Below are 114,510 nucleotides of genomic sequence, written 5' to 3'. Positions count from 1 at the left end.
CTCGTTGCGTATCGCCTCGGCGATGGCCCACGACGAGGGCTGGCTCGCCGAGCACATGCTGATCCTCAAGCTGATCTCGCCCGAGGACAAGGCCTACTACATCGCGGCGGCATTCCCGTCCGCGTGCGGCAAGACCAACCTCGCGATGATTCAGCCGACCATTCCGGGCTGGCGCGCCGAGACCATCGGCGACGACATCGCGTGGATGCGCTTCGGTGAGGACGGTCGTCTCTACGCCGTCAACCCCGAGTTCGGTTTCTTCGGCGTCGCGCCCGGCACCAACTGGGACTCGAACCCGAATGCGATGAAGACCATCGATCAGGGCAACTCGGTGTTCACCAACGTCGGCCTCACCGATGACGGCGACGTGTGGTGGGAAGGCCTCGAAGGCAAGCCCGATCACCTCATCGACTGGAAGGGCAACGACTGGACCCCCGAGTCCGGAACCGATGCCGCACATCCCAATTCGCGTTACTGCGTGCCGATGGCCCAGTGCCCGTCCATGGCTCCCGAGTGGGACGACCCGCAGGGTGTACCGATCTCGGCAATCCTGTTCGGCGGACGTCGCAAGACCACCGTCCCGCTGGTGACCGAGGCCCGCGACTGGCAGCACGGCGTGTTCATGGGAGCCACCGTCGGCTCCGAGCAGACCGCTGCCGCCGAGGGCACCGTCGGTACCGTCCGACGCGACCCGATGGCGATGCTGCCGTTCCTCGGCTACAACGTGGGCGATTACTTCCAGCACTGGATCGACCTCGGCAAGAACGCCGACGAGTCCAAGCTGCCGAAGGTGTTCTACGTCAACTGGTTCCGCCGCGGCGACGACAAGCGCTTCCTGTGGCCCGGATTCGGCGAGAACTCGCGTGTGCTCAAGTGGATCGTCGAGCGCATCGAGCACAAGGCCGCTGGCGTCGAGACACCGATCGGCGTGGTCCCCACCGCCGAGGCACTCGACATCGACGGACTCGACACCACCGTCGACGACGTGGCCGAGGCACTCGCGGTGAACACCGAGGAGTGGAAGGCCGAGATCCCGCTGATCCAGGAGTGGTTCGACTTCGTCGGCGAGAAACTGCCCACCGGGATTCAGGACGAATTCGACGCCCTCAAGCAGCGTTTGGGCGCGTAGTATTCACGACACGGAACGGGGCTCACCGAGGGGTGGGCCCCGTTCTGGCTGTGTGGGTCAGGTCGTGAGCGCGGCGATGCATCACCGGATCAGTGATGGCGGTCCGTAAGTGACCCGCCGGATCAGCGTTTCGAACGGTCCTCGCGACCCCGCCCGTCGCAGCCGGTCGGCGAGTACAACCGTGAGTACCCATGTGGTAACGGCCAGCATCGCGACGCCGATGACGGACAGATCGTCCGAGAGGTCGAGCAGCACCGGAGTGAAGGCGATCGTCCAGACCACCGACTGTGCGAGGTAGCAGGTCATCGATCGTTGTCCCGCCGCCTGGACGGCAGTGATGAACCAGCAGGGATGGTCCGAGACCCGGTGCGCGATCAACGCGAGCAATGCGGCGTAGCCGATTCCCCCAGCAACGCCCGACGCGTCGTGCCACGGTCCGATCAGGCTCAGGGTCTCACTGTTCGGGATGCTCACGAGGCCGAGGTGGATCGCCGCGACGGGTTGCGCGCCGACGACGGCAACGCCGATCCCGACGGTTGCGACGGTGCGCAGCAGCCGAAGGTGATTCTCGGGTCGTTCGAGTATCCGTCGTCGACCGGCCCAGAGTCCCGCCGCGAACGGGCCGAGGAATCCGAACGGCCCCAGCGCTGCCACGTACAGCGAGACCCCGGAGCGGCTGCCCAGGTCGGCCCACGACCGGGGTAGTGCGGTCTCATCGGGTCCCATCAGGCTCGTCGCGAGGGAATCACCGGACGGCATCGTGATGAGAGCGAGCATCGCTGCGGCGACGGCAAGCAACCACCCGCCCCGCCAGTGGACCATCCAGGCACCGAACAGGAGTAGGACGCCATAAGCCGTGAGGATGTCGCCGGCGTAGAGCAGCGTCGCGTGCAGGAAACCGACCAGGATCAACACGACTGCTCTGCGCCAGAGCAATCGCCGAACCGCTCTGCGGGATGAATCCCCTTGGCGTCGAACGATCTGGGCCACACCGTATCCGAAGAGCAAACCGAACATGGGAAACGCGCGTCCGTCGACGAACGTTGTGAGCAGCCAAGCGACGGCTCCGTCGACGCGCCCGCTCGCGTAGGGGAAGCCGCCGAACCACTCTGGGGACTGCAGGAAGTAATGCGAGTTCGCCAGTGCGATGAAAAGAAGCATGAACCCACGGGACAGGTCAGGGCCGAGAGCACGCTCGGTCAACGAAGTGGGCGCTGCGTCGGACGGCATGAGTCGACTCTGCGGTACGAGCTGGTACTCCCGCATCGGCCGAAAGTTGCTTCTGAGCCCGTCGAAAGGCTCGTCAGGTCGTGAGAGCGGCCGCCCCGGCGAGAGTTCCCAGGCCACCGAGTGCAGCGGGAACTACCTGCAGGCCGCCGAGGAATGTCAACCGGGCGTGCAAGGCGATCGACTCCTGTATCGGGTCCCACAGTGGCGGGCCGGCCTGAGCGAAGCCGCCGCCGATCACCACCATGCGAACGTCCGTCAGTGCGACGGCCGAGGCAATCGCCTGGCCCAGGGCCACTCCGGCGCGTTGCAGTGAGGTGATGGCGCGCGGTTCGCCTGCGGCGGCGTCCGCGGCCAGTTCGACACCGGTACTTCCCGGCCACCCCTGCTCACGTGCCCACCGCACCGCCGAGGGCCCACTCGACACCGTTTCCACGCACCCGATTCCGCCGCACGCGCAGGGCGTCGTCGAACCGGGAACGACGATGTGGCCGATGTGACCGGCGTTGCCGCTGGCTCCGGCGACGATCTTTCCGCCCAGCACCAACCCACCGCCGATGCCGGTCGAGACGACCAGGCTCAGTACGTCGGGCACACCCACAGCGGCACCGAAGCGATACTCACCCAGTGCCGCTGCGCTGCCGTCCATCGCCAGACGTATTTCGGCATCGGGAAGCACGGCGGAGATGTGCTCGCCCAGACCGAATCCGTTCTTCCACTCGTCGATGTTGATCGGTGCGACCGATCCGGTCTCGAGGTTCACCGGCCCGGAGCAGGCGACGCCGATGCGGTCGATGTGCTGTCCAGGAGCGATCTTCCGAAGCAACGACGCGCATGCAGGCCACACCCCGGACTCGGGAGTCGGGACCGTCACCGGGTTCTGCGGCCGACCGTCCTCGCCGACGAGTGCCGCTGTCATCTTGGTGCCGCCGATGTCGAGCGCGAGTGCCGTCATCGATCCAGGCTAAGCGGTGGGCCGCATGACAAGCACCAGGTTGCTGCCCAAGAATTCGCGGAGTATCGGAACGCGCATCATCCACCATGCCCAGCGCGGGTGGTAGCGCGGGAAAGCAGCTAGTAACGTTGCGTTGGGAGTGCTTCGTGCCCAACGCAATCCGTCCGACGCGCTGATGTCGAACAGTGATTCGCCGAAGCGATTCTTCGGTTCGTGACCGGTGCTGCGGGCGTAGCGGCGGGCCGCGTATTCGCCGCCGAGGTAATGCCAGGGCCGGGTCTCGTGACCGCCGAACGGGCCGAACCAGATGGTGTACGAGAGCACCGCGAGGCCGCCGGGTTTGGTGACACGGAGCATCTCCTCGGCCATGGTCCAAGGCTCGCGCACGTGTTCGGCGACGTTGGAGGAGAAGCAGATGTCGACGCTGTCGTCGCGAAAGGGCAGTGCCATGCCGGAGCCGCGCACCGAACCGGGAATCTGCAGACCCGCCGCGTGCATCTCCGAGGCATCGGGCTCGACGGGCAGGTAGCGCGCGCAACTCGCACCGAACACCTCGGCGAAGTAGCCGGGTCCGCCGCCGACGTCCAACACCGTCGCCGCCGACATGTCGGTGCCGGTCAGGCCCCGATACAGATCACCGATCAGCTCGACGGAATCGCGCGCCAGGGCCCCGTAGAAGATGTCCGGAGCGCTCTGCTCGTGGCCGAAGTCCTTCAGCAGCTTCACCGAGCGGCGCAGTGTCGCGCGGGAGGCGAACAGACGTGTCACGGCGGAAGTCACGAAAACGAACCCTAGCGGTTACTGTGGCAGCGGTAATCGACGGCGGTCGAGACGAGCATGCGGAAATTGGGTGAAGCGAGCTGTGCGCGAGGTTCTGTTGCTGTGCTGGCGCGATACCGGGCACCCGCAGGGCGGCGGCAGCGAGCGTTACCTCGAGCAGGTAGGCGCAGGTCTGGCTCGACGCGGTGTCCGCGTCACGCTGCGGACGGCGTCGTACCCCGGAGCTCCCGCCGAGGAGATCGTCGACGGCATCCGCATCAGTCGCGGCGGCGGTCGCCTGTCGGTGTATCCCCGCGCATTGGCCGCCATCGCAGCCGGGCGACTCGGATTCGGCCCGCTCAAGGGCATCGCACCCGACGCGGTGATCGATACCCAGAACGGCATTCCCTTCTTTTCACGTGCCGCGCTCGGCGTTCCCGTCACGTTGCTGGTGCACCACTGCCATCGTGAGCAGTGGCCGGTCGCCGGGCCGATGATGGCCAAGCTCGGCTGGTGGCTCGAATCGACGGTGTCTCCCCGAGTGCACCGTCGCAATCAGTACTTGACGGTGTCGCTGCCGTCCGCGGACGAGCTGATCGCTCTCGGCGTCGACCGCGAGCGCATCGCCGTGGTCCGCAACGGCGCCGACGAGATCCCGCAGTCGGTCCACGAGGGTGACGACAGCACCCGTACCGCGTACCCGTCGCTCACTGTGCTGTCCCGGTTGGTTCCGCACAAGCAGATCGAGGACGCTCTCGACGTCGTCGCGGCGCTGCGCGGCCGGATCCCCGACATCCACCTGGACGTCATCGGTGGCGGCTGGTGGGAGCAGAATCTCCGCGACTACGTGCGCGAACTGGGGATCGAGCAGTACGTCACCTTCCACGGCCATGTCGACGAGGAGCGCAAGCACGAGTTGCTCGGCCGTTCGTGGGTGCACGTCATGCCCTCGCGCAAGGAGGGTTGGGGCCTCGCGGTCGTCGAAGCCGCTCAGCACGGTGTTCCCACGGTCGGCTATCGCAGCTCCAAAGGGCTCACCGATTCGGTCATCGACGGCGTCACCGGCATTCTGGTGGGCGGACAGTCGGTCGAGGACCGGGACGTCTCCGGTCTGACCGCTGCCGTTTCGGAGCTGCTGCAGGACGCCGAAGCCCGCACTCGCCTGGGCGAGAAGGCGCGAGTGCGCGCAGGAGAGTTCTCCTGGGAGCAGTGTGCGCAGGGTGTGTACTCGGTACTCGACGCGACGACGCGTGGCGCGTGGTCGTCAGGTCTCGTTGGAGCGTCCGACGTTGTGTCGCAAGGTGATTCGGCTGGAGTGTCGAAGGCGTCCCAGCCCTGTCGCTAGGCCCCCGAGAAGCAGCAGTGCCCAGGCCAGGTGGGCGACGACGACGGCCGTGTTCGAGCGGCTCTCGGTGATCACGGGATCGGGTACCCGGTAGAGCGTGAGCTGCTCGTCCTCGTACACGGCGTCCAACCGGTTCAGCGTCTGCGCGGAGTCGCCGAGCTCGCCGGGGGTGGTGTTCTCCACCAACACCCACCCGACGCCCAATTCTGCGAGTGTCTCCGCGGATTCGCCTGCGAGCAGAGCGTTCTGGACGTCGGTGGCACGAGTGCCCTCGCCCCGCACCGTGCCGCCTGCGACGATGAGCTCGCCGGTCTGCAACACGTCCAGTGGCAGCATGCGCGGCGCGGGATCGAGCACGGGAGCAGTGCCGCTGTAGGGAAAGCGGCGGAACATCCCGGCCGGTAGCACCGCGACATCGCCGGCGTTGCCCTGCAATTCGGCTGCGACCGCCTGCCAGGAGGCCGGATAGACGACGGGCCGCATCGAGTTCCCGACGCCCCAACCCAGGTCGGGTAGTGCAATCAGCAGGGCCAATATCGCAACGGCGCTGCCGAATCGGGTGCGCTGGACCGCGCTCAGCGCGGTTGGTTGCACCGGATTCGGTCGATGCCGGGGAGTGAACGCAGCCGCGGCGGCCAACGCATAGATCGGCATCGCCAGCGCGACCCATTTCTGAGAGTCCCGGAGCAACCCGGCGCCGGGCACCGTCTCGCCCACCGCTCGGGCGACTGCCAGCCCCGGTCCCGTTGCTGCGAGCGCAGGGACTGCGATGGCAAGCAACGCAACGACAGCGAGTCCCAGGATCACCGGATTTTTTCGACGCCGGATCAGCGGCCGCACACCGAACGCGACCACGGTCAGCAGAATCGCGGTGCCCGCGAATGCGAAACTGCTTGTACGAGAAGCGGGTACGGCATCGGAGTTCCAGATTCCGCCGAGGCCGGCCAGGGAGCCGAGCGTGCCGAGTCCCGGCTCGGCCCGAGCCGCGAATGCCGCCCATCCCGCCGGATCCGCCTGCTCGACGCCACTGCCGGACACGGCTGTCGCCACCAGCCACGGCGCCGACGCCACCGCCGCGATCACCAGGGTGACGACCACGCGCAGGCCGCGTCGGGCACCCCCGGGGAGGGCGAGAATCACCGACGCGAGAGTGGCGGCAAGCAGTGCGCCGGTGGGGGTGAGGCCGGCGGCAGCGAGACAGACGGCAAGGGCCCACCAGGAACGCCCCTGTCTGACCGCGAGCGCTGCGACCACGGTCCAGGGGAGGGCGGCGTAGCCGACGAGCAGACTCCAATGTCCTTGTAGCAAGCGCTCGGCGACGTACGGGTTCCACATCGCCACGGTCGAGGCGACGAGCAGCGCGGGCAGGGGAGCGGTCGGTAACACCGCACGAGCCATGACGGCAGCGCCCCAACCTGCCAGCCACAGCGCCAGCAGCAGGATGGTCTTGACGACGAGGCCACCGTCGAACACCGTCGTCAGCGCTGCGATGGCGGCGTCCTGCGGGACGGCTCGCGCGGCCGCGTCGGCGATTCCCCAGGCGGAGTCGGTGAAGTAGGAATGGGGAGTACTGACGGCGTCGCGCAGCAGGAGGTATCCGGGGCCGAGAAGTGGTCCGAGAATCACCAGCGCCAGCAGCAGACTGTAGAGCGGTGGCGTCCACCTCGACCTCGACCGCGCCATGATCGGCACCCTATACCGTGGGCTCATGTCTTTCCGCGCCTCGTCCGAGGCAGACCACACGCCGGGCGCGTCGGTCGCCGGGATGGGGATGGTGACGGCCGGTTCGATGTTCGCGAACGTTGCGGCGTATCTGCTGCAGGTGCTCGCGAGTCGGATGCTCGGCGTGGAGGGGTACGGCGAGTTCGCGAGTCTGCTTGCTGCGCAACTGGTTCTCGCAGTTCCGGCGTTGGCGTTGCAGTCCGTCGTCGCGCGTGACGTGGTGCGCGGGCGCAGTTCGCGGGAGTTGCGGACCGTCGGGTATCGGTGTGCTGCGGTCGTGGGTGTGCTGGCGGTGGCGCTCGCTCCTGCTCTGTCCGCTGCCATGGACATCTCGATGGCAGCAACCGTGTCGGCGGTCATTGCTGCGCCGGTGTTGGTATTGCTGGCCGCCGAACAAGGCTTGTTGCAGGGGCGGGGGCGCTTCGGGGCTCTGAGCCTCGTGCTGGCTGCGGCCGGTTTCGGCAAGGTGGCACCGGCAGTGGTTGTGCTCGCGCTCGGCGGCGGACCCGGTTCGGTTCTGCTGGCCACGGCTGTCGGGATCGGCGCAGTGGCCGTCGGTGCGCGATGGACCGCAGGCGCGCCGGTGAGCTCGGTGTCGGAAACCAAGGTCACGGTTCTGGCCGTACTGCAGGCATCGCAGGTGCAGTTGGTGCTGATCGCGATGTCGGCGCTGGATCTGGTTCTTGCGCGCACGCTGCTCAGTAGCAACGAGGCCGGGCTGTACGCCGTCGGTGCCGTTGCGTCCAAGGCGGCGTTCTGGTTGCCGCAGGCCGTGGGGGTGGTGCTGTACCCGCGGATGGCGAACCCACTGCATTCTGCTGCTGCGGTGCGCTCGGCTCTGGCCGTCGTTGCCGGTCTGGGCACGGTGCTGGTAATCGGCGGGGCACTGGCGTCACCGTTGCTGTCGTTGGTGGTGGGCGATACGTATTCCGGTGTGCAGAAGTATGTCTGGCTGTTCGTGTTGCAGGGCGCGTGCCTGGCCGTGTTGCAGAGCGCGTTGCTGTGGGCCATCGCGGGTGAGCGCACCCATCTTGCCTTCGTCGCCTGGTTCGCCCTCGCCGCAGAGGTGTTGCTGTTGCTGTTCGTGGCCTCGACGCTGGCGCAGTTCGTCATTGTCGCTGCGGCCACTGCCGCAGTGACGATGGTCGTCGTGTGCGGATTGGTGTTGTGGGGCAACCGCGTCACGGCATCGTCGTGACATCGAGATACATGTCGTGGCCGGATGTCGGGTTCGGCACGTACCCGAACTTCGCGAAACTTTCATCTGTGAAGTGCAATTCGATTGCTCTCGCGCCGGCGTTGGCGAGGGTGTGCGTAATCGAGTGCACGAGCTGCGTCACCACCGATTGCGGAGTGCCCGACGCCACTTCGAGCACGTCGATACGCGCGGTGGTGTCGTCGATCCATCGCGCGGCGGCATGTCCTACGAACGGACGCGCCTCGCGATTGTCGACGTGCGCCTGCAGCCAGCACGCGAGTACACCGGATTCCAGTGCCTCTCGGGCCGCGCCAATGTTCAACCCGGCTCGGGCGAGCCAAGAACCTGAGGTGTCGTGTCGAGGTACCGCTGCCACCCGATGTTGTCGACTGCCGGTCATCTCGGTGATCGGCCACGAGATGTGTACGGCGCCGTCGTCCAGTCGTGTGCGTTGTCCCCACACCAGCAAGCCTGTTCGCAGATTCTCCTGCCAGTTCGAAAGGCACACGGCCACAATAGAATCAGGAGTATCCAATGGGGGGCTGGAAGATTCGTCCCCAGATTGGGGAAGCCGCAACGTCATCGCGAAAAGATTCGGATTTTTTGCCCAACGAAAGTAGACGCGGACTTGGTCCAGCTCGACGTGGACGCGGGTGGGGCGAAACCTGCTGGAGACTCGTCCGCGAACCCGCACCCTCCGAATCAAACTTCGCGCGGTAGCGGCCGCCGGTGTCGGGAGAGTTTCTGTGTCGTCACCGGTGGTGTGGAGACGCCATCCGCCATCGGCCTCGGTATTCGGGTCGCGGATGTCGGCGGTCTTTAAAAATGGACCCACGGCCACGAGGTGCGCTGCCACAGCGGATGATGTCGGGATGAACTTGCGGGCCGAGTCGATCCCGTTCCACACTCGCTGAAAAGCGAAATTGTCGGGCGCGAGTGTCGGCTCGCCGTCGGCATCGAGCAACAGCGCATAGACGCGCTGTGCGAACAACATTGGCTTCGCCGTATTCGTCTGTTTCGGAGTGCGCACCAATTCGTACGCATAGTCGGCCCATCGCTGGCCCAGGAGCGCACGCGTCCAGGCCTCGCTTTCAGGATCGGTCACCGAGTCCACCAGATTGGACCGTGCAGCTTTGCGGTCCTGGTATTCGTCGGAGAACCCTTGGACGTGGATGCGTAGAAGGAGCGGATTCGCCTCTGCCGGGAACGATCCCAGATCGGCCGCGTTCTGGTAGCTGTGCCGCACGTGGATTCGCAGACCTGGAACAGTGAGCGAGGGCCCTTCCACCGGGTGGTCGTCGACCGGCCGGCGAGGCTGGGGCGAAGTGCGATCGACGGCAATATGCCGCAGCAAGTCTTGGTTGACCGCGATCTCATCTGCATACATCGACGCGATGTGGTCGGCCATGGCGACGATTTCGGGCACACCGTTCGATGGCGTGCCGTCGTACTCAGTGGGCCGAGACATTCTTTCTGCGTGTTGTCAGCATTCCGACACCGTAGACCATCGTCGGCCCCCGCACAGACGAGTGGCGTGGTTGTGTGCCCCCACGGGCACTCAACCACGCCACTGCGCGTAGGCGCACTTACTCCTTGGAGAGGTTCGTCCTCGGAATTTCTTCCGTGCGATCCGTCGTCCAGTCGCGGTTGGGTGCGGTTCCGCCGCTCGGGGTCGGGCGCGGAGCCGCGTCGGTACGGGCAGGCTGACGGTGTCCACCGTTTCCGCCGCGCAGGAGCAGGAACGCTCCGGCGATCAGCGAGATGACGCCCAGGATGCCGGCGACGATCGGAACCGTGCGGCCGAAGAGCGAGAGCTTGTCCTGGCCGTCCTTGGCCTGCTGGATCTGGTATTCGACGGTGTTCTCGTCGAACGTGATCGGTGCGTTGAGCACGTCGACCTCGGGCTTGCCTGCCTCACGTCCGTAGTACTGGTGAATCTGCTCTTCACCCTTGACGACGACACCGGTCTCGGGCTCGACCCACAGCGTGCGGGTGTTCTCGTACCAGCGGGTCATCGTCACCGGCGCAGTTCCGCCTTCGACACCCCATGTGTCGGCGGGCAGGGTCACCTTGTTGGTCGGCAGGTTGACCACCGTCGACAGGTCCACGGGGCCGACGGTCTGCTGGTACTGGTACACCGGCGTGCCGTTGATCTCGGTGGCCTCGACGAAGTCGATGTCCTTGGACGCACGAGCGTTGACGTCGAAGTACGGGTAGCTCTTCTGCTCGGAGTTGAACGGGAACTTGTACTGCAGACCGGTGTGGGCAACTTCCTCGGCGGGCTTGTCGCCGGCCACCTGAATGGTGCCGATCGGGCTCTCGACGGGCATCGAGGTCTTGCGGTCGATGGTGACGCGGTCGACGCTGGCGGTCAGCAGTCCGGTGTCGGCCTGCTTGTCGCTACGTCGCAGGGTCTGACCGGCCTGCAGCGTCATGATGTCGGCGTCGGAGGGATCCTCGACGGTGACGAATCGCTGTGAGACGAGCGGAACGTTCTGGTCGACGACCGCGCGGCCGGCGGCGAGGGAGCTCGCGTTCAGCACACTGCCTTCGCCGGTGGAGACGGTGGTGACTTCGAGGTCCAGCGGCGTCTTCTCGAGCGCCGAGACCGTATAGGTAGGAATGAGGATGGCGGCGACCACCAGAAATGCACCCAAGCCGATGAGTACAAGAGCCAATATCCGGCTCGGCCCTGAGCGCTCCGCCATGCTGATTCTCCTTAGTCGACCGCTTCACTGGAAGACACCGCAGGCGAGACCAGCGTGCGCCCCCCGACCCGATGCCCGATTTCTTACGACACGTCGCAGGTGACAGTAACAGTCGACAGTGGTGCCGGTCTCGTCCGAGCCGGTTCGACACGGCACACTTGAGCCACCATGAGTACTCGAGTCGATTCGGCATCCGTCGTACCGCTGCGTGCGTTCGTCCCCGCACTCGAAGGAATGCGCGCGCTGGCCGCGATCGGCATCGTGGTCACCCACGTGGCCTTCCAGACCGGTGCCGCCGAATCCCCGCTCATGGGTCGGATCTGGGGCAGGTTCGATCTCACCGTGGCGATCTTCTTCGCGCTCTCGGGGTTTCTGCTGTGGCGTCCCCATGCCGCGCAGGCCAGGGGGCTCACGCAGGCGCAGTCCGCTCGACGCTACTTCTGGTCGCGCGCGGTGCGCATCCTGCCCGCGTACTGGGTCGTCGTCGTGCTGGTGCTGCTGTTTCTGCCGCATGCGGGCGGCGACTACCGGGTGTGGTTGGCCAATCTCTCGCTGACGCAGGTGTTCGTGCCGTTGACGCTGACCGAGGGTATGACGCAGATGTGGTCGCTGTCGGTGGAAGTGGCCTTCTATCTACTGCTGCCTGTCTTCGCGTGGCTGATGGTCCGATTGCGCGGAGCCTCGGCCCGATACCGAATCTCGGTGCTGCTCGGCGCATCCGCGGTGACGCTGTCCTGGGGATTTCTACCGATCACGACTGCCGACGCCATTCACCACGACAACTGGCTACCCGGCTACCTCCCCTGGTTCGCGGCCGGGATGGTGTTGGCCGAGGTGTCCGTCGGACCGCAGACCTGGGTCCATCGGTGGGCTCGGCGCAGTTGGGTGATGCCGTCGATCGCCGTGACTGCCTTCGTGCTGTCGGCGACTCCACTGGCAGGCCCGCAGGGATTGGTTCGGCCCGAGCCGTGGCAGTTCGAGCTCAAGATCGTTTTCGGTGCGGTTCTCGCATTCGCGATGCTCTCGCCCCTGGTACTCGCCGACACCGGCCGCAGACACCGAGTGTTCGAGCATCCGGTGATGCTCACGCTGGGTCGGTGGTCGTACGGAATCTTCATCTGGCACTTGGCCGTTCTGGCTGTGGTGTTCCCGGTGTTCGGCATCATCCCGTTCTCGGGCGGAATGTGGTTCGTGTTGACGGTGACTCTTGCGCTGTCGATCCCGGTGGCCGCGGCCAGTTACGCGCTGGTGGAAGAACCTGCTCGACGGCGATTCGCGCCGAAGAAGTCACCTCTCACGGACGCCGTATCGCATTGATCGCCAGCGCGACGATCCCGATCAACGCTGCCAGCTGAACTACGTAGGATCCGCCCACGTACCCGTCGGACGATCGCCACGGACCGAGCGACAACAGCGCGGGGCCGAGCATGGCGAATCCGCCTGCGATGCAGACCAATACACGCGAGGACCACGCGCGATCGAAACGGCGATCCAGATACACCGCACCGAATCCGATCACGGCAACAGTGACCGCGCCGGCAATCCCGGCCAGGACGACGGTCGCTGCGAGCAGTGCCACGAATGCGGCCGTGATGCTGCGCCACGGGCGCGGCGGCGGGCCTGGATTCGGTACCGTGCGGGGCGCGCAGATCGCCGCGAACAGCAACGGGATCAACAGCAGTAGCCCACCGAAGATGCCCAGTCGGTACCAGCGATCGGTGGTGAAATCCAACGAGATCGTGCCCGACGCCCCCGCCGGAACCATCCAGGCCTGCTGCCACCCGTCGACGACCACAGGGGACAGCTCCACACCTCCGGGCATCGTTGCGTGCCAACCGATGTTGTTGCTCTCCGGGATCACCAGTAGTCGATCCTCCGTTGCGGAGGTGAGCGTCACCTCGCGGTGATCGGGGCTCCAGGCCGTGGTCCTTGCCGCCTGCGGTGCCGAGCTCGTCGGCCAGTCGGCCGGAATAGGCATGGTGCGCAGTCGAATGCCGTCGACGAAGAACGACGCTCCAGGCTCCACCACCACGTCCTGACGGCCCTCGGGCAACGACACCGGGTTGACGAAGTTCTCGTTCACGGGGGTGTCGGCGTCGCACACCGACGCCTTCAGCGGTTCGCCGGAACGGAATCGGTCGGCGGTAGCGGTCACCGACGTGCGCACCGTTTGCCCGGCAATGGAGACGATGGGACCGTTGAAGCAGTCCACCGTGATTTCACGGTCACCGTCGTACGGGGCACCGATCGGCTCGCCCGCGGACAGCGGCGTCACTTCGGCGAAACCCGGTGGTTGAGATTGGACGAAGCCCAACGAGTTTCGATCCAAGACGCCGTCCCAGTCCACGATGGACAGCACGATCTTGTCGGTCACATACGGTGCCAGCTGGACTGTCGTCGAACCGTCGGTGTCGACGTCGCGGACCATCGGGCCGTTGCCGAGATTGACCGCGACCCGGGTCGGATGGGCCGGAAGTGCGCCGAGGCTCGGGCTGAGCTCGAGCCCGTCCACCAGTGTGGGAGCGGGCAATTGGATGGTCAGAGTGGGGTTGGTGCCGGCCCGGTCGGTGATCGACTTCTCCGGTGCGGTCCAGGATGTGCGCGGGTCACCGTCGGTGGCGGCGAAGGCGGAACCCTCGAGATCTGCGACGTCCGACGCCCCGCTGGCCAGCGGTCGACCCGGCTGCGCCAACAGTGCCTCGAGTTCGGGCGACTGCCGTGTGCGCACCGTCAGATCGGGGATGACCGCGGTGCCCATCGGCACCTCGATCGTGCGCGAGAAACGCCCCAGTTCCTCGGGAGATTTGGACAATCCACTGCTGCAACGGATTCGATCCTCGGTGTCGAGGCATCCGGAGCGCCCAGGGAATTCCTGACCGAGTTCCCACGCGTCGACGCTCGCCCCGGCCGGAGTGTCCGGCAACACGGCACGGTGCACGATCGGCACCGGCTTCGGGTTGTCTCGATCGGAGTAGTCGTCCACCGAGACCTCGCTGATGCCGAATTGGCTTCCTCGGGTTCCATCGACCGTCGACTTCGCGGTGATCCGTAGCCACGGTGTTTCGCCACCCGGCAGGGACACCGTCATCGGGTCCCCGGGCTTGTCGACCCGCGCCGCGGTCGAACCGTTCGGGGTGGTGACCTCGACCCATTTCACCGGGTCGCCGATCGTTCCGGGACTGGTGCGCAGGTGCAGCAGACCGCCGCGAACCGGGGTATCGAAATCCAACTGAAGCCATTGCCCCACAGCGCGTTCGATACCGTTGCTGATCCAACTGGTGGCCAGATCGCCGTCCACTGCGGCTGCGACACCGCTACCGGGTGCGCTGCCACCGATCTGCGTTGCGTCCGATGCCGAGCTCGACGCGGTCAGCGTCGCGCCTTCCCACTCGGCGTCCACGGTCTCCGCCCCGTACACCGGGTAGTCGGGAACCTCGTTCAGCGATCGCCGGGGCTCGTCCGCGGCCCGCAGTGCGGAGTTGTGGTTGTCGACCTGGCCGAAGTCGGTCTCACGGTTCATCGGGGTGTCCGTCACCGTCACCGAGTCGACGGGTATGCCTGCGGCGGCTGCATCCGACGCCAGCAGTGTCGGCCCGGCCGGCACGGGAGTACGAATCCCGTTGTTGCGCAATTCGTTCGAGCGTAGGATCGACTCCGGTCCGCCCTGTACCACCGGGACCCGATCGAGATCGACCGTGTAGGGGCCGGACGCGGGAGTATCGGCCGAGCCGTTCACCGAATAGATCTCGACAGCGGGATACGGCGGCCGCAGATCACCGTCGAGCACAACGCCGTCGACCTGACCGGGAGCAACGTCCTCACCGAATTCGGCCACTCGGGCCAACCCCGGCGAACCGTCGAGCACCTGGTGCACCGATGCCGGACGGGTGGACCGAGAATTCTCCGGATCGAGGTCGTTGCGCACGACGACGTAGCTGATGCCCTGTCCCTCTAGGGTGTCGGCCAACCCGCTGGACGGACGCCCGTCGGCGAAGAGTCGCTGCACCGAGTCCAACGCGCGGATGGCCCCGGGCGGGGTGAGCGGCACGGCGTCGCGAACGGCCCAGGGCGTCGTGGCGAGAGCCTGCAACGGCTCGTCGCGGGTCAGTCCCCAGGTCTGCAATGCGAACGGTGCACCGGGCACGATCAGTGCGCGCTGCGCGTCGGAACCGTCGGGACTCGACCCGGACGCGTGGGCGGTGAGCCAGTCCGCGGCGTCGTGCCAGTACTGCGGAACGGCCTCGTACGCACCTCGTGGCGCGAGCTTGCCCGTCCACGCCAGCGAGGTGGACAGCGCCAACGCCACCAATACCAGTGCGGTCACCGCCATCATCGGATTCTTTTCCGGATGCGCGACGGCCGATCGCCACTGCGGCCGCGGGACCGACCCGGGCAGCGGAACACGGCCCAACAGATGAGCCAGGCCCAGTACCAACGGGATTCGAATGACCGGCTCGAGTTTGTGAATGTTGCGCAGCGGCGCGCCCGCAGAATCGAGGAACACTCGCACCGTTGCTGCGAACGGACCGTCCAGATCGCCGACGAACCCGGCACCGAGCCCGACGAGACCGACGAACAACATGATCGTCAGCCGGCCTCGGGCCGGCATCGATCGCATCGCCAAGCCTGCGATTCCGGCAGCCGCGATCAAGCCCGTTGCGATGACCGCGGCAGGCTGGGTCACCAGAACCGCACCGGCCACCCGCTCGGGTGAGACGAACGGCGTCCAGCTGCCGGTGCCGCGCAGCACCTCCGTCAACGACGTCCACTGGGTGGTGGTGCCGGAGGACTCTATGTAGTCGAGAAATGGTGGAGAGACTTTGCCCAACAACAGCAATGGCACAATCCACCACAGCGTTGCGAGCACGAGGAAGCCGGCCCACCAGGCGCTGAATACGAGCCAGCGCCTGTTCGGCCGATGAGACAGCATCCAGATCACGGCCACCAGAACGGCGGCGGCGGTGGCGACGGCATTGACCGCGCCCATCAACGCCACTGCGAGCGCAGATTGCGCCGCGGCCCGGCGAGCCGTCTGCTTCGCGTAGTCGCCGGTGAGACATCGCACGATCGGGATCAGCACCCACGGCGCGAGCATCATCGGCATCGTCTCCGAGGAGATCGACGCGAGGGTGGTGATCACTCGAGGAGACAGGACGAAGGCCGTTGCCGCGATCAGGCGAGAACTGCGGCTGCCGATTCCGAGGGCCTCGGCGAGTCGGATGATTCCCCAGAACCCGGCGATGAGCAGCAGCGCCCACCAGATGCGCTGCGTGATCCACGGTGGGATGGACAGGAGGTCACCGCCGGCAAAGAACGCTCCGTGCGGAAAGAAGTAGCCGTAGGCCTGGTTCTGCACCTGGCCCAACGGTGCCGCGCTGTTCCACTGATGGGAGGCACGTTCGAGAAATCCGAGGGGATTCTGCGCCAGGTCGTATTTGGTGTCGGCGACGGTGAAGCCGGGGACCTGCAGAAAGGTGAGAAGAAATGTCAGAGCCGAGACGCCGAGAAGCCATTTACGGCCGAGCGGCTCGGCCGAGATCATCGATCCACGAATGCGACCAGCGTCAGCGGCTGCCGTACTCAACCTGGTTCAGCAAGGACGAGTCGGCGTTTCCGGTGCGATCGATATCCGGACGAGAGTTGTCGGCTGCAGCGGCGGTGACTCCGAACACGACGCCCGCACCCAGTACGGCTCCGACGACGGCGGCAATGACACCCGGGACAGCGAACTTCATCTCGGTTCTCCAGTCAGTCGGCTCACAGATCAAAAGGGTGAGGTGGACCCCCACGCGGGCATCACGGTATCACTTGCGGGAGTGGAGCCTGCGGAATGACCCACATGGGGAGCACAGCAACAGGCCGGTGGACGCGTTACTTGCCGGGGGGAACGATCAGGACAGGGCGGTGACTGTGTCGCAGCACGTGCTCGGCCACCGAACTCTGCAGCAGTGCACGTAGACCGGTCGTGCCTCGGGTGCCGGTGACGATGATGTCCACGTCCATCTCGTCGGCTTTCTCCACGATGGCGCTCCAGATGGCGGTGGTGCATTCGGTGCACTGACCTTCCACCTTCAGGCCTGCGGCCTCGGCCAGCGCGACGCCCTCGCTGTTGGTCACTTTCGCGTCGGTGAGCGCAACGTCCTCGGCCTCGTCGTCGGGCACCCATTCGGGCTGCATGACGCCGGAAAGACCGGACATTCGAGCTGCCTGACGCACCATCGGCTCCCATGCCGTGACAACGATCGCGCGGGAGGTGGTGAGAAACCGGCCGGCGTAGTCGATGGCTCGTTTGGCGTTGTCGGAGCCGTCGTAGGCAATCAGGATGAGGTCTGCGGTCATGGTCGAGCTCCTCCTCATGTCGCGTTCGTCCAGATTACCCCCACCCCCTTCGGGATCAATGTGGGTTTCAGTCGCTCAGAATGCAACAAAGGCGCATTGATCCCAACCGGAGGGGCGGCAGCGACACCGACGATCTCGACTACCGTCGTGTCCATGCGATTTCGGTACTCGGTTCGGTCCGCTGCGGTGATGACGGTCGGTGTGGGGTTGTTGGTCTCGTGCTCGAGCGAGTCCACCCAGGTCGCGTCGACGCAGGCAGCGCCCCCTGCTTCGACGACGACAGCAGCCGACACGACCGTCCCGCAACCGGTTCCGCCGGTCGACGATTGTGCGGCGTTCGTCGGCGGATTGTCGGAGCGTCAGCGACTGGCTCAGTTGCTCACCGTCGGAGTCACCGGCACTGCGGACGCGGTGCAGATCATGTCGACCGAGCAGGTCGGTGGCCTCTTCGTCGGCAGTTGGACCGACGAGTCGATGCTCGGTAATCGGGAGGTACCGCAGGTGCGGGGCGCGTCTGCGGTGGCCCCGATGATCACGATCGACGAGGAGGGTGGACGGGTTTCGCGGGTCGCGGATCTGCTGGGGGAGGCACCGTCGGCGCGGGTGTTGGCACAGACGATGACGGTGGACGAGGCATACCAGGAGGCGTTGACGCGGGGCCGGGGTCTGAAGGATCTCGGGGTCACCGTCGACTTCGCTCCGGTGGTCGATGTGAGTGCACAGCCCGATGATTCCGTCATCGGCGATCGGTCGTTCTCCGATGATCCGCAGGTCGTCATCGAGTACGCGGGGGCCTACGCGCGAGGTCTGGAAGACGCGGGAATCAAGCCTGTCATCAAGCACTTTCCCGGGCACGGCTCGGGTTCGGGCGATTCGCACACCGGTGCCGTCACCACTCCGTCGCTCGACGAGCTGAAGACCAAGGATCTGCTGCCGTTCGCGGCATTGAACAACAGCGGCGTCGGCGTCATGGTGGGGCACCTCGACGTGCCCGGACTCACCGAGCCCGGGGTGCCGGCGAGCATCAGCCCGGCGGCGATGGCGTTGTTGCGCGACGGCGTCGGATACGGGGCTGCTCCGTTCGACGGTCCGATCTTCACCGACGATCTGAGCGGCATGGCGGCGATCACTGCGCGGCTCGGAATCGTCGACGCGGTGGAGGCGGCACTGGTTGCGGGTGCCGATGTGGCTTTGTGGCTCACCACCGATCAGGTGCCCGCAGTGTTGGACAATCTCGAAGACGCAGTCGCGACGGGACGCCTTGCCGCGGCGCAGGTGGACGAGGCCGCCGCGACGGTTGCTCGGTTCAAGGGGGCGTGCGGGGCCTGATTGCGCGGTACTCGACCTTACTGTGGAGTAACGTCTAGTACTTCGTACGTATTGGAGGGTCCATGGCTGGCGGCACCAAGAGATTGCCCCGCGCCGTCCGCGAGCAGCAGATGCTCGACGCGGCGGTGGATGTGTTCTCCGACAACGGTTTTCACGAGACATCGATGGATTCGATCGCCAAGAAGGCGGCCATCTCCAAACCGATGCTGTACTTGTACTACGGGTCGAAGGACGAGTTGTTCGCCGCCTGCATCCATCGTGAGGGCGTCAAATTCGTCGAAGCTCTGACGCCGGCCGCAGACCCGACTCTGACGCCGCGCGAGCAGCTGCGCAAGGCGCTGATCGGCTTCCTCGGATTCGTCGGTGAGAACCGGAAGTCGTGGATGGTGCTCTACCGTCAGGCCATCGGCCAGCAGGCATTCGCCTCACAGGTGCAGAGCAGCCGTGATCGGTTGATCGAATTGACGGCGGGTCTGCTGGCGATGAGCACCAGGGACCCGGAGCAGTCGCAGAATTTCGGGCTGATGGCCGTCGCGTTGGTCGGTGCAGGCGAGGCCGTGGCCGACAGGGTGGCGGGCGGAGAAATCGAGGTCGACGCTGCAGCCGACCTCCTGGAAAATCTGGCGTGGCGTGGCCTGGCCGGCAAGAAAACCGCCGCAACCTAGGCTGCCGCCACCTACACAGCCGAACTCGAAGTTATGGTCGGAAATCCGGGGAAATCCGTCCATAACTTCGAGTTCGAGCAGTCAGCGCAGAGTTCCCGTCAGATGCGGGTAGCCCTTCTTCGGGTTCTTCAGCGACAGGTCCCAGCCGGTACCGACGGCATCGGCGTAGGCGTTGATCGTCGCGGGCAGGATGATCGGCTTGCCGAAGCGGATGCTGTAGTTCACGGCCTCCGGGATTCGGCCCTCGACGGTCTGCAGTACGGCTGCCGCACTCCACATTCCGTGCGCGATGGTCTTCGGGAATCCGAATGCCTTTGCGCCGAGCGAGGATACGTGAATCGGATTGCGGTCTCCGGAGATGGCCGCGTACCGGCTGATGATCCGCTGATCGGCGCGCAGGGTGCGGGTCGGGGGCGGCGGAACCTCGTCTGCAGGCGGTGTTTCGCGAGGTCCACCCGACAGTGAGGTCTTCTGCAGGCTCAGGAAGCTGGAGGTCTGCTTCCAGACCAGCTCGCGTCCTACCTTGACCTCACTGATCAGGTCCACCAACAAGCCCTTGCGGTGCTCGCGCAGGTTCTCCGCGTGCACTCGGATGTCCAGCGGCTCCGATGCCGAGATGCCGCGAAACTGCTCGATGACGTTCTCGGCGTGTACCGAACCGATGGCAGCAAACGGAAAGCCTTTGGAGACCATCAGTTTCATCACCGTCGGGAACACCAGCGTGAACGGGTAGGTCACCGGCAGCTGATCGCCGAATCGCAGACCCGTCGCGCGGCAGTACCCAGCGAGGTTGTCGGGGTCCACTCGCAGACCCTTGAGCTCGTACACCGTGCTGGGAACCGAAGACGACCTGGATCCGAAGAACGGCAGCGCACCGAGCGCAGCCGAGGTGTAGATGTCGGATGTCTTCGGCTGCGCGGTGAGCGTGACGGTGCTCATGCGCCGAGCAGGCTCTGGCCGCACACGCGCACGACCTGGCCGGTGACGGCATTGGATGCGGGAGAAGCGAAGTACGAGACCAACTCCGCGACGTCGACGGTCTCGCCGCCCTGCAGCAGCGAGCTCATGCGTCGTCCGGCCTCGCGGGTCGCGAACGGAATTGCAGCGGTCATCGCGGTTTCGATGAAGCCGGGAGCAACGGCGTTGATCGTGATGTTCTTCTTCGCCAGCACCGGCGCGGATGCGTGCACCAAGCCGATGACGCCGGCCTTGGACGTGCCGTAGTTGGTCTGGCCGCGGTTGCCCGCGATGCCGGCGATCGAGGAGACGTCGACGACGCGGCCGCCGTCCTTGAGTGCACCGGAGGCCACCAGCTCGTCGGTGATGCGCTGCGGCGCAGCAAGGTTGACGCCGATGACCGAGTTCCAGCGGGCGTCGTCCATGTTGGCGAGAGTCTTGTCGCGGGTGATGCCGGCGTTGTGCACGATGATGTCGGCCCCGCCGTGACGCTCGAGGAGGTGCTTCGAGAGGACCTCTCCGGCGTCGGGCGAGGTGACGTCGAGTGCGAGCGAGGTGCCACCGACCTTGTTGGCCGTCTGCGAGAGTGCTTCTCCGGCAGCAGGAATGTCGGCTGCGATGACGGTGGCTCCGTCGCGGGCGAGGACCTCGGCGATGGTGGCACCGATGCCGCGGGCGGCTCCGGTGACGACGGCTACCTTGCCGGCCAGAGGCTTGTCCCACGAGGCGGGTGCCTGTGAATCGGCGTCACCTACGGCGATCACCTGGCCGTCGACGAATGCGGACTTGGCCGACAGGAGGAAGCGGAGAGTGGATTCGAGGCCGGACAGGCCGGTCGACGCGTTGGGGGAGATGTAGACGAGCTGCGCCGTGGCACCGCGCTTGACCTCTTTGCCGACGCTGCGCGTGAAGCCTTCGAGGGCGCGCTGAGCGATGTGCTCGTCGACGCTCGAGGTCTCTTCGGGAGTGGTGCCGATGACGACGACGCGAGCCGACGGTGCCAGGTTGCGGATGACCGGCTGGAAGAACTTGAAGAGCTGCTCGAGCTCGGCGACGTTGCTGATTCCGGTGGCGTCGAAGACGAGTCCGCCGTGCTTGTCGTCGTGCGGCTGCGACTGCGGGTAGTCCGAGAGCAGCTCACGCAGGGGTTCGACGAGGCGGCCGCTGCCACCGATCAGGACCGGGCCGGCCAGTGCGGGCTCGCCTGCCTTGTAGCGACGCAGCTTCTCGGGCTGCGGCAGGCCTGCCTGCTTGGCGATGAAAGCTCCCGGCGCGGACGCGAGGAACGTTGAGTAGAGATCTGGGGCTCCCTTGGAGGCTGCCACTGTCGTACCTTTCATTCAGCGCTGCTCGCTCGAGGAGCAAGGCGCACGACCGGGTGTCGACAACCAACTTACTCGCCAGTAAGATGAAACTCCACCAGGGCCATTCCCCACATGCTGGGGACGATGTTTGGAGACGTCAGTGACAAGCAAGCAGCTACGACCGGTCGCAATCGTCGGTGGCAACCGCATTCCGTTCGCGCGTTCGGACAAGAAGTACGCGCTGGCGTCCAACCAGGACATGCTCACTGCCACCATCGACGGTCTCGTGTCGCGATTCGGTCTGCAGGGCGAGCGCCTCGGCCTCGTCGCCGCCGGTGCCGTGCTCAAGCATTCGCGCGATTTCAACCTCACCCGCGAGGTCGTGCTCGGCAGCGCGCTGAGCCCGTACACCCCGGCCTTCGACATCCAGCAGGCCTGCGGCACCGGCCTGCAGTCGATCATCGCGGTCGGCGACGCCATCGCATCGGGCCGTATCGATGCCGGTATCGGCGGCGGTGTCGACACCACGTCCGACGCACCGATCGGCGTCAACGACGAACTGCGCGAGTTCCTGCTCTCCCTGAACCGGGCCAAGAGCACCGGCGATCGCATCAAGCTCCTCGGCAATGTCCGTCCCGGCATGCTCGGCATCGAGATCCCGCGCAACGGCGAGCCGCGCACCGGCTTGTCCATGGGTGACCACGCCGCCATCACCGCCAAGGAATTCGGCGTCCGCCGCGAGGACCAGGACGAACTGGCCGCAGCGAGCCACAAGAACATGGCAGCCGCCTACGACCGCGGATTCTTCGACGATCTGGTGACGCCGTTCCTCGGTCTCACGCGCGACGACAACCTGCGTCCGGGGTCGACCGTCGAGAAGCTGGCCACGCTCAAGCCGGTCTTCGGCACCAAGCTGGGCGACGCCACCATGACGGCCGGTAACTCGACGCCTCTCACCGACGGTGCGTCGGCTGCACTGCTGTCGAGCGACGAGTGGGCTGCCGAGCGCAACCTCCCAGTACTCGCGCACCTGGTCGATTCCGAGACCGCAGCGGTCGATTACGTTCACGGCAACGGCTCGTTCAAGGACGGTCTGCTGATGGCTCCGACCTACGCGATTCCGCGTCTGCTCGCGCGCAACGGCCTGACGCTGCAGGATTTCGACTACTACGAGATCCACGAGGCGTTCGCTTCGGTTGTACTCGCAACTCTGCAGGCATTCGAGAGCGACGAGTACTGCAAGGAGCGTCTCGGACTCGACTCCGCACTCGGCTCCATCGATCGCAGCAAGCTCAACGTCAACGGATCCTCGCTCGCCGCGGGCCACCCGTTCGCCGCGACCGGCGGACGCATCGTGGCGTCGTTGGCGAAGATGCTGGCCGAGAAGGGCTCGGGCCGTGGCCTGATCTCGATCTGCGCGGCCGGTGGCCAGGGCGTCACGGCCATCATCGAGCGCTGATCACTGCAGCTTCGGCTGCTCACGATTCGGGGGACACAGGGTCGGCGGATCCGGTAATCGAGGGGTTCTCGGATCTGCCGACCACTACGTGAAAAAGGGCACGCAGAGCTTCTCTGCGTGCCCTTTTCTCGTCGGATCAGCCGGGTATCCCGCTCTCCGGCGGGTTCGATTCGGCCCCGGTGTATTCCTCGACGGCCGAGTCGCCGATGTCGGTCTGCAGCACCGGAGTCAGGTACTCGGGAACTCCGCCGCGAATCTGGAAGACACTGGCACCGGAGATTCCGAGGTGACTCGAATCCGAGTACCGGAACGGGGCCAACTGCGGTCCCTCGAAGTCCATCCCGCCGTCCTGGATTGCCGCGACGATGCCTTCACGAGTGGGATTCTCGCCTGCCGCCTCCAGCGCCTGCACGAATGCGTATGCCTGGCTCAGACCGTAGATGCGGTAGTTGGTCAGTGGGTCACCGGTTCCGTTCTCCGCCCAGACCTTCTGCCACAGTTGGGTCCACGGATTCTCCGGGGAGTCGACGCCCGGGATGTACTCCAGCGAGATCATGCCTTCGAGCGACTGCGCGCCGTCGGTGACCGCACCCTGCGAGAAGCGTCCGAGCAGGGAGCCGACGAGGTCCACGTCGGAACCGATCGAGCTGTAGAACCACTCGGGGTCGTAGTTGAGCCGCATGGCGGTCAGTTGACTCAGCGCGGTGTACGAGGGCACGTTGAAGCCGAGAATCAGATCTGCTCCGGCACCCTGCAGGGCCGCGATCTGCGGTGCGACGTCGGTGTTGCCCGAGGTGTAGCGCACGACCTCGACGATCTGGTCGTCGAGATACTGGCGCACCGCCTCCTCGCTGTCTCTGCCGAGGTCGTCGTCCTGGAGAAACAGGCCCACCTTGGCGTCGGGCCGGTTCTTCGTCACCCAGTCGCCGATGATCTTGCCCTCGACCTGGTAGTCAGGCTGCCAGCCGAAGGTATTCGGGTACTTCTCCGGATCGTTGCCCCACATGATCGCGCCGGAGGAGACGAACAGATCCGGTACTCCCTCTTCGTTCAGAAAGTCGATGACCGCGCTGTGGGTCGCCGTGCCGAGTCCGCCCACGACGGCGAACACCTCGTCCTGCAACACGAGTTCGTTGACGACCTGGGTGGTCGTGGTCGGATCGTACGAGTCGTCTCGAACCACGTACTCGATCTGCCTACCGTTGATGCCACCCGCGGCGTTGACGTAGTCGAAGTACGCCTGTGCGCCCGTGGGAATTTCGCTGTAGCCGGGTGCTGCGACCCCGGTCAACGGAAAGTGGGCACCGATCTTCACCGAGGTGTCGGTGATGCCGACCGTCGAGCCTTCCGAGGATTCCGTCGCCTCGTCTCTACCGCCTGCACCGCACGCTGCGGCCAACGAGACGACGGCGACGAGCGCGGTCGTTCTGACCGCCACCGATCCGAACTTCTTCATTTCATCTCTTTTCTGGTTGAACGCAACCTTCGATACGTGCCCACCAGACCCAGTGGGGCGAACAGGATGACCAGGACGGTGAAGATTCCGGTCACCAGTGGTGCGAGTTCGGCGGATTGCAGACTGCTCAGCCCCAGATCGAGTCCGAGGTTGGTGACCACCGGCGGGATGTAGGTCAGCAGTATTGCCCCGATCAATGCCCCGGACAGAGTTCCGAGCCCACCGATGACGACGGCCGAGAGCAGCGTCAGTGAGAGTGTCAGCGTGAATCCGCTCGGTGCCGCGATCCGGGCCGACATCGCGAGAACAGCACCGCCCGCGCCCGCACAGGCCGCGCTGACGACGAACGCCAGAATGCGTGCGCGCCCGAGGTCGATGCCGGCCAGTTCGGCGGCCACTTCGTCGTCCCGGACGGCCCGCCAGCGGCGTCCGATTCGGCTCGAAGAGATGTTCGCCAGGAGGAAGAACACGAGGACGAGCAGTACCCAACTGACGTAGGCGACGAATTTCGTTCCGCTGAGCTCGTTTCCGGTGACGAAGTACATCACGTCGTCGATCAGCTCCGGCACTTTCGGCGCCGGGACGACGAGGCCTTGTTCTCCGCCGAGGTAGTCCGAGAAGTACAGGGCCAGGCCCGGTACGGCGACGGCGAGTGCCAGCGTGGCACCGGCCAGGTACGGCCCGTGCAACCGGGCGGCGGCCACTCCCACCACAACACCCACCACCGCCGAGATCACGGTGGCGGCAAGCAGAACGAGGGGCACCGACCATCCCGAATCGTTGGCCCGCAGCATCAACGCTGCGGTGTATGCGCCGACGGCCATGAACGCACCGTGTCCCAGGGAGAGCTGACCGCTCAACCCGGTCAGCACGGTCAGGCCGCCGGCCGCGATCGCCAGGTAGGCAACCGAGGTGAGCTGGCTCTGGCGGAAGGTGCTCAGTGATTCGAGTGCGAGCACGATGACGACGAGTCCGATGACAGCGCAGAGGAAGTGACGTCGAACCGGAGTTGCAGCGAGACGAGTGAGAACCGCGTTCATGTCACACCCTCCTGGCTGCTGCGCTGGCGAACAATCCGCTCGGGCGGACCAGAAGTACGACGATCAGGATCACCAATGCCGCACTGGAGACCAGATCCTGGCCGAGGTAGCCGCTGACGAAGCTGAGTCCGATGCCCATCAGCAAGCCGCCGACCACCGCGCCCGCCGGGCTGTCCAGGCCACCGAGAACTGCAGCGACGAAACCGAATACGACGATCGAGTCCATGTAACCCGGATGCACCAACGAACCTCCCGCGATGAGCAGGCCTGCCAACGATCCGACGACTGCGGCGAGAGCCCAACCGAGGGTGAGCATTCGGCTCACGCGTACTCCCAGGAGTTTGGCAACCTCCTGCTCGAAGGCGCTCGCCCGCATCTTCAGCCCCAGATCGGTGAAGCGGAACAACAGGATGAGCAGGGCCAGTACCACCAGGACGGCGATGATCTTGAAGATGTCGTACCCGGTCAGCGCTACGTTGATCTCCCCGATTCGCTGGCCTGTGAGTCCGAACGGAGCTGGGAAGGAACGGAATTGGTTGCCGAAGATGATGGCTGCCACCGCGTGGATGATGATGAACAGTCCCAGCGTCAGAATCACCGGGTTGATGTGCGAGGAGCTGTCGACGAACCGGATGACGAGTCGTTCGATCAACGCTCCCAGCAGTAGGCCACTGAGGAGTGCGACTCCGAACCCGATCCAGTACGAATACCCGGCGTCGATGACGACGAGTGCAACGTAGGTGGTGATCATGGCCATCGGAGCCTGGGCGAAGTTGACGATGCGGGTCGATCGCCAGATGAGCACGAGAGCGAGCGCGAAGGCGGCATAGATCATGCCGGTCGTCACGCCGTTGATGAGGATGGTGAGCAGTTGTTGCACTGTGGCAGGCGTCCTTTCGGCTTGCTCTAGAACCCGAGGTAGGCGTGTCGGAGGGCGTCGTCCCCGGCCAGGGTGTCGGCGGGGCCTTCCATCGCGACTTTGCCCAGATCCAGGACTACGGCGTGTTCGGCGATCGACAGCGCGCTCCGCGCGTTCTGTTCTACGAGCACGACGGTCATGGATTCGGAATCGACGAGTGCACGAAGCGTCTCGAAGATCTGCGCGACGACTTTCGGAGCGAGCCCGAGAGACGGTTCGTCGAGAAGAAGGACCGACGGTGTCGCCATCAGAGCTCGACCGATCACCAGCATCTGCCGTTCCCCGCCGGACAGGGTGTGCGCAGAAGACGCTCGGCGGTTGGTCAGGGGCGGGAACATCTCGTAGATCCGATCAAGAGTGACGGCGTCGTGACTTCTGTTGCGTCCCAACGCGCCGAGTCGAAGATTTTCGTCGACGGTGAGTTCGGCGATCACTCCACGACCCTCGGGGACGTGCGCAAGTCCTTTGCGAGACATGCGATCCGGTGCCACGCCGACAACGTCGACACCTGCGAGATCGATCCGTCCCGATACCGGTCGAATGAGGCCGGAAACGGTGCGAAGCAGTGTCGTCTTTCCTGCTCCGTTGGCCCCGAGCACGGCGGTGATCGCCCCGGCCGCGACGGTCATCGATACCGAATCGAGGGCGGTGACGGGCCCGTAACGCACCGTGAGGTCGGTGATCTTCAGGTGTGCCGCGTCAGTCGTCATGTGCCACTTCGTTTCCGAGGTATGCAGCGAGCACGGCGGGGTCCTCGCGGATCTGATCGGGTGTCCCCTGAGCGATGACCTTGCCGAAATCGAGTACGTAGATCCGGTCGCACACACTCATCACGAGGTCCATGTGATGCTCGACGAGCATGACCGATGTGGCAGGCCTTTCCGGATCGGAATCGGTGGAAACTGCTGCCAAAGAACGAATCTCGTTGCCGAGCTCGCTCATTTCGTCGCTGGACAGTCCCGAGGCGGGTTCGTCGAGCAGGAGCAGTGTCGGTTCGCTGACGAGAGCCCGCGCGAGCGCGACTCTCTTGCGCACCGCGTACGGCAGGCTCGGCGGCAAGCGGTGGGCGTGGTCGTCGATGCGCAGTCGCTGCAGCATGGCCATCGCGATCGATCGGAGCGCAGCGTCGTCGGAGGCGCTCGACGGCAGCCCGAGAAGGCCGGCCAGGACTCCGGTTCGAGCCGTTCGGTCGGCACCGACCATGACGTTGTCCAGAACGGTCATCCGATCGAACAAGCCGAGTCCCTGCAGAGTTCTGCTCATGCCGAGTCGGGGGAGGTCGTGTGGTCGGAGTCTTGGCAACGTTTTGCCGTGTCGGCCGAGTGTGCCCGATTGCGGGCGTACGAGTCCGCACGCAACGTTGAACAGGGTCGTCTTGCCGGCCCCGTTGGGTCCGATGACGCCGAGGACTTCGCCGGGGCGCACGTCGAGACTGACTCCGGAGAGCGCGACGATTCCGCCGAACGACACGTCGACGTCCTTCATGGTGAGAACCGGGTCCATCGTGTCGAGAGAGTTCAAGTGACGCACCTCACAATCTGTTGCGTTCACTATGGTGCGTCGCGCACAACGGGGGATATGGGCGCTGCGCACAGAATCTTTGGGTCGCTGGGCACCAGTACCGGTCAAATCGCCCTGTGATGTGGGCTCTGTGCGCAAAACTGTGAGGGTGGGTGCTCCTGGTGGTCGACACGCATCGGCGCGATCCGCTGCCCGCGGCGCGGTGACGGCCTCGGATCAGGAGAAGATCCGAAGCGCATGGGCGGCCTTGACGCCACGAGCCGACACGATCGCCGACTCCATCACGTTGGCGCTCATCGAGCAGGAACCCGCCTACCTGGCCAGCTCCGCTCCGGACATCGCCGGCGAGATCAGGCGCAGTACCCGCGAGCACATCGGTCAGGGTCTTCGCACGTTGTCCGGGCTGCCTGCCGCGAACGACAACACCCGTGAGGTGTGGCGTCGTACCGGGAGGGAACGCGCTCGCCAAGGCATTCCGATGGAGTTGGTACTCAAGGCGTACACGCTCGGTAGCCGAACGCTCTGGGAGGAGTTGATGCTCGAGCGAGAACAATGCCGATCCAGCATCGACGAGTATCTGCTTCTGGTGGCGGGTCAGCAGTTGTGGCGTGCGCTCGACAGCCAGTACGAAACTCTGGTCGAGGCGTACCGGCAGGAGAGTGCCCGAATGCAGCAGCGGGACCTCGCCAACGTCCTGGAAATTCTCGACGGTCTTCGATCGGGGCGTGGTGGAGATCCGGCATTCGTCATCGAAACTCGTGCCACACTTGGACTTTCGGCGTCACAGCAAATTGCGTGTGTCGTCGGTCCACTCGACGATCAGGGATCGCCGCCGCTGCCTGCGCCCGAGGATGCGTTGGATCAGATAGGCGCGGTATCGCATTGGAACACCAGGGACGGCCATCAATTCGCGCTCGTGGCTCTCGGAACCGGGTCGTGGAATTCCGTCGTCGATTCCCTTGCGGCGCAGGCCGTGGGGCCGGTCGGCGTCGCGCATTCACCCGAGGGCGTGTCTTCGTTCGCGGCGGCGTACCGGTTGGCGGCGTTGACGGCCGAGACCATCACGGAGGGCAGCGGCGTGGCGTTGGCGACGGAGCGTCTGCCCCGCGTGATCATGGCTGCCGACCATCAATCGTCGGAGTTGCTCGTGCGCCACGCTCTCGGCAGTTTGTGGACGCACCCGGAGCCGCATCGCGGAACGCTGCTCGACACGCTGGCGCACATGCTTGCCTCCGACGGTTCGCCGACCAATGCCGCCAAGGCGCTCTACTGCCACCGAAACACGGTGATCTACCGGGTTCGTCGGATCGAGGAGTTGACCGGGCACGATCTGACCGATCCGCGAGATCGGCTTCTGCTGACGCTCGCCCTGGTCAGGACGGGGCACTGGACTCGTGCCGTCGGGCAAGGTGACAGCTCGACGCCCCGTGGATCATTCAATCGAATGAATTGACGAGACATTTTTTTACTCGGTGTAACGCGCGGTCGATGAGTGCATATATTCCAGGTGGCTCCGTGCTGCTGCCTGACCCCCGACCCGGCAGCAGCGCGGAGCCTTTCTTCGTTCGGATACCGAACATCGCCGAGTGAGCGTCGTCGTTCGGTTTGCGTAAGCTCGTGCGCGGGGTACTCCGTGCCCACGGGTGGAACTTTCATCGAACGGTGGTCCTGGAAGGGTCGAACGTGAGCGAGGGCAAGAGTAGGTCGGGCAATGCGCCGAAGGGCGACGAGACCCATCCCGACACACCGCCGTACGACGCTCCCACCGAGGCTTTCGGGACTGTCGCTGATGCCGTGTCGGAGCCAACGTCCGAAGCCGATCGCCTGTCCGACGACGTGACGGTCGACCCCGCGGCCGATGTCGAGGGCACGGACGCCGCAGAATCACCTGTTCACGAAGCCTCGACCACAGATTCCGTCGCTACTGATTCTGTCCCCACTGATTCCGCCACCACGGAGGTCGTCGAATCAGCCGGTCCGACGGACAAAGTCGAGTCCGATTCGTCGACCTCGACCCCGCAGCAGATGCCGGTCGCGGACGAATCTCCGACCGTGGCGCAGCCCGTCGTCCCTGAGCAGCCCGTCGTCCCTGAGCAGCCGGTAGTTGCTGAGCAGCCCGAGTCTCCTACGGAACCACCCTCGATTCCTCCCAGCGACGGTAGCGCGCAGGCAGATGGAGCAGGCGTCACGCCGCCGTGGCGGAAGATTGCCATCGGCACCGGTGCAGTGTTCGCCGTCTTCGCACTGCTGTATGCCGCGGATTGGTTCACTTCGAGTGACCGTGTGCCCCGCGGTGTCACCGTTGCCGGAATCGACGTCGGCGGCAAAGCTCACTCCGACGCCGAAGACACGTTGCGCTCCGAACTCGGCCCTCGCGCCGAGCAACCCGTTCAGGTCGACGTCGGCGATCGGCAGGTCGACGTGCTCCCTGCCGCTGCCGGTCTCGGGGTGGACTGGAATGCGACGCTGGACCGCGCGGGGTCTCAGCCGATCAATCCGATCACCCGGCTGACGTCTTTCTTCGGTAGCCGCGAGATCGGCGTCGTATCGACCACGGACGAGCAAGCATTGAACGTCGCCATCGACGGCCTCCGCGCCGAGACCGATCGTGCTCCCGTCGAAGGCGACGTCGTGTTCGACGGTGTCACTCCTGTTGCTGTTGCACCACTCGAGGGTCGGGTGTTGGATGCCGACGGAACGCGTCGAAATCTGCAGACCGAATGGGCTTCGGGGGCAACGGAAGTGGTCTACGAGTCCACCCCCGTAACGGTGACGCAGGACGCGGTCGACCGAGCCTTGGCCGAGATCGCTGTTCCCGCTGTCGAGGCACCGGTGATCATCGCCGGTCGCGAGAACGTCGATGCGACGCTGCCGACCGACCGCGTGGGCGAGATTCTGCGCTTCGATCCGGACGGCCAGGGCGGGCTGACTCCGATCTACGACACCGATGTCGCCACGGGGATATTGGCACCACAACTCGTTCGCACCGAGGTACCGCCGAAGGACGCGTCGTTCACGTTCTCCGGCGGTGCGCCGACCGTCGTGCCCGGGGTGATGGGTGAGCTCGTGGAGTGGCGTAAGACTCTCGAGCAGCTGCCCGCACTGTTGTCTGCGGACGGCCCCCGCACCACCGAGGCGATCTACGAACCGGCTCCGCCCGCTCTCACCACCGAGGCCGCGCAGAATCTCGGTGTGCGAGAAGTGATCGCCGAGTACACCACCGGCGGGTTCGAGTACGCGTCGGGCGTCAACATCGGGCTGACGGCGCAAATTGTCAACGGTGCGCTCGTGAAGCCGAAGGAGACGTTCTCGCTCAACGGATATACCGGTCCGCGAGGTACGGCGCAGGGCTTCGTCGAGTCGGGGATAATCGACAACGGCAGACCCGATCGCGCCGTCGGCGGTGGCATCAGCCAGTTCGCGACGACGCTGTACAACGCGTCCTACTTCGCCGGCATGGAAGACACCGATCACACCGAGCACAGCTACTACATCAGCCGGTATCCCGAGGCCCGCGAGGCGACGGTCTTCGAGGGTGCGATCGATCTGAAGTTCACCAACCCCAACGACACCGGCGTGGTCATCGAATCGTTCGCCGATTCGTCCAGCGTCACCGTTCGACTGTGGGGCACGAAGACCGTCGACGTCGAATCCATCACCGGGTCGCGAACCAACCCCACGTCACCCAACACGGTGACGCTGCCCGCCGGCGCAGGCTGTGTCGCATCGGGTGGAGGACCGGGATTCACGGCCAGCGACACCAAGGTGATCAGCGATGCCGCGTCGGGCAGGGAATTGTCGCGGAACACGAGAACGGTGAAGTACGACCCGATTCCGATCGTGAAATGCGTCCAGCCCGATCGCCCGGACCCTTCGCCTGCACCTCGACCCGACCCTGCGCCGGAGCCGGAACCGGATGAGTGACGCCCGAGCTGCGAGGACACAGTTCGAATCACCTCGAGTCGGACTGTGGCGTCGCCGCCCGATCGGGTGTTTGCTGGTAGCAGGGAACTGCTCGAAATGAATGTGCCCGTGCGGGGGTTGCACAGCACAGGTGCTTCACTGCACTCGACCACCGAAAGGGAGCATTGCCGATGACGCTCACACGTACCGTCCTCGATCAGCAGACGCTGCGCGAGGCGTACGCGCAGTTCCCCAGCGGCGTTGTGGCGATCGCCGCGAAGATCGACGGCTTGCTGGTGGGGTTGGCAGCGAGCAGCTTCGTTTCGGTGTCCATCGATCCGCCTCTGGTGGCTGTCTGCATTCAGAACACGTCGACGACGTGGCCCAAACTCGAATTGGCACCCAACATCGGCGTCAGCGTTCTCGGTGAGGCGCACAACGATGCTGTTCGTACGCTGGCGGCCAAGACCGGTGACCGATTCGCCGGTCTCGATCTCACCGTCACGGACGGCGGAGCCGCCTTCATCGTGGGTGCAACAGCGTGGCTCGACACCACCATCGACCAGCAGATCCCCGCGGGCGACCACTTAATCGTGTTGCTGCGCATACATTCCCTGGATGTGCAGAGTGAAGTGAACCCAATCGTGTTCCACGGCAGCAAGTTCCGCAAACTGCAGCAGTAATCTCTGGTTCGACTTCGTTCGGCCTGTTCACCCATCGCCGGTCGTCCGTTCGCCCCTCCGGTTTTCGCAAACGCGCGCGCACTTGCGGCAGCACAGGTCGGGAGCGAGCAACCCACACCCAGCACACAAAGAACAACGGCCGCACCCGTGAACAGGTGCGGCCGTTGCAATGTCAGTGGATCAGAACGCTGCTTCGTCCAGTTCCATGATGTCGTTGTCGATGTTGGTCAGGATTGCTCGCGTCGAAGTGAGCTGCGGCAGGATGTTCTTGGCGAAGAACGAGGCCACTGCGATCTTGCCCTCGTAGAACGCCTTCTCCTTGCCCTCTGCACCGTTGTCGAGTGCGGCGATGGCAATTTCGGACTGGCGCAGCAGCAGCCAGCCGATGAGCAGATCGCCGAAGCCCATCAGGAAGCGCACCGATGCCAGGCCGACCTTGTACAGCTCGGTGGGCTGGTCCTGTGCACCCATGAGGTGCTGGGTCATCGAGGTGACGATGGCCTGCACATCTTCGAGTGCGGTGGCGAGCAGTGCGCGCTCGGCCTTGAGGCGGCCGTTGCCTGCTTCGCTGTCGATGAACGACTTGATCTGTCCGGCAACGTGAGCCAGAGCAACGCCGCGGTCGCGGGCGATCTTGCGGAAGAAGAAGTCCTGCGCCTGGATGGCGGTGGTTCCCTCGTACAGCGAGTCGATCTTGGCGTCACGGATGTACTGCTCGAGTGGGTAGTCCTGCAGGAAGCCAGAGCCACCGAAGGTCTGCAGCGACTCGGCCAGCACCTGGTAGGCAATCTCCGAACCGACGCCCTTGACAATGGGGAGCAGGAGGTCGTTGACGCGGTATGCAATGTCTGCGTCGGCGTCCGAGACCTGCTTGGCGGTGATCGGATCCTGGTGTGCGGCGGTGTAGAGGTACACCGCGCGTAGGCCCTCGGAGTACGCCTTCTGCAGCATGAGGCTGCGGCGGACATCAGGGTGGTGCGTGATCGTGACGCGCGGCGCGGTCTTGTCGGTCATCTGCGTCAGATCGGCACCCTGGACGCGCTCCTTGGCGTAATCGAGTGCGTTGAGGTAACCGGTGGAGAGGGTGCCGATTGCCTTGGTGCCGACCATCATTCGAGCGTGCTCGATGACGTCGAACATCTGCGCGATGCCCTTGTGGACCTCGCCGACGAGCCAGCCCTTGGCGGGGACGCCGTGGCCACCGAAGGTGAGCTCACAGGTGGCGGAGGCCTTGAGGCCCATCTTGTGCTCGACGCCGGTGACGAATGCGCCGTTGCGCTCGCCCAGCTCGCCCTTCTCGAAGTCGAAGAGGACGGACGGTACGAAGAACAGGCTCAGGCCCTTGGTGCCCGGTCCGGCACCTTCGGGGCGAGCGAGCACGAGGTGGAAGATGTTCTCGAACAGGTCGTCGGAGACAGCCGAGGTGATGAAGCGCTTGACGCCCTCGATGTGCCACGAGCCGTCGTCCTGCTTGATGGCCTTGGTGCGACCTGCGCCGACGTCGGATCCGGCGTCGGGCTCGGTGAGCACCATCGTGGCACCCCAGCCGCGCTCGACGATGACCTTGGCCCACTCCTTCTGCTCGTCGGTTCCGTTGTGGTACAGGATGTTTGCGAAGCCGGGGCCTGCGGAGTACATGAATGCTGCGGGCTGCGAGCCGAGGAGCATCTCGTTGATGCCCCACAGGAGATTGCGCGGGGCAGGCATGCCGCCGATTTCCTCGTCGAGTCCGACGCGCCACCACTCACCGTCGTAGAGCGCCTTGAACGACTTCTTGAAGGAGTCGGGCAGCTTCAGGCTGTGGGTATCGGGATCGAAGACGGGCGGGTTGCGGTCCGCATCGGCGAAGGACTCGGCCAGCGGTCCCTCGGCCAGGCGTACGACCTCACGCAGCATGTCGCGGGCGACCTCGCCGTCCATGTCGCCGAAGTTGTCGCCTTCGAGCGTCTCGTCGAGTCCGAACAGCTCGAAGAGGTTGAACTCGAGGTCCCGAAGGTTGCTCTTGTAATGGCCCATTGCTCGTTCGCTCTCCAGTCGGTGGTGCGGTCTCGTGAGTACCGCCCAAGTTAGCTACTCGTCGGTAACTTAAGGGATATTACCCCCGATCCGTTTCGCTGCCAAGGGCAGACCTACTCGCCAGTAGCAGTGCATCGATCGCAGTGCCGTCGCTCACGTCGCGATACCGATTCTCGGCGGTCACAATGGTCAGGCGGGAGTCGATGTCGGAGACCAAATCCTCTGGCGTGTAAAGGATTTCGATTTCCTGTGGGCCGCCGATGCCGGACTCGATGTTCGACGTGTGGTGCCCGAGAATCATGAGGATTCCTTCAGGTTTCAGCGCCGAAATTGCGGCCGAGACGGCCTTCCGTCGTCCTTCCGGGGACAAGTGCAGGTAAGACATGAGAACCAGGTCATAGTTGGGTTCCGTTGCCAATTGCGTCACATCTGCATGAATCCAGGTGAGGCGTTCGCGAACGGACGCGGGTGCAGTGGCGGCGATACGACTCGCCCTCGTCAACCCCACCGAGGAGAAATCGACCGCGTCGACGGTCCAGCCGCGGGTGGCCAGCCAGATGGCGTTCCGACCCTGGCCCGATGCGAGATCCAGTGCGCGACCACGCTTCAGCGTTGTCGCGACCTCGACCAATGTCGCATTCGGTGCCTCGCCGTACACGAGTTCTCGGCCGTCGTACTTGCGATCCCACTCTGCGGCGTCCACCCACGGAAGCCTAGTGGGGGCTACTACAACGTGGTGCGCAGCAGCAGGACGTTGTAGTTCTGGTAGACGGTGGCCAGGAAGTACAGGTCTCGGCCGGTCGAGAACGGGTGGATGTACGGCGCATAGATGGAGCTGACCTCGCGGGTGTCGACCAGAACCTCCGGTTCGCTCCACGGACCGACCGGTGACGGTGAGCGCCGCAGCACGATCGAGTTGGCATTGTCGGTCGTCATCATCAGGTACTGCCCGAGCGTGGCGTTGTACGCGACCGAGAGTTCTCCCACTCCGCCGACGATGGGTGCCGCCGCGGCCGGGTCGCCCTTCTTCCAGTCCTGGCCGGTCCAGTACTCGTATTCGCCGAGCTTCGCGATGTCCTGCTCTTTGACGCGGGCAACGTGGCCGAGGTTGAACCGGCCGGGCGGGGTGCCGTATTGGTAGACGTAACCGCCGTCCTTCAGGTATGCGCTCTGCTGGAAGTTACGGTCGCCGCCGACGCTGGGGCGCTGGGTCTCCGGCAGCGGTGCCCAGTTCTCCCCGTTGTCGTTCGAGACCGCCAGCCCCGAGAAGTTGGTCTCCCAGGTTCCGGCCGGGCCCCAGTTCTTCACCGACATCAGGTTCAGATACTGGGTGTCGCCGACGGCCACGCCGGCCGTCGGGATCCGACTGATCTCGACGAACGGGATCTTGGGACTGGGAACGACCTCTTTGGTCTGGCCCAGCGGGTCTTTCACGATGCTGTCGAAGTTCATGCCGTCGGCGAGGTTGCGGTCGGTGCTGCGGACGATGGCATTGCTGCGCCACGACCACAGACTGCCTTGCAGCAGGTTGGGTATCCCGAGTCCCGCGGTGTCGCCGAATGCCGTCAACACCTCTCCGCGGCCGTTGTCCCACATGATTCCGAGATCGGTGCCGATCATGTTCACGTTCTGGGTGTTGTTGGGGCTCGACATGCCGGTCACCTGGGCGACGGCCTGGGCTCGGCCGTGCAGCTGCGGCAGCCCGAACGTGCCGTTGAGCCCGGCTATGGGATTGACTGCATTGGGATCCGCCATGGCATTGGGGCCTGTGACCAGCAGCGACGCCGCCAAGGTCACGGTAGCGATGGTCAATGCTCTGGAACCTACGCGACTCAAGACGTCCCCCCGATTTCGATCTCCCACCCCGACAACCTCAGGAACCATATCAGCGGTTTGTTCGAGGGGTAATACATTGAGTGATCCGCTGTTTCGGAGGAATCGGGCGAATGCACCTCGATGTCGTAATCTGGACACGTGAGTGATCTACCCGATTCCGGGCTGGCCAGGGATCTGTCCGTCAGTGCGATGAGGCTGAATCGGAGGCTGCGTCTGCGCCATTCCAGCGACAGATTGCCCGTCGCTCAGCTGTCGATTCTGACGACTCTGCTGCGAGAAGGGCCGATGACGACGGGTGAGTTGGCGGCGCGGGAGCGAATAAAGCCACCGTCGGTGTCGCGGTCATCGCACACGTTGGTGGAATCCGGTTTGATCTCTCGGGCACCGCACCCGACGGATGGCAGGCAAGTGGTTCTGCAGCTGACCGATACCGGGACTGCTGCCGCGCGGGAAGAGGTCGCGTCTCGGGAGATTGCGCTTGCCGAGCAGTTGGAGAACCTGACGGCACAGGAGCGGGAGACATTGGCCGCCGCCGCCGGCATTCTCACCGAGATCGTCGAACAGGTCGACTGAGCTTCGTCAGTTGTCGTTCCGTACTTCGTGATCGAGGGTGTCGATGTCCCACTCGAGAGTCGAGCCCAATTCTTCCGAATCGCCCCGGCGTGCGACGCGACCGAGGACGGTGGCGACGACTGCCGCGCACACCATCCATACGGTAACGACTATCCACAACCCGGTCATGACACACTTTCTAGCACCCGTGTCTGTGAAATCGCCGTGAAACGGTGATTCGGCTTTGTTGCGATTCGATATTGGTCGTCGATGGTTCGACAATCAGGACATATCGAAGGCGCTGTTCCACAACAGATGTGGAGTTTCGGGCTTTACGGAACCAATTCGGGCAAAACAAACCTCACGTAACGGACTCGAAATCCTGTTTCGATCGAATTCGGTCGACGGCAATGCGGAACCGACTCTCCGGTGCGCACTTGTGGGATACCGGGTCCAGATCCGACTCGAAATCGACATCCCGCAATTCTTCGAGCATTGTCAGCGACGCCCCCGCGGCCGTCAGCGCGGCGTGTGTGTCGGTGCCCGTCGACGGTGCCGACATGGGCACGTCGAGCAGGGCCCGTGCCATGGCCGGGTCACGCAGGCCCAGCGCCCACCAGCCGCCGTCCTCGGCCAATCCGAGCACGTCGCCATGGTCCAGCCGCGCGGCCGCGTCGGACAGTATCTGCGCGGTCACCTGGGGTGTGTCCATGCCGATCTGCAAGACGGCTCCGTCGGTGGCCGCGTCTGCGTGTGCGTTCGCCAGCCGTTCCCCCAGTCCGTCGCCGCGTTGCGTGATCACCGTGAACGACGCCAGAGCCCGAGTCAGTTCGTCGGAGCGGGCCGCGTCGGCAAGGGTGCCGGTGAGAGCCACGACGCGGTGATCGACGTCGGCCGCGGAGACGGCATCGAGGGTGTCCAGCAGCGAGGCCGCAGCAAGCTCGGCCGCAGCGGCATCCCCGATCGTGGCAGCGAGGCGTGTCTTGGCCAGCCCTGGAACGGGAGCTTTGGCAACGACGAGAGCGGTGACGATCACGAAAGAACCTTCCAGAAATCTCGTACGGCGACGATCGTTCCCTTCACCGAGCCCGAAACCTTGGATGTACCCGCCGTTCTCGGACGGTAGTCCACGTCGTGTTCGGCAACGGTCCACCCGGCTTCGGCTGCCAACACGAGCAGCTGGAGCGGGTAGCCCGAGCGGCGGTCGGTGACGCCGAGGTCGAGCAGTGCCTGGCGGCGGACCGCGCGGATGGCACCCAGATCGTGCACCGGAAGCTTGTACTTGGTCCGGAGCCGAAGGGACAGAACGGCATTGCCGATCCTGGCGTGCAGGGGTGAGCTTCCCTTGGCCGGTCGTCGACGGCCTACGGCGAGGTCGGCGTGATCCAATGCGGCCACGAGCGTCGGCAGGTCACCCGGATCCATCGAGCCGTCTCCGTCGAGGACGCACACGATCTCGGTGTCGGCGGCGAGGACGCCCGCGTGCACGGCAGCCCCGTAACCAGGTACCGATTCCGACACCACGGTGGCTCCGTGCGCCGCGGCGACGGCGGCGGTGTCGTCGGTGGAGTTGTTGTCCACCACGATCGCCCGATACCCCGACGGCATCGAATCGAGCACTGCAGGAAGCGATTCGGCCTCGTTCATGCAGGGAACGACGACGGTGACCGAGCCCGGGTCAGACACGAGGGGGACCCGTACCCTCGGCGTCGCGCAACGGTGCGTCGGCGAATGCGGTGAGGCCCTCGCGAGGCATGACCTTCGCGCGGAATCCCAGAGTCCGTTCGGCGAGTTCCGAACTGGCGACGATGTGCCGCACATCGCCCGCTCGGTACTGTCCGGTGATCTCGGGCACCGGTCCGCCGCGTGCGTCTGCGAGGATGCCTGCGACTTCACCGATGGTGATCGGTTGTCCCGAACAGACGTTGAGCGCGGTGAAGCCGTCCAGTGCGGCCGAGATCGACGCGATGTTGGCCGCCGCTACGTCGTGAACGTGGACGAAGTCACGGGCCTGCTTGCCGTCCTCGTAGACCGTCGGAGCCTGGCCGCGTTCGAGCGACGATCGAAACATCGCTGCCACACCGGAATACGGGGTATTGCGTGGCATGTGCGGGCCGTACACGTTGTGGTAGCGCAGTGCTACCACCGATCCGCCGGTAGCAATCGCCCAGGCGGAGGCGTAGTTCTCCTGAGCGAGCTTGCTGGCGGCGTAGGTACTCCTGGGCTCGAGTCTCGAATCCTCCTCGACCAGAAGCCAATCGAGTGGCTCACCGGACCTGGGATCGCGGTTGTCGAACATGCCTGCGTCGAGGTCGGCGCGGGAGCGGGGCCGAGGAACGACGGTCTCGCCCGACGAATTGAGGTACCGCCCCTCGCCGTACACGACCATCGACGAGGCGAGAACCAGTCGGGTGCAGCCCGCCTCGTACATGGCTGCGAGCAGGACTGCCGTCCCGTAGTCGTTGTGGCTTGCGTACGCCGGGGCATCTGCGGCGTCGACGCCCGCTCCGACGACTGCGGCCTGATGACACACGACGTCCACTCCGCGCAGTGTCTCGACGAGTGCGTCCTTGTCTCGCACATCGAGGTCGAAGATCCCATCGGCATGCGCGCCGGGGCCGTGCGCCGATTCGAGCATCGCGTCGACGCCGACCACGTCTAGATCGGCGGTTCGCGCGGCGTCGAGGATGTGGCCACCGATGAATCCGGCTGCGCCGGTGAGGAGTACCCGTGTCATGGCAGCTCGATCGGCAGGGTGATCCCGGTGTGCACGCGGCACGTAGGGCAATCACCGGTCGGAGCGTCACGAACGGCCGATCGCACGAGGGTCTTGAGTGGTTCGATGTTCTTCTGGAATTCCGCGAACACGTCCACGGCCTTGACGCCCTGACCGGATTCGATGCCGGCATCGAGGTCGGTCACCAATGCGATCGGTGCATAACAGAGTTCGAGCTCGCGAGCGAGAACGGCTTCGGGGTGACCGGTCATGTTCACCAGTGTCCAACCCTGGCGGGCGAACCACTGGCTTTCCGCGCGAGTGGAGAATCGCGGACCCTCGACGACCACCATGACGCCGCCGTCGATCGCGGTGTCCTGGAGGGCCGCCCTGCGCAACTCCCCGCAATAGGGATCGGCGAACTCGACGTGGATGCCGCCCTGATCGAAGTAGGTCTGCGTTCGCCCGGAGGTGCGATCGACGAGCTGATCGGGAATCACGACGGTGCCGGGGCCGTACTCGGGCACCAGTGATCCGACGGCGCATGGCGCGAACACTCGACTCACCCCGAGCATCCGCAGCGCCCACATGTTCGCGCGGTACGGCAACGTGTGCGGGGAGTACTCGTGATTCCGCCCGTGCCGAGGGAGGAAGGCAACATCTCTACCCTCCACCTCGCCCAATGTGATCGGAGCGCTCGGGACTCCGTAGGGCGTATCGAGCACGATCTCCTCGGCGTCGTCGGCGAAGAACGAATAGAAGCCGCTGCCGCCGATGACGGCGATCTCGGCCCGTCCCTGCGCGTCCTTGTTCATCTGTTCATCCTCCATCACCGTCGGTCGATATGCTGATCGGAAGTCGTGTTCGTCTCGAGGTCCGCAGGGAGAAAACACTATCCGTTACTGGAGAGAAGCCGTCGCCGGTGCGCTCGCCGTCGCGCTCGTCGTGGTCGCGTTCATCGTGCCGTATCTGGGAAACGAAATCGTCACGCCCATCATCAACAGAACCCCTCAGCAGGTGCGCGATTTCGCAGACGCCGCACCGCTGTTCGGATTCCGTGAGATTCACTTCGGGTGGGGAACTCCGTTCGCCGTACTCATCGCCGTGGCCACCGTGCTGTGGGGGCCTACGGTGGCCCGCCGGTTGTCCTGGACGCGCTTGCTGTTCGTCGTCTGGGGCGCGTCCGCAGCATGGACGATGTCGTTGGCGATGGTCGATGGGTGGAGGCGCGGCTTCGTAGACCGGCTGGCGTCGACGGACGAGTACTTGCACGAGGTGCCGGGGATCACCGACATTCCCGCAACTCTGCGCGGGTTCTCCGAGAGAATCCTGGATTACCAGGCGGATTCGTGGACCACGCATGTCTCGGGACATCCGCCGGGCGCGTTGTTGACGTTCGTCTGGCTGGACCGCCTCGGCCTCGGCGGCGGTGCGTGGGCGGCGACGCTCTGCGTGTCGGTCGGGACGAGTGCCGCAGTGGCTGTCGTCCTCACGCTGCGGGTGTTGGGCGACGAGAAGATGGCCAGGCGCGCAGCGCCGTTCGTGGCCGTCGCGCCGGCCGCGATCTGGATCGCCGTGTCGGCGGATGCGTTCTATGCCGGGGTCGCCGCGTGGGGTATCGCGCTGCTGGCGATCTCCACGAAGCGGTACCTGTGGCCCGCGTCGATCGGTGCGGGAGTGCTGCTCGGTTTCGGTATCTATCTGAACTACGGGCTGGTGCTGATGGGCTTGCCCGCGGTGGCGGTACTGATTGCCGGTCGAAAGATTCTCCCGTTCGTGGGCGCGGTCATCGGAGCGCTGATCGTCGCGGGAATCTTCACGGCGTACGGATTCTGGTGGTACGACGGTTACGAGTTGGTGCAAGAACGTTACTACCAGGGCATCGCCAAGGATCGCCCGTTCGAGTACTGGGGTTGGGCCAACTTCGCGGCGCTGTTCTGTGCGCTGGGTGTTGCTGTGCCAGCGGCATTCCCGCGAATTCTCACGCGAGTGCAGCCGATCAACCTGCTGGTGATCGGCGGCGTGGCGGCGGTGGTCATGGCAGATCTGAGTCAGTTGAGCAAGGCCGAGACCGAGCGAATCTGGTTGCCGTTCGCGATGTGGATGCTCATTGCGCCCGCGGTGTTGCCGATGCGCACGCACCGATTCTGGTTGGCACTGCAGGTGATCGGCGCATTGGCGGTCAATCATCTGCTGTTCACGAATTGGTGAGCGGTGCAGGCGTCATCTGGGCGAACCAGCGCCCGTCGATCGGTGCGACGTCGATCATTCGAAGGCCTGCTGCCCGAGCGAGATCCGCGGTGGCGTCGGCGCTGACACTCGACCACGCGAACCAATCTCCGACCATGGTGTCGGTTTCCCAGCGCACGGTGCGGTGCCGCACTCCGTAGTTGCTCGGCGCATCCACCTCGGCGATGACGGCTCCGTGCGGTGCCAGTAGGTCGGCAGCGCGGCGCAGCAGCCGAACCGGATCGCCGCCGATGCCGATGTTTCCGTCAGCAAGCAGCACGCAGGACCATTCGCCGGTGTCGGGCAGTGGCTCGAAGATGTCCTTCAGGACGGCGTTTCCGCCGCGGCCGATGGTCAGGTCGACGGCTGCCTTCGAGGTGTCGACGCCGAGTGCCGACACTCCCCGTCGAGCAAGTGCTTCGGTGAGGCGCCCGGGCCCGCAACCGAGGTCGAGGGTGGGGCCGGTACATCGACTGATCATCGCGTGGTCCGCACGGCGATCCTCCACGGACGAGGCATCCCCGCCCATCCAGCGGGCAGTGGGTAGACGTTCTCGTGAGCCGTCGGAATCGCCTATCCAACAGGGCAATCCGGCTGCTGCGCGGTGGAAGAGTGTATCGGCGGTGACGCTCATGCTCGGCTCCGTACGAGGATCAATCGAATGAAGTAAGCGGCTGCGCTCACGGTGAACAACGCGGCGGTGAGCGCGAGCCAACGACCGAGGAAGGGCTCTTGCGTCAAACCGGTTGCGGCCCGGTACGACTCCGCACCCTGGGTGAGTATCCCGGGAAAGAACATGAGAAACGTCAGTCCGGCTCCGAGAGCGGGAACGCGAACGTAGTTGACCGGAGACAACATCCAGGGGCGGTGTGTCGATCCGGTGAGAAGTCGGTCGGCGAGCGAGTAGAGCGGACACAGCACGGCGTCGTGCAGCAGGACCGAACCGAAGAACCACACGATGATGGACTTCCACCACACGTCGTTGTTCCACAATGTTTCCGGTCCGGCAATCGCGATGACGTAACCGACGAGGGCGAACGAAAGCAGCAGACCGACTGCGTGCAGTGGGTGCCCACCGTAGATCTTCGTGAACGCTCTCATCCGAGGCTCCTGACCTTGCTATGCAAAAAGACCCGTGCGCGAGAGCCACCGTCTGTCACGGTGTGCTCTCGCGCACGGGGTCAGGCAATGGTTATGCGGCGGTCTTGACCGTGATGGTCGCAACGCCCACGAGCAGGCCCGGGGTCACAGCATCGGTGTTGAAGGTGCTGTTGAGCAGTCCGGCAGCGGTCTCCGAGATCTTCACCTGGGTGCCCTGCAGGATTGCGGTGTTGTCGGGTCCGGTCGCCAGCGGCTGCAGGGTGCGGCCGTCGAGATCGAACAGCACGGCGTCCGCAGCAGCCTCTTCGCCGTTGACGGTGACGTCACCTGTGAGAAGTGAAGTGCCCGGGTCGATGTCGAAGTTGGTGAGCTCGACGACGGTTTCGCCGGCGGTCAGCGACAGGCCGCTGCCGTCGTGCATGATCTCGCCCTGGACGTAGGGATCCACGGTGCCGGGCTCCCAGTACTTGACGTCTCCGCCGGTGATCGGGAAGCGGATGGAACCGTCTGCGAGAGTGGCGGTTCCGACTACGCCGGGCGTCAGGCCCAGGGTGGTCAGTGCGCCCAGGAAGCCGGGATCGAGTGCAACCGCGGTGTCGACGCCGTTGCTGAGGTCGGCGACCTCGGCAGCGGGCTCGGGGGTGCTCTCGGTGGTTTCCATGGCCGATGCGGCCGAGGACGTGGCCGCATCGACTGTGCTGGAAGCGTCGTCGCTGGAGCATGCGGCAAGCGGGACGATCGTCATTGCACCGATTGCGGTGGCGGCCAAAGCTTTACGAACAGTGAACATGTCGGTCAACCTTCCGTGCTCGTCTCTCGAGCGTTGTGGGTCATTCGGCGCTGCTTGCCGAGCGGATGGGTTACATCTCGATCCCTGCTGGGAGCGTGACAACCTGTTACCCGACAAACCGGACCGTCAAACCGGAAAGATTCCTGATGTTCGGTGCAGACTCAGCGAAGTATCAAATCCGCTGCCCGTTCTCCGATCACCACCGACGGCGCATGGGTGTGTCCGCGAATGATGCTCGGCATGATCGACGCATCGGCCACGCGAAGGCGGTCGACTCCCCTTACCCGGAGCTCGGAATCGACGACGCTGCCCGCGTCGTTACCCATCCGGGCGGTGCCCACGGGGTGGTACAGAGTGTGCGCATTCTGCTCGAGGGCCTCGGTGAGCAGGTCCGCCGGGGAGATGTTCGACGCCACCCTGGGGCGGAGGATGTCGCCGAGCTCGCCCTTCAGCGAGGGGGTTTCCGAAATCGCGACGCAGGCCCGTAGCCCTTCGATCATGGCGCGGCGGTCGAGTCCGCCGGGGTCGCTGAGATAGCGCGGCTCCACGATGGGCTTCGCCAAGGGGTCGGCAGAGCGCAGGGTGATCTCGCCGTGGCTCTCGGGTTTGACGAGTACCGCGCCGATGACGGCGGCGTGTGAGTCCTGGCCGACGAGTCCCTCGTCGAAGAACGGTGCCGGTCCGAAGATGAGTTCGACGTCGGGCAGGGCAAGGTCTTCTCGGCTCTTGATGAATCCGTACGCCTCGGCGACGTTGGAGGTGAGCATGCCGCGTCGGCGCGTGAGGTAGTTGACCAGCTCGGGGATCTTCTCGGCATGGAAGAGGGAGTCTCGTTCGGTTTTCCAGCCGATGAGGGCGGCCAGGTGGTCGAGGAGATTCTGTCCGACGCCCGGTGAGTGATGCTGAACGGCGATGCCGTGCGATTTCAGTTGTTCCTGGTCGCCGATGCCCGAGAGCATGAGCAGCTGTGGGGTGTTGATCGCTCCACCGGAGAGGATCACTTCCTTGTGTGCGCGCACGGTGTGTGTCTCGCCGCCGGAGATGTACTCGACGCCCACGGCCGCAGTGCCCTCGAACAGCACGCGAGTGGCGTGTGCCTCGGTGAGGATGGTGAGGTTCTTGCGCTTCTTCGCCGGTCGCAGGTATCCATCCGCGGTGCTCCACCGTGCTCCGCGCTTCTGGTTGACCATCGTGCGGGTGAAGCCCTTGGGCTCGGGCAGGTTGGCGGTTTCCAGCGGATAGCCCGCTTCTTCGACGCCGTCGAGGAACGACGACGTCAGGTCGCGAGGGCTGCGCTGGTGCGAGACGATGAGTGGGCCGTCGGTGCCCGCGTCGAGTGCTGTTGTCCCCTCGATGTTCTCGATCTTGCGGAAGTATCCGACGAGGTTACGGAACGACCAGGAGTCGTCGGAGACTGCCGCCCACTCGTCGTAGTCGGCGGCGAATCCGCGCACCCACATCATGGCGTTCATCGACGACGAGCCACCGAGCATCTTGCCGCGCGGCCAGTAGATGCTGCGATCTCGGAGCTCCGGCTGCGGTTCGGTCAGGTAATCCCAATCGACCTCGCTACGAAAGAGTTTGGAGAACGCAGCCGGGATGTGGGCGAACTTGTTCTTGTCCTCGGGACCTGCTTCGAGCAGTATCACCTCGTTGCGAGGGTCGGCGCTGAGGCGATTGGCCACCACTGCGCCTGCGGAACCTGCGCCCACCACGATGTAGTCGGCAGTCTTGTGCTGTGAGTTCATCTTTGTCCTTGAAGTCGTGGCGGGCGCAGGGGTGTCAGCCGCGCAGGGCGGAGGCGAATATCGCGGGCAGTTTGGCCCAGGACGGTGCACCGGCGAATGCAGTGAGCAATTTGCCGGTCGATGCTGCGGTCTTGTTGGTGACGAACCACGGCGGCTTCGGGGAGATGGAGAGTTCCCCGTTGATCAGTGAACGCGACAGGGGACGGAAGGGGCCACGGACCACTGTTCTTTCGGCCCCGTCGATCAGCAATGCGTTGTGCACGATGCCGATTCCACTCTGCACGTCGTCGACGGTGTGACCTGGGTAGGCACCCCAGGTGGCCGATGCGGTGAGGAAACCGAGTGCTGTCCATGCGTTCACGGCGATGGTGCCGTACCGCAGTTCGGCGAGCATGGTGTCGAACTTCTCGCCGAGTCCCTTGATGGTGGCAGGGGAGCCGATGATGTTGACACCGAGGGTGCCGGTGAATTCCTCGTTCGCCGCCTGGACGGCCTTGGCTGCGAATGCTGCACCGCTGTAGGGCAATTCGATGACACCCATGACCGGAGCGAAGTATTCGGTTTGCAGCAGGGGTGCGTATTCACCGGGGTTCAGATCGGTGATGAGCACGCGGCCCCTACCGTCGCCGAGTCGTTCCGCGGCCGGGTAGGTGGCGGTGGCGTCGGATACCCTCTTGTCGCTGCCCGGGTAGTAGGGAGTGCGTGCCGGTGCGCGATCGAGTGCCGCGCGCAGAGCAGCGATGAATTCGTCGCGCTGCTTCCATTCGGAGGACAGCACGACGACCTGCGATGCGACACAGTTGTACCCACTGTTGTGCAGTCGTTGGGTGGCAACGTGTTCGGCCTGGAACAAGATGTCGGCGCGGCTCCACTCACCTGGCAGCACGATGGTGGGCGAGACGCCGCCGAGCTCGCTGGAGATGTCCTTGGTGAGAATCGGGTCGTTCGCGGCCTTGCGGGCGGCTCCGTCGTTGCCCGTGCCGAACACGATCGCGTCGTGCGTGAGGGAGCTGCCGGTCATGTGAACATGGTCGACGAGATCGTGCCGAACCAGGTAGGTGCCCACATCGGCACCGCCGGTGAGCAGGCGAAGTGCGCCGATGTCGACGAGGGGTGCGAGCACCTTCTCGAACACCGGTAGCAGTGGATCCATGATGGGGTTCAGCTTGAGTGCGACCACCCGGTTGAACGCGAGCAGTTCGTACAGGGCGTCGAGCGGGGCGATCGAGGTGATGTTGCCTGCTCCGAGTACCACTCCGATGCCTGCGGTGTGGGCTGGGTCGAGTTGGGCGAGCCCCGCGGTGCGCTGTGCAGTCGCACGATCGATTCCGGGCTTCAGCCATACCTCGCCGGTGAACCCGTTGAGTAGCAGGCGGTCGAAGATGTTGAGCGGCAGCACCGACACCGTCGTCCGCCCGCCGGGGGCCGTCCCGAACTTCACATCGGCCAGCGGACTGGTGCCCGCTTCCAGCGCCGTGAGCGTGTGGGAGAGGGCACCGAGCGCACCGAGGAAGGAGTAAGGGCCGGACAACCATTCCTCACCGACAAGGCTGGACGAGCTGTCGAGGCCCTTGATCGACGAGGCCGCGGTCACCCATTCCTGGGCGTGAGTGGAGGTCAGCGCGTGCATGCGTTCGAGCAGTGCCCGCCGATCGGCCAGGGTGAGTTGTCCCCAGTTCTTCTCACCCTGAGACAGATCGGTGAGAGCGGCATCGACGGCTGGCTGGGAGTCGGAGCCAGTGGTCGGGACGGGATGCAGGTACGGGGTGGCTTCGCTGGTCAACTTGTCGGCTCCAGATCATTGTTCGGATACACGGCTTCGAGTGTGATTGTCGTCGCATTCGTGGCGCGGACGCTATGGGCCACCGCTGTCAATCGAGTCCCACCGTTTGTGCCGTCGCACAGTTCGGGTGTGGCGTGGCTTACATGGGTGCGGTTAGAGTTCTGTCATGACCGCGACCGAATTGGATCTGCATCCGTCACCGACCGATCTGGCCGCGACGATGCTCGACGGCGTCGACGATCTGGCGAGCGAACTGGTGCGTCGGATCCTCGGGGCCGAGCATGCATACCTCGAATCGACGCTGCTCACGCCCGAGCAGCTGCACGAGGCGGCGCGGAGCAATCTGGCGTCGATGCTGGGCAAGCTGTCCGGTCGCGCGCCCATGCAGCTGGAGTCGGCACAGGCCGCAGGCCGACTCAAGGCCGAGCAGGGGGTACCGCTGGCTGCACTGCTGCACGCGTTCCGGCTCGGCGGCAGGTTGGTCTGGGACGAGTTGATGCTGCGCTCGGACGGCCGGGCGAGTCACGCACTTCTCGACATGGCAGCACAGGTGTGGGCTCTGGTCGACGTGTATTCCGACGAGGCCGCGGAGGCCTATCGGCAGAGCGCAGACATGCGTGCCCGCGAGAGTGCCGAGGCCCGTGGCCGACTCATTCGGGTTCTCTTCGCCGATCACACGGCGAATCCGTCCGCGGCTGCCGACGCGCTGCGAGCATTTCGCATTCCCGACCACGGTTACTTCGTGGTGGTCTCGCAGGAGCCGCTGACCACGGCGGTGGGGGTCGACGGGTTGATCGCGCGACTTCGTTCGACGGGCACCGAGTCCGTGTGGGATGCGGAGGTGGACGGAAGCGTCGGGTTGATGTGCGCGGCAACCGAATCGGAGATCGACTCCGCGTTGGTGACGCTGAGTGAATTGTGTGCGGGGCGGGTAGGGGTGAGTTCGGTCTTTCGGTCCCCGTCGGGTATCGGTGACGCCGTGGTTCAAGCGCGGTTGGCGAGATCCTGTTGCACTGCCGAGTCGACGCCGATTCGATACGACTCGGTACCGGTGCCGCTGTTGTTGGTCCGCGATCCGAAGTCGGGTCGCATCGCCTCGCGTCAGATCCTCGGCGATCTGCTGGCGTTGCCACGCGCAGAGCGGCAGAGCCTGCTGGCCACACTCGACGCGTGGTTCTCGTGCGGTGGATCCACCAAGGGTGCCGCCGAATCGCTGCACTATCACCGCAATACGGTGTTGTATCGGCTACGGCGAATTGCCGAGCTGACCGGCCGAGATTTTCGTGATCCCGTTCAGGCCGCAGAACTGTACGTCGGACTCAGAGCGCATCAACTGCTCACCTGAGACGTCAATTGCTGGCCAGGACGACGTCGAGGATTCCGGATCCCAGGGGTACCGGGACGCACGTCGGGGGGCGTGCGTTCGCTGGATCCAGTGCATTGAGCGCCAAGCGCAGTGCAGTGGGATCGTAGGTGAACGTGAAGTGCGCTACCTCGGTGTCGGGGCACACGTCCTGCACCACGATGTTCTGGGCTCCGGGATCCCGAAGTAGCGCATTGGTATACGGCTGAATCACTTCGTCGACTCTGGTTGCGATGGACGTGTACTCGACGCCGGGCACGGTGTCGCCGCCTGCATTGAGGCGATCGAGAAAGTCGGATCCGGCCATCAGTTGCGCCAGCCCGGGTCCGAATTCGCCTGCCACCAGACTGGTTGCACCGGGCACAGCCTGCACGACGGGGGTGGCTCCGTACATGGTGCCGCCGTAGGTCGGGGATGCAATTCCCACCCAGCGACGCACCATGGCGTTACCGCCGAGCCTATTGACGAAGTATCGTGCGACCGCAGCACCCTGTGAGTAACCGACCACATCGACCGCTGCAGCCCCGGTCGTGTCCAGGATGGAGTGGGCCATCGATTTCAGTTGTGCCGCACTGTCTTCGATGGCACCGTAGCCGTTGCTCGTGCCGTCGGGAGATGCACCGTAGTTGATGGCGAACACGCAGAATCCGGCTGCTCGGAGTATCGGGGAGAAGGCGGCCCAGTCGGAGTACGCAGTGGAGTCGGTGCCGTGCACCAGGATGACGGGTTCGGGGTGCTCTGCGGTGGGTGTGCAGCTCATGTCGTTGGACCCGGGTGGGGCGGCGTCACGGTTGGTTGCCGCGTAGCGGATGGCGTCGGCGTGGTCGGGTTGCTCGGGCGCAGCCGCAATGGGCATCAGTGGAGTCGCTTGTGCGGTCGGTGCAGCGATGGCGACAGCAGCAGCGGCGATGACGAGGGTGATCAGACTCTGGCGTGCTCCGCGCATGTACAGACGGTATTCCTGAATTTGTGAGATGTCCCTATGACCAACGCGTTTGACCGGTAAAAGTCCTAAGAATTGTTCTGCTACAAAGAACCGAGCGAAAAGCGGAGAGTTGATCGACGCACGACGAGGGGCCCAGCCGATGTGGCTGGGCCCCTCGATCGATCGGGCTTACCTGCAGGTCAGAGACGGCTCACGCGGAGCCAGTCGACGCTCATGGTCTGCGGGTACGGCGTGCTCGTGGGTGTCTTCCCGACCCAGTTGTTGCCCACTGCCACGTTGAGCAGGATGTAATGCGGCCAGGCACCCGAGAATGCCTTCCAGTTGCCGCCTTTCGCCTCGTACTGAGCCTTGGTCAGTGAATATCTCGCAACTCCGTCGACGAACCAGGTGATACTGGTCGGTAGCCAGTCGATTCGGTAGGTGTGAAAGCCGTTTCCGACGGGACCCATTCCTCCGCCTGCTTTCACGTCCTGGCTCGAATTCCTTTTCGAGGGACCATGCAAATTGAACGATGGCCCGTTCAATCCGGGAATTTCGACCGCGTCTATCTCGCCTTGACTGGGCCACGAATACTCACCGCCGGGCTGAAGTCCCAGTGTCCAGAATGCCGGCAACAAACCCTGTGCGCTCGGCATCTTGATCGACGCCTCGATGCGTACCGGTGGGGTTGCCGACTGCTTGCCCATGCTGACCACTCGAGCGCTGGTGAAGTTGTTCGGTGCCCCCTTGCCGTCCGGCGGGGTTTCGCGACGCGCGGTGATGTTCAGGGTTCCGTTGAACTGGTTCGCATTGTTCCAGGAGTTCGTATAGTACTGCTGCTCACCGGAACTCGCACCCCACCGGCCGGTCTGGAACCCCCATTTGGAGGGGTCCGGTCCGCCGTAGCCGTTGAATTGATCTTCCCACAGGAGGGTTCCCGCTCCGCCTTGGGTTCTCAGGGGCGCAGCGAGCGCGGGGGCCGCGGTGGCCGACGAGACGGCAACGGCCAATGTCGTCAGGGTGACCGCAGCAAGGGTCGATAGTGAACGCATGAGGGGATTCCTGTCAGGTCAGATGTCGTGTGAAAGAAAGTCGACATTCGATTTCTAGCACGCCGATGAAGGCGGAAGAAGACTCTTTTGAAATGCAGGAATTCTTGCGAATACAATGAATGAATTCGCATACGCTATCGGTCTTTTGCGAGGGTACCGACCGATCGACCCGTTGGTCGGTTTGTTTCAGGAGTGAATGTAGTGACTCGGGATGGTCCGTGTGTTCAGGGTTGTTCGTGAGTCGGAGGTGAGGCCGAAGGGTCGGACCGTGGAGCCGGTGACGGGAATCGAACCCGCCTCTCAACCTTGGGAAGGTCGCGTTCTACCAATGAACTACACCGGCGTGGCGTTGCGCTGTTCAGGTTAGCAGGGCACTCAGACGTCGATTCGCACACCGTGCAGCAGGATCAAGGCGTCTGCGGCGGCTACCGGTTTGGAGAACAGGTAGCCCTGCGCGCGAGTGCAGCCCAGTTCGATGAGGGTGTTTCTGGCGCTCTGCGTTTCGACGCCTTCGGCGATGATGCTGAGCCCGAACGCGTCGGCGAGTCCGATGATGGACTGGACGATGGCGAGGTCGCCGGTGGTTCCGTTGCCGAGCTCGGTGACGAAGGCGCGATCGATCTTGAGTGCGTCGACGGGCAGTTCCTTCAGGTGCGACAGTGAGCTGTATCCGGTACCGAAATCGTCGATCGCTATTTGCACGCCGAGTTCGCGAAGTTCGCGGAGCGTCACGCGAGTGCGTGAGAGGTCCTGCACCACTGCCACTTCGGTGATCTCCAGGCAGAGGTTGGGGCCTGCTATCGAGAACTCTTCCAGTGCTCTGGCGACGGCGCCGACAAAACCGTTGGTGACGAGTTGGACCGGCGATATGTTCACGCGCATCGAGATGTCGAGCTCGGGGATGTCCCGCTGCCAGTCGGCCAGCGTGCGGCAGGCGTGTTCGAGAACCCAGCGACCGAGTTCTCCGGCGAGGTTCGTCTCCTCCGCGACCGGGATGAACGCGGACGGGGGTAGCAGTCCACGGGTGGGGTGCTGCCATCGAACCAATGCTTCGACTGCGGTGATCCGTCCCGAGACGAGGTCCACCTCGGGCTGAAAATGCAGGATCAACGAATCGCCTGCGATGGCGTCGCGCAGGTGGATCTCGACGTCGTTGCGTAGTTCGGAATCGGCATGCATTTCGTCGGTGAACAGAGCGATGTCATGACCGCCTGCACGTTTGGCAACCAATGCTGCTCGATCTGCCTGTCGCAGCAGTGATTCCGCGGTGTGCCGGCCGGGTTGGCCGAAGGCGATGCCGATACTCGCGCTGCGGCTTATTCGTTCGACACCGAGGGTGACGGGTGCGTTCATGGCATCGGCGATGAGTTCGGCGTGGTGTGTCGCGACGCGGGCCGAGCACGGTCCGGCGAGTACGACGACGAACTCGTCGCCGCCCAGACGCGCGACCATGCCGGCCGAATCGCCGACGAAGCTCTGCAGTCGATTCGCGATGGTTTCGAGGAAGTGGTCTCCGGCGAGATGCCCGAGAAAGTCGTTCAGTGCTTTGAGTCGATCGAGGTCGATGTGCATCACCGCGACGGGACCGGGCATGGACGGGTCGAGTCGTTCGCGGAGGTGCTGTGCGAGGGCCGTGCGGTTCGGCAGTGAGGTCAAATGGTCGTGCAGGGCCGCGAATCGCAGTTGTTCCTCGGCGATCACTCGTGCTTGTAGTTGGGAGAGCAGCGCCGCAATTGCTTTGAGAGCGTTGAGTTCTAACTCGGACCAGGAGCGGTCGCCGATCTTTATCAGGCCGAGGATGCCGATGGTTCGTTCCGCGTGCAGCAGCGGCACCACGGCCATCGACGTCGCGGAGAATCCTGATCCCTGCTCGACGCGTCGGCGATAGCCATCCTGTTGCTGGCCCGGCCGAAACACTGCCGGTTCGGTCAGTGATTCGGCCAGTGCGAACACCGAATCGGCGTCTTCGAATTTCACGACGGCCAGCGGATCCGGATCGGGCCTACTCAGTCGTCGGGGCCATTCCGCGCTGAGCACAGTGGCTCTCGCCTCGAAATCGTTGTGCCTGAGGAAACCGAAGTCGATGCCGAGGTGGTCCACGAGTCGCCGCAGCACGGATTCGTACGCCTCGTGCACCGTCGCCGCATCGACTCCCATGAGTTCGGTTGCGACGCCGGTGACGAGAACCTCGAGCGTCTGTGTGTGCGCCAGTTCCCCGCTCCCGCCTCTTCGCAGACACAGTGCAGGACTGTTCCCCCTGGTCTTTGCCGGACTCTACCCCGATCCGAGAGCTGAAACAGGCACTCTGCGACTGTATATCCTGCTTTTCGGGGCGCAACTGAGCCGCAACACCAGCGCTACCGATTCGATGTCGGTGATGTCGAGGAGTGTGCGAAACCTCGAGTTCAACTCCTGCAACGCTTCTCCGCGGTGCATCGACAGCTGCTGATGTTCTTCCGGGGTGCGTGCGTACAGGAACACGGGGGAAACCGGCTGTACGGCCAGACCGTGCAAATGCGCAGTTACCCAAACGTTCTCCGTTGCATATCCTCCCCGAATGTAATGGTCTGCGGTCGATCCGGGTACGACGATCACCACGAGCGCCGAGCTCGACAGCACCCGATCACGCATGTCGGAACCCAACGCCGCGCCGGCGTCCCAGGCATCGACGAGCGCCATGACGTCCGGCCGCTTGACGATCTCGAGCTTGGACAGATCCGCGTCGTCGATACCCAGGCTCGATACCTCGATGCCTCGGTCCGGATCGGGATCTCCCGGCCATCTCAACTCGGAGAACATCTCTCGGTGCAGTTGTGGTGTGAGATACCGAATACGGTCGGCGTCGGCGAGGATGTCCGCAGCCGCAGAAATGGATTCGCGTGCCGTCAGCAGCACGGCTCGCCCACCTTCCGCCGCGGCCGCAGCAACGACGTCTGCTGCAACGCTCGCGTCGAGAGGCTCGGCGGTGCCCAACTCCCGATCGGTGCATCGTCCGACAACGCCGTCGAGGAGGCGTCGATCGGTGATCGGTTCGGAGTCACGGTCACTCAACGAGATTTCGACTCCGTGGTCGGTGATGAGCTCACCGTCGAATCTGCCCTGAGCGGCGGCGGCCACGCGAGCGTTGAAGGCCGCGGCACCCACTGCTACACAGCTGCCGCGGAAAGCGATGTCGAGTGTCGAGGAGCGGGATCGGTCGATGCCTATCGTCACCGTGCGTCCGTCGGTCGACAGCGTCCACGGCTGACTGTTGCCGCCGGACGGTGCGCGTCGGGCAGCATCGAGAACGGCTTCGTCGGGATCGACGGAGCTCGTCGGCGAACCGTCTGCACCATCGGTCGGGGACAGTTCCTCCGTCCGAGTCGGATGCGGAGAGGCGAGCGCATCGAGATGCGTGTCGAGGTCGATCCGGATTCGTCCGGACGGCAGGTGGGCTCCGGTGCCGAAGCGTCGAACAGCGGCCGCGACGGTGGCACCACCGAGCTGGACGTCGCCGCCCAGCTGTGGCCACGTCTCGATCGTCTCGCTCACCTCCACCATCGATGCGGCCATGCGCGCCGAGAGGAGCGCGGCGTCCAGCTGGTCGAGCACGATCGGAATCTTGTCCCGGGTGCCCAGGCCTCGCAGGCGCGTCGAGTCGATCTCTCCGAGTACGCCGTGGAACACCGGGCGCTCGGGTTCGAGGTCGAAGCGTTCGACGTCGAGCAACCCACGGTCGGATGTCTCCATCAACACCGGGATACGGCGCGATCTGGCTGCTTCGCGGGCGAGGACCTTGACGTCGAGTGAGTCGCATTCCTCGACGAGAAGGTCCAGTCCGTCGAAGAACCCGTCGATGGTGTCGTCCGTGATTCCGTCCTCGACTATTTCTATCCGTAGATACGGATCGATCTCCGCAATGCGTCTCGCCGCGACGACCGCTTTGTTGATACCGAGATCGAGGATGGATGCCGGAATTCTGTTGAGATTGGAGAGCTCGATGGCGTCGAAGTCTGCAAGGCGCAGCGTTCCGCAGATTCCTTCGAGTGCCAACGTGTGGGCAATGGCGTGCCCGACGCTGAGGCCGATAATTCCGATGGTGAGATCTCCCAATGAATTCTGTTCGGAACGGGTTATCTTGTTCCGGTTTCTGTCGAGTCTCAGGTGTCGAAATGCCGTGGGTCCGAGAACCGCGACCACCGTTTTTCTCCACGGGAAGTACACCCACCGGTCGTTCTCTTCGAGAAGGCTCTGCTCAGGGCTGGGAAGGAGAGTGCGCAAGCCGTTTCTCTGCGTCTCGCGCTCATCGAGAAATGTCAGGCTCGTATCCTGTTCGAGTTCCGCCAGGGCGGCGCGCTGTGCGGCATCCGTCTTGTCGAATATCACAGGCTGCCATACCTCGCTCATGATGCCACTGCTTCCGGGAGTCCGATGGACGGTCGACGGTGGGCGAGCAAGGTGACTGTGTTGCGGCGCATCCGCCGCCAGGTGGACAGTTCGGCGTCGAACGCGAGAGTTCGCCTGTCCCACCAGAACACCTCTGTTCGGTATCGCTCGTCGGGATAGGGGATGGGTTCGATCTGGGTGGCGATGATCGCGCCGGTGTCGAGCCATGCGCTGCGGACATGGGAGGCGGCGGTGGCCAGTGCGTACCGCGCGCCGAGCATCGCGGTGCTGTACGCGGGCGATTCCGCGATCACTGCCGTGACGGCGCGGCCGCGGTGTGCGTCCTGCGCGACCCATGCTGACTTCAGTTCGACCACCCCGTGCGCGATGCGCTCGTCGAGCATGGCGTGAACGCGGCGGCGCCCGGTGGGATGTCCCGCGAATTCGACGAGTGCGTGTGATTGATCCACCGAGGAATACGGGCCTTGCACGCGCACCCCGCCGACCATCACCTCGGCGTGATCGAGTGCTGCGAAGAACAGGGTGGTGGTGTCACCGTCTCGAATGGTCGACATTTCGAGCGCAGAAGCAACACCATGTCTCATATAACTTTTTTCTGCGCCGTCGAGGAATTGTTCCCACAGCACCGGATTGTTTCCGGGTGTTGCGGCGACAATGCGGCATCGAGATCGATCGTCCTGGTACGACGGAACGTCGAATGGAATTCTCATTTCACTCTTCCTGATAGGAGTTGCCCGAGTGTGAAAGTTGGTGCCGCTCGATTGTCCGGATTTTCTTTTGCCTAGCTACTCGCCCTGACCGGGGCTCGGGTGTGTCGCGAGAGGCAGTAGTGGACCAGTAGCCTGCAGAGGTGCTGCTCTCCGACCGTGACATCCGTGCCGAAGTGACCCTTGGCAACCTGGCCATCGAGCCGTTCGACCCGTCGATGGTTCAGCCGTCGAGCGTCGATGTACGGCTCGACAAGCTGTTTCGTGTGTTCAACAACACGCGCTACACGCACATCGATCCGGCGTTGCAGCAGGACGAGCTGACGACGCTGGTCGAGCCCGAGGCCGGCGAACCCTTCGTTCTGCACCCGGGCGAGTTCGTGCTCGGCTCCACCTTGGAGCTGACGACGCTGCCGGATTATCTGGCCGGTCGACTCGAAGGAAAGAGCTCACTCGGACGGCTCGGTCTGCTCACTCATTCGACGGCAGGGTTCATCGACCCGGGCTTCAGCGGTCACATCACATTGGAGTTGTCCAACGTCGCCAATCTTCCGATCACGCTGTGGCCGGGAATGAAGATCGGGCAGCTGTGCCTCTTCCGGCTGTCGTCGCCCGCCGAGAACCCCTACGGCAGCGCCGCCGTCGGGTCGAAGTACCAGGGCCAGCGCGGTCCCACCCCGTCCAAGGCGTACCTGAACTTCAATCAGTCGAGCGTGGACTGACCCCCGAGTTTGTTTTCGGCCTTCGAAACATGACGAATGGCCGGTTGTGGCGGTACTCTGGTGACCTAACGTGGGTTGGGGCCTACCAGAACGAGGTTTCTTTTGTCCGCGGTTGTCGGTGCGTCTGTACTCGGTGCGTCACTGGGATCGAGCGGTGTTCGCAGCGTGATCAGCAACAACGCTCGCCCCGATTCCGTCATGGAAGTACACGAACCAGTGGCGTCAGGGCCGGCGCCCAACGGTCTTGCACCCGATCCCTGGGATGCCGTCATCACCTCGGTGCACAATCTGGCAGCCGAGCATGCGTCCGCTGACTTCTACCCGGTTCTCGCGCTTCGCGAAAGCGACCCCAGAACGGCCTTCGACCAGGATTTCTCCGACGACGTTGTGCTCGTCTCTGAGCTCGGTGCCCAGCTGGGTGCGCTCCGGGAAACGGGTGTACTGGCCGGGGAGAGCTGCGTCGCGCTGTTCGACGTCGGTGCGTCCGGCACGTCGGTGTCCGTGGTGGATGTCCACAGCGGCCGGGTACTCGCCGCGTCTCGCACCGATGAATTGGGTGGTGATGCCTGCGATCGTGTCCTGTGCGATCACCTCATCGCCACGTTCGGGGCAGCGGAGGCACTGACGGTCGAGGCCCGGCGACGGCTCGTCCACGACGTCCGAGTCGGTAAACACCAACTGTCGCTCCTGCGCAGCGTCTCGGTTCTCGGACCTTTCGTCGGCGGTCGCGCGACATTGTGGCGCGGCACTCTCGACGAGCTCATCGGCGACTCGGTGCACCGAGCCGTCTCGATGGCAGTCGATGTGCTCGACGCCGTCGGTGCGCGGGGCATCCGCGTCGACGCCGTCGTCGCGGTGGGTGGCGGTGCCAACATGCAGATCGTTCGACAGGTCTTGTTCGACGCGGTCTCGATGCCGGTGTTCGTTCCCGAAGAACCGGAACTGTTGGCGGCCCGCGGTGCTGCAGGGATTGCTCGGACGGTAGGCGTTCGGCCTGCGCCGACGACGCACGACGCGATCACCGAGCAATTCGCGGCCGTCGATAGCGATTCCGCCGATCGTGAGGTGGCCGCAGTTGTCCCGGTGGGTGCGGTGGTCTCCAAACGCCCGCGGCACAGCGACACCTCCTCCAAGCGGATGACCAGAGCCAACAAGTCGCGGCATCTCGGACGCGCAGTCGCCGCACTGGTTGCGGTCTGTGCGGCCGGGACCGTCGTCGCCGCAGCAGCGCGGACCAATACCGACGATCCGGCACCGTCGGTCGGCAGCTCGCAGGATTCATCGCAGACGGTCCGCTCCCAGTCCGTGGAGCCTGCATCGGCCGGTTCCCCTGCAGATCCGGATCGGTCATCGGTGCCGCTCGCGACCACGACGACGTCGATATCCCCGTCCGGGGACGCCTCCTCCCCGGCACCCACGACATCCTCGTCGGACGCATCCACGACCTCCGATCCGGCACGAGCAACCGCGCCGCGGCGAACAACGGCCTCAACCGGTGCGACTCCCGATGACGACGGGTCGACGGCTCCCGTCAGGCCCACGTCGGAGCAGTCGACGGCGGCTCCGACGACGACGGCTTCACGGCCCACCACCACACAGGCTCCGGCGACCACCAGCACGCGCCCGACGACCACCACCGCTCGTCCGACGACCACCACCCGCACGACTCGGACGTTCGATTTCCCGTTCCCGAAACTGGACATGCCGCGAGGCTGACGGGTCTGCGCTTTCCGCCGCCGTCGGACCCGGTACTCGAGGCAGGATGGTCGTATGGAGTCGATTCAGACCGAGCGCGAAGACAAGTTCGACGTCGACGCACATTTCGAGTTGCCCACTCTCGCTTCGCTGGTGCCCACCGATGGGGTCCTGGCGACGAGTGAGACCGATCTGATCAGCGAGTACTTCGACACTGCCGGGCACGATCTGTTGCGACGGGGAATCACGCTGCGGCGGCGCACCGGAGATTCGGACAACGGCTGGCACGCGAAGGTTCCAGCCGAGAAGGCGCGAACGGAGATTCGACTTCCTCTCGGCAGCAGTGCCGACGACGTGGTGCCCGACGAGTTGGCCGACGTTCTTCGCGGCGCCGTGATGGGCGGGCAGTTGTCCGCGGTCGCGACCTTGACGACGCGTCGGACGGTGCATTCGGTGTCCGACGCCGACGGATCGGTGGTTGCGGAGATCGCCGACGACGAGGTGTCGGTGGTCTTGATCGGCGGCGCGACGGGGCCGCGGTGGCGGGAGGTCGAGGTCGAACTCGGCCCGGCCGGCTCCGAGTCGTTTCTGAAGAAGGCCGGAAAGCTGCTGCGCGGTGCGGGTGCTCGCCCGTCGGCGCATCCGTCGAAGTTGGATCGGGCGCTGTCCGTGGTGCGCGAGGTGCCGGCCGACTCAGGAGTTCGGCTGCTGACGGACTACCTCGACGAGCAGGTGCAGGCAATCGTCGCGGGTGATGTGTATCTGCGTCGCGGGTTGGACCCGATCCATTCCACCCGGGTGGCAATCAGACGGTATCGCAGCACTCTTCGGGTGTTCGGGAGTGCGTTCGAGGACGAGGCCGCAGCTCATCTGGAGGCCGAACTATCCTGGTACGCAAGTCTTCTGGGTGAGGTACGAGACCGTCAGGTGCAGCGCGCCCGGTTCGCTGCGGCGCTGCGAGAACTCCCGTCCGAATGGGTGCTGGGGCCGGTGGCCTCGCGTATCGAGAACGATCTGTTGGCAGAGCAGATTCGGCATCGTGAAGCGGCGATGGCCGAACTCGACGGCGACCGCTATCGCGCGCTGCTGACGCAGTTGTCGGCATGGTCGCGCGGGCTGCCGATCGACGGAGAGGTCAGCGATCGCCTGCTGGTCAAGCTTGCACGCAAGGCCGGGAAGAAGGCGATCGATCGTACGAAGAGTGCGGTGCTCGGTACCGACGACGAGGCGTTGCACCGCGCTCGCAAGGCGTCGAAGCGAGCTCGGTATGCGGCCGAGTTGGTCGCGCCGGTGGTGGACAAGAAGGTCTCGAAAGCAAACATCAAGCGTTTCAAGATGATTCAGGAAGTGCTCGGCGAGCATCAGGATGCGGTGATTGCGGCGGGCATTCTGCGGACGCTGGGTGCGCGAGCCGGGACGACGGCAGGGGAGAACGGTTTCACGTTCGGTCTGCTCTTCGAGCGCGAGCGCCGCGCAGCAGAAGCGGCCCGAGACGAGGCGAGCAAGCTGGAATTCTGATCGCCGCGAAAACAATTGAATTCCCCGTTTTGCGTTCCGAAGGGTACTCTGAGTCGGAATTGGATTCGGGGGAGTCGACGATCATGTCCATAGCGCTCGGCGTACACGTCGGTGTCGAAGAAGTGTCGGCTGTCCTGGTCGAGGCCGATCTGCCCGAATTCGGGCCTATTTCCACCCGCACTGTTTCTGTTGCCGCAGCTCCCGGCGGTGTCGGCGACGCCGTCACCACGATGCTCGGAATCATGAGGGTGCAGGCAGCCCAGAACGATCTGCACATTGTCGGTTCCGCGGTGGTCTGCGACAGCATCGCGCTCTGCGGAATCGTTCGCGCCGCCTTGGTTGCCCATGCTGTTCGCGACGTCGGGGTGGTGGATGCCGGAGATCCGCGGTTGGACGTCGAGGTTCCGTTCGCAGTCGCAGCCGCACTCTTCGGTACCGCGACCGGCCCTGCATCGTGGCGGAGCGAGCTGTCGGCTGACGAGCTCGACGCGGGCGAGGACGTCGGGGGTCCTTCCGGCGGCGATCGGACGGGCAACCCGCGCAGTGCTCGGCTGACGATGATCGGATTGGGTATCGCAATACTGGCCGCGCTCAGCGGTGCGACGGTCTGGGCACTGGCGGCGACCGGCCCGGAACAGAGTCCCGCGGTCGGTACAACAGACGCCGTTGTCGTCGCCGAGACGCCGTCGTCGGCGACAGTGGTGGCCGGTACCACGGGCGCACCTCTCGGTTCGTCGACTCTTCCTTCCGTGGATGCGCGGGGCATCGAGGCACCCTCGTTCGGGCCGGTGCCGGTCGGCGTGTGGAGCGAACCACCACCGGCGGGCGCTGTTCCGACTCCGGGAGCCGACGCGGCGTCGGGCACCGGCGGTTCGGGCGGCGGCGGACAGCCCGACCGAGCGATCGTCGGTGGAGGCGGCAACTCGTCCGACGCCCCCGACGGTGACGAGTCGGGCGGCGGGCGAACTCCGACCAAGGATCCGAAGCCACAGCCCGAGCCGGAACCGGAGCCCGAGCCCGAGGTTCCGGACACGGATCCGCCCACGACCACCGTGGAGGTTCCGGTGACAACCGAGCCCACGTCCACCCCGGAGGAGCCTTCCGCGGAACCGACGGTGGAACAGGTCGAGTGATCCGAAACGTGCTGTTCCCTTGTGAGCGAGCGGCTTTGATACTCGGACAAGTCCTCCTTATGACGGGTGTGTGAATTCCACTTCGACACCTGAACTTCTGCTCGAGCCTCGCTACCATCGGGTGATCGACCAGTAGACGGTGAGTATCCGATGACCGACAATGCCGCAGCAGAAGTGGTGACCCGCACGACGATCGACAGGGCAGTGGGTGTTCTCATCGCGCTGCGTGGCTGTAGTCCCGAGGATGCGTTCGCGGAGTTGGCGGCGCACAGCTTTCGTTTCGATGTGTCTCTGGTGCAGTCGGCCCGTTCCATCGTGGCCGCCGCCCGCGGTATGGACTCGGCCAACGGTGTCGCCTGCGCGGCCATGACGTCGGCGCAGGAAGACTGGGGACCGTTGTTGGCCGACCGCCGTGATCCCTTCGATCATGTCGCCTGACGGTGTCGAATTCCGCCCGGAGGCGCGAAAAACCGGACTAAACAAACCGAAAGTTCACATAGTTCGCTGATTTGCTGTCCAGGGGGCGGTTCGAGGGCTACTATCGGCTGGTCGGAATAGCTATTCGAGTCGAGGGAACATGAGAACAGTCCTTGGTGTCTCGGTGGGTTCTGTCACCGCCCGAGGGGTCGCCGTCGATGCGTTCGACGAATCCGTACGGTCGGCCCACATCGTGCACTCGTTCGATCCCGGCGACCATCTCCAGGTCGCCCTCGATCTGGTCGAGTCGATGTCGCGCGATCAGATGGTCGAGCGAGCAGACATCGTCTTGGCCGTCCCCGACGATCCCGGTGCCCGTGGCCGGACATCGGCGTACTCCACGTACGAGGCAGATCGTCTGCTGGTCGCGTCGGAACTCGGTGCTCAGCTGCGGTATCTGCGAGGTACGGGTCAGCTCGAGGGCGCACGTACCGTCGCGATCTGCGATATCGGGGCGTCCGGCACCACGGTGTCCATCGCAGACCCGGTTACCGGCACGGTGTTCAGGTCGGTGCGCACCACGTTGTTCGGTGGCATCGGGTGTGACGAGCAGATTTCGCGCTACCTGCTCTCGACGTACGGCGCAGACGAGTTGGCAACCGATCGCGCGCGCGCGGACTTGCTGGTCGCGATTCGTACGGCGCGGGAGCAACTGTCGAGGTTGCGGGTGGCAGAGGTTGTCGGACCGTTTGTGGGTGGACCGGTCCGATTGTGGCGCAACACCTTCGACGATGTACTCGAGCGCAGCATCGGTTCGCTCGAGGACTGGGTGGCCAGTGTCATCGTCGATGCGCCCTGTGCCGTGAATGCGTTGGTGATGGTCGGCGGCTGCGCCAACCTGCCGTCGCTTCGCCGGCTGTTTCGCCGCGATCTGATGTTGCCGGTCATCGCGCCCGCAAATCCCGAGTCACTCACTGCTCACGGCGCTGCGCTGATGGCCGTCGATGTCGTTGCGTCGCGTCAGCACCATCCACGTGGGGCGATGAGCCGAGCCGGTGGGTTGTCTCAGCAGGGCGCCATGGTGGGCGTGGTGGGCTATCGCGACGCGCCGCGACACCGCTCTGCTTGAATGCCCCAGCCTGGCCAACCTGCGCCGTTGTTGGGTAGGTTGCTCGGGTAATGATGAACAGCAGGGGACGAGACGGTGGGACAACAGTGGCAGAGCAGGTAGCGGAGTCCGGCGCGGTAGCAGCCGACGAACAGGCATTCGACCCGGCGGAGCACGCGCGGAGCATGGTCGGTTATCACTACCGCACCGAGGACTACTACGAGGTGGGTCGCGAGAAGATTCGTGAGTACGCCCGCGCGGTCCAGGACTTCCACCCCGCACACTGGGACGGCGATGCCGCGGCCGCGCTGGGACACAGCGCTCTGGTTGCACCTCTGACATTCATGTCCTTGGTCGGCACGCTCGCGCAGAAGAAGCTCCTCGAGTCCATCGCCGAGGGCTACGACCTGAGCCAGATTCTGCAGACCGACCAGGTGCTGGTCTTCCAGAAGCCCATCCTGGCCGGTGATCAGCTGACGTGCGACGTCTCGCTCGACTCGTTCAAGACGGTCATGGGCAGAGACATGATGGTCACCAAGAACGTCGTGTCCAACCAGAAGAACGAACTGGTGCAGACCACCTACACCACCCTGCTAGTCGGACGGTCCGGTGAAATCGACCCGGCCATCGCCGAAGCCGCCCGCAACCTGGTGATGTTCGGCGCATCGATGGACGCAGCAGTCGCCAACGCGAGCGAGCACGACACCCTGTCCACCCCGCAGGAGCACGAGCCGCTCATCGTCGAGGAGTACCGGGGACAGCCGACGCGGACGTTCGACGAGGTGAGCGTCGGCGACGAGTTGCCCACGCGCACTGTGCGATTGACTCGCGGAGATCTGGTGAACTACGCCGGTGTCGCGGGTGATGCGAATCCGATTCACTGGGACGAGAAGTTCGCCAAGATGATCGACCTCGAGAACGTCCTGGCGCACGGCATGCTCACGATGGGCGTCGGCGGCGGATACATCAGCGAGTGGCTCGGCGATCCGGGTGCCGTCAAGGATTACACCGTTCGCTTCACCACCCCGATCCCGGTGGACACACACAAGCCGGCCGAAATCGTCTTCAGCGGCAAGATCAAGTCGAAGGACGAGGCGACTCGAACCGCCGTGGTGTCCATCGGTGCGACATTCGAGGGCAAGCGAATCTTCGGTCACCGCGCTACGGCAACGGTGCAATTGGGCTGAGTTCAGGTCCTGTGCCGCGTATCGGCTCCCCAGTTTTGGATTTCTGACTCCGATCGGCGTCGGTTTTCCGAATGTGGGGAGCTGATGTGTTGGTGTGCCGGGTTCAGGGCCCTACGAAGATGCAGAAGGGGTGGCCGGCCGGGTCTGCGTAGATTCGGATCGGTTCTTCCGGATCGTCGTGTAGATCCCGCAATAGTCGCGCGCCCAATTCCATTGCACGCGAGTGTTCTTCGTCGAGTTCTTCCACGGTGCTCACCATGAAATCGAGGTGCGCCATCTGCGGGTGTTCGCCGTCCGGCCATGTTGCTTCGGGAAGAGCATCGATCTGCTGGAACGCGATGCGCCACGAGCCGTCGGGTGCGTTGATGGCGAGCCAGTCCGGGTCGATCGTTTCGGCGTCGCCGGGGACGTACTCGAATCCCAGGAGTTGCCGATAGAACTCGGCGAGTTCGCGGGCGTCGGTGCAGTCGAGTACCACCTGGCGTACCGAAATGTTCATGATCCGCGCTTCTCCTTTGCGTGGTGTCGCGCCGCACGCGCGCGATTCCCGCATGCGCTGCAACACCATTGCTGATTGGGCCGATCCTGCAGAAACAGTTGACCGCATCGCGGAGCGTCGCACAAGGCCAATCGTGCGCGATCCGGCCCGTTGAGTAGATCAATGACGGCGGACGCCGCACGCGCGCACAGTGATTCGATCGGATTATCGGTTCCCAGAACATCTCCGACGCCACCGCCGTCGCCGAGATCGAGCCGTCGGGTCACCGGATGGCGTCGGGCAATCTCATCGATATGTTCGACGCTTTCCCGCGGAACATCCATGTTCGACGCCACCGCCCGCAGTAGCGACAGCAGGTGATCGCGCGTCACCTTGAACGTGTCGATGTCGGCATCGTCTGGGATGACCTCGGGCACTCGCGCGCCCTGCAGTTCGGCCCAGTCCTGGAGGTCGTCGACCGAGTCGATCAATTCGGCGTAGGCGCCGCGCTGCAACTGCACGGTGTTGACCACATCGAGTGCGAAGTGGTCGCCGAGCCAGTTCCAATCCATATCCTCACTCTAACGGTTTACGTATCGAAAACCATCAGATACCGTCGAGACAATGACGGGTATCCGATGGTTACCGTTCCTCGGCGTGGTGCTCCTGGCCTACGCGATACCCGGTCCTGACTTCGCGGTGGTGGCCCGAGCGGCGGCGAGCAGCCGCGCCGCGGGGTGGCGAGCGGGCCTCGGCGCGCAGACCGGACTGTGCGTGCACATGGTTGCAGCGGTGGTGGGGCTGTCGCTGCTCATCTCTCGATCGCCGACCGCGCTGAACATCATTCAGATTCTCGGAGGTCTCTACCTGGTGTGGCTGGGCATCTCGGCGCTGCGGCAGTCGTCGTCCGAAGGCAGTGCGACGTCCGACGTGCGGTGGTTTCGCATGGGACTGGTGACGAACTTGCTCAATCCCAAAGCCGTGCTGTTCTTCGTCGCGCTTCTGCCGCAGTTCGTCGATGCCGACGGAGCACTTCCCCTGCAGATCGGTCTACTCGGAATCGTCGATGTGGCAATCGGATTGGCGGTCTGGGCAGTGGTCACCGCCGCTGTGGGCCGCCTGGCCGGCGGTTCGTCGAACTCGACGTCCTGGAACCGAGCGATCGGGGTGTTGTTCATCGGTATCGGAGTCGCACTCGCCGTCGAGGCGGTGTGAGAGCGGTTGCGGCGCAATCGTTGCCGAGGAGTCTGTGCAGGTACCGTCAGGCGGTGGGTATTGGTTATTCGAGGCAGAGGGGCTATGTCCTGGCGGCGTTGGCCGTCGCCGGCGCAGGTATCTCGGTCTTCTTCAGAAGCGCTGGCGAGCCGACGTTCCGTGGAGCGTCGTGGACGTACAGCCCAGACGGCGGCATCACTGATTTTGTCGCGTCGGACGACGCTCAGCCGTTCATGCCCGCGCCGGTACCGACCTCGACGACACGAGCGGTGGTTCGCGAATTCAACGGTGAGGAAGGCTGGGGTGTGCTCGACGCGCCCGAACTTCCTGGTGGCTGTTGGGTGTTCTACTCCAGCATCGAGGGATCGGGGTTTCGCATGCTGTACCCGGGTCAGCACGTGACGGTCGAGTACGTGGATTTGGTTGCAGAATACGGACCCGAGGCCGAGCAGGACTGGTACCGATACCGAGCGGAACGGGTGAAGCCGCTCCCTTCATGATCGCCTGCAGCCGTCTGCGGCGCGCTGGCCAGCTGTGAAGACGGCACCGATCGCGAACGAGATGGTCAGGAATTCGATCAGGAAGATCGTGCTGGAATCGCGGAACAGTGGCGACCGAGACATCTGGGCAGCGATCGAGTCGGGCCGAACCAGGTCGATGCCGGCGCTCGCGGGCGGATTGATTGTGGCGACCGTCCACACGGTGATTGCAAGCAGCACCGAGGTCGGCAGCGGCCACCACGCGCAGCGTGGATTCGACGCGTCGGTGTGGTTGTGACCGAACCGGTTTCGCGCCTCGGCGGCCGTAGCTGAGGCGCACAGTGTTACGGCGCTGATGATCAGTGAGGGGGCAAGCCAGTGTGGGCCTCTCTCCACGAACGCAATCGAGTAGCCGACGATGGTCACGCTTCCTGTTTCGCCGGGAAGGGCCGTCGCATCGAACGCCGAGAGAGGTGCGGCGAACTGCCACAGCAGTGAGAAGGCGACGGCCAGGGTCAGTCCGAGAGCTGCGCCGATCCACCGCGACATCACCACGGGCTCAGCGTATCCGTACTCGCAACTCGTTCATCGGCACTTCGGAACCGCGGTTGTCGGTGACGCGTACTCGCACGGGCTCGCCGTGTGAATCGACGACGTCGAGTGGCCCGTCGTCGTCTTGCAGGTATTGGTCGCCCCACTGCATCAATCCGAGTACGACGGGCAGCAGATCCTCGCCCATCCTCGTCAGAACGTATTCGTAACGCGTTCTGCCCTTGTCCGGTCGGTAGGGCTGTTTGACGAAGATCCCAACCTCCACCAGCTCTTTGAGGCGGGCCGCACTGCTGGCGTCGGTGATGCCGACGCGTCGGCTGAAGTCGTCGAAGCGGGTGGTTCCGTAGAAGGCCTCGCGCAGGATGAGCATGGTCGATCGCGTGCCGACCACAGACAAGGCGCGCGCAATGGAGCATCGGTCGCCGGCTGTCCAGGTCTCGAGGTCGGACAGCGGGCCGTCCATGTGGAGGGGCATGTCACGATCCTACTAACTTTACAAAACTAAAGCCAGCTCGTACCGTGGTGTCAGCGATCCGATAGGAACGGATCGATCGGACAAGGAGCCGTCATGAGAGACGCAGTCGTCGTCGAGGCAGTGAGAAGCCCGGTCGGGCGGGGCAAAACGAACGGCACGTTGCATCCCGAGCATCCAGTCGACCTGATGGCCCACAGCCTGCGGGAAGTAGTGCAGCGCAGCGGGATAGACCCGAACCAGATCGACGACGTCATCGGCGGAGTTGTCACTGCGGTAGGGGATCAGGCGTCGAACATGACTCGGCGCGCGGCGCTGGCGGCGGGCTATCCCGAATCGGTGCCCGCAACCACCGTCGACCGGCAATGTGGAAGTAGCCAGCAGGCAATACATTTCGCCGCTCAGGGTGTCATCTCCGGTGCTTACGATCTGGCCGTGGCTACCGGTTCGGAGTCGATGAGCCGCATTCCGATGGGTTCGAACCTGGTCGGAACCGAAGATCCGGCAGGTGTCGGGTTCACCGAGAGGTATCCGGAAGGTCTGGTGCCGCAGGGAATCAGCGCCGAACTGATTGCGGCGAAGTGGGGTATCAGCCGCACCGAGATGGACGAGTTCGCCTTGTCGAGTCATGCGAAGGCTGCCGCAGCCACCGAAGAGGGACGTTTCAAGCGGGAGATCACCGCAATCCGTGGGCTCGACCGCGACGAGGGAATCCGCACCGGATCCACGCTGGAGACCCTAGCCGGACTGCGACCGGCCTACTACAGCGACGCCATGGCGCAGCGGTTCCCGGAAATCGGGTGGAACATCACTGCGGGCAACGCAAGTCAGGTCAACGACGGTAGTGCGGCGGTCATGATCACCACCAGCGAGAAGGCGAGGGAACTCGGCCTCACCCCGATGGCCAGGCTGCACAGCTTTGCGGTGGTCGGCGACGATCCGCTGATGATGCTCACCGCAGTCATCCCGGCGACGAAGAAGGTGCTCGCCAAAGCCGGGCTGACCATGAACGATATCGATCTGTTCGAGGTGAACGAGGCCTTCGCGTCCGTGGTGCTCGCATGGGCCAAGGAGACCGGCGCGGACCTGAACAAGGTCAACGTCAACGGCGGAGCCATCGCCATCGGTCATCCCCTCGGCGGCAGTGGTGCCCGCATCATGACGACTATGGTCCACGCACTCGCCGAGCGCGAGCAGCGATTCGGGTTGCAGGTGATGTGCGAGGCGGGTGGTCTCTCGAACGCAACCATCGTCGAGCGCCTGTAATGCCTACGGCAGTGGTTTGGTTGAGTCCCCTGGAGGGCACATAACCGCACCATTGCGGCGGAGCCGCACTCACTCCCAGCTGGAGACGACTTTGCGTGTCGGTCGTTCGTTGCTGTTGGAGAACAGGTGTGGGCTCTTGCTCTTGATGTATTCGACATCGGCGAACACGGCACGCAGATGCTCGCGCATCGACCGAGCGGCGGCCTCGAAGTCTCGTGCTTCGAGGCCGTCGACTATTGCGGTGTGTTGTTCGATCAGGTCGGGAATGGGCCGAGTGTCACGAAGCCCCAGTCGTCGTGCTCGGTCCAGATGAGCCTTCGCCGATTCGACGGATCGCCATGCGGCGGAATGTCCACCGGCCGCAAGAAGTAACTGGTGGAATTGCTCGTCCAGCTCGAAGAACTGGTCCATGTCGATTCCGGGCTCGGCCTGCGCAGCGAGATTTGCCCGCAACGCGGCCAGATCGTCGTCCGACCGAGACGTGACCGCATCGCTGAGCGACGCGGTTTCTATTGCCTCCCGGACGAATTGGGCATCGGCAACGCGCTCGGTGTCGACGCGTGAGACGAATGTACCGAGTTGCGGAAAGACCTGAACCAGGCCCTCTTCGGCCAGCAGGATCAAGCTCTCACGGACGGGTGTGCGGCTCACGGACATTTGCTCGGCGAGTTCGTTCTCCGACAGCGGGCTACCCGGGGGGAGCGTCAAGGACACGATGCGTAGGCGTAATTCTCGGTACGCCCGCTCTCGTGCGGTGACTTTCCTGCTGCTCTGTGTGCTCACCGGTCAAGACTAACGCGGGGTGCCGGGTGACCCGCAGTGCCGAACCCTTGACGAAGTGCCCTCAGTCACTAGTATGGTAGTACTGATATTCAAGGCACTACGGCGGAGGCTCTACAGCGATGGCAGTGATCAGCGGCAACGACGAGGCGGCCGTTCTGCACGGTCCACGTGACCTGAGGATCGAGAAGATCGACCGTATGCAGGTCGGCGACGGCCAGGTCAGGGTGGAGGTACACGGCGTGAGCCTGTGTGGCTCGGACCTGCACTACTACGCAGACGGCCGCAACGGCTCCAACTCGCTGACGCAGCCCACCGTATTGGGGCACGAGGGATTCGGGGTCATCACCGAGGTCGGCGCGGGCGTGTCTCAGGGCCGAATCGGCCAGCGAGTGGCAATCGAGCCCGCGGTTCCGAACGGCACCTCGTCGCTGAGCCTGAGCGGTCACTACAACGTCTGCCCCAGTGTCGTCTGCTTCGGATCCCCACCGAATCACGGACTGCTGCGGCAATCCGTTGTCCTGACAGCCGAATTCGCGCACCCACTCCCGGATTCGATCGACGACGGCGTCGCTGCGCTGATCGAGCCCTTGGCCGTCGCAGCGTGGGCCGCAGCCAGGGTCGGGTCGGTGTTGGGCAAGCGCATCGCGATCACCGGTGCCGGGCCCATCGGACTGCTGGTTCTGCAGACGGTCATTGCCCTGGGCGCATCGGAGACGACCATCACCGACGTCGCACCCGCGCGGCTCGAGGTCGCGGCAGCGCTCGGTGCCACCACGACGTTGCGCTCGGGCGAAGATGCACTGCCCGAGGGCACCTTCGACATCGCGTTCGACTGCTCGGGCCACCCCGGAGCCATTGCCGATGCAGCACGCTCCCTCGGCCCGGCAGGCATCCTGGCGCTCGTCGGCGTGCCGGGACGCGCGGTCGCCGAATTCCCCATCGGAGCAGTGCAACGCTGGGAGCTCGATATCCGCGGGTGCTTCCGCTATGGCCCTTCGGCATTCGCCGACGCGATCGCACTCGCCGGATCGGCGCGAGTGGACCTCGCCGCGCTCGTCACATCGACGTACCCGTTGGCCGAATCGGCTGCAGCGCTCGAGGCCGCGCTCACCGACCCCACCCAGCTCAAGATCGTCATCGACACCACTTCGCAAGGACCGCAATGAAAATCATCGACGCCACCGTCATCGTGACGGCTCCGGGCCGCAACTACGTCACGCTCAAGATCACCACCGACGAGGGCATCGTCGGGTGGGGTGATGCGACTCTGAACGGACGCGAGCTCGCGGTGGAGTCGTACCTGAAGGACCACATTGCGCCGCTCCTGATCGGACGCGATCCCCACCGGATCGAAGACATCTGGCAGTACCTGTACAAGGGTGCCTACTGGCGGCGTGGTCCGGTGACGATGACAGCCATCGCAGCGGTCGACGTCGCACTGTGGGACATCAAGGGCAAGGCCGCCGATATGCCGGTCTACCAGCTCCTCGGTGGTGCTGCACGAGACGGGATCATGGTCTACGGGCACGCCAGCGGCGGTAGCATCGACGAGATGCTCGACGACGTCCAAGCGCATCTCGACAAGGGCTACAAAGCAATTCGTGCCCAGTCGGCCATTCCCGGCCTGAAGAAGACCTACGGAATTCCGGTCGACGGCTTCTACGAACCCGCATCCGGCGCTGCGCCGCAGGAGGACTCGTGGGATACCGCCCCGTACATGCGGTTCGCACCGCAGATGCTCGGTGCCGTGCGTGAACGTCACGGGTTCGACTTCCACCTGCTCCACGACGTACATCACCGTCTGAGCCCGATCGAAGCGGGCCGACTCGGGCGAGACCTCGAAGAGATGCGCATGTTCTGGATCGAAGATCCCACCCCCGCCGAGGATCAGAGCGCCTTCGCCGTCATTCGTCAGCACACCACCACCCCGATTGCCGTCGGCGAGATCTTCAACTCGATCTGGGACTGCCAGGATCTGATCACCAACCGGTGGATCGACTACATCCGCACGTCGGTCTCGCACGCCGGCGGTATCACCCATCTGCGCAGAATCTTCTCGCTGGCCGATCTGTACGGCGTTCGATCGGGATCTCATGGTGCGGGCGATCTTTCGCCGGTTTCCCTCGCTGCCGCGTTGCACGTGGATCTGTCGATTCCCAACTTCGGAGTGCAGGAGTACATGGGGCACGTCGACCCGACGGGCGATGTGTTCCAGACGAGCTACACCTTCACCGACGGCTTCATGCATCCGGGAAACCAGCCGGGTATCGGCGTCGAGGTGAACGAAGAGGCCGCCGCGAAGTACCCGTACAACCCCAAGTATCTGCCCGTCAATCGCCGTCTCGACGGCAGTATGCACGATTGGTGAAGCGCCACATGGCCACAACTCAGTTCGATGTAGTCCTGCTCGGCGAGCCGCTCGTCGAGGTTTCGACCACCGAGGCCTTTCGGCACGGAGCAGACGGTGTGCTCGGAGTATCGGGCGATGTCGTCAACGCAGGTGCCGCCGCTGCTGCTGCAGGGGCTTCGGTAGCCCTCGTAGCGCGGGTATCCGACGACGAGCTCGGCGACGCTGTCTGTCGGCGAATTCGTGAGCTCGGCATCGACGACACCTTCGTTCGGCGAGTCCCCGGCCAGCAGGGCGTCTACTTCCTGCACATCGATCCCGAGGGCAATCGTCAGTTCTCCTATGCCCGAGCCGGATCGGTGGGCAGTCAGCTCGACGTGGCGGACCTGCCCGTGGGCGTGATCGAGAATGCGGGTGCCGTCTTGGGTGGCGGAATCGCTGCGGCGCTGTCGCCGACCGTTGCCGGGACGATGCTGCACGTGGCGCAGCATTCGCGCAGATTCGTCTACGACCCCAACTTCCGTCCCAGGTTGACGACGGCCGAGCAGGCCCGCGAGTTCCTGCAGGGCATTGCCCCCTACTGCGAGGTGATGGTTCCGTCGGCACCGAGTGAGATCGAATTATTGCTGGGCACACACGATCCGGCGAGCGCTGCGGCGTCCCTGATGGGCTGGGGTGCACGCTCTGTGGTGGTCACCCAGGGCTCCGACGGGTCCAGCATCTTCACCGAGGAGGGACGGTCCCATCAGCCGGTGATTCCCGCTCTCCAAGTGATCGATCAGACCGGTGCCGGTGACGTGTTCGCAGGCACCCTGACTGCGCGTCTGGCTCTCGATGACGATCTTCGCGAGGCTGCGGCCATGGCTGCGGCAGCGGCTTCGCTGAGCGTCGGCGGACGCGGTGGCACCGGCCTCATCGCACCGCTCGACGAGATCCGCCGCCACAGTGAGCGATACCTCAGCGAGCGAGTAGCTACATGACGGCGTCCACGCGGTTGTCCGACGCGACCGCCGAGGTTGCCCGTCCCACCTCGAGCGGAATCGTGCATCTCGGTGTCGGAGCTTTCCATCGGGCGCATCAGGCAGCGTTCACCTACGAGGCCGCATTGTTGACCGGGGAAACGAACTGGGGCATCACGGGTTTCACTCAGCGAAGCAATACCGTGGTGGAGCAGCTCGCCCCACAGGACGGGTTGTTCACCCTGGTGCAGAAGGGGATCGAGGAGACTACGGCCACCGTCGTCGGCTCGATGCTCGACGTACGGAACGCAACCGCGAACCCCGACGCAGTTGTCGAGGCCATCGCCGATCCGGGAACGCACATCGTCACTCTGACGGTCACCGAGAAGGGATACCGGCTCGACCCTGCGTCGGGCCGACTGCGTCTGGACGATCCGGAGATCGAGGCCGATCTGAGCGGTAGGCCGCCGCGTACGGTGGTCGGGCAGTTGGTAGCGGGGTTGGCTCGGCGCATGGCAGGCGATTCGCCTCTGACGGTGCTGTGCTGCGACAACCTGCCGTCGAACGGTCGAATTCTGTCCGAGCTGGTCCACGCTTTCGTCGCCGCCCGTGACCGCGACGACGGCCTGGCCGGATGGATCACGCGTCGAGTCACGTTCCCCAGCAGCATGGTCGATCGAATCGTGCCCGCTACCACTGACGACGACAGGGCGGACAACGAGCGAAGAACCGGCCTACGCGACGACGCTCTGGTGGTGTGCGAACCGTTTCGGCAGTGGGTGATCGAGGACGATTTCGCGGGTCCACGGCCGGCGTGGGAGCGAGTGGGCGTGCAGTTCGTCGACGACGTGGAGCCCTGGGAGACGATGAAGCTGCGGGTGCTCAATGGCACCCACTCGGTGCTGGCGTACCTCGGCATCCTCCGTGGTCACAGCACCATCGCCGAGGCGGTCGGGGATCCGGTGCTCGACGAGATCTGCCGGACAATGGTTCTCCGAGACGTCGCACCGACGATGGCGGCTGGAATGGATGCTGTCGGGTACGGCGACGAGGTCCGGGTGCGATTCGCCAACCCGGCGCTGAAACACACCACCCGGCAGGTGGCGATGGACGGATCACAGAAGCTCGGTCCGCGCCTGTTGGGGACTGTGCGTGATGCAACGTCCGCCGGTGGCTCGACGGGCATGCTCGCTCTCGCCGTCGGGGCCTGGTGCGCTTTCGTGCTGGAGGAAGCGAAAGCCGGACGTGTGCTGGATGATCCGTTGTCGACACAGCTGTCCCGTGCCGGATCGGCGTCGGACCTGCTCGGTATCGACTCCATCTTCGGGCCCGATCTCGGGGCCACTTCACCGTTCGGCACGCAGGTCGTTGCGTGGACCGACTTCCTACGGACCGACTCGCTGAGCGAGTGGAAACGAGTGTTGACATGACCTCCGAACTCGAAGAATTGCTCGAAAACCTAACTGCCCGTGATGTATTGCGCGTAAGCCCTGTTATTCCGGTTGTCGTCATCGATCGGGTCGAGGATGCGGTTCCGCTGGCTCGGGCTCTGTATGCCGGCGGTATCGGCATCATCGAGATGACGCTGCGTTCGGAGGCCGCTCTCGGTGCCATCGCAGCAATCGCTGCGAACGTGCCGGAAGTTGTCATCGGGGCGGGAACGGTGCTGACCCGCGAGGACGCGCTGAGATCGGTGGATGCCGGCTCGCGATTCCTGGTCTCGCCCGGATCCCCGAGGGGGCTGCTCGACGCGGCCCGCGCGCTGCCGGTTCCGCTTCTGGCGGGAGTGTCGACGGCGACCGAAGCGATGACGGTTGCCGAGGGCGGATCGACCGAGATGAAGTTCTTTCCGGCCGAGTCGTCGGGAGGGGCATCGGCGCTGGGGGCTCTGGCGGGTCCTTTGCCTCACTTGACGTTCTGCCCCACCGGTGGCATCACTCCGCAGAACGCCGTCGACTACTTGGCGCTGCCCAACGTGGTGTGCGTCGGCGGTAGCTGGCTCACGCCGCGCTCGCTCGTGCAGGCGGGGGACTGGGCCTCGATCGAGGAACTGGCTCGTTCTGCGAGTGCGCTGTCCAGCGCCTAGTTCGGTTCGCGAAGGGTCATTGACGGATTGGTATAACAGTGCTTGTATATCACTGTGGCGAGCGCCACCAACCTCCCTCGATGAGGCACCGGTCTCCCGTAGGCCCCCGGCGAACTCGCATCATGAACTCATCGATCATCACCAGCAATGGAGCTTCGGATGTCACAGGACACCAACGAATCGACGGACGATCGCGGTAACACCGCCGTCCCGACTCGCAGCACGAAAGACCTCACCAAGGCGGCGATGTCCGGTTGGCTGGGTACGGCAATGGAATTCATGGACTTCCAGCTGTATTCGCTCGCCGCCGCGATCGTCTTCAATCGCATCTTCTTCCCCGACGTCAGCCCGGCGATCGGATTGATCGCCGCCATGGCCACGTACGGCGTCGGCTATGTCGCACGCCTGGTCGGTGCCATCTACTTCGGCCGGATGGGCGATCGGATCGGTCGAAAGAAGGTCCTGTTCATCACCATCGCGATGATGGGTGCCTCCACCACCCTCATCGGTGCGCTCCCGACGTACGACGCGATCGGCATCATGGCCCCGATCCTGCTCGTCGCCCTTCGCCTCATCCAGGGATTCGGTGCCGGAGCCGAAATCGCGGGTGCCACGGTCATGTTGGTCGAGTACGCACCGGACAAGCGTCGTGGCCTCATCGCCTCGCTCGTCTCCCTGGGCACCAACTCCGGAACCCTTGCTGCGTCCGCCATCTGGGCCTTACTGCTCGCTGTACTGTCCGAGGATCAGTTGCTCAGCTGGGGCTGGCGAGTACCGTTCCTCGCGAGCTTCTTCCTGATGATCTTCGCGGTGTGGTTGCGCTCCAACCTGAGGGAGAGCCCGGTCTTCGAGGAGCGTGCTGATGTGGTCGACGGTGTGGCCCTCTCACGCGACGAGATCGAGAAGACCGACGAGGAACTGAAGGTCAGCGTTCTCGAGTCCGGCCTCAAGCAAAAGAAGGGCCGCGCGTTCTTCATCGCGCTGGGTCTGCGGTTCGGTCAGGCCGGCAACTCCGGGCTGATCCAGACATTCCTGGTTGGCTACATCGCGTCGACGCTGCTGATCGATCGTTCCATTGCCACCAGTGCAATCGTCTACGGTTCCCTCATCGGCTTCGCCACCATTCCGATCGTCGGCATCCTGGGCGACCGATTCGGTCGTCGTCCGATCTATATGGTGCTCAGCGCGCTGACGATGATTCTGGCTTTCCCACTGATGCTGATGGTCACGAGCGGCAACACAGTGGCCCTCGTCGTCGCAATGGTGCTGGCCCTCAATCTTGGTGTGCTCGGCCTGTTCTCACTCGAGAGCGTGACGATGGCGGAACTGTTCGGTGCGCGAACCCGCTTCACGCAACTCGCACTGGCCAAGGAAATCGGCGGCATCCTCGCCACCGCGATCGGACCGTTGCTCGCCGCCAGCCTCATCGCATGGACGGGTAGCTGGTGGCCCATCGCGGCGATGCTCGTGATCTACTCCGCGATCACCCTGGTCTCGTCCTACCTGGCACCGGAAACCAAGGGCCGCGATCTCGTCAGACTGAACGACGCAGCCTGAGTGCCCAACGGCAGTGGTGTGGTTGAGTGCCCCAGGCGGCACTCGAGCACACCACTGCCGCAAGCACTAGTGCATCGCCGCGTTGTGGAAGTCGGTCTCGGCGGCCAGCATGCCGGCGAACCACTCGTCCAGCGTTGCGTCGTCCACACCGTCCATGGCATCGACCTCGCGGGCCAACGCGTCGACCTGTGCCACGAAGGCGGGTCGGGTGTGCATTTCTATCCACTCCTGCAACGCCGGTTCTCGATGGACCGACGTATCGAGTGCTGCGCGACACCACGACAGGTAAAGGGTCTCGGCGGCGAACATGGCCACCAGAGCCGCAGCCCTTCCGTCTCGACGGGCGAGTCCCAGTGCGTAGTTGGACAGTACGGACGAGCTCTCGATCAACTCGCGCACATCGCCGTAATACGGAAACTGCTCGCGCAGTCCCGCGAAGTATTCGCGCTGTTCACCGACGAGGTTGGACAGTGACATCACGTGATCGGTTGCGTCGTCCAAGGACTCGGACTCTGCAACCACGAGGCCCAGGATGCGTACGGCCGTGAGCACGAACGCTTCCTCGATCACCAGGTATCGCCGAAAGTCGTCGTCGCGCAGTGTGCCGCGGATCGAGTCGGTGATGAAACTGGCCTGCTGCGCGGCAACGAGGTTGCGATGTTGCCGCGCAGTCAGTTCGGTGGATCGACTCATTCTTCGGACAGCCAGGTGATCAGGCCGTCGAACAGATCGGTGTATCCGAGCCATTGCTCGCAGAATTCCGGCGGTGCCCAGTGCGGCGAGCAGTCGGAGGTGAAGACCGCCGAGCGGCCTTTACCGTAGGTGCCCGCAGCGACGAGCGGATCGCCGTTGATGGTGGCGGGTACGGCAACTCCGTCCTTGGCGATCACGCGGTTGTAGCCCAGTAGAGCCGGCCACTCGGTACCGCTGGCGCTCACGGTGGGATGCGTGCCGTCGACCACCACGGGGATCATGCCGCCGGGCGTCTCCACGCGATCGTCTTCGGCGAGCATCGTCACCGGCAGCGCGTCTGCGAGTGCCGTCTGCCGAAACGCTGCTCGGGCCTGGAATCCGGAGAACGAGAGGTAGCCGCCGATCATCAGCAGTGCACCGCCGTCGTGCACCCAGTTCCGGAGCTCGACCAATCGATCCTCGCCCGCCTGAAACCGGTCGAAAACGCTCGGCGCGAGCTGAATCGAGTTGGCGCCGATGTCGGAGAGCACGATGACGTCGTAGGCGGACAGGGCGTCTGCGCTGCCGGGAAACTGGGTCGGGACCAAGTGCGCGGGCATGTGCACCACGTCGTGTCCGCGGGAGGTCAGGGCATCCTTGAGCGGTCCGACGCCTTCGACGTAGGAGTGCACAGTGAATTCGTCGACCCCTTTGACGTGGGTCGAGGTGGTCATCCAGCTTTCACCGGCGATCAGAACTTTCTTACCCATGGTGGTTCTCTATCCTTTTCCGGCGCTCTCGAAGAGCGACCTGGGGTTGTCTCGCATCAGCGAGGAAACGTGCTGTGGATCGATTCCGCTGCGCACGAGTCGGGCTGCGAAAGAGATTGGTACGTAGGCCAAACCGTTGCCCCCGAAGGCGCGGAGCATCGACTTGAGGAACAGGTCGTGACTGAGGAGAAGTTGCTGTCGGTACCCTCCGCCGATGAGACCGGCGACCGCGAAGGCGGTCTCGGCGGGTGACGGAGACTGCCCCTCGCCCGGGAACTCGAAGGGCATGCCGATCATGTCGAATTCGAGATACACCCCGCGATCGCCCAGAGCGCATTGGTAATCGGGATCGTTGCCCGACGGGTCCATGTGGCAGAGCACCACAGCACTCGGGTCGACGCCCATCTCATTGATGACGATGTCGAGCACTTCGTGCCCGCGCCGCTGCCAGCCCGGAAGATGAACGAACAGTGGTACATCGACTTCTCGTTGGGCGACGCACGCTGCGCGCAGCGCTTTCTGTTCGTCGGCGGTGAACGACGGCGAGACGCCGATCTCCCCGATCACTCCGGGACGAGGTCCGTCGTCCGCGGTGAACTCGGCAATGAGTCCCGACGCGAGCTGGTCGACGCCGAGCGACGCGACCTCGGCCGGGTGCGTGGCCTCGAGGTACCAGCCCGAGCCCATGACGACGCGGACGCCCGATTCGAGGGAGTACCGTTCCAGAATCTCGGGCCGACGACCGATTCCGGGCGGCGTCAGATCGACGACGGTCGCCCCACCGTGATCGGCAAAGGTTTTCAGGTCTGCCAATACGGCTGTCGCGTCTTCGATCCGACAGTTGTCGGCGCTGTGATAGGGATTGTCGTGCAGCAGCCATGCATCTCGAGCCGAGATCGGTCCGGAGAGAGCCTGTGCCACAACGGGATCGGGCGACTCCGAGTACGCCACGGAGGCGTCGTTGTGCAGGTGCTCGTGTGGCAGCACCAGCCCCAGTTCGCTGGAGTCGACCGGCCCCGTGACCGTCGTGACGATCACTGCTTGCCCGGAGCGCTCTGCAAGTGCTTGAACAGCGACGCCAGTGAATGCCCACGCATGTTGATCCAGATGGCGACGAGCAGAACGATTCCGGTGATGATCGGGGTGAGGAACGGGCTGACGCCCAGCAGGGTCAGGCCGTTGGCAATGATGCCGGTGAGGACCGCACCGATCACGGTGCCGACCACGGTGCCTCGTCCACCGAACAGATTGGTACCGCCGAGCACCACCGCGGTGATGACGGTCAGCTCGAAACCGTTGGCGGAGTTGGCCGATCCCGAGCCGAGCCGTGCAGCGATGAGTAGGCCGGCGATGCCGGCGGCCAGGCCGGTGAACACCAGCGTCATCATCAGCACGCGGCGAGTGTTGACGCCGGAGCGTCGAACGGACTCCACGTTGGAACCGATTCCGGTGACGTAGCGGCCGAAGCGGGTGCGGTTGAGGGCAATTGCGCCGATGATCACCACGGCCAACGCGATCCACGCACTTGCCGAGAATCCCAACCAGGACGCAGTACCGAGCTTCGCGAACGCGGTGCCCGGGGTGATGGGGACGGAGAACCCTTCGGTGCGGTAGAGCGCAATTCCGCGGATGATGGACAGCGTGGCGAGGGTGACGATGAATGGTGGAATGCCCTGGTAGGCAGCGAGCCAACCGTTGACCAGGCCCCAAGCCGCTCCCATCAGCGGGGCCGCGATGAACACCACCGAGGAGTCCACGCCTGCCTGAATGAGCTCTGCACTCATCGCGGCGACGAAGGCGACGGTTGCTCCCACCGAGAGGTCGATCTGGCCGGTGGTGATCACGAATGTCATGGCGACGGCGATGATCAGGACCGGTGCGATCTGCGTCGCGAGGTTGGAGATGTTGGTGAAGGTCAGGAACGAGGACGTGGTGACCGAGAAGACGATGGCCACCGCGACGGTGACAGCCAGCATGGCCAGTGTCGGCTTGTTGGTCTGTTGCCACAGTGATGGGCGCGCAGCGAGTTTGGCGACGCTGGGCTGCGCGTTCTTGTCGAGTGTGATCATGGTCGGCCTTCCGGCGAGGACGGTGAACGCTGGGGAACCGGAGTGCGTGTGATCAGTCCGACAAGCGATTCGATGTTGAGGTCACCGATCGGTACGTCGTCCACGCTCTGCCCCTCGTACATGACGGTGATGCGGTCGCACACCCGGAACAGATCCTGCAGCCGGTGCGTCACCAGGATGACTCCGACGCCCTGTGCCGCAACGTCGGTGATGAGTTTCAACACCGACTCCACCTCGGCGACGGCCAGTGCAGCCGTTGGCTCGTCGAGGATCAACACGTCGGGGCGGAACGACACGGCGCGGGCGATCGCGACGGTCTGCCGCTGCCCGCCCGAGAGCTGCCCGATCTCCTGGTACGTCGACTTCACTTTCACATGCAGGTCCGCCAGGATTTCGGCAGCGCGCTCGTGCATACCGTGCCGGTCCAGAAACGGTCCCTTGCGGGGTTCGCGCCCGAGGAACAGGTTGCTGGCGACGTCGAGGGTGTCGCACAGTGCCAGGTCCTGATAGACGATGCCGATCTTCTGCTGTTGTGCATCGAGTGGCGTCGAGAAGCGAACCGGTTCTCCGTTGACTCGCATCTCACCACCGTCGTGTTGAACGGCGCCGGCAAGGATTTTCATGAGCGTCGACTTGCCGGCGCCGTTGTCTCCGACGACCCCGAGTACCTCGCCGCGCGCGAGCCGAAGATCGACTCCGCGAAGCGATTTCACCGGGCCGTACGATTTGGTGATTCCCGACAGTTCGATCAGTGGCGCAGTCGGATCTTGTTGTGCCATGTGCTACTTCTCCAGGTAGTACATGTAGTCGCCCACGTTGGCGGGGGTGACGATCTGCGTGGGAACCGGGATGTCCGCAGGTGCGGTGCGTCCGCAGCCCAGGTCGATGGCGGCATTCATTGCTTCGTAACCGAACTCGAAGGTGTTCTGCTGCACGACGCCTTCGAGCCAGCCGGCCTGCAGTGCCGACACTGCCTGATCCGACAGGTCCCAGCCGACGGCCTTGATGCGGTCCTGTGCGCTCTGGCTGTTCACTGCGGCAACCAGCCCGATGAGTGCCGGTTCACCGGTGGCATAGACGTACTCCATATCCGGGTTGCCGGTGAGCAGGTTCTCCGCGGCGGTCTGCGCGTTCTCCTGGATGTTGCGACCGTCGACAACGGTTCCGACGGTCATGCCTGCAGCGGAGACGGTGTCGGTGAATCCCTTCTGACGCTCGAGCTGAATGGTGCTGTTGAGCGCACCGACGATGCCGACGGTCCCGGTGTTGTTCGCGAGTTCGGTGAGGGTGTTGCCGATCTGAGCGCCACCCTCGGCGTTCGCGGTGCCGACCTGGGTGGAGACTCCCGGGGCGTCGACGGTGGCGTCGACGGCGACCACCGGGATACCTGCTGCGGCGGCCTTGGCGACGGATGGCTTGATGCCGTCGGTGTCGATGGCGTCGACGATGATGGCGTCGACACCGGAGGCGATGAGGTTGTCGAACGCGTTGGCCTGCGTGACGGAATCATCGTTTCCGCTGATGATCTGTAGATCGACCCCGGCTTCGTCGGCCACCTTCTGGGCGGCGTTGTTGATCTGGTTGAAGAACAGCGCCTGCAGGTTGATCGTGACCAGACCGACCTTCAGGCTGCCGTTCTTGCCGTCGCACGTGTCGGCGACTCGGGACGGATCCGGAATGGACGACGCGGCCGCGTCGGTGCCGCCCGATGTGTCGCTGGTGGAGGCGGAGTCACAGGATACGAGGGTGAGGGCAAGTGCCGCACCGAGAACGAGGGGAAGTGCGCGTTTGATCATCGGATCTCCTGAAGATCGACAGTAGCGAGGGTGGCGGTGAATTCGTTGAGTTCGGTGATGCTGGGGCATCCGCGTGGTCCGGCCGTCGCGCAGGCGAGAGCTGCCGACGCTCCTGCGAGTCGGGCTGCGCGAGCGGGATGTTCGCCTGCGTCGACGAAGGCGATGTACGTACCGCAGAAGCAGTCTCCGGCGCCGACGGCATCGACGACGTCGACCGATACTGCGGGTTCGGTGATCGTCTCACCCGAGGGTGTCACCAGGGTCCATCCGTGTTCGCCGTCGGTGACGACGAGGTGGGTGTCGTGCTGGGCGGTCAGCATCGACCACCGTTCGGCATCGATGCCGAAGTTGTTCTGCCACAGACTGCGTCCGACGATGACGTGATCGGCGAGGGCAAAAGCGCGCAGTGCGGCGTCGAGATCGTCGCAGCCGTCGAGGTCGATGGCAAGGCTGACGTTGTCGGGTAGTTCGGGTGGGAGCATCTCTGCTCGGTAGCCGTCGACGAACAGTCGTCCGCCTTCGATGGAGAGGGCGTCGAGGACGGTCGTCAGTCGGTGTGCGTCGTTGGCGTCGTCCTGGCTGATGATCGAACGGTCGCCTCCGTCGGCGATGAGAACGACTGCGGTGGAGAGGAATGCGTCACGCGGTGCCCAGCTGGTGTCGACTCCGTCGTGCTCGAGCCCGGCGAGAAACTCGGTGGATCGGGCGTCTGGGCCCACTGCGCCAGCGAAGGCTACGCGGGCACCCATACGGGCTGCGGCTACCGCGGCGTTCGCGTTCATGCCGCCGTCGATCGAGTCGATGGCCGTTGCCTGCACTCGCTCGCCCAGAACTGGGACATGCGGAACATGCACCGTCACATCGTTGTTGGCGTAGCCGAAGAAGACGATCATGGCTATTTCCCTGCCGCGCGGGCCACGGCGCGAACCTTCTCGCCTGCGACGCGTCCCCACCAGCGAGCGTTCTCCTTCACCGAGGAGGCGATGATGGCACCGTCGCATTCCTTCATGAGGTCGCCCACGTTGGCGGCGGTGATGCCGGAGCCGATGATGACCGGAAGCATCGTGTTGTTCTTGATCACCGAGACCTCGTCGACCGAGGCGGCATCTCCGGTTCGTGAGCCGGTGGCGATGAGGACGTCGGCGTCGAAGAACTCGGCGTCCTCGGTCTGCTCGGCGATGGTGCGGTCCGCGACGATGGCATGTGCGCCGTGCTTGACGTGCACGTCGGCGAAGATCTTGACCGGATCGGCACCGATGCGGTGACGGAAGCGGGTGGTCTTGGCGGCCTGGCCCTCGATGAATCCCTCGTTGGCGATGTAGGCGTTGGCCCACTGGTTGACGCGCACGAAGCTCGCGCCCGCTGCCCACGCTGCGGCCACGCCGCATTCGCCGGCATTGGACAGGATGCTCACGCCGACTCGGTTGCCGAAGTCGCCGACGACGGCGGCCGTGACCACGCCCATGCTCGCCGCGGTTTCGTAGCCGTGTTCGCCCGGCTTGAGGAACGGTATGTCCCAATGGTTCTCGACGATGACACCGTCGAAGCCGTTGTCGATGTACGCGTGTGCCTCTGCCAGGGCGAATGCCGAGATCTCGGAGACGGGTTGACCCTTGTAATGCGGGCTGCCGGGTAGAGCGGGCAGGTGAATGGCACCGATGAGCGCTGGTGCCGAGGTGAAGATCTCGGCCAGAGCCGACGGCTTGGTCGGGAAGACTCCCAGCGATTGCTCGGGGTGCTGGTCCGACAGGGACGTACTCACGTAGGGAACTCCTCGGGTGATCGTCGGGCGAGGGCATGTAATCGATTACCTCGCATGTATGCACCGTAAAGGATCGACACCCATCCATGTCAAGGAATTCCGGAGTCGTTTATGTAAACGATTACCTCTACTGTGTAAACAGCAACGCAAGCGACTGCGCGGTTCGATAACCTCGGGTCCTCACGTGAGAGTAGGAGTTGGATGCGTAAAGCAACCATTCGCGACGTTGCCGAGCGCGCAGGTGTCTCGACGGCCACGGTGTCTCGAGCACTGTCGGGCTCACGTCCGGTCTCGGAGGACATCGCTGCCACCATCCGGCAGGCGGCCGAGGATCTGGGATATTCGGGCAACATCATTGCCAGTTCGCTGCGCCGCAACAGAACGGACACGGTCGGCATGGTGGTGCCGAGCATTGCCAACCCCTTCTTCACCTCGCTCGTCGTCAACGTCGAGCACGTGCTGTCGCAGCGTGGCCTGCAACTCTTCCTGTGCGATTCCCGATCCGATCCGGAGGTCGAAGCGCAGAGGTTGCGCAGCTTGGTCTCGCGTCAGGTCGACGGCATCATCATCAGCCCGTGCCACGGGGAGCGGTCCGCAGAGGCCGTGCGCACCACGGCCCGCGCCATTCCTGTCGTTCAACTCGACCGCTTCGCGCTCGACACCCACACCGACTGGGTCGGCGTCGACGACGATGCTGCGCAGGCGCTGGTCATGGATCATCTTGCTGCGCTGGGTGTTCGGAGTGCAGCCTTCATCAGTTCCGAGCTGACCAACTCGTCGACCGAGCTGCGTCGGGCCGGCTTCTTCCGTCACGCGCAGAGAGTGGGAATCGAGACGCGAGAGGAGTGGACGCTGTTGGGCGACTACTCGATCGACTGGGGACGTGAGTCCTCGCGGTCGATGCTCGGAGCGTCTTCACGTCCCGACGCGGTGGTGTGTGCAGACGATCTGATTGCACTCGGCGTTCTGCAGAGTTGCCAGGCGCTGGGCTTGTCGGTTCCCGCTGATGTCATGGTGACCGGGTTCGACGACATTCCGTTCTCGGCGTTGAGCAATCCGCCTCTGACGACCGTCCGGCAGCCGCAGGAACGCATCGCGGCGGAGGCCACTCGGCTGTTGGATCAGGCGATGAACAGCGACGAGACGGGTACTGCGCACATCGCTCTGCAGCCGGAGTTGGTGGTGCGTCAGTCGACGGTAGGCCAGGCGCGCGTCACTGCGGTGTAGGCGGTGATGGCGGCATCGAGTTCCTCGAGTGCGACGGTTTCGTCGGCGGCATGCATGAGGGCCGGCGTCCCCGGTCCCCACACCACGATCGGCGCACCGGGGGCCGCCGCGGCGATGATGGATGCGTCGGTGAAGTACGTGACCGGTTCTGGCGCAACGGAGTGCGGTAGCTCGTCGACCCAGCTGTTTCCACCCGCCGTCCTCACGCCGGGCAGGTCGATTCGCGCCTCGACGTGGTCGACCTCGGGTTGATCGCGCCACCACGACAGCAGTGTCGAGCCGTCACCGACGGTTCGATGATCGACGACGACGTGTGCGATGTCGGGAACGATGTTGGGGGCCGATCCACCGTCGATCATCCCGACGTTGAACGTCTCTGCGCCCAGGAACGCATCCGTCGACAACGGGAGTTCGTCGCGCGCCCGTGCCAGGACGTCGACGAGCTTCATGATTGCGCTCTCGCCCCGCTGCGGTGTACTGCCATGTGCAGCAATACCTTTGGTTGTGACATCGACCCACAAGGCGCCGCGATGGCCCAGATGTACCTGGTTGCCTGTCGCCTCGGGCACCACCACCGCACCCACCGAACATTCGGCCACGGCGTGACGAGCGGCAAGTGCGCCGAGCGATCCGATTTCCTCGTCGCTGGTGAGCAACAGCGCTGCGGGAACACCGTTTTCGAAGGCGTCGAGCACAGCGGCCGTTGCGGCCACGAGGCCTGCCTTCATGTCGGACGTACCTCGGCCGCGCAACACACCGTCTTCGACGTCTGCGGCGAACGGATCGAACTGCCAGTTCGAGAGATCGCCCGCCGGGACGGTATCGACGTGGCAGGCGAACATCAGCCTCGCCGCCGTTGGAGGCGCATCATTGGTGATCAACAGCCACGGGTGCGGGCCGTCGCGATCTCCCTCGACCGCAATGCCGGTCGTGCGTGCCGAGAGTACGGAGACGACGGCATCCATGGAGGAACGCTGAGGCACCGGGTCTCCGGACACGGTGCGTTGCGTGACCAGCTCGGCGAGCAGGCCTGCGGCAGTGGTGCGGTCAAATGCCATGGGAAGCAATCGACCGCATCACTGCGGCGGCAGCCGCATCGGGGGCCTGCGTCGGAATCCAGTGCGAGATTCCGGGTAGCACTGTCAGCGTGTATGCCGCATCGACATACCTCTGGGTGGTGTCGATGGCAGCACGGCCGATGAAGGTGTCGCCGTCACTCCACACCATCGAGGTCGGCACGGTGATGCGCAGACGACCGATGCCCGGGCTCGAGAACGGCAGTCCGCGGTACCAGGTGACAGCGAAGGGCAGCGCGCCGTAGTCGACGATGTCCGTCTTCGTGCGTTCGAGGTCCTCTTCGGTCATGCCGCTTGCCCTGTACCACTTTTCGGCTCTTTCGCCGGGCCGCGTCATCCATTTCTCGGGCAGTATCGGCAACTGGAAGAACGCGAAGTACCAGGAGTGCAGTATTTGCTTCGAGTTGAAAAAGCCGGTCATGAATGCACCGGGGTGGGGAACCGAGAATGCCGTCAGCGACAACACCAGGTCGGGTCGTCGGCCTGTGGTGACCCATGCGATGTTCGCTCCCCAGTCGTGCCCCACCAGATGTACCGGAGTCCCGATCCTGTCGATGAGAGCGACGACGTCGCCCACCAGCGCTCCGACACGATAGTCGCGACGCCGCGTCGGCCGGGCGGCCGGTGAGTATCCGCGCTGGTCCGGTGCGACAGTACGAAAACCGGCATCGTTCAGGATCGTCATCACTGCGGACCACGACGACGCTCGCTCGGGAAAGCCGTGCAGCAGCAACACAACCGGGCCGTCCAGTGGTCCCTGATCGATGACGTCGAACACCAGACCGTCGTGGGTGTACTCGGTGATTCGCTCCACCGCGGAGCCGCTCGTCAGCATGTGCTGGGTACCGACTGGCCCGCGAACACGGCGGCCAGGAACTGCATGGCCGCCTCGTCGCTGACATTGTGGCCTTGCTCGGGCTGCTCCTGCGCTACGACCGAATCGCCTAGGGCGCATGCCCTTTCGACGCCTTCGGCAGTCCACTGGGGTAACACGATATCGTCCTTCGCGCCGTAGGCCACGAACATCGGCACCTCGCTCCTCACTTGCGGCAATGTGTAGCGTCCGACGACGTCGAGGAGCTTCTGCTCCGCTTCTGTCGAGTCTGCGGCGAACTCGTCCGGTGCCATCGCCTGGACTGCCCGAGCCTTGCCTTCCGTGTCTCCGCCCTGGCAGGTGAGCAGCAACTCGTTGTTGGCCTCGGCGACGCTGCCGCTGTAGTCCTTCGGATCGATGGCGGGGTCCACTTGCTGTGCGCCGTAGAGCAAGTACGGCAACAGTTCCTTCTGCGGTGTGGTGAGAGTTCCGTCCATACCGGATCGAACGAGAGGCGTCAGGTCGGTCGGTGGTGAGAGCGATACCGATCCGACGAGGTCGAGCCCCTGGCCGTACGAGGCAGCGAGTTCGTTTGCAGCCCATGCGGCTTGGCCACCCTGCGACAGGCCGACTGCGGCCCAGCGTGCGGACGTGTCGGGCAGCGCATTGTGGACTGCGCGGGCCGCGTCGATCATGTTGTTGCCGGTGGTTCGCGGTTCCAGGTACGGGTGCGTTCCACCGCCGGTGCCCAGTCCCTGGTAGTCGGGGAGCACGGTGACGTACCCGAGTGCGGTGAAATCCTGCACCGCGAATTGGTACCCGATCAGGTCGGGATACAGGGTGGGTCCGCAATCGGCCTGTATGCCGGTGGTGCCGTGCCCGTAGACGACGATCGGCCAGCCGCCCTCGGGTGCGGTGCCTGCCGGAACGGCTGCTACACCGGATACCGCCGTCGGGGAACCGTCGACACCCGACGTCGACTCGTACACGAAGCGATACAGCGTTGCGCCTGTGTTCGAGAGTTCGGCGGATCGCTCACCGAAGTCCTCGTATTCGAGAACAGTGCCCGGCACGCCCGTCAGGTCGTACTGCGGGGCCTGGGCGGTGGTGGTCGTCGGTTCGTCGAGCGTGGTGTCGGGTGTGGAACTGCATCCCCCGACCACGGCCAATGCGAGGCAGCACAGGGCAGCGGACATCGAACGGGAGTAGGAAAGCACACCGCGTGTCTACCAGAAAGAAGCCGCGTTCGGCCGATGCCTGGGGTTTCACATCACCGCCCCTACCGAAATTCAGACAGAATTTCTGCCGAGGCTTGAAGTGGGGCGTGGCCGTCGGGAATGACCCGGCGACAACCGTCGAGCTCAACAGTCAGCAATTGGTCGTAGGAATCGGCGTCGGAATACCGCATAGCGGCGACCGTAGTCGGGGCCTCGTCGCAAGGCGATGCCAGCGGCAATGTCTTCAGGGACAGTGATGTCGCTATGGGCCTTGCGCCAACGAATCGTTGTGAGTCGAAACGACAGAACCAGCTGCCGATCACGGACAGGGCGACCGGCTGCGTCGACCCGATCTGAGGTGGTGCGTATACGGGCAGGCATCCGAAGAAGGTTCTGATCTGGTCATTCGACAAGAGCGCTCGGTGTTCGATACGTCTTACTTCGGTGAGCTCGGTGATTGCGTTGAGTCCGCCGGGTTTCGGCCGTCCGCACGAGTTCAGCGGAAAGCCCGGTCGGACTGCGCGTCCTCGATGGTCGATTAGCCAGAATTCCTGCAGGACTGCAAGGCTGTAGTCGTCCGCGCAACTGTCGGGAAACCACGTCGGATGTTCGGATCGGCGGTTCAGCAGTCCGATGGCATCGGAGAAGTCACCTTCCCAGCGGTGTTCGGAATAGCCGACGGTCCGGTCGGCCGCTCCTTCCTCGCCGAGGAAGGAGTCGCAGGTGACCGCAGCGACAGGCTCGAAGTCCATCGGAACTGTGGCGTCGGAGTCGACGCCGAAGTATCGGTCGGGGAATGGAATCGAGCATTGCAACGAATCGGCGGGAACTATGTAGGCGACCGGCCGGTCGGGCGTCGTCACATTCCACGCGACGGCACCGGCGACGATGACGGCAATGACGAGGAACAGTCTTGTCGCGTACCGCCACGTCATGCCGACACCGTAGTCGTCGTCAGCTCGGTTCTGGCCGCTGTTGTGTTTTCCCGGCTTCAGGTCAGGCGCCGTGAATAGCACGGCCCTACCCGGTTCGGGGATTGCCTCGCCCCCGAGGGGCATCGAAGTCGGGTCGACGATGGTCGAGGAGATCAAGATCGCCAGCATTGACAACACTGTCGGGTTCCAGGTCGAAAGTCCGCCTACCCCGAAGGGTTGATCCTGGTGGGTGCCGGGTCCTCTGGACCGAAGATCCGGCTGAGGATGAACTGCTAAAAGTGGCCAGTCCGTTGTCGTTCGGAGTAGTGGGCAAGGCCCTGCAAGGCACATTCGAAAAGAAGCTCACGGCCACCCTGATCGGAGAGTTCGACCTATCAGTCGAGAAGACCAGCAGTGTAACCCTTTTCGAGTCGAGCCCTGACATCGCTGAGGTAGCGAGCTGCGTCGGCACCGTCGACGACGCGGTGGTCGTACGACAGCGAGAGGTACACGGTCGGAACCGCGGTGATGGTCAAGTTTCCTGCGGCGTCTCGGACGGGCACCACACGTTCGACGACCGAGCCGAAACCCAGGATCGCCGATTGCGGCTGATTGATGATGGGCGTGTCGAACAGTGCGCCGCGGCTTCCGGTGTTGGTGATGGTGAAAGTGCCCCCGGAGAGGTCGTCTGCGGTGACAGTGCCGCTGCGCACTTTCTCTGCAGCACTGGCGATTTCGGCCGCGAGGGCGGAGATGGAGAGCCCCTGAGCATTTCGAATGACCGGGACCATCAACCCCTTCGGGCCGTCGACGGCCATTCCGAGATGGCAGGCACCGTGATAGGTCACGGTGGTGACGTCGGCGTCGAGTGCGGAGTTGACGACGGGGTTGTCCGCCAACGCCTCCACCGCGGCTGCCACGAAGAACGGCAGATACGACAGCTTGTGTCCGGTGCGGCTCAGAAACGCGTCCTTGTTCTCGCGGCGTACCCGCGCCACCGAGGACACCTCGGCTTCCACGACAGTCGTCAATTGAGCTGCGGTCTGCAGGGATCGAACCATCCGGGTTGCGATGGTCCGCCGGATGCGCGGCAGCTTTTCTACGCGGTCGGCCGGGGTCTCGGCAATGTTCTCACCGAGCGAGGGCATCGGAACAGTGGCGGTCGTGACTGTCGCTGTCATGGCTTCTTTCGCTGTCGGAACGGATCTGTCACTGACCTGTCACGTCGAGAGCTGCCCCGACGATGGAATCGGTGTCGATTCGGTGGTGCTTGTACACCTCGTCGAGTGATCCGACCTGCCCGAAGTTGCTGACGCCCAACGACGTCGACGCAACCCGGTTGACGGTAGCGAGGAATGCGAGGGTGTGCGGATGTCCGTCGAGCACCGTCACCATCGGGGTCGCTCGCTCGGCGGGCAGCAGTTGATCGAGAATCCAGGATTCGCCGACGTGGTGTCCTTGCCTGGCCTGCAGCGCGCGGTAGAGCTCGCCCGGGCTGGTGATGCACAGAACGTCCGCGATGACGCCGATCTGCTCCAAACGCTCTGCGGCGTCCAGGGCTTCGGTCATCAACGCTCCCATCGCTGCGATGGTCACCGTCGCTCCGTCTCGGCGCACCAGTGGGTAGCCGCCTGCAACGACCTGACGACGCCTGCGTTCCCTGGCAGCCGGATCGCTGGGGACATCTGCCTTCGACTGATCGACAGGACGCGTCGACAGCCGCAGATATGCCGAGGTTCCGTCGGGTCGTCCGAGTCGACCGATGCTCGCGAGCAGTGTCCATTCGACGTCGATGGCGAAGGCGGGCTCGTAGGTGATGCAGCCGGGCTGTTCCAATCCGATGGACGGGGTCTTGATCGACTGGTGTGCACCACCTTCCGCGGCCAGGGTGACTCCCGACGGCGTTCCGACCAGAATCGATTGGCCACCCGCGTAGATGCCGTACGACCACGGCTCTAGTGCGCGCTCGACGAAGGGGTCGTACATGACGCCGATCGGGAACAGAGGCTCCCCCCAACGGCTCCACGTGGCACCGAGCTCGCCCATCAGGCCGACCAGGTTGGTCTCTGCGATACCGAGTTCCATGTGCTGACCGGACGGTCCTTCGCGCCAGTGCATGATCGTCTCGGCGTCGTCGCCGAACCAGTCGTGTCGATCCGACGACGACCACACGCCGACCTTGTTGACCCAACCGCCGAGGTTTGTGGTCGAACTGACGTCGGGGCTGACCGTGACGATGCGTCGAGCCGCGTCGGGAGCCTCCCGGGTCAGGTCGATCAGGGTGCGACCCAATGCGGCCTGCGTAGTGGCTGTGCCCTTGGGGGTGCGTCCGATGTCGGTGGGGACGGCAGGTGGCGTCGATGCCGGAATCGGTTCGCGGCGTATCCGTTCCGCGGTGGCAGCGCACAGCCGACCGGGTCCGCTGTCGGTGTCGAAGCGGCCCCAGGGCTGCTCGGGATCGGTGCCGAGGGTACGTGCGAGTTCGGCGTATTCCTCGACGGTCAACAGCGAGGAATGGTTCTGCGGATGTCCCTGAGTGGGCAGGCCGAATCCCTTGACCGTGTACGCGACGATCACGGTGGGCCGGGTGTCGTCGATGCGAGAGTAGGCGTCGCGCAACGCATCCAGATCGTGTCCGCCGAGGTTGCGAATCGACTCGGTCAGCAGTGTGTCGTCGAGATCGGCGATCAGGTCGGCAATGGCAGTGGCGTCGGGGCCGGATCCGGGAAGTCTGGTGCGCACCTCGTCGGCGGAGCAGCGCAGCAGGCGTTGGTATTCCGGGTTCGGCATGTCCAGGATACGCGTGCGCAGCGCATCGCCGCCCGGCTTGGCGAACAGATCTTCGAGCAACCGGCCGAACTTGACAGTGATGACCTGCCAGCCTGCGGCGTCGAACATCTTCTCGAGGCGACGCGCAGCGATGTTGGGGACCACTCGGTCCAAGGACTGACGATTGAGGTCGACGATCCAGACGATCTCGCCGAGCTCGGCAATGCCCGGGTCGATGATCGCCTCCCAGACCGCGCCTTCGTCGAGTTCCGCATCGCCGACCAACGAGTACTGCCGTCCGCTGAAGCCGGGCGTCTTCGGTGTGGATTCCTCCGGGCCGAACCGGTCTTCGACGAAGCGTCGGGACATCGCTCCCCAGATCGGGGCCGTGGCCCCGATGCCGACGGATCCGGTGGAGTAGTCGACGGTGTCCGGGTCCTTGGCCCGCGAGGGGTAGGACTGCAGACCGCCGTACGCACGGAGTGTCGTCAGGTACTTCTGGTCCAACTCGCCCAGCAGGTAGTTGATGGCGTGCAGCACCGGCGAGGCGTGAGGCTTGACCGACACGCGGTCGCCGGGTTGCAGCTGTTCGAACCAGAGCGAGGTCATGATCGAGACCATCGACGCGCAGGACGCTTGGTGGCCGCCGACCTTGAGTCCGGTCGGGTTGGGCCGAATTCGGTTGGCATGGTGAATCATCGACGTCGACAACCACAGCACCCGCTGGGCGAGCTCGTGCAGGTCGTGGTGTTCACCGGTGGGCGAGCGGCGGTCGGCGGGACTGATGCTGGTCATGACAGGTGCTCCTGATCGACGTCGAATGTGCCGGGGCAAGAAAATACGGAGCGGACGAAGGGGGCCGAGTGTGGTCCTGCGGTCCGGACGGGCGTTCGGGTTTCGAATCGCCGAGGGGATGCAACTGAGCTGCGATGACGGACAGTGGACCAGCCGCATCCCGTGTTGCGCAAGCAGTGCTTTGCAGACTGTGCAGGTTGCACGGTTTCAGACCGTTCAGGGCTGCGAAACTTGGTCGTCCTGACCTCTAGGTCGTCGGGTCGGGTCGGGACTGCGCCGCACCCACAACCGCCTCGAAAGTGTCCACCACGAGCGCGACGACGGCGTCGAGTTGGAGATCAGGGGTGTCGAAGTACGCGTCTGCGGTCCGATCGAGAAAGCCGGTCCAGCCCGAAATTGCGGCACTTTGCAACGGAGACAAGGGTTCCGGAAGTTCGGCGAGTGCTGCGACCTGCAGCGCACCCTCGGCCCGTGCTTCTCGGACGGCATGTTCGACGACGGAATCGCCCAATTCTCCCTCCCGAACCACACGGACGTACAGCGCGCGGTGGCGCTCGAGAAATTCGATGTGGCGTCGCACGAAACCCTCCATGCGTGCCCGTACGGACTCCTCGTCGGCGGCCGGCTCCTGGAAGTCCGACAACTTCGACAACACGTCGGCCAGTGCGGCCGCGACCAGGCCTTGTTTGTCGGTGAAGTAGTAGAACAGCAGCCCGTGGGCCACCCCAGCGCGACGCGATATGGCCGCTGCGCTGATGTCGGCGCTGTTGCCCTCGGCCAGTAGCTCGATCGCGGCGTCGATCAGGGCTTGACGACGGTCTTTGCGAGGGCGGGCACGGTGGGACCGCTCGGCTCCGGGAGGCGGGTTGGTCGACACCGATCCGACATTAGCGCACCATCCGCGGACTCTCCTGACCTTCGCTCAACTTCTTGACTAGTAGTCAAAGTGGACGTAGCGTCGGTCACACACAGGTGATTCGAAGAAAGGTCGTTCGATGAGTACGACGCAGGATGCAGGGAGTCGGAAAGCGCCGAGGGTGGCGCCCGATCTCATCGCCCACTGGGTGGTCAAGTCGGCTCGCACCGAGGAGATGGTGCGGTGGTACGGAGCGGTGTTCGGTGCCGAGATCGTTTATCAGGACGAGGGAATCACCTTCCTGACCTGGGACGACGAGTCGCACCGATTGGCCATCATTGCGGTGCCGAAGCCCGTCCGGTTCCTGTTCCCGTTCGCCAAGTTCAGGCGTAAGGCGTACGGCATCGACCACATCGCGCTGACGTTCATCTCGCTCGAACGGCTGCTGGAGAACTACGTGCGGCTCAAGCGGCTGGGCATTCTGCCCGTCTGGTCGATCAATCACGGACCGACGATCTCGCTCTACTACGAGGATCCCGATGGAGTGCGCCTCGAGTTCCAGGTCGAGAACTTCGATGCCGAGAACACCGCGGCATTCTTCTTCACCGAGGAGTTCGCCCAGAACCCGATCGGCGTCAACATCGATCCCGACTACTTGCTCAGCCAGCTGCGCAACGGCGTGCCGCACGAAGAACTTCGCCGACGCGAGGCCGGAACTCGGCCCGGGCATCCGGTCGTCGCGAACAAGAAGACCATCACGCCGAAAACTCTGTGACCTGATCAGCTGCTGAACCAACAAGGGGGAGAAAGACTCACATGTCTGTCAACGTAGTCCGGACCATCGACGGCTGGTGGCGCCTCGATGGCGACCGTGCAATCCGTATCGAGACGACGGCCGAGACCACCCGCGAACTTCTTGCCGATCGCGACGCCATCACCGGCGCATCGGGTGCGGGGTCGAGTGTCGACGAGCTCGAGCTCGTATCTCCGGTCACCACACCGTGCCGGGTGGTGGCGCAACTGCTCAATTATCGATCGCACGCGATCGATGCAGGCTCCGATCCGAACACGTTGCAGCCTACATTCTTTCGTAAGTCCTCGGCGTCGGTCAGTGGCCCGTTCGATCCCATCCGCCAGCCACCCGAGGTAGCGCTGCTGGACTACGAGATCGAACTCGGAATCGTCATCGGTGCCGAGATTCCCATCGGTACGACGGTCACCGACGAGAACCTCTCGGATTACGTAGCCGGTGTGATCGTGGCGAACGACGTGTCCGCGCGCGAGATCCAGTTGACGAAAGTCCAGGTGTACGAGAGCAAGTCGTATCCCACGTTCACCCCGCTCGGCCCCAGGTTGGTGCTGTTGGACAACGACGAGCTTCGACGAATCCCCGAGCTGCACATGACGCTGGCGGTCAACGGCGAGACGCGCCAGGACCAGACGATCGGCAACGATCTCATCACTCCGCCGGCCGAGGCACTCACGCGGCTTGCGCGCTTCCAGAACATGACCGCCGGTGACGTACTCCTGACCGGAACACCGATCGGCACCGCCATTTCCGCGCCGCCCAAGGCCGTGCAGAAGATCGGTGAGTTGATTCCGCCGGCGCTGAAGTGGAAGTTCTTCTTCGCCCGGCAGGCGAAGAATCCGAAGTATCTCTCGGTCGACGATGTGATCACCGCCGGAATCAAGACCGCCGACGGAGTCATCGATCTGGGTGCGCAGGAGACGGTGGTCCGATGACCGTGCCGATCGTCGTGGTCGGAGCCGGCCCGGCCGGCTGCACTGCCGCTTTGCTGTTGGCGCGCAGAGGGATTCGCAGTGTCGTGCTCGAGCGACGAGACGCGCCGCTCTTTCATCCCGCCGCGCACGTGATCAACGCCCGCACCCTCGAGATCTGGAACGAATACAGCCCCGAGCTGGCGCGATCGATCGCCGCGATGTCGCCGCCGCACGAGACCGTCAACCTCATCAGCTGGTACGGGGATCTCGCGGACGAGGCCATCGGGTCCATCGACCTACTCTCGGATCCCGAGCGCAAGGCAATCGTCGAGAGCCAGAGTCCGTTCCTGGTCTCGCACATCGGCCAGCATCTGCTGATGCCGGCACTGTGGGATGCGCTCGACGCCGAACCGCTGATCGAGTTTCGACGCGGATGCGCTGTCGAGTCCGTCGACACCGACTCGTCCGGTGCACGTGTGCGCGGGCGTTGCGCGAACGGAGCAGCCGAGATCGGGGCCGAGTACGTGCTGGCGTGCGACGGTGCGAACAGCGCGACAAGAGACGGCACCGGTGTGGGCTTGACCGGACCGGTCCTTGCGAACATGGGTAGTGCCTTCTTCACCTCGAAGACACTCTTTCCCGATGACGCTCGGCCGCTGCTCAGTTGGATCTTCACACCGGAGTTGTGCGGAGTGATGATCGCGCACGCCGACCATCGATACATCCTGATGACGGCGTACCTGCACCCCGAACAGGAGATCGCCAAGGACAGTCGAGCCTACTGGTCACGCACGCTGCCGAAGGTGTTGGGAAACCACGAGTTCGATCTGGAGTCGACCGGGACGTGGGTGATGACCTCACAGACCGCCGATGCGTTCCGCCGTGGCCGTCTGCTCCTGCTCGGCGATGCCGCGCACCGGTTTCCGCACACCGGTGGTTTCGGGTTGAACTCGGGTGTTCAGGATGCCCACAATCTGGCCTGGAAGCTCGACGCCGTCCTGTCCGGCAACGCGTCCCCGTCCTTGTTGGACACTTACGAGACCGAGCGCCGTCCGGTGGTGGAGAAGTTCGCCGAGCAGAGTGTGGCGAACCATTTCCGGATGGACGACATCGGGAGGAGGGTTGGCATCACCAACAAGATGTTGGCGAAAGCCACTCAGGTGATGGGGCGTCCGCCGCTGAACAAGGTCCCCGGGAAGTTGATCGCGCCACTGGCCGCCGCTGCGACACGGCGGCAGATGGCGCGCTCGCAGAAGGTCGATCCCGATGCACCCGGGTCCGCTCGGCTTCGTCGCGAGATCGCCGACGCGATCCCACTTCAGGTCGAGCATTTCGTGTCGATCGGCTTGCAGTTCGGGTACCTCTACGCCAGTCCGTTGATCGCACGGGATCCCTCGGTCGAACCCGCCGAAGACGTGGTCGATTATCTGCCCACGACATACCCGGGGGCAAGACTCCCACACGCGGTGGTCTCGGTAGGCGGAGAGCAGGTGCCGGTGCACGAGACACTCGCCCCGAACAAGTTGTCGCTGTTCACCTTTGCCGGCGACAGTTGGGCAGGCGTGGTGTCGGAACTCGAGAATGTCGGGCCCGGCGTCGCTCTGATCTCTGCCGAAGTACCGGCAGGTGTCGATCGTGACGAGCTGATTCGCCTGTACGAGGTGGGTGAGACCGGGGCGGTGCTCGTTCGCCCCGACGGTCACACTGCCTGGCGCTCATCGGCATCGGGTGAGGATGCCACGCGCGAGCTGAGCGAGTTCGTGAACCGGCAATGGGTGCATTATTTCGCGGTGTCCGCAGGCGTGTAAGCCTCCAACGACACAGCAGACAGTTCAGCCAGAAACTCGGTCGGATTCTCGATGTGCGACCAACGTCCGGCGCCCTCGATCTCGGCGGATGCGGTGGATAGCAGCGCTGGGAAAGATCTCGCCACAATCGGACCCATGGAGTGTCCGACGAACGTCGCGACCGCGCGACCTCGGGCAAATCTCGATGAACCTCCGGGCGTCGCTCGCAGGGTTTGTGAGCTCGCAGTGGGGCGGCTACATCGCCGCCGCCGGCTGGTCCGAACACAGGTGGATCCAACCCGGAAATGCGTGGGCGCCCGCTAGAGTGCGCGCATGCACAAAGTACCTCGCGCGATTCGGGCCATGGGAATCAATGCGGTCCGTCTCTACAACCGCCTCGAAGTGTCCGTCGCGCAACCGGTTCCCGATGAGCCGGTGTTGTTCGTGTGTAATCACGGGTTCGGGGGCGTGATCGATCTGAACGTGTTCGCTTTCGCGGCAGCGTACGACGATCTGGGCCTGTCCAGGGAAGTGATCGCGTTGACGCACCAGATCGCGTGGACACTGCGTGCAGGAAAGTTGCTCGAGCCCTTCGGCGCGCGGCCGGCCGCTCGAGAGAACGCTCTCGACGCATTCGAAGAGGGGCACAATGTCCTGGTCTTTCCGGGCGGTGACCTCGATGCGCTGAAGTCGTGGCGGCACCGAAACGAAATCGTCTTCGCCGGACGCAGTGGTTACGCGCGTCTCGCAATGGAAGCCGGGGTGCCGATAGTTCCGGTCGTGACCGCGGGCGCGGGTGAGTCACTCCTCGTCCTCAGCAGTGGACGTCGTATCGCCAAGGCGCTCCGATTGGACAAGACGGCATTTCGGGTCAAGACGCTGCCGCTGTCGGTATCCATTCCCTGGGGCGTGAATGTGGGGGTGGTCGGGTTGCTTCCGTATCTACCTCTACCGACGAAGCTTCAGACGTCGGTTCTGGCGCCGGTGCGTCCCGAGCCCGACGAGTCCGCAGAGGATTTCGCGCACCGCGTGCACTCGGCGATGCAGGCAGAACTCGACGAATTGACGAAGGATCGCCTGCCGGTGATCGGCTGAGCTGTCAGCCGGGCCCTTCCCATCCGCAGGCGTCACAGGAGGCATAGATGCGGCTGGTGACCGGTCCTCGGAGCGGAGAGGATACGACGTTTTCGCCCAACGTGATTCGTTGGCATAGTGGGCACACGCCTCGGTATTCGAGGTTGAAGCTGTAGGTGAGCACTGGGGACTCGATCCTGTACGTCGAATGCCGCTGCCGCACGTGCGCCGGGCCAACAGCATGTGTCCTCGGTAGGAAGGTTTGCCGAGGTTCGAGTCGCCGTTACCCTGCGCCGTGTACGGAGGGTCGGCCATCGACTGCCGCTTCTTCGCGATCGACCTAGTCGACGTGTGACCGACAGTAGACTCCGAGCCCCTCGCTCGTCGATAGCAACGGAGTTCCGGTCGACGATGTTCGGCGCAGCGTGGACCGAGTTGGAGGAAAGGCCGTAGGGTCGGTGTCACGCCGCTCGTTCAGCGCACACAATGGTTCAGCGAAACCGAACCGACCTGCGCATCGTAGGTCGAGAAGGTCGAGTCTCATGACCGACACACCTATCCACGACGAACTGCAGAACTTCATGAAGATGAGCACGCGAGGTAGTGATCGTAAGGTCGAACGCGGTGCCGCACCGTTGCCTGTCGAGATGCCTGCACACGTCCCCGCGCGACACCACCGGGCCTGACGTCGTGGCCACCGCACGAGAGAAGCAGGACGAGGCCCTTGCCGACTATCGGCGAGCAAAGGATCGGGAGCACGTACTGGCCGATCTACGTGGACAGTCCGACACCGATGTCCCGTTGTCGGTCGACCTCGACGATGCCGAGTTGCGCAGTGCGATCGACGCGGACATATCGGCGCAAGAGGCTCTGAGCGTCGCGCTCAGAGCGGTGGACGACTGACTTCTGGTCGGCTATGTGATCGGCTGGCCCGAGGGGGCGATCGCTGCGTGAACTCCGCCGCTGTACGACGTCGGAAGTTCTCGGCTGCAGAGGGTTTCGGCTTCGTCTGCAGAGATTCCGAGTGCCCGTAGAACGCGCTGTGTCGTGCCGTCCACGGTTGCCGCTTCGTCGCGTTCGGGTTGGGCGAGCAGCAGTCGACCCATCGACAGCAGAGAACCGGCCACGATGGCGAGTGCGACATCCGCGTCGTCCACATCGAATCGTCCTTGTGCGGCGGCTGATTCGATATCACGACGCGAACGCGGGGCCAGGCCCCCGGCTGCGGCGAATGCCGCGGCCTCGGAGTTGAGCAGGACACGACTCAGTTCCGGTTCGAGGCGGAAGAGCCGTCCGGACAATCGAAAGGACTGGGTGAACTTTTCGACCGGGTCGTCCAGGTCGACGGTGAGCGAGTCGAGATAGTCACCTGCCGATTCGAGGGCGGAGTCGATGGCCGCTTGCCACAGCTCTTCCTTGCTCTCGAAGTAGTTGTAGAACGATCCGTTGCTGACGTCGGCTGCCTGTGTGATCTCGAGGACCGGTGCGTTGGTGTTTCCGCTGGCGAGAAGCCCTTGAGCTGCGCGGACGAGCGCGGCTCTGGTGCGTGCCTTGCGGCGCTCGACGCGGTTGCCTTCGGTCACGATCTGCTCCTGCTCTGCGGTGTGCGTGAGGGTAGCCTATCGCGTTCGAATCATGACGAATTCGTCAAAAAGCTTGACGGGCGGCTGTGCCATGGGTGACGATATCGTCAATAACCCGTTTGGGCAGCGCGAACTTACTCTTCCTGGCGAAGGACCCCATGACAACGAACGCAACGATCCCGGAGTACCGCACCGACATCTACTCCACCGATGCGATCCTCGATCCGTACCCGCATTACGCGAGGCTCCGGGCGCTCGGCCCGGTGGTGTGGTTACCACGGCAGCAGGCGTTCGCCATCTCACGCTATGCAGAGTGCAAGGCAGTGCTGCTCGACGACGAGACCTTCATTTCGGGCGACGGAGTCGCACTCAATCCGGTTGCCAACAGGCTCGGACGCGGCACGACGCTCAACAGCGACGGTGAGGAGCACGCGACCAAGCGTGCGGTCCTCGCGCACCGCTTGACGCCGAAGGCCGTGCGAAAGATGTCGGCCGCAGTGGAGGAGAAGGCGGAGAGCATCGTCGATGCGGCTCTGAGCAAGACGTTCGTCGACGGTGTCGACGATCTCGCCACGGCGTTGCCGATGTCCGTCGTGCCCGACCTCGTGGGGTGGCCCGAAGACGGTCGCGAGGAGCTTCTCCGCTGGGCTGGAGCAACATTCGACTCGCTCGGGCCCGTCAATCGTCACTCCGTCACGGCCGTGAAGGCCGCCACCGAGATGCTCGCGTTTTCCAAGAAGGTGGTGCGGCAGAGATCGGTGCTCCCCGGGAGCATGGGCGACGACGTGCTGAAAGCCGCCGACGAGAACAGGATCGGCAAGTCCGCATGTCCGGCATTGATGATCGACTACCTCGGCCCATCGCTCGATACGACGATCGGAGCGATCTCCGGCGCACTCGCTCTGTTCGCTCGCCACCCCGAGCAGTGGCAGGCCATCCGACAGGACCCGGACCTGATCCCCAACGCCGTCAACGAGGTCGTCCGATACGAGTCACCCATCCGAGCGTTCTCACGTCGGGCCGTGCGCGACATCGAGATCGATGGATCGCGAATCCCGAAAGGTGCACGCGTGCTGGTCATCTACGCGTCGGCAAACCGGGACGAACGCGAGTGGGACAACCCCGATGCATTCGACGTCACCCGTGACGCCGCTCGGCAACTCGGATTCGGATCCGGAGTGCACGGGTGTGCAGGTCAGGGTCTGGCTCGGCTCGAGGCGCAGACCATGCTTCGGGTACTGGCGCGCAGGGTCGAACGATTCGTCCCCTCGGGAACACCGAAACGGGCCGTCAACAACGTCATTCACCGATACGAACGCCTGCCGCTGAAATTGGTGGCTGCAGAAGGGACACCGCAATGAGAATCGACGTCGACTGGGATCGATGTGAAGGTCATGGAATCTGTGCCGATCAAGCTCCGAAGGTCTTCAGCCTCGATGACGAGGGCGAGCTTCATTATGCCTTCGACGACAACGACATTCCGGACGACCTTGCTTCCGGGGCACGTTCTGCGATCGGCGTCTGTCCGGTAGCGGCCCTCCGAGAGAGCAAGTGAGCACCGCTGAACGTCGGATCGTCATCGTCGGTGACTCCATCGCAGGCTGCACCGCGGCCCGTGAGCTCCGCGCGCGGGGTCACGATGGCGCGCTCACCATGATCGGTGCGGACCCCGACGGCTACTACGCCAGGCCGCCGTTGTCGAAGCACGTCCTCAAAGGTGATGTGGCCGAGGCCGAGACGTGGGATCTGTCCGATCTCGGTATCACCTCGATCGGCGATCGCGCTGTATCGGTCGACACCGATCGCCGCACCGTGACAACGGCCGATGGCACCGACGTTCCCTATGACGCCCTCATCGTGGCGACAGGGGCGTCGGCCCGACGGATAGCCGATCCGCAGCAAGCGGGCGAGAACGTGTTGCGGACCTTCGCCGACGTCCGGGCGCTGCGTACGAAACTGGACACGGCTCGAACAGCAGTCGTCGTCGGGGCAGGCTTCCTCGGCTTGGAAGTTGCGAGTGCATGCATTGCTCGCGATATCGAGGTGACCGTCGTCGATGTCGATCCCCCGTTGCATCGGCTGCTGGGGCCCTACCTGTCCGACGCGATCACTGCCCGCGCCGAGGCGGCGTCGGTTCGGTTCGTCCGTGCCGACAGCCCGGTCTCGTTGGTGGGCAGCCCCGTCTGCGGGATCGAGCGCGCGGGTCGCACCCTCGAGGCGGATGTGGTGGTCACCTGCGCAGGCGATGTGCCCGAGACCGGTTGGCTGACTGGCGCCGGTATCGCTGATGCTCGGGGTGTCGCTGTCGACGAATGCTGCGCCACAGCACTTCCCGACGTGTTCGCGGCAGGCGACGTTGCTTACTCCCGAACTGGGTCCGGTCGGTCCCCGTTCTGGTCCAACGCCGTCGCGCAGGGCAAAGTGGCGGCTGCGTCCGTGCTCGGCCTCGACCCGGCGTGTGCACCCAGCGACGACTACTTCTGGACCGAGATCCTCGGGCTGTCCATCAAAGTTGTGGGCCCCCTTCCGCTCGACGGAGAACCGACCGTTCTCGAAGGGTCCGTGGACGAGGGATCGGCCCTTCTGCAATGGAGTCATGACGACGGCCGTACCACCATCGTGGCCTTCGGCATCAAGAAACCCGTCGGCCTGCTCCGGCGGCTGGCCCGCGAGAACACTCACTCCACTACCTGAGGAACGCATTCATGGCTACTGGCTCCACACTCGTACGACGCCTTCCCGAGATCGTCGGGTTGGGCCGCGCCGCAATCGGCGTCGCCCACATGATCGCCCCCACGCGGGCCAACGAACTCCTCGCCGGTCCCGACGCCGCGGTGGCGACCACGCGAGCTGCCGCACGCACCTTCGGGATTCGAGAGATCTATATCGGTGGTGGGCTGTACGCAGCCACGAAGTACGCACCGAAGTTGGTGCGCCCCCTGCTGCGTGCTGGGGTGGCCGTCGACGTATGGGACACCGGTGCATTCGCCTTGACCGCGTACCTTCCGCGCCGCACCCGAGTGGCCGGCTGCGCCATTGCGGGAGGCTTCGTCGTTGCCGGTGTGCTCGCCGAAACGCAGCTCTGACAGTCGGAGAGGGTGGGCCGGTCAGAACACCATGGAGCGTCCGGGCAGCCCGGACACTCCTTCTCTGGCGAACGCGGCCCATGTCCGCCGTACTTTGGCGGCCAAGGCATCCGGCGGAGCATGGCCGGCCAACATCGGTGCGTCCCACCACGCGTCACCGAACAGCAACGGCAAATCGATGCTGTGGCACGCTCCCAACGGCGCGCCCTTCGGTGCCCAGTCGATTCGGTACGACGCGACCTGACCACCGGCGCGGTGCCACATCTTCACCATGCCGTCGACGCCGAACAACAGGTTGGTGACGAGACGGACGACCGGAGCGGTCAGTACCGAACTGACGATACCGAACCTGTTCAGCCACAACATGTTCGATACGACGTCCACGAACGGTGAAGCATCGTCTCTGGTGTGACCGATCAGAAGTTCGACGCCAGGGGCAGTTCTGCGTAGGGCGGCGTCGGGGTCATCGGCCAGGGGCTCGAGGTGAGCAATTGGCCCGAACGGCATTCCGCCTGCGGCACCGAACCTGCGCACGGCACGCGTCACGGCACGCTCTGCATCGAGCACATCCGACGCGGGAGCGGTGGCCGGGTCGGTACGAAAGTGCGCTGCGAAAGCCTTTCGGGCTGTGTCGTACAGAGCCGAACGGCCCGAACGTAACCCGAGAGGCGCGCTCTGCACGATTGCCCTCGAGAACAACCCTGCGGCCGACTCGCACGCCATCAGCGCGAGGACGGCATCGCCGCCCGCAGACTGCCCGAACAACGTCACGTTGTGCGGGTCACCGCCGAATCGAGCGATGTTGGTCGACACCCAGCGCAGTGCTGCGATCTGATCCTGCACACCGATGTTGCTGTCCCCTGAGCCTTTCGGGGTCAGGTAACCGAATCCACCGAGCCGGAAGGTGACACTGACCACCACGACACCCTCCCGAACGAGGTGGTCGGCGTCGTATCTCTCGGCTTCCCCGCCGCCGGAGACGTAGCCGCCACCGTGCAGCCACACCATCACCGGAAGTCCCTCCGCCTCAGAGGGAGCGGTCACCGACAACACGAGGCAGTCCTCGCTCTGTTCGAGTCCGTCGACCATCGGGCCCGTGACATTGTCGAGCCGGGAGGGCATTTGGATGCACACCGGGCCGCGTCGGGTGGCGTCGCGCGTCGTCCCCGGGGTGTCGAGCGGTTCGGGTCTACGAAATCGCGTGGCGGTGGCATAGGGGATTCCCCGTGCGTGGATCAACCCGTCGGCTTCGACCGCTTCGAGGTCTCCGCTGGTGGTGCCGGTGATGATGCGCAGCGTCGCCCCGGGTGTCGTCTTCTCGCTCACGTGTGAACCCCCATTCGATGAACAGGTGCGAGCTTATCGTCTCCGCCCCGTCATCGGATGAGGCCGCAACGCTCGAATTCCGTCATAATCGGACCGTGCGGTCCAAGCAGAAGATTCTCGATGCCACCCTCGGGTTGATCGCCGAGAGCGGCTTCGAGGGTGTCACGATCGCGGCTGCGGCGCGTGCTGCGGGTGTCACGCGGCAGACGGTGTATTCGATCTTCACCACTCGTGAGGACATGGTCTCCGAGGCGATGGTGGGACTGATCGTCGACGTGCTGGGCGGTATCAGGGACAAGGCCGATCAAGCCGAGACTCCGACGGAATTCATCGTCGAGACCGTGGTCGCTGCGCGCAATCTCATTCGGCGCGAACCTGTTCTGAACTCGTTGTTGCGCTCGGGCAACGCGAACCCACTGTTCGACGCGGACATGATGGATCGCGCGCAGCCGGTGGTTCGCCAGTTTCTCGACGGGTACATCGCACGCAATCGGGGCTTCGATTCCACGCAGTTCCACGGCATCGACGGCGTCATCGTGCGGGTGGGGCTGTCGGTGATCCTGTTCGACGACCCGTCCATTCACGACGACGACGGTTTGCGGCGCTACCTCGAACGGTGGTTGATTCCGGTCCTGCCCTTTGCTTAGCATCGAAAACTTGACACCCAAGCCTTACTCTGTCTAGTTTGGCACCGCACGTACATGTGACCCGAGTCTCGATGCGTGCACGTCAGCGAGCGTGGGGGGAACGTGTCGAATCTGAACCGTCGGTCATTTCTGGGCGCTACTGCGGTTGCCGGTCTGGCTGTAGTGGCGGGGACCGGCGTAGCCCATGCGGGCACCCGCGCCAGGACCCGGATTCCGCTCACCCGCGAGGACCATCGCGTAATCGTCATCGGATCGGGGTTCGGGGGTGGTGTCGCCGCGTTGCGCCTGGCCGAGGCCGGTGTTCCCGTTCTGGTCCTCGAGCGCGGAAGGCGTTGGCCCACAGGGCCGAATGCCGATACCTTCCCCAACGCGACCGCGCCGGACAAGCGGATGCTGTGGTATGGCTCGAGCCCCAATCTATTCGGTAGGCCGGTTTCGTTCGATCCGTACGTCGGCTTGCTCGAGGCAGTCCCCGGCGAGAACATGACTGCGCTGTGCGCTGCCGGAGTGGGCGGCGGGTCCCTGATCTACCAGGGAATGACGTTGCAGCCCTCGCAGGCCGTGTTCGAGACTCACTTTCCGGTCGACCTCGACTGGGCCACGTTGAACGCGGTCCACTACCCCCGCGTCGCGCGGATGCTGCAGCTCGAGCAAGCTCCGGACGAGTTGATCGCCACGCCCAATTACCAAGCGGCACGGGTGTTCGCAGACAGTGCGCGGCGGGCAGGTCTGCCGGTGTCGAAGATTCCGATGCCGATCGACTGGAACTACGCCCTCGACGAAACACGTGGGGTGATGAAGCCGTCGTACACCAACGGAGCAGGCGCGTTCGGAGTGAACAACGGAGGCAAGCACTCGGTCGACGTCACCTACATTGCAGCTGCGGAGGCGACGGGTCTGGCCACCGTGGCGACGCAACACAACGTCACGCACATCGAGCGTGCTGCCGATGGTCGCTGGGCCGTCCATGTCGACCGAATCGATTCCGACGGAACGGTGTTGGAGAACAAGATCCTCACCACCGGCGCGTTGATCATGGCCGCCGGCAGCCTGAACACCACCAAGCTACTGGTCCGTGCCGGGGCCACCGGATCCATTCCCGATCTACCGGACCAACTCGGGCAGGGCTGGGGAACCAACGCAGATCGCATCTACGTGTGGTCGAGCATCGAGCAGCAGTTCGGTACCCCGCAGGGTGGTCCGGTGGTGTTCGGCAGCTTGAACTGGGACGACCCGCGCACCGCTCACACGGTCATTCAGGCATCCATTCCGCCGTTGGGCGTGGATGCCCACAGCACGATGCTCGTCGGCTACGGAGTCAGTGACGGTCGCGGACACTTCGCCTACGATTCCGCACGCGACCGAGCCCAGCTGTACTGGCCGGCCAACGGCGACTCCATCATTCAGTACGGCTCCATCGATCCGACGGTACGTCGCATCGCCGGTTCGGGCAGCATCCTCACCGATACCAATGCGTTGTTCCCGTCCACCTGGCATGCGTTGGGCGGGGCGAACATGGGTCCGGTGTGCGATCTCGACGGCCGCGTACAGGGCCAGCGCGGACTGTACGTTCTGGACGGTGCGTTGATGCCCGGCAACACCGCGGCTTGCAACCCGTCCATGACGATCGCGGCACTGGCAGAGCGGGCACTGGACAACATCGTCGCCCGCGACCTCGGCGCATTTATCTGACCCCTCGGTAGAAAGAGTCCAATGCATCTGTATCGCAGCATGATCGGCGTAATCGCAACTGCTGTGCTTGCGTCCTCGGTAACCGTACTCGGGGCCTCTGCGGCGCAGGCCGACGTCGTCGACGATTTCTACGTCCCTCCTGCCCAGCTCGCCGACAGCCCCGGATCCGTCGTTCGGACGCAACCGATGTCGTTGTTCGCTGCACTGCCGGGTACGGACGGCTCGTATCCGGCCCAGGCGCAACGGGTGCTGTACACCTCTCGAACACAGGACGATGCGCCGGTGGCAGTGTCGGGCACATTCATCGAGACCGAGGTGCCGTGGCGAGGTGCGGGCCCACGACCGACCATCGTCGTCGCCCCTGGAACCGTGGGGCAGGGCGATCAGTGCGCCCCGTCGCGAGCATTTCCCACCTCGATCAACGCTGTGGCGCAACCATTGTCGATCTCGTTCAATCAGGAACTGCTCTCGTCGACGCTGTGGGGGTCCATGGGGGCGAACGTGTTCGTCACCGATTACATCGGGCTGGGGACGCCCGGCCTGCACACCTACGTGAACAGAGCGGAGGAGGCGCACGCGGTTCTCGACGGTGCTCGCGCGGCAACAGAATTGGCCGGCGACGCGAATGCACCGATCGGCATCTGGGGTTACTCGCAGGGCGGGGGAGCTGCTGCTGCCGCTGCAGAACTCGCCGGCGAGTACGCGCCTGAGTTGAACGTGAAGGGAACGTGGGCCGGGGCTCCGACGGCTGATCTGCTCGAGGTGTTGAAGACCGTCGACGGGACGCTGATCGGCGGTGTGATCGGATATGCCCTCAACGGCTTCGTCGAGCGAGATTCGAGTCTGCTGCCACTCATCGACGAGCGACTCACCGATCACGGCAAAGCGGTGCTCGATGACCTGTCCACGCAGTGCATCGGCGACACGATTCTGAAATACCCTTTCCTGAAGACAGAATCGCTGACCGTCGACGATAGATCGATGCTCGAGAACCTGGGCACCATTCCTGAGGCCGGTCGAATCCTGGACGAGCAGCGTATCGGCCGCAGTACACCGAACGCACCGGTGATGATCACCAGCGGACTCAACGACGACACGGTGCCGTACGGCCAGGCCCGGCAGTTGGCCCAGGATTGGTGCGGGCGAGGTGCCGCGGTCGAGTTCCGCACGAATACCTTGCCGCCGATTCTGCAGGGTGCTGTGTTGCCGAACCACTTCGGACCGCAGTTGATCGACGGTTACGGCGGAGAGGCTGCCACGTTCTTGATGGACCGGTTCGCCGACATTCCCGTATCCGCATGCACTCTGGACTGATCGCGGTGGTTGCTCAGCGGCGTTCGGTGATTCCCGTGTGGACCCGTGTCGTCGACTAGAGGTGCCTCGACACCGCTGCACTCGACGCTGTTGCGTGCGCGGCGTCGGGTCGAGGCCGTGATCGCAAGCGGTGGCCCGAACGTCGTGTTCCAACCGATCGTCCGCGCGTGTGACGGCTCCGTCGAGGGATACGAGGCCCTGTCCCGCTTTCCGGCCGGCGGCGGTGACACCGCAGCGTGGTTTGCCGATGCCGCGCACTGTGGGCTGGGGCCTGCTCTCGACAGATCGGCGGCTGTCCGGGCCTTGGACGAGTCCGCTCGTCTACCCTGCGACTCCTTCGTTGCCGTGAATCTCAGCGCTGCAACGCTACTGGTCGATACGCCGCTGATCGAACTGCTGCTCGACGCCGCTCGTCGACGACCTCTGGTCGTCGAGATAACGGAGCATGCCGCGCTCGCCGACGAGGATGCGGTGGTGGCTGTACTGGGCGATCTCAGACGCGGCGGGGTGGCCGTGGCGGTCGACGATGTGGGATCGGCGTACGCGGGTATGCGTCACCTCGTTCTGCTGGAACCGGAGATCGTCAAACTCGATGCCTTCGTCGTCCACGAGATGAGGGCGAACCGGGCGAAGCTGGCATTGGCCGAACTCGTGCTCGAGTTCGCGCGCAAGACCGACGCGCGATGCGTGTTCGAGGGTGTCGAGACCGACGACGATCTCGAGGCCGCGATGTCGGTCGGGGCCGATCTGCTGCAGGGCTACCGAATCGGTCGCCCTGCAGCGGTGGATCTGCTCGTCTGAGGCGGTGTTCAGTGGCTGCGGGCCGAGAAGCTCTCTCGTTTCGACGCCTCACGTGCCACTACTTCCTCGGCAGCGACGATGACGACGTCCACATCGGAGCTCTTCACGACGACCACGCCGTCGGCGTCGGCGACGATGACGTCACCGGGAGATACGACGACGCCTCCGAGCGCCACCGGCTCGTTGAGCCGGCCCGGCCCGTTCTTGTACGGTCCTGCCGGGGTGACACTGCGGGCGAACACGGGCAGGCCCAACTCGGCCAATGCGTCGGCGTCGCGGACGGCACCGTCGATGACGAACCCCGCAATGCCCAGTGATTTGGCGCGGATCCCGATGAGATCACCGATGAGGGCGCGGGTGTCGTCGCCCGAGCCGTTGACCACGATGACGTCACCGGGGCGGGCGTCGTCGAGAGCTTTGTGAATGTAGAGGTTGTCGCCTGACCGGGTCCAGACGGTGTAGGCCCGGCCGGTCACTGCTGCTCCGGCCCAAATCGGTCGGAGACCGGCGATGATCCCGAAACGCTCCTGGGCATCGCCTACGTTGGCCGCGGGCACTCGAGAGAAGCGTTCGATCATGTCGTCGGATACGGCAGTGGCGGAATAGGTTTCGGTACTCATGAGATCAATGCCTTTCGGGTGACTTATTGCTGGTCGGCGAGCAGTTCGGCGATGATCGGCTCGATCTCGGTTTCACGCTGTTCCCACAGGGTTTCGACGTCGGCACCGGAGACCCAATCGGGTTGTGTCGCTGCGCCGGTGAGCTTCTCTGCCACGGTCGGGTCGGCAAGCGCGGTCTCGAGGGCGTTCTGCAGCGTGGTCATCGTCGCGTCCGGGGTGCCTGCGGGGGCGCTGATGGCGAAGTTGTTGGTCATGAACGGGGCGTCGTATCCCTCGCTCGCCAACGTCGGGACGTCGGGGATGAGCTTGTTCCGTTCCTCGGTGAGAACCGAGAGGATGTTCACCTCACCCGAGGCGAACTGGCCGTAGAAGCTGGACACTCCGCCGAGGGCGAAGTCGGTTTCGCCGGAGACCAGTGCCGAGATCTTGTCTGCACCACTGTTGTAGTGAACGATGTTGAAGTCCAGGCCCAGAGTGTCTTCGAGGGTGCGCAGGTTGACGTGGTCGTCGCCCGCACGGGAATCGGTGCCTACCGTGATGGTGCCCGGGTTGGCCTTCACTGCATCGAACAGTTCGCCGATGTTCGCGTAGGGGCTGGACTTGTTGACCCCGATCACGATGTCGTTGGACGCGAACGACCCGATGGGCGAAAAGCTTTCACGATCGAAGCCGGCCTTCTTGCTCGGGTCCAGGTATCGCCCGAGGATCGACGGGATGTTGGTGAAGCCGATGGTCTCGCCGTCCGGCTCGGCGTTTGCCAGGTAGTTCAGTCCGACGACCTGGCTGCCGCCTTCTTTGTTGACCACTTTGACCGGGACTCCCAGCTCGGCTTCCATGGCCGGTGCCATGATGCGGGCCAGGATGTCGTTGCCTGCGCCTGCGGCGGACGGGACGACCCATTCGACAGTGGCACCGTCACGTGGGAACGGTGCTCCCGAATCGGTTGTGCCCCCGCTGCAACCGGCAATGAGTGCGGCGGTGGAGATGGCCGCGACGAGGATGGGCAGTTTTCTCATGAGACGGGCTCCTTGATGGGGTGGTTCGCGGTGGCGCGGCGGGAGAGGATGCGAGCCAGGACGGGGCGCAGCATTCCGAACAGAACGGCTGCGATGAAGACGAGCAGAAGAACCTTGTTGATGGGGCCTTCGACGAAGACTCCGTAGTCACCGCGGGACAGTGACAGTGAGCGTTGAAAGTTCTCTTCCAGCAATGGTCCGAGGATCAGCGCGAGGACGAGGGGTGTGAGCGGAATCTTGGTGAGGTGGAACAGGTATCCGATGACGCCTGCACCGAGCATGATGAAGATGTCGAAGACGCTGCCGTTGATGCTGTAGACGCCCAGGAACATGAAGGCCAGGATCATCGCCATCAGGTAGTGGAACGGAATCTTCAGTACCGCGATCCACAGACGAACCAGTGGCACGTTGAGGATCAGCAGAATGATGTTGCCGACGAGGAAGCTGGCGATGATGGTCCAGGCGACCTCGGGGTTGTCGCGGAACAACAGTGGGCCGGGGATCAGACCGTTGATGGTGAAGGCACTGGCCATGATGGCGACGGTGGCGGAGGTAGGGATACCGAGGGTGAACAGTGGAATCATCGACGACAGCGCGAGCGCGTTGTTGGCCGATTCCGGTCCGGCGACACCCTCGACGGCACCCTTGCCGAATTGCCCAGGACGCTTGGTGAGCTTCTTCTCCATCGCGTAGGACGCCAATGAGGTTGCGGCACCCGGAGATCCGGGAAGCAGGCCCATGAAGAAGCCGATGACCGATCCGCGCATCGTCGGGCCTGCAGACCTGGTGATGTCGGTCTTGGTGGGCAGCAGCTTGCCGACGGCGAGTGGTCGTCGGCCGGCACCTCCCGCCGAGCGGGCCTGGATGAGGATTTCGGTGAGGCCGAAGCAGCCCATCACGACGGCCACGAGTGCGACGCCGTCGAACAGTTCCGGCATGCCGAACGTGAATCGCTGGACGCCTTGGCCGGAATCGATGCCCACCGACGCGATCGCCAGGCCGAGTCCCACGCTGATCAGTGCCTTCGCGGGGTTGTTGCCCGAGAAGCTGGTGATCAGGGCCATGCCGAGCAGTGCGACCAGAAACAGTTCCGGAGCGCCGAATTCGAGTGCGAATCGGCTGAACGGGGCGACGACGACGAATCCGATGACGCCGACCAGTCCGCCGACGAACGACGCGAGTGCAGCGACGACGAGAGCGGGTCCGCCGCGTCCACTCTTGGCCATCTCGTAGCCGTCGAGCGTGGTGGCGATGGACGACGCCTCACCCGGAATGCGCAGCAGCACAGCGGTGACGGTGCCGCCGAACGCTGCGCCGTACAGGATGGCGGCGAGCATGATCAGCGCTGTGGTGGCGTCGAGTCCGAAGGTGATCGGGATCAGCAGTGATACCGCGGCGGCGGGACCGAACCCGGGGAGAACACCGACGAGCATGCCGAGCACGCAGCCGAGGAGTGCGAACAGCAGATGCGTCGGAGTCAGGACGTTGACGAAGCCCGCCATCAGATCGGGAAATCCCATGACTCACAACCCCCAATCAGCGAGGAACGGAATGGAGGAAGCCGGCAGGGCCGTGCCGAGCCAGACGTCGAACACCAGCCGGGTGGCCAAGGTGGTGGCCACTGCGACGCCGACGGCGACCACCGGGGTGCGCTTGCCGACGAACGTCAACACGACGGCGAGCATCAGCGCCATGGACAGCGTGTAGCCGAGTGTGGGCAGCACCAGTGCGGCTCCGGCGATCGCGGCAACGACCACTCCGATTCTGATCCAACCTGCGCGGTCGGGCAGTTCGGCCTCGTCGGCGTCTTCCTCGTTGTCACTGGAGAGGAACGCGACGGCTGCGGAGGTAGCGGGCTCGAGTTCGGGATCCGGTTCGGGCGCGCTCGTCCGCGGTGCTCGGACGAGCTGGATTGCCCACATCGCACCGCCGAGGATCATGCCGAGGCCGCCCACCAAAGGCAGGAAGCCTGCCCCGACGCCGGGGTCGGCCGTGACGCCGTACCCGGTTGCCATGGTGACCGTCGCCAGGCCGACGACGAGGGTCGCGCCGAGCACGATCCATTCGATCGTGTGTTGTGTGCCGAGCAGTACCTTCACGGCCTGCCGCCTTTCTGACATATGTTCGGATGCGGCCTGAGAAGGTCGGCCGGATTGCTGTGCTGTGGATCACTTGCAATCTTGCACAGGTTTACAGGATTGTGGTTGAGTGTGTCAACAGACACAGTGGAAAGTGGAGGGTATGAGCTTCCGAACAGTGGTGGCGAGCAGCGGAAAGTCGCTGAGCGCGTCCGAAAAACGTGTCATTGCGGTGCTTCTCGGCGAGCCGGAGCCGTCGAGTCTGCGCGCGGCTCCCGTTGCGGCCCGCGCGCAAACTCACGAGTCGACCGTCGTGCGGTTGGCGCAGAAGCTCGGATACAGCGGCTTCCCGGACTTGCGCGCAGATCTCGAACGCGACAACCCCGAACCCGTGACCGCATCGGCTCTGATGCGCAGCGATACCGGTCACGAACTGGCTGTCTTCGCGCGCGACGAGGCCCGTGCACTGGAGCGGTTGTCGAGCTTCATCCCACAGGAGCAGCTGGTGGACGTGGCGACCTCCATTCATCGGGCGCGGGTGGTCTACCTGTTCTCCAAGGCCGACGAACGCCCTGCCCTGGATATGCTGGCCCGTCGTCTCCGCCGACTCGGTCTTGTCGTCGTCGAGCTCGGTCTCGGGGGAAAGGACCTCGCCGAGCGGTTCGTCAGCTTCACCGAGGACTCCATCCTTATTGCATTTGCGCTGCGCGAGGCGCCGTCTCAGCTGCCTGCTCTGGTCCGTGAAGCGGAACGACGCGGCGGCACGTCGATTCTGATCAGCGATGCGCCGGGTTATCACTTCAGGCCCGCGCCGACGCATCTCCTCGTCGCGCAACGCGGAGACGATTCCGAGTACAACACTCTCATCATTCCCATTGCCATTGCGTACGCACTGCAGTTGGCAATCTTCCACCTCGATCCCGATCGGTACGGGGCGGTGCGCGACGACATCAACGACGTATCGAGGTTGGTCGGAGGAACCGACGAAATTCCCTTGCGCTGATGGCTTCTCGTGATTCCATTGCTCTGACCGTTCAGGCGACGACTGCGCAGGCCGGGTGGGTCGGGGTGCGGTTGATGATCGGTTATCGGGCGATCGCCGAGGGTGCCGACACTCGAACGCTTGCGGTGATCGCGGCACTGTTCGCTGCGCCCGCAGTATTGGCGGCTCTGCCGATCGGACGCATCGCCGACAGGTTCGGCGGTCCGGTGGTGATCGTATCGGGAATCGTTCTGTGCTCGATCGCAACCGGTGTACTCGTTGCGTTTTCGGCAATGTGGGCCTTGCTCGCGTGCACGGCCGCGTTCGGTCTGGGCAATCTGCTCATCATGATCGGGCAGCAGGCGTTCGTCGCACACGTCCACGTCGACGGCAAGAACGAAAGTGCCTTCGGCGCATTGACTGCCGCCGCGTCGATGGGTCAGTTGGTCGGTCCGCTCGCGGTGACGGCCGTCGCGTCGAGATTCGGCGGCGCGAGCGTCGAGAGTCCGAACACGACGGCAGGCATCCTCACTGCCGGTGCGTTCACCGCGGTAGCTCTCCCCACCGCACTGTTCTTGATGCTCGGCCGCAACCACATTCGCGCGCAGCAACCTGCCGAGGGGGAAGCATCGGGGTTGAAATTACTGAAGCTGCCGGGCATGTGGCAGTCGTTGACGGTCAGCGGCGCAGTGCTGGTGACGGTCGATCTGCTCTACGCCTTCGTGCCGGCGTGGGCCGTCGAGCGTGGGGTGTCGGTGACGACGGTGGGGTGGCTGCTGGCGTTGCGTGCCGGTGTGTCGGTGGTCAGCCGAGTAGGCCTCGGCAGACTCGATGCGAAGTTCGGTCGCACTGTGCTGCTCAATGTTTCGCTGGCGGCGGGCGCGATCGCTCTCGCAGTGCTGCCGTTCGTGCAGGCAGTCGGAGCCATCGGAGTCATGATCGCACTCGGAATCGCGTTGGGTATTCCGCAGCCACTGACCATGTCGTGGGTGGTGTCGATCGTCCCGAAATCCACGCAGGGGGAGGCTTTGGGACTGCGGATGTCGGCCAACAGATCGGCACAGATTCTCATCCCACTGACGGTCGGTGCCATCGCCGGGCCGTTCGGGGTGACGGGCATTCTGGTCGGTAATGCACTGGTGCTCGGGGGATCCATCGTCGCGGCCTCGCACCCGAGGAGTCGGCCGTGACTCAACCGGCGCGGGTCAGCATCGTCACGTGCGAGATCCCGGCTTCCAGGTAGTCCTCCCCCACCCGAACGAATCCGAAGCGCCCATACCACTTTTCGAGATGTGCTTGCGCGGAGATCTCGACCACCCCGGGGTATGCCTTCAGTGCCGCCTCGACGAGTTCGCCGGCATAGCCGCGGCCACGCCCCTCGACCGCGGTCGCGACGCGGCCGATGTGGACCGTGTCCTCGACGAGGACGCGGAGGGTAGCCAAGACCTCTCCGTGTTCGTCCTGTATCCAGAACAACTCCGTTGTCGCCAGTAGGTCTGCGCCGTCGAGTTCGACCTCATCGACGATCTTCTGCTCGTGCACGAACACTGCAACGCGAAGCGCCATGATTCGGTACAGCGTGCTCGGCTCTACGCCGGCAAGCGGAGCATGGTGGAGGGAAGGCATTGGTCCGTTTCGTCAGTGTTGATCTCGATCGTCACACCGCAAGCGGCACAACGGTTCCCGGTGCGGCGTCGTTGTATCGCGCCGTGATCTTGTTCAGTTCCAGCTGGTAGTAGAGGCTCTGCAAGCCGAACACGAACGTGAGTAGAAGCCCGACGATCGAGCTGCACGTCGGCTGGAGGCCGGCCGCACGTTGGGCGTCGGCGATGCGGTTTCCGGTGTTGTAGTAGCTGATCAGCGGCGCGATGATCGTCCAGCCGAGCAGCAGTAGAACCAGCAGTGGCCCGGCGACGGGTGCGTTGACCTTCCGACGGTCGAAGTCTGCCATCTCGCGGTGAATGAGGTAGTACCAGACGAAGTGGTAGATGCCGAGAGTGATGAGCGGCAACAGGATCCAGACGACAACGGGATTGCGCCGCTTCATCGCGCTTCCTTGGGTAACCGGACCGGTCATGATGCTCCCCAACTTTGTCGAACGGCCTGCTCGTGGACCGGACAATTCTCGCACGTCGAGCGGTATTATGGGCTCCACGCGGCATCGGCCCACACCGAATGTCAGCGCGGTGGGACCAATAAGTGAACTCTCTCGACCAGGCTCAACGCAGTGCCAGCGTCCGCGCCCTCGA

General features: G+C 64.4%; 109 protein-coding genes and 1 tRNA gene (2 of these 110 cut by a window edge). 46 read left to right on the top strand and 64 right to left on the bottom strand.

Features of this window, described 5'->3' with window-relative positions; all coding sequences use genetic code 11:
* Positions 1–1,129, top strand: the 3' portion of a protein-coding gene (locus tag CH305_RS06140) for a phosphoenolpyruvate carboxykinase (GTP) (RefSeq protein WP_032405271.1). The gene continues 701 nt to the left of window position 1, outside the view; the window shows 1,129 of its 1,830 coding nt (coding positions 702–1,830); the start codon falls outside the window, past its left edge; its stop codon occupies positions 1,127–1,129.
* A gap of 81 nt (positions 1,130–1,210) precedes the next feature.
* On the opposite strand, the gene CH305_RS06135 is transcribed toward CH305_RS06140, so the two are convergent.
* From CH305_RS06135 to CH305_RS06125, 3 genes are all read right to left on the bottom strand, one after another.
* Positions 1,211–2,359, bottom strand: a complete 1,149-nt coding sequence (locus CH305_RS06135) for a DUF418 domain-containing protein (RefSeq protein ID WP_094703205.1) — start codon at positions 2,357–2,359, stop codon at positions 1,211–1,213.
* Positions 2,360–2,432: 73 nt separating this feature from the next.
* On the bottom strand, positions 2,433–3,311 hold the full coding sequence (locus CH305_RS06130; protein ID WP_032405272.1) for an ROK family protein: 879 nt from the start codon (positions 3,309–3,311) through the stop codon (positions 2,433–2,435).
* Positions 3,312–3,320: 9 nt separating this feature from the next.
* Positions 3,321–4,091, bottom strand: coding sequence for a class I SAM-dependent methyltransferase (locus CH305_RS06125; protein ID WP_256983566.1), 771 nt, complete (start codon positions 4,089–4,091; stop codon positions 3,321–3,323).
* Positions 4,092–4,173: 82 nt separating this feature from the next.
* On the opposite strand from CH305_RS06125, the gene CH305_RS06120 reads away from it, so the two are divergent.
* Positions 4,174–5,415 carry a glycosyltransferase family 4 protein gene (locus CH305_RS06120; RefSeq protein WP_094703203.1) on the top strand — a complete coding sequence of 414 codons (1,242 nt, stop codon included), beginning with the start codon at positions 4,174–4,176 and terminating at the stop codon, positions 5,413–5,415.
* On the opposite strand, the gene CH305_RS06115 is transcribed toward CH305_RS06120, so the two are convergent.
* Complete coding sequence (locus tag CH305_RS06115; protein WP_094703204.1) at positions 5,335–7,098, bottom strand: hypothetical protein; 1,764 nt, start codon at positions 7,096–7,098, stop codon at positions 5,335–5,337. The genes CH305_RS06120 and CH305_RS06115 overlap by 81 nt on opposite strands.
* Before the next feature lie 25 nt (positions 7,099–7,123).
* Between CH305_RS06115 and CH305_RS06110 the strand changes: the two genes are divergently transcribed.
* Positions 7,124–8,335, top strand: a complete 1,212-nt coding sequence (locus tag CH305_RS06110) for a polysaccharide biosynthesis protein (protein ID WP_179278204.1) — start codon at positions 7,124–7,126, stop codon at positions 8,333–8,335.
* On the opposite strand, the gene CH305_RS06105 is transcribed toward CH305_RS06110, so the two are convergent.
* Positions 8,319–9,803, bottom strand: a complete 1,485-nt coding sequence (locus CH305_RS06105) for a hypothetical protein (RefSeq protein WP_094703120.1) — start codon at positions 9,801–9,803, stop codon at positions 8,319–8,321. The two genes, CH305_RS06110 and CH305_RS06105, sit on opposite strands and share 17 nt — an antisense overlap.
* Before the next feature lie 118 nt (positions 9,804–9,921).
* A complete protein-coding gene (locus CH305_RS06100) occupies positions 9,922–11,043 on the bottom strand; it encodes a DUF3068 domain-containing protein (protein WP_094608684.1) in 1,122 nt (373 codons plus the stop codon).
* A 168-nt stretch (positions 11,044–11,211) separates the two neighbouring features.
* On the opposite strand from CH305_RS06100, the gene CH305_RS06095 reads away from it, so the two are divergent.
* Positions 11,212–12,360 (top strand): acyltransferase, encoded by a 1,149-nt coding sequence (locus tag CH305_RS06095; RefSeq protein ID WP_094703119.1) that lies wholly within the window; start codon positions 11,212–11,214, stop codon positions 12,358–12,360.
* On the opposite strand, the gene CH305_RS06090 is transcribed toward CH305_RS06095, so the two are convergent.
* The 3 genes from CH305_RS06090 to CH305_RS06080 form a co-directional block, all read right to left on the bottom strand.
* A complete protein-coding gene (locus CH305_RS06090; protein WP_094703118.1) occupies positions 12,338–16,585 on the bottom strand; it encodes an alpha-(1->3)-arabinofuranosyltransferase family protein in 4,248 nt (1,415 codons plus the stop codon). The genes CH305_RS06095 and CH305_RS06090 overlap by 23 nt on opposite strands.
* 22 nt (positions 16,586–16,607) lie before the next feature.
* Positions 16,608–16,778, bottom strand: a complete 171-nt coding sequence (locus tag CH305_RS06085) for a DUF2613 domain-containing protein (RefSeq protein ID WP_080730504.1) — start codon at positions 16,776–16,778, stop codon at positions 16,608–16,610.
* 136 nt (positions 16,779–16,914) lie between these two features.
* The gene (locus CH305_RS06080; RefSeq protein WP_032377566.1) at positions 16,915–17,382 is read right to left on the bottom strand and encodes a universal stress protein; all 468 of its coding nucleotides are present in this window, start codon (positions 17,380–17,382) and stop codon (positions 16,915–16,917) included.
* 153 nt (positions 17,383–17,535) lie between these two features.
* Between CH305_RS06080 and CH305_RS06075 the strand changes: the two genes are divergently transcribed.
* Complete coding sequence (locus CH305_RS06075) at positions 17,536–18,711, top strand: glycoside hydrolase family 3 N-terminal domain-containing protein (protein ID WP_094703117.1); 1,176 nt, start codon at positions 17,536–17,538, stop codon at positions 18,709–18,711.
* A 62-nt stretch (positions 18,712–18,773) separates the two neighbouring features.
* Complete coding sequence (locus tag CH305_RS06070) at positions 18,774–19,376, top strand: TetR/AcrR family transcriptional regulator (RefSeq protein ID WP_032377568.1); 603 nt, start codon at positions 18,774–18,776, stop codon at positions 19,374–19,376.
* An 81-nt stretch (positions 19,377–19,457) separates the two neighbouring features.
* Here the strand turns inward: CH305_RS06070 and CH305_RS06065 are convergent, their stop codons facing one another.
* On the bottom strand, positions 19,458–20,315 hold the full coding sequence (locus CH305_RS06065) for a MaoC/PaaZ C-terminal domain-containing protein (protein ID WP_094703116.1): 858 nt from the start codon (positions 20,313–20,315) through the stop codon (positions 19,458–19,460).
* A complete protein-coding gene (locus CH305_RS06060; protein WP_032378373.1) occupies positions 20,312–21,658 on the bottom strand; it encodes a 3-oxoacyl-ACP reductase in 1,347 nt (448 codons plus the stop codon). Before CH305_RS06060 ends, CH305_RS06065 begins: the two co-directional genes overlap by 4 nt.
* 139 nt (positions 21,659–21,797) lie before the next feature.
* Here CH305_RS06060 and CH305_RS06055 point away from each other — a divergent pair, with 139 nt between their 5' ends.
* Positions 21,798–23,096, top strand: a complete 1,299-nt coding sequence (locus CH305_RS06055; RefSeq protein WP_032377570.1) for an acetyl-CoA C-acetyltransferase — start codon at positions 21,798–21,800, stop codon at positions 23,094–23,096.
* Positions 23,097–23,232: 136 nt separating this feature from the next.
* Here CH305_RS06055 and CH305_RS06050 read toward each other — a convergent pair whose 3' ends face one another.
* Genes CH305_RS06050 through CH305_RS06030 form a run of 5 tightly spaced genes read right to left on the bottom strand, consistent with a single transcriptional unit; the run spans position 23,233 to position 28,032 of the window.
* Positions 23,233–24,552: an ABC transporter substrate-binding protein gene (locus CH305_RS06050; protein ID WP_094703115.1), complete on the bottom strand. Its 1,320-nt coding sequence runs from the start codon at positions 24,550–24,552 to the stop codon at positions 23,233–23,235.
* Positions 24,549–25,592: a branched-chain amino acid ABC transporter permease gene (locus CH305_RS06045; protein WP_032405282.1), complete on the bottom strand. Its 1,044-nt coding sequence runs from the start codon at positions 25,590–25,592 to the stop codon at positions 24,549–24,551. The genes CH305_RS06050 and CH305_RS06045 overlap by 4 nt, the downstream gene beginning before the upstream one ends.
* 1 nt (position 25,593) lies before the next feature.
* Entirely contained in the window at positions 25,594–26,472 is an 879-nt protein-coding gene (locus CH305_RS06040; RefSeq protein ID WP_032405283.1) for a branched-chain amino acid ABC transporter permease, read from the bottom strand.
* A gap of 26 nt (positions 26,473–26,498) precedes the next feature.
* Positions 26,499–27,221 carry an ABC transporter ATP-binding protein gene (locus CH305_RS06035; protein ID WP_052057854.1) on the bottom strand — a complete coding sequence of 241 codons (723 nt, stop codon included), beginning with the start codon at positions 27,219–27,221 and terminating at the stop codon, positions 26,499–26,501.
* Complete coding sequence (locus CH305_RS06030; protein ID WP_256983564.1) at positions 27,211–28,032, bottom strand: ABC transporter ATP-binding protein; 822 nt, start codon at positions 28,030–28,032, stop codon at positions 27,211–27,213. The genes CH305_RS06035 and CH305_RS06030 overlap by 11 nt, the downstream gene beginning before the upstream one ends.
* Positions 28,033–28,180: 148 nt before the next feature.
* Here CH305_RS06030 and CH305_RS06025 point away from each other — a divergent pair, with 148 nt between their 5' ends.
* From CH305_RS06025 to CH305_RS06015, 3 genes are all read left to right on the top strand, one after another.
* Positions 28,181–29,485: a CdaR family transcriptional regulator gene (locus CH305_RS06025; protein WP_256983563.1), complete on the top strand. Its 1,305-nt coding sequence runs from the start codon at positions 28,181–28,183 to the stop codon at positions 29,483–29,485.
* A 230-nt stretch (positions 29,486–29,715) separates the two neighbouring features.
* Entirely contained in the window at positions 29,716–31,956 is a 2,241-nt protein-coding gene (locus tag CH305_RS06020) for a VanW family protein (RefSeq protein WP_094703200.1), read from the top strand.
* A gap of 170 nt (positions 31,957–32,126) precedes the next feature.
* Positions 32,127–32,618 carry a flavin reductase family protein gene (locus CH305_RS06015; protein WP_094703113.1) on the top strand — a complete coding sequence of 164 codons (492 nt, stop codon included), beginning with the start codon at positions 32,127–32,129 and terminating at the stop codon, positions 32,616–32,618.
* Between the two features lie 180 nt (positions 32,619–32,798).
* Here the strand turns inward: CH305_RS06015 and CH305_RS06010 are convergent, their stop codons facing one another.
* From CH305_RS06010 to CH305_RS06000, 3 genes are all read right to left on the bottom strand, one after another.
* On the bottom strand, positions 32,799–34,634 hold the full coding sequence (locus CH305_RS06010) for an acyl-CoA dehydrogenase (RefSeq protein ID WP_032405286.1): 1,836 nt from the start codon (positions 34,632–34,634) through the stop codon (positions 32,799–32,801).
* Between the two features lie 79 nt (positions 34,635–34,713).
* Positions 34,714–35,337: a class I SAM-dependent methyltransferase gene (locus CH305_RS06005; protein WP_094703112.1), complete on the bottom strand. Its 624-nt coding sequence runs from the start codon at positions 35,335–35,337 to the stop codon at positions 34,714–34,716.
* Between the two features lie 23 nt (positions 35,338–35,360).
* Entirely contained in the window at positions 35,361–36,389 is a 1,029-nt protein-coding gene (locus CH305_RS06000) for a DUF4185 domain-containing protein (protein WP_230592733.1), read from the bottom strand.
* A 219-nt stretch (positions 36,390–36,608) separates the two neighbouring features.
* Here CH305_RS06000 and CH305_RS05995 point away from each other — a divergent pair, with 219 nt between their 5' ends.
* Positions 36,609–37,043, top strand: coding sequence for a MarR family winged helix-turn-helix transcriptional regulator (locus tag CH305_RS05995; protein ID WP_032377579.1), 435 nt, complete (start codon positions 36,609–36,611; stop codon positions 37,041–37,043).
* A gap of 6 nt (positions 37,044–37,049) precedes the next feature.
* Here CH305_RS05995 and CH305_RS28975 read toward each other — a convergent pair whose 3' ends face one another.
* From CH305_RS28975 to CH305_RS05975, 5 genes are all read right to left on the bottom strand, one after another.
* Positions 37,050–37,211 carry a hypothetical protein gene (locus CH305_RS28975; protein ID WP_165712864.1) on the bottom strand — a complete coding sequence of 54 codons (162 nt, stop codon included), beginning with the start codon at positions 37,209–37,211 and terminating at the stop codon, positions 37,050–37,052.
* A gap of 172 nt (positions 37,212–37,383) precedes the next feature.
* Positions 37,384–38,058, bottom strand: a complete 675-nt coding sequence (locus CH305_RS05990) for a DUF2064 domain-containing protein (protein WP_094703111.1) — start codon at positions 38,056–38,058, stop codon at positions 37,384–37,386.
* Positions 38,055–38,708 (bottom strand): glycosyltransferase family 2 protein, encoded by a 654-nt coding sequence (locus tag CH305_RS05985; protein ID WP_094703110.1) that lies wholly within the window; start codon positions 38,706–38,708, stop codon positions 38,055–38,057. Before CH305_RS05985 ends, CH305_RS05990 begins: the two co-directional genes overlap by 4 nt.
* A complete protein-coding gene (locus CH305_RS05980; RefSeq protein WP_094703109.1) occupies positions 38,701–39,759 on the bottom strand; it encodes an NAD(P)-dependent oxidoreductase in 1,059 nt (352 codons plus the stop codon). The genes CH305_RS05985 and CH305_RS05980 overlap by 8 nt, the downstream gene beginning before the upstream one ends.
* A complete protein-coding gene (locus CH305_RS05975) occupies positions 39,756–40,553 on the bottom strand; it encodes an S-methyl-5'-thioadenosine phosphorylase (RefSeq protein WP_032405817.1) in 798 nt (265 codons plus the stop codon). Before CH305_RS05975 ends, CH305_RS05980 begins: the two co-directional genes overlap by 4 nt.
* 79 nt (positions 40,554–40,632) lie before the next feature.
* Between CH305_RS05975 and CH305_RS05970 the strand changes: the two genes are divergently transcribed.
* On the top strand, positions 40,633–41,949 hold the full coding sequence (locus tag CH305_RS05970) for a hypothetical protein (RefSeq protein ID WP_094703199.1): 1,317 nt from the start codon (positions 40,633–40,635) through the stop codon (positions 41,947–41,949).
* Here the strand turns inward: CH305_RS05970 and CH305_RS05965 are convergent.
* From CH305_RS05965 to CH305_RS05945, 5 genes are all read right to left on the bottom strand, one after another.
* Complete coding sequence (locus CH305_RS05965; protein ID WP_080734215.1) at positions 41,936–42,601, bottom strand: methyltransferase domain-containing protein; 666 nt, start codon at positions 42,599–42,601, stop codon at positions 41,936–41,938. The genes CH305_RS05970 and CH305_RS05965 overlap by 14 nt on opposite strands.
* Positions 42,598–43,068 (bottom strand): hypothetical protein, encoded by a 471-nt coding sequence (locus CH305_RS05960; protein WP_094703108.1) that lies wholly within the window; start codon positions 43,066–43,068, stop codon positions 42,598–42,600. Before CH305_RS05960 ends, CH305_RS05965 begins: the two co-directional genes overlap by 4 nt.
* A 91-nt stretch (positions 43,069–43,159) precedes the next feature.
* Positions 43,160–43,858 carry a hypothetical protein gene (locus tag CH305_RS05955; protein ID WP_032405820.1) on the bottom strand — a complete coding sequence of 233 codons (699 nt, stop codon included), beginning with the start codon at positions 43,856–43,858 and terminating at the stop codon, positions 43,160–43,162.
* A gap of 161 nt (positions 43,859–44,019) precedes the next feature.
* Complete coding sequence (locus tag CH305_RS05950) at positions 44,020–45,606, bottom strand: GMC family oxidoreductase (protein ID WP_094703107.1); 1,587 nt, start codon at positions 45,604–45,606, stop codon at positions 44,020–44,022.
* 34 nt (positions 45,607–45,640) lie between these two features.
* A complete protein-coding gene (locus CH305_RS05945; protein WP_037147670.1) occupies positions 45,641–47,365 on the bottom strand; it encodes an aldehyde dehydrogenase family protein in 1,725 nt (574 codons plus the stop codon).
* A gap of 190 nt (positions 47,366–47,555) precedes the next feature.
* On the opposite strand from CH305_RS05945, the gene CH305_RS05940 reads away from it, so the two are divergent.
* Positions 47,556–48,734, top strand: coding sequence for a CdaR family transcriptional regulator (locus CH305_RS05940; protein WP_094703106.1), 1,179 nt, complete (start codon positions 47,556–47,558; stop codon positions 48,732–48,734).
* Positions 48,735–48,738: 4 nt separating this feature from the next.
* On the opposite strand, the gene CH305_RS05935 is transcribed toward CH305_RS05940, so the two are convergent.
* The 6 genes from CH305_RS05935 to CH305_RS05910 all read right to left on the bottom strand — a co-directional run bounded on the left by CH305_RS05935 (position 48,739) and on the right by CH305_RS05910 (position 55,825).
* A complete protein-coding gene (locus tag CH305_RS05935; protein WP_094703105.1) occupies positions 48,739–49,698 on the bottom strand; it encodes a triacylglycerol lipase in 960 nt (319 codons plus the stop codon).
* 179 nt (positions 49,699–49,877) lie between these two features.
* On the bottom strand, positions 49,878–50,729 hold the full coding sequence (locus CH305_RS05930; protein ID WP_032405296.1) for a glycoside hydrolase family 16 protein: 852 nt from the start codon (positions 50,727–50,729) through the stop codon (positions 49,878–49,880).
* Between the two features lie 269 nt (positions 50,730–50,998).
* Positions 50,999–51,072: transfer RNA gene (locus tag CH305_RS05925), tRNA-Gly, on the bottom strand.
* Between the two features lie 32 nt (positions 51,073–51,104).
* A complete protein-coding gene (locus tag CH305_RS05920) occupies positions 51,105–52,886 on the bottom strand; it encodes a bifunctional diguanylate cyclase/phosphodiesterase (protein WP_094703104.1) in 1,782 nt (593 codons plus the stop codon).
* 117 nt (positions 52,887–53,003) lie between these two features.
* Positions 53,004–55,115 carry an Rv1355c family protein gene (locus CH305_RS05915; protein ID WP_094703103.1) on the bottom strand — a complete coding sequence of 704 codons (2,112 nt, stop codon included), beginning with the start codon at positions 55,113–55,115 and terminating at the stop codon, positions 53,004–53,006.
* Positions 55,112–55,825, bottom strand: coding sequence for a hypothetical protein (locus tag CH305_RS05910; RefSeq protein WP_143545256.1), 714 nt, complete (start codon positions 55,823–55,825; stop codon positions 55,112–55,114). The genes CH305_RS05915 and CH305_RS05910 overlap by 4 nt, the downstream gene beginning before the upstream one ends.
* A 140-nt stretch (positions 55,826–55,965) precedes the next feature.
* On the opposite strand from CH305_RS05910, the gene dcd reads away from it, so the two are divergent.
* From dcd to CH305_RS05875, 7 genes are all read left to right on the top strand, one after another.
* Positions 55,966–56,544, top strand: a complete 579-nt coding sequence (dcd, locus tag CH305_RS05905) for a dCTP deaminase (protein ID WP_032377592.1) — start codon at positions 55,966–55,968, stop codon at positions 56,542–56,544.
* A 165-nt stretch (positions 56,545–56,709) separates the two neighbouring features.
* Positions 56,710–58,260, top strand: a complete 1,551-nt coding sequence (locus tag CH305_RS05900) for an Hsp70 family protein (RefSeq protein WP_143545255.1) — start codon at positions 56,710–56,712, stop codon at positions 58,258–58,260.
* A 54-nt stretch (positions 58,261–58,314) separates the two neighbouring features.
* Positions 58,315–59,757, top strand: coding sequence for a CYTH and CHAD domain-containing protein (locus CH305_RS05895; RefSeq protein WP_037147257.1), 1,443 nt, complete (start codon positions 58,315–58,317; stop codon positions 59,755–59,757).
* Between the two features lie 83 nt (positions 59,758–59,840).
* On the top strand, positions 59,841–60,890 hold the full coding sequence (locus CH305_RS05890) for a hypothetical protein (protein WP_052057844.1): 1,050 nt from the start codon (positions 59,841–59,843) through the stop codon (positions 60,888–60,890).
* 150 nt (positions 60,891–61,040) lie between these two features.
* Positions 61,041–61,328, top strand: coding sequence for an ANTAR domain-containing protein (locus CH305_RS05885; protein ID WP_032405300.1), 288 nt, complete (start codon positions 61,041–61,043; stop codon positions 61,326–61,328).
* 139 nt (positions 61,329–61,467) lie between these two features.
* A complete protein-coding gene (locus CH305_RS05880) occupies positions 61,468–62,436 on the top strand; it encodes an Hsp70 family protein (RefSeq protein WP_256983560.1) in 969 nt (322 codons plus the stop codon).
* A gap of 50 nt (positions 62,437–62,486) precedes the next feature.
* Positions 62,487–63,602, top strand: coding sequence for a fused (3R)-hydroxyacyl-ACP dehydratase subunits HadA/HadB (locus tag CH305_RS05875; RefSeq protein WP_080734214.1), 1,116 nt, complete (start codon positions 62,487–62,489; stop codon positions 63,600–63,602).
* Between the two features lie 103 nt (positions 63,603–63,705).
* Here CH305_RS05875 and CH305_RS05870 read toward each other — a convergent pair whose 3' ends face one another.
* Positions 63,706–64,101: a VOC family protein gene (locus CH305_RS05870; protein WP_094703099.1), complete on the bottom strand. Its 396-nt coding sequence runs from the start codon at positions 64,099–64,101 to the stop codon at positions 63,706–63,708.
* Positions 64,098–64,652: an ABATE domain-containing protein gene (locus CH305_RS05865; RefSeq protein ID WP_094703098.1), complete on the bottom strand. Its 555-nt coding sequence runs from the start codon at positions 64,650–64,652 to the stop codon at positions 64,098–64,100. The genes CH305_RS05870 and CH305_RS05865 overlap by 4 nt, the downstream gene beginning before the upstream one ends.
* A 52-nt stretch (positions 64,653–64,704) precedes the next feature.
* Between CH305_RS05865 and CH305_RS05860 the strand changes: the two genes are divergently transcribed.
* Together CH305_RS05860 and CH305_RS29285 are read left to right on the top strand one after the other, a co-directional pair.
* Complete coding sequence (locus CH305_RS05860; protein ID WP_094703097.1) at positions 64,705–65,295, top strand: LysE family translocator; 591 nt, start codon at positions 64,705–64,707, stop codon at positions 65,293–65,295.
* Between the two features lie 53 nt (positions 65,296–65,348).
* Positions 65,349–65,795: a cold-shock protein gene (locus CH305_RS29285; protein WP_218828572.1), complete on the top strand. Its 447-nt coding sequence runs from the start codon at positions 65,349–65,351 to the stop codon at positions 65,793–65,795.
* Here the strand turns inward: CH305_RS29285 and CH305_RS05850 are convergent.
* Positions 65,790–66,329, bottom strand: coding sequence for a hypothetical protein (locus CH305_RS05850; RefSeq protein ID WP_094703096.1), 540 nt, complete (start codon positions 66,327–66,329; stop codon positions 65,790–65,792). The two genes, CH305_RS29285 and CH305_RS05850, sit on opposite strands and share 6 nt — an antisense overlap.
* Positions 66,330–66,333: 4 nt before the next feature.
* Positions 66,334–66,801: a helix-turn-helix domain-containing protein gene (locus tag CH305_RS05845; protein ID WP_094608662.1), complete on the bottom strand. Its 468-nt coding sequence runs from the start codon at positions 66,799–66,801 to the stop codon at positions 66,334–66,336.
* Positions 66,802–66,894: 93 nt separating this feature from the next.
* Between CH305_RS05845 and CH305_RS05840 the strand changes: the two genes are divergently transcribed.
* The gene (locus tag CH305_RS05840; protein ID WP_094608661.1) at positions 66,895–68,064 is read left to right on the top strand and encodes a thiolase family protein; all 1,170 of its coding nucleotides are present in this window, start codon (positions 66,895–66,897) and stop codon (positions 68,062–68,064) included.
* A 69-nt stretch (positions 68,065–68,133) separates the two neighbouring features.
* Here the strand turns inward: CH305_RS05840 and CH305_RS05835 are convergent, their stop codons facing one another.
* Positions 68,134–68,847: a GntR family transcriptional regulator gene (locus CH305_RS05835; RefSeq protein ID WP_032405307.1), complete on the bottom strand. Its 714-nt coding sequence runs from the start codon at positions 68,845–68,847 to the stop codon at positions 68,134–68,136.
* A 119-nt stretch (positions 68,848–68,966) separates the two neighbouring features.
* Between CH305_RS05835 and CH305_RS05830 the strand changes: the two genes are divergently transcribed.
* From CH305_RS05830 to CH305_RS05805, 6 genes are all read left to right on the top strand, one after another.
* Positions 68,967–70,013 carry a sorbitol dehydrogenase gene (locus CH305_RS05830; protein WP_032405308.1) on the top strand — a complete coding sequence of 349 codons (1,047 nt, stop codon included), beginning with the start codon at positions 68,967–68,969 and terminating at the stop codon, positions 70,011–70,013.
* Entirely contained in the window at positions 70,010–71,215 is a 1,206-nt protein-coding gene (gene manD / locus CH305_RS05825; protein WP_032405309.1) for a D-mannonate dehydratase ManD, read from the top strand. The genes CH305_RS05830 and manD overlap by 4 nt, the downstream gene beginning before the upstream one ends.
* An 8-nt stretch (positions 71,216–71,223) precedes the next feature.
* Entirely contained in the window at positions 71,224–72,174 is a 951-nt protein-coding gene (locus tag CH305_RS05820; protein ID WP_094703095.1) for a PfkB family carbohydrate kinase, read from the top strand.
* The gene (locus CH305_RS05815) at positions 72,171–73,583 is read left to right on the top strand and encodes a mannitol dehydrogenase family protein (RefSeq protein WP_094703094.1); all 1,413 of its coding nucleotides are present in this window, start codon (positions 72,171–72,173) and stop codon (positions 73,581–73,583) included. Before CH305_RS05820 ends, CH305_RS05815 begins: the two co-directional genes overlap by 4 nt.
* Positions 73,580–74,239 (top strand): bifunctional 4-hydroxy-2-oxoglutarate aldolase/2-dehydro-3-deoxy-phosphogluconate aldolase, encoded by a 660-nt coding sequence (gene eda, locus CH305_RS05810; protein ID WP_094703093.1) that lies wholly within the window; start codon positions 73,580–73,582, stop codon positions 74,237–74,239. The genes CH305_RS05815 and eda overlap by 4 nt, the downstream gene beginning before the upstream one ends.
* Positions 74,240–74,398: 159 nt before the next feature.
* On the top strand, positions 74,399–75,796 hold the full coding sequence (locus tag CH305_RS05805; RefSeq protein ID WP_094703197.1) for an MFS transporter: 1,398 nt from the start codon (positions 74,399–74,401) through the stop codon (positions 75,794–75,796).
* 66 nt (positions 75,797–75,862) lie between these two features.
* On the opposite strand, the gene CH305_RS05800 is transcribed toward CH305_RS05805, so the two are convergent.
* From CH305_RS05800 to CH305_RS05765, 8 genes are read right to left on the bottom strand one after another with little or no spacing between them, the layout of a single operon-like run.
* Positions 75,863–76,489: a TenA family protein gene (locus CH305_RS05800; protein ID WP_094703092.1), complete on the bottom strand. Its 627-nt coding sequence runs from the start codon at positions 76,487–76,489 to the stop codon at positions 75,863–75,865.
* Positions 76,486–77,238: a glutamine amidotransferase gene (locus tag CH305_RS05795; protein ID WP_094608655.1), complete on the bottom strand. Its 753-nt coding sequence runs from the start codon at positions 77,236–77,238 to the stop codon at positions 76,486–76,488. The genes CH305_RS05800 and CH305_RS05795 overlap by 4 nt, the downstream gene beginning before the upstream one ends.
* A gap of 9 nt (positions 77,239–77,247) precedes the next feature.
* Positions 77,248–78,276 carry a phosphotriesterase gene (locus tag CH305_RS05790; RefSeq protein ID WP_094703091.1) on the bottom strand — a complete coding sequence of 343 codons (1,029 nt, stop codon included), beginning with the start codon at positions 78,274–78,276 and terminating at the stop codon, positions 77,248–77,250.
* Positions 78,273–79,307 carry an ABC transporter permease gene (locus CH305_RS05785; RefSeq protein WP_032405316.1) on the bottom strand — a complete coding sequence of 345 codons (1,035 nt, stop codon included), beginning with the start codon at positions 79,305–79,307 and terminating at the stop codon, positions 78,273–78,275. Before CH305_RS05785 ends, CH305_RS05790 begins: the two co-directional genes overlap by 4 nt.
* Positions 79,304–80,086: an ATP-binding cassette domain-containing protein gene (locus tag CH305_RS05780; protein ID WP_037147221.1), complete on the bottom strand. Its 783-nt coding sequence runs from the start codon at positions 80,084–80,086 to the stop codon at positions 79,304–79,306. Before CH305_RS05780 ends, CH305_RS05785 begins: the two co-directional genes overlap by 4 nt.
* Before the next feature lie 3 nt (positions 80,087–80,089).
* On the bottom strand, positions 80,090–81,103 hold the full coding sequence (locus tag CH305_RS05775) for a substrate-binding domain-containing protein (RefSeq protein WP_032405317.1): 1,014 nt from the start codon (positions 81,101–81,103) through the stop codon (positions 80,090–80,092).
* Positions 81,100–81,996 (bottom strand): carbohydrate kinase family protein, encoded by an 897-nt coding sequence (locus tag CH305_RS05770; RefSeq protein ID WP_094703090.1) that lies wholly within the window; start codon positions 81,994–81,996, stop codon positions 81,100–81,102. Before CH305_RS05770 ends, CH305_RS05775 begins: the two co-directional genes overlap by 4 nt.
* 2 nt (positions 81,997–81,998) lie before the next feature.
* Positions 81,999–82,865 (bottom strand): BtpA/SgcQ family protein, encoded by an 867-nt coding sequence (locus CH305_RS05765; RefSeq protein ID WP_230592645.1) that lies wholly within the window; start codon positions 82,863–82,865, stop codon positions 81,999–82,001.
* Between the two features lie 201 nt (positions 82,866–83,066).
* Between CH305_RS05765 and CH305_RS05760 the strand changes: the two genes are divergently transcribed.
* Entirely contained in the window at positions 83,067–84,092 is a 1,026-nt protein-coding gene (locus CH305_RS05760; protein ID WP_032377610.1) for a LacI family DNA-binding transcriptional regulator, read from the top strand.
* Here the strand turns inward: CH305_RS05760 and CH305_RS05755 are convergent.
* The 7 genes from CH305_RS05755 to CH305_RS05725 form a co-directional block, all read right to left on the bottom strand.
* Positions 84,053–85,150, bottom strand: coding sequence for a M20 family metallopeptidase (locus CH305_RS05755; protein ID WP_094703089.1), 1,098 nt, complete (start codon positions 85,148–85,150; stop codon positions 84,053–84,055). The genes CH305_RS05760 and CH305_RS05755 overlap by 40 nt on opposite strands.
* On the bottom strand, positions 85,140–86,003 hold the full coding sequence (locus CH305_RS05750) for an alpha/beta fold hydrolase (RefSeq protein WP_094703088.1): 864 nt from the start codon (positions 86,001–86,003) through the stop codon (positions 85,140–85,142). The genes CH305_RS05755 and CH305_RS05750 overlap by 11 nt, the downstream gene beginning before the upstream one ends.
* Entirely contained in the window at positions 85,997–87,199 is a 1,203-nt protein-coding gene (locus CH305_RS05745; RefSeq protein WP_094703087.1) for a lipase family protein, read from the bottom strand. The genes CH305_RS05750 and CH305_RS05745 overlap by 7 nt, the downstream gene beginning before the upstream one ends.
* A gap of 62 nt (positions 87,200–87,261) precedes the next feature.
* Entirely contained in the window at positions 87,262–88,134 is an 873-nt protein-coding gene (locus tag CH305_RS05740) for a hypothetical protein (protein WP_094703196.1), read from the bottom strand.
* A 374-nt stretch (positions 88,135–88,508) separates the two neighbouring features.
* A complete protein-coding gene (locus tag CH305_RS05735) occupies positions 88,509–89,294 on the bottom strand; it encodes a 2-oxo acid dehydrogenase subunit E2 (RefSeq protein ID WP_094703086.1) in 786 nt (261 codons plus the stop codon).
* 28 nt (positions 89,295–89,322) lie between these two features.
* A complete protein-coding gene (locus CH305_RS05730; RefSeq protein ID WP_094703085.1) occupies positions 89,323–91,677 on the bottom strand; it encodes a pyruvate dehydrogenase in 2,355 nt (784 codons plus the stop codon).
* A gap of 247 nt (positions 91,678–91,924) precedes the next feature.
* Entirely contained in the window at positions 91,925–92,554 is a 630-nt protein-coding gene (locus tag CH305_RS05725; protein WP_032405323.1) for a TetR/AcrR family transcriptional regulator, read from the bottom strand.
* 118 nt (positions 92,555–92,672) lie between these two features.
* Between CH305_RS05725 and CH305_RS05720 the strand changes: the two genes are divergently transcribed.
* The 6 genes from CH305_RS05720 (at position 92,673) to CH305_RS05695 (ending at position 98,019) form a co-directional block, all read left to right on the top strand.
* Positions 92,673–93,308: a VOC family protein gene (locus CH305_RS05720; protein WP_032405324.1), complete on the top strand. Its 636-nt coding sequence runs from the start codon at positions 92,673–92,675 to the stop codon at positions 93,306–93,308.
* A gap of 41 nt (positions 93,309–93,349) precedes the next feature.
* A complete protein-coding gene (locus tag CH305_RS05715) occupies positions 93,350–94,276 on the top strand; it encodes a fumarylacetoacetate hydrolase family protein (protein WP_032405325.1) in 927 nt (308 codons plus the stop codon).
* Positions 94,273–96,063: an FAD-dependent oxidoreductase gene (locus CH305_RS05710; protein ID WP_094703084.1), complete on the top strand. Its 1,791-nt coding sequence runs from the start codon at positions 94,273–94,275 to the stop codon at positions 96,061–96,063. Before CH305_RS05715 ends, CH305_RS05710 begins: the two co-directional genes overlap by 4 nt.
* 312 nt (positions 96,064–96,375) lie before the next feature.
* A complete protein-coding gene (locus CH305_RS05705) occupies positions 96,376–97,137 on the top strand; it encodes a lysophospholipid acyltransferase family protein (RefSeq protein WP_094703083.1) in 762 nt (253 codons plus the stop codon).
* Positions 97,138–97,658: 521 nt separating this feature from the next.
* The gene (locus CH305_RS28970; protein ID WP_179275705.1) at positions 97,659–97,802 is read left to right on the top strand and encodes a hypothetical protein; all 144 of its coding nucleotides are present in this window, start codon (positions 97,659–97,661) and stop codon (positions 97,800–97,802) included.
* A gap of 4 nt (positions 97,803–97,806) precedes the next feature.
* Positions 97,807–98,019 carry a hypothetical protein gene (locus tag CH305_RS05695; protein WP_032405338.1) on the top strand — a complete coding sequence of 71 codons (213 nt, stop codon included), beginning with the start codon at positions 97,807–97,809 and terminating at the stop codon, positions 98,017–98,019.
* Between the two features lie 11 nt (positions 98,020–98,030).
* Here the strand turns inward: CH305_RS05695 and CH305_RS05690 are convergent, their stop codons facing one another.
* Positions 98,031–98,699 (bottom strand): TetR/AcrR family transcriptional regulator, encoded by a 669-nt coding sequence (locus CH305_RS05690; RefSeq protein ID WP_094703080.1) that lies wholly within the window; start codon positions 98,697–98,699, stop codon positions 98,031–98,033.
* A 158-nt stretch (positions 98,700–98,857) separates the two neighbouring features.
* Here CH305_RS05690 and CH305_RS05685 point away from each other — a divergent pair, with 158 nt between their 5' ends.
* The 4 genes from CH305_RS05685 to CH305_RS05670 are packed head-to-tail and all read left to right on the top strand — an operon-like array spanning position 98,858 to position 101,785.
* On the top strand, positions 98,858–100,060 hold the full coding sequence (locus tag CH305_RS05685; RefSeq protein ID WP_094703195.1) for a cytochrome P450: 1,203 nt from the start codon (positions 98,858–98,860) through the stop codon (positions 100,058–100,060).
* Entirely contained in the window at positions 100,057–100,254 is a 198-nt protein-coding gene (locus CH305_RS05680) for a ferredoxin (protein ID WP_032405340.1), read from the top strand. The genes CH305_RS05685 and CH305_RS05680 overlap by 4 nt, the downstream gene beginning before the upstream one ends.
* The gene (locus CH305_RS05675; protein WP_094703079.1) at positions 100,251–101,393 is read left to right on the top strand and encodes an NAD(P)/FAD-dependent oxidoreductase; all 1,143 of its coding nucleotides are present in this window, start codon (positions 100,251–100,253) and stop codon (positions 101,391–101,393) included. The genes CH305_RS05680 and CH305_RS05675 overlap by 4 nt, the downstream gene beginning before the upstream one ends.
* An 11-nt stretch (positions 101,394–101,404) precedes the next feature.
* Positions 101,405–101,785 (top strand): hypothetical protein, encoded by a 381-nt coding sequence (locus tag CH305_RS05670; RefSeq protein WP_094646012.1) that lies wholly within the window; start codon positions 101,405–101,407, stop codon positions 101,783–101,785.
* A 21-nt stretch (positions 101,786–101,806) separates the two neighbouring features.
* Here the strand turns inward: CH305_RS05670 and CH305_RS05665 are convergent, their stop codons facing one another.
* A complete protein-coding gene (locus tag CH305_RS05665) occupies positions 101,807–103,111 on the bottom strand; it encodes a carboxylesterase family protein (RefSeq protein ID WP_256983558.1) in 1,305 nt (434 codons plus the stop codon).
* A 95-nt stretch (positions 103,112–103,206) separates the two neighbouring features.
* On the opposite strand from CH305_RS05665, the gene CH305_RS05660 reads away from it, so the two are divergent.
* From CH305_RS05660 to CH305_RS05645, 4 genes are all read left to right on the top strand, one after another.
* Positions 103,207–103,758 carry a TetR/AcrR family transcriptional regulator gene (locus tag CH305_RS05660; RefSeq protein WP_256983557.1) on the top strand — a complete coding sequence of 184 codons (552 nt, stop codon included), beginning with the start codon at positions 103,207–103,209 and terminating at the stop codon, positions 103,756–103,758.
* Positions 103,759–103,860: 102 nt separating this feature from the next.
* On the top strand, positions 103,861–105,450 hold the full coding sequence (locus CH305_RS05655) for a GMC oxidoreductase (RefSeq protein WP_094703078.1): 1,590 nt from the start codon (positions 103,861–103,863) through the stop codon (positions 105,448–105,450).
* A 39-nt stretch (positions 105,451–105,489) separates the two neighbouring features.
* Positions 105,490–106,764 (top strand): lipase family protein, encoded by a 1,275-nt coding sequence (locus CH305_RS05650; RefSeq protein ID WP_094703192.1) that lies wholly within the window; start codon positions 105,490–105,492, stop codon positions 106,762–106,764.
* Positions 106,765–106,809: 45 nt separating this feature from the next.
* Positions 106,810–107,565 carry an EAL domain-containing protein gene (locus tag CH305_RS05645; RefSeq protein ID WP_094703077.1) on the top strand — a complete coding sequence of 252 codons (756 nt, stop codon included), beginning with the start codon at positions 106,810–106,812 and terminating at the stop codon, positions 107,563–107,565.
* An 8-nt stretch (positions 107,566–107,573) separates the two neighbouring features.
* On the opposite strand, the gene CH305_RS05640 is transcribed toward CH305_RS05645, so the two are convergent.
* From CH305_RS05640 to CH305_RS05625, 4 genes are read right to left on the bottom strand one after another with little or no spacing between them, the layout of a single operon-like run.
* On the bottom strand, positions 107,574–108,185 hold the full coding sequence (locus CH305_RS05640; RefSeq protein WP_094703076.1) for a methyltransferase: 612 nt from the start codon (positions 108,183–108,185) through the stop codon (positions 107,574–107,576).
* A 23-nt stretch (positions 108,186–108,208) separates the two neighbouring features.
* Positions 108,209–109,201, bottom strand: coding sequence for a tripartite tricarboxylate transporter substrate binding protein (locus CH305_RS05635; protein WP_032405348.1), 993 nt, complete (start codon positions 109,199–109,201; stop codon positions 108,209–108,211).
* Positions 109,198–110,721 (bottom strand): tripartite tricarboxylate transporter permease, encoded by a 1,524-nt coding sequence (locus tag CH305_RS05630; protein ID WP_037147174.1) that lies wholly within the window; start codon positions 110,719–110,721, stop codon positions 109,198–109,200. Before CH305_RS05630 ends, CH305_RS05635 begins: the two co-directional genes overlap by 4 nt.
* Positions 110,722–110,724: 3 nt before the next feature.
* Positions 110,725–111,300, bottom strand: coding sequence for a tripartite tricarboxylate transporter TctB family protein (locus CH305_RS05625; protein ID WP_032377631.1), 576 nt, complete (start codon positions 111,298–111,300; stop codon positions 110,725–110,727).
* Positions 111,301–111,442: 142 nt separating this feature from the next.
* On the opposite strand from CH305_RS05625, the gene CH305_RS05620 reads away from it, so the two are divergent.
* Both CH305_RS05620 and CH305_RS05615 read left to right on the top strand, forming a co-directional pair.
* Positions 111,443–112,282 carry a MurR/RpiR family transcriptional regulator gene (locus tag CH305_RS05620; RefSeq protein WP_080739000.1) on the top strand — a complete coding sequence of 280 codons (840 nt, stop codon included), beginning with the start codon at positions 111,443–111,445 and terminating at the stop codon, positions 112,280–112,282.
* Entirely contained in the window at positions 112,282–113,451 is a 1,170-nt protein-coding gene (locus CH305_RS05615; RefSeq protein WP_052077912.1) for an MFS transporter, read from the top strand. The genes CH305_RS05620 and CH305_RS05615 overlap by 1 nt, the downstream gene beginning before the upstream one ends.
* A 1-nt stretch (position 113,452) precedes the next feature.
* Here the strand turns inward: CH305_RS05615 and CH305_RS05610 are convergent, their stop codons facing one another.
* The 3 genes from CH305_RS05610 to CH305_RS05600 all read right to left on the bottom strand — a co-directional run.
* Positions 113,453–113,887, bottom strand: a complete 435-nt coding sequence (locus tag CH305_RS05610; protein WP_094703075.1) for a GNAT family N-acetyltransferase — start codon at positions 113,885–113,887, stop codon at positions 113,453–113,455.
* Between the two features lie 31 nt (positions 113,888–113,918).
* On the bottom strand, positions 113,919–114,338 hold the full coding sequence (locus CH305_RS05605) for a DUF4234 domain-containing protein (protein WP_094703074.1): 420 nt from the start codon (positions 114,336–114,338) through the stop codon (positions 113,919–113,921).
* Positions 114,339–114,439: 101 nt separating this feature from the next.
* Positions 114,440–114,510, bottom strand: partial view of a TetR family transcriptional regulator gene (locus CH305_RS05600; protein WP_094703073.1) — the end only. Its footprint extends 646 nt past the window's final position; only the last 71 of its 717 coding nucleotides appear in the window; the start codon falls outside the window, past its right edge; its stop codon occupies positions 114,440–114,442.

The sequence above is a fragment of the Rhodococcus sp. 15-649-2-2 genome, assembly GCF_002258645.1.
GTDB lineage: Bacteria > Actinomycetota > Actinomycetes > Mycobacteriales > Mycobacteriaceae > Rhodococcoides.
The sequence above is the reverse complement of the archived record's forward strand: the minus strand, read 5'-3'. Positions and strand labels throughout refer to the sequence as shown.

What these genes read in the sequence shown, in the direction of transcription:
- CH305_RS06135 (WP_094703205.1), bottom strand. Translation starts at nt 2,359, where the DNA reads ATGCCGTCCGACGCAGCGCCCACTTCGTTGACCGAGCGTGCTCTCGGC.
- CH305_RS06130 (WP_032405272.1), bottom strand. Translation starts at nt 3,311, where the DNA reads ATGACGGCACTCGCGCTCGACATCGGCGGCACCAAGATGACAGCGGCA.
- CH305_RS06115 (WP_094703204.1), bottom strand. Translation starts at nt 7,098, where the DNA reads ATGGCGCGGTCGAGGTCGAGGTGGACGCCACCGCTCTACAGTCTGCTG.
- CH305_RS06110 (WP_179278204.1), top strand. Translation starts at nt 7,124, where the DNA reads ATGTCTTTCCGCGCCTCGTCCGAGGCAGACCACACGCCGGGCGCGTCG.
- CH305_RS06105 (WP_094703120.1), bottom strand. Translation starts at nt 9,803, where the DNA reads ATGTCTCGGCCCACTGAGTACGACGGCACGCCATCGAACGGTGTGCCC.
- CH305_RS06100 (WP_094608684.1), bottom strand. Translation starts at nt 11,043, where the DNA reads ATGGCGGAGCGCTCAGGGCCGAGCCGGATATTGGCTCTTGTACTCATC.
- CH305_RS06095 (WP_094703119.1), top strand. Translation starts at nt 11,212, where the DNA reads ATGAGTACTCGAGTCGATTCGGCATCCGTCGTACCGCTGCGTGCGTTC.
- CH305_RS06090 (WP_094703118.1), bottom strand. Translation starts at nt 16,585, where the DNA reads ATGATCTCGGCCGAGCCGCTCGGCCGTAAATGGCTTCTCGGCGTCTCG.
- CH305_RS06085 (WP_080730504.1), bottom strand. Translation starts at nt 16,778, where the DNA reads ATGAAGTTCGCTGTCCCGGGTGTCATTGCCGCCGTCGTCGGAGCCGTA.
- CH305_RS06080 (WP_032377566.1), bottom strand. Translation starts at nt 17,382, where the DNA reads ATGACCGCAGACCTCATCCTGATTGCCTACGACGGCTCCGACAACGCC.
- CH305_RS06075 (WP_094703117.1), top strand. Translation starts at nt 17,536, where the DNA reads ATGCGATTTCGGTACTCGGTTCGGTCCGCTGCGGTGATGACGGTCGGT.
- CH305_RS06070 (WP_032377568.1), top strand. Translation starts at nt 18,774, where the DNA reads ATGGCTGGCGGCACCAAGAGATTGCCCCGCGCCGTCCGCGAGCAGCAG.
- CH305_RS06065 (WP_094703116.1), bottom strand. Translation starts at nt 20,315, where the DNA reads ATGAGCACCGTCACGCTCACCGCGCAGCCGAAGACATCCGACATCTAC.
- CH305_RS06050 (WP_094703115.1), bottom strand. Translation starts at nt 24,552, where the DNA reads ATGAAGAAGTTCGGATCGGTGGCGGTCAGAACGACCGCGCTCGTCGCC.
- CH305_RS06045 (WP_032405282.1), bottom strand. Translation starts at nt 25,592, where the DNA reads ATGAACGCGGTTCTCACTCGTCTCGCTGCAACTCCGGTTCGACGTCAC.
- CH305_RS06035 (WP_052057854.1), bottom strand. Translation starts at nt 27,221, where the DNA reads ATGACGACTGACGCGGCACACCTGAAGATCACCGACCTCACGGTGCGT.
- CH305_RS06015 (WP_094703113.1), top strand. Translation starts at nt 32,127, where the DNA reads ATGACGCTCACACGTACCGTCCTCGATCAGCAGACGCTGCGCGAGGCG.
- CH305_RS06010 (WP_032405286.1), bottom strand. Translation starts at nt 34,634, where the DNA reads ATGGGCCATTACAAGAGCAACCTTCGGGACCTCGAGTTCAACCTCTTC.
- CH305_RS06000 (WP_230592733.1), bottom strand. Translation starts at nt 36,389, where the DNA reads ATGGCGGATCCCAATGCAGTCAATCCCATAGCCGGGCTCAACGGCACG.
- CH305_RS28975 (WP_165712864.1), bottom strand. Translation starts at nt 37,211, where the DNA reads ATGACCGGGTTGTGGATAGTCGTTACCGTATGGATGGTGTGCGCGGCA.
- CH305_RS05980 (WP_094703109.1), bottom strand. Translation starts at nt 39,759, where the DNA reads ATGACACGGGTACTCCTCACCGGCGCAGCCGGATTCATCGGTGGCCAC.
- CH305_RS05975 (WP_032405817.1), bottom strand. Translation starts at nt 40,553, where the DNA reads ATGAACAAGGACGCGCAGGGACGGGCCGAGATCGCCGTCATCGGCGGC.
- CH305_RS05965 (WP_080734215.1), bottom strand. Translation starts at nt 42,601, where the DNA reads ATGAGCGTCACCGCCGATACACTCTTCCACCGCGCAGCAGCCGGATTG.
- CH305_RS05960 (WP_094703108.1), bottom strand. Translation starts at nt 43,068, where the DNA reads ATGAGAGCGTTCACGAAGATCTACGGTGGGCACCCACTGCACGCAGTC.
- CH305_RS05955 (WP_032405820.1), bottom strand. Translation starts at nt 43,858, where the DNA reads ATGTTCACTGTTCGTAAAGCTTTGGCCGCCACCGCAATCGGTGCAATG.
- CH305_RS05950 (WP_094703107.1), bottom strand. Translation starts at nt 45,606, where the DNA reads ATGAACTCACAGCACAAGACTGCCGACTACATCGTGGTGGGCGCAGGT.
- CH305_RS05940 (WP_094703106.1), top strand. Translation starts at nt 47,556, where the DNA reads ATGACCGCGACCGAATTGGATCTGCATCCGTCACCGACCGATCTGGCC.
- CH305_RS05935 (WP_094703105.1), bottom strand. Translation starts at nt 49,698, where the DNA reads ATGCGCGGAGCACGCCAGAGTCTGATCACCCTCGTCATCGCCGCTGCT.
- CH305_RS05930 (WP_032405296.1), bottom strand. Translation starts at nt 50,729, where the DNA reads ATGCGTTCACTATCGACCCTTGCTGCGGTCACCCTGACGACATTGGCC.
- CH305_RS05920 (WP_094703104.1), bottom strand. Translation starts at nt 52,886, where the DNA reads ATGGGAGTCGATGCGGCGACGGTGCACGAGGCGTACGAATCCGTGCTG.
- CH305_RS05915 (WP_094703103.1), bottom strand. Translation starts at nt 55,115, where the DNA reads ATGAGCGAGGTATGGCAGCCTGTGATATTCGACAAGACGGATGCCGCA.
- CH305_RS05910 (WP_143545256.1), bottom strand. Translation starts at nt 55,825, where the DNA reads ATGAGAATTCCATTCGACGTTCCGTCGTACCAGGACGATCGATCTCGA.
- CH305_RS05895 (WP_037147257.1), top strand. Translation starts at nt 58,315, where the DNA reads ATGGAGTCGATTCAGACCGAGCGCGAAGACAAGTTCGACGTCGACGCA.
- CH305_RS05890 (WP_052057844.1), top strand. Translation starts at nt 59,841, where the DNA reads ATGTCCATAGCGCTCGGCGTACACGTCGGTGTCGAAGAAGTGTCGGCT.
- CH305_RS05885 (WP_032405300.1), top strand. Translation starts at nt 61,041, where the DNA reads ATGACCGACAATGCCGCAGCAGAAGTGGTGACCCGCACGACGATCGAC.
- CH305_RS05880 (WP_256983560.1), top strand. Translation starts at nt 61,468, where the DNA reads ATGAGAACAGTCCTTGGTGTCTCGGTGGGTTCTGTCACCGCCCGAGGG.
- CH305_RS05875 (WP_080734214.1), top strand. Translation starts at nt 62,487, where the DNA reads ATGATGAACAGCAGGGGACGAGACGGTGGGACAACAGTGGCAGAGCAG.
- CH305_RS05870 (WP_094703099.1), bottom strand. Translation starts at nt 64,101, where the DNA reads ATGAACATTTCGGTACGCCAGGTGGTACTCGACTGCACCGACGCCCGC.
- CH305_RS05865 (WP_094703098.1), bottom strand. Translation starts at nt 64,652, where the DNA reads ATGGATTGGAACTGGCTCGGCGACCACTTCGCACTCGATGTGGTCAAC.
- CH305_RS05860 (WP_094703097.1), top strand. Translation starts at nt 64,705, where the DNA reads ATGACGGGTATCCGATGGTTACCGTTCCTCGGCGTGGTGCTCCTGGCC.
- CH305_RS05845 (WP_094608662.1), bottom strand. Translation starts at nt 66,801, where the DNA reads ATGCCCCTCCACATGGACGGCCCGCTGTCCGACCTCGAGACCTGGACA.
- CH305_RS05840 (WP_094608661.1), top strand. Translation starts at nt 66,895, where the DNA reads ATGAGAGACGCAGTCGTCGTCGAGGCAGTGAGAAGCCCGGTCGGGCGG.
- CH305_RS05830 (WP_032405308.1), top strand. Translation starts at nt 68,967, where the DNA reads ATGGCAGTGATCAGCGGCAACGACGAGGCGGCCGTTCTGCACGGTCCA.
- manD (WP_032405309.1), top strand. Translation starts at nt 70,010, where the DNA reads ATGAAAATCATCGACGCCACCGTCATCGTGACGGCTCCGGGCCGCAAC.
- CH305_RS05820 (WP_094703095.1), top strand. Translation starts at nt 71,224, where the DNA reads ATGGCCACAACTCAGTTCGATGTAGTCCTGCTCGGCGAGCCGCTCGTC.
- CH305_RS05815 (WP_094703094.1), top strand. Translation starts at nt 72,171, where the DNA reads ATGACGGCGTCCACGCGGTTGTCCGACGCGACCGCCGAGGTTGCCCGT.
- eda (WP_094703093.1), top strand. Translation starts at nt 73,580, where the DNA reads ATGACCTCCGAACTCGAAGAATTGCTCGAAAACCTAACTGCCCGTGAT.
- CH305_RS05805 (WP_094703197.1), top strand. Translation starts at nt 74,399, where the DNA reads ATGTCACAGGACACCAACGAATCGACGGACGATCGCGGTAACACCGCC.
- CH305_RS05800 (WP_094703092.1), bottom strand. Translation starts at nt 76,489, where the DNA reads ATGAGTCGATCCACCGAACTGACTGCGCGGCAACATCGCAACCTCGTT.
- CH305_RS05795 (WP_094608655.1), bottom strand. Translation starts at nt 77,238, where the DNA reads ATGGGTAAGAAAGTTCTGATCGCCGGTGAAAGCTGGATGACCACCTCG.
- CH305_RS05785 (WP_032405316.1), bottom strand. Translation starts at nt 79,307, where the DNA reads ATGATCACACTCGACAAGAACGCGCAGCCCAGCGTCGCCAAACTCGCT.
- CH305_RS05780 (WP_037147221.1), bottom strand. Translation starts at nt 80,086, where the DNA reads ATGGCACAACAAGATCCGACTGCGCCACTGATCGAACTGTCGGGAATC.
- CH305_RS05775 (WP_032405317.1), bottom strand. Translation starts at nt 81,103, where the DNA reads ATGATCAAACGCGCACTTCCCCTCGTTCTCGGTGCGGCACTTGCCCTC.
- CH305_RS05770 (WP_094703090.1), bottom strand. Translation starts at nt 81,996, where the DNA reads ATGATCGTCTTCTTCGGCTACGCCAACAACGATGTGACGGTGCATGTT.
- CH305_RS05760 (WP_032377610.1), top strand. Translation starts at nt 83,067, where the DNA reads ATGCGTAAAGCAACCATTCGCGACGTTGCCGAGCGCGCAGGTGTCTCG.
- CH305_RS05755 (WP_094703089.1), bottom strand. Translation starts at nt 85,150, where the DNA reads ATGGCATTTGACCGCACCACTGCCGCAGGCCTGCTCGCCGAGCTGGTC.
- CH305_RS05750 (WP_094703088.1), bottom strand. Translation starts at nt 86,003, where the DNA reads ATGCTGACGAGCGGCTCCGCGGTGGAGCGAATCACCGAGTACACCCAC.
- CH305_RS05740 (WP_094703196.1), bottom strand. Translation starts at nt 88,134, where the DNA reads ATGACGTGGCGGTACGCGACAAGACTGTTCCTCGTCATTGCCGTCATC.
- CH305_RS05735 (WP_094703086.1), bottom strand. Translation starts at nt 89,294, where the DNA reads ATGACAGCGACAGTCACGACCGCCACTGTTCCGATGCCCTCGCTCGGT.
- CH305_RS05730 (WP_094703085.1), bottom strand. Translation starts at nt 91,677, where the DNA reads ATGACCAGCATCAGTCCCGCCGACCGCCGCTCGCCCACCGGTGAACAC.
- CH305_RS05720 (WP_032405324.1), top strand. Translation starts at nt 92,673, where the DNA reads ATGAGTACGACGCAGGATGCAGGGAGTCGGAAAGCGCCGAGGGTGGCG.
- CH305_RS05715 (WP_032405325.1), top strand. Translation starts at nt 93,350, where the DNA reads ATGTCTGTCAACGTAGTCCGGACCATCGACGGCTGGTGGCGCCTCGAT.
- CH305_RS05710 (WP_094703084.1), top strand. Translation starts at nt 94,273, where the DNA reads ATGACCGTGCCGATCGTCGTGGTCGGAGCCGGCCCGGCCGGCTGCACT.
- CH305_RS05705 (WP_094703083.1), top strand. Translation starts at nt 96,376, where the DNA reads ATGCACAAAGTACCTCGCGCGATTCGGGCCATGGGAATCAATGCGGTC.
- CH305_RS28970 (WP_179275705.1), top strand. Translation starts at nt 97,659, where the DNA reads ATGACCGACACACCTATCCACGACGAACTGCAGAACTTCATGAAGATG.
- CH305_RS05685 (WP_094703195.1), top strand. Translation starts at nt 98,858, where the DNA reads ATGACAACGAACGCAACGATCCCGGAGTACCGCACCGACATCTACTCC.
- CH305_RS05680 (WP_032405340.1), top strand. Translation starts at nt 100,057, where the DNA reads ATGAGAATCGACGTCGACTGGGATCGATGTGAAGGTCATGGAATCTGT.
- CH305_RS05670 (WP_094646012.1), top strand. Translation starts at nt 101,405, where the DNA reads ATGGCTACTGGCTCCACACTCGTACGACGCCTTCCCGAGATCGTCGGG.
- CH305_RS05650 (WP_094703192.1), top strand. Translation starts at nt 105,490, where the DNA reads ATGATCGGCGTAATCGCAACTGCTGTGCTTGCGTCCTCGGTAACCGTA.
- CH305_RS05640 (WP_094703076.1), bottom strand. Translation starts at nt 108,185, where the DNA reads ATGAGTACCGAAACCTATTCCGCCACTGCCGTATCCGACGACATGATC.
- CH305_RS05635 (WP_032405348.1), bottom strand. Translation starts at nt 109,201, where the DNA reads ATGAGAAAACTGCCCATCCTCGTCGCGGCCATCTCCACCGCCGCACTC.
- CH305_RS05630 (WP_037147174.1), bottom strand. Translation starts at nt 110,721, where the DNA reads ATGGGATTTCCCGATCTGATGGCGGGCTTCGTCAACGTCCTGACTCCG.
- CH305_RS05620 (WP_080739000.1), top strand. Translation starts at nt 111,443, where the DNA reads ATGAGCTTCCGAACAGTGGTGGCGAGCAGCGGAAAGTCGCTGAGCGCG.
- CH305_RS05615 (WP_052077912.1), top strand. Translation starts at nt 112,282, where the DNA reads ATGGCTTCTCGTGATTCCATTGCTCTGACCGTTCAGGCGACGACTGCG.
- CH305_RS05610 (WP_094703075.1), bottom strand. Translation starts at nt 113,887, where the DNA reads ATGCCTTCCCTCCACCATGCTCCGCTTGCCGGCGTAGAGCCGAGCACG.
- CH305_RS05605 (WP_094703074.1), bottom strand. Translation starts at nt 114,338, where the DNA reads ATGACCGGTCCGGTTACCCAAGGAAGCGCGATGAAGCGGCGCAATCCC.